Consider the following 115,343-nt stretch of genomic DNA (forward strand, 5'->3'; position numbering starts at 1 on the left):
TTAAATTCTTTGGTATATTTTTTACGTTTTGCCATTTCTGTTCTCCAGTTAAGCTTATTATGTCTTAACTGGGGTAGTCGAATCCATTAAACCACGTCATGTTTTTAAGGTGTTTTTAAGGCTTTTTTAAGGCTTTTTTAAGGTTTTTTTAAGTATCATTAAGTATTTTTTAAGTATTTCTTGAGGTGCTTTTAATGGCGCTTTAAGTTAGCGGTAGACTACTATTCACTGTGAATACAAAGCCGCTGAATTCAGATATATGTTAACTTCTAATTATGGTTAACGCTTTTTATTATATAGGTATACACGCTTTATACGGACGTTTTAAGAGTCGCTATTTTTCTTTTTTAATAACAACATAGTCATTTCAATGAGATTGGTAGTTACTAAATAATTCTTAGTGGAGTATAAAATATGAAATCTTTTAACAAAAACATACTAGCAGTAAGTATTGCTTTAATACTTAGTTCCGCCGCTAACTTAGCATGGGCAGAAGGTGAAGGTGTTGATGCTGATAATTCATCAGCGGCAGCTAGTGAAAGTTCTAGCGCAAATACCAATAACTCAGATAATTCTGATAATAGTAATGATTTAGATGTTGGTATAGCAGATTCGGGTAATAACAGCTCAGATAATACCAATAATTCAGATAACAGCGACAGTTCAAATAATTCTGATAATTCGGATAATAGCAACGATCTAGCCATTTCAGACAATGGTAATGATATGTCTGATAATACCGACAACTCAGATAACAGCGACAGTTCAAATAATTCTGATAATTCGGATAATAGCAACGATCTAGCCATTTCAGACAATGGTAATGATATGTCTGATAATACTGATAACTCGAACAATAGCGACAACTCAGATAACAGCGACAGTTCAAATAATTCTGATAATTCGGATAATAGCAACGATCTAGCCATTTCAGACAATGGTAATGATATGTCTGATAATACTGATAACTCGAACAATAGCGACAACTCGGATAACAGCGATAGTTCAAACAATTCAGATAATTCAGATAATAGTAACGATCTTGCTGTTGCTGATAGTGGTAACGATAATTCGAACAATAGTGATAATTCAGATAATAGCGATAGTTCAAACAATTCAGATAACTCGGATAATAGCAATGATTTAGCTATTTCAGACAATGGTAATGATATGTCTGATAATACTGATAACTCGAACAATAGCGATAACTCAGATAACAGCGATAGTTCAAATAATTCCGATAACTCCGATAGCAGTAACGATCTTGCTATTGCTGATAGCGGTAATGATAACTCTGATAATTCCGATAATTCGAATAATAGCGATAACTCTGATAGCAGTAACGATCTTGCTATTGCTGATAGCGGCAATGATAACTCTGATAATACCGATAATTCGAACAATAGCGATAACTCGGATAATAGCGATAGTTCAAATAACTCAGATAACTCAGATAATAGTAATGCGCTAGCTATTTCAGATAATGGTAATGATATGTCTGATAATACCGATAATTCTGACAATAGTGATAGTTCAAATAATTCTGATAATTCAGATAATAGTATCGATTTAGCTGTTTCAGATAGCGGTAATGATAACTCAAACAACTCTGATAATAGTGATAACTCAAATAACTCTGATAATAGTATGGCTAAGGCAAGTGCCACGGGTTCTGCCGCTGCTAACAATGGAGGAGTAGCGAGCACTGATAACTCAGACAATAGTGATAATAGTAATAATAGTGACAACAGTTATGCCGATGCTAATCACCGCTCAGCTTCAGCTAATAATGGTAGTACCGCTAGTGTTGATAACAGCGATAACAGTGACAATAGCGATAATAGCGACAACAGCGACAACAGCGACAATAGTTCTGCATGGGCTGAAGGTTGGGGAACATCTGCAGCAAATAATGGTGGCACCGCAACTACAACCTATACCTATAGTGTTAACGAATCTGCATTAACGGGTACAGTAACTGATAATAGTGTTGCTTATAACTTTGATAATGCTTCTACAAAAACGTCTAGTAATAATATGACGGATACCTTTAACGGTACTGCAGGTATTAACCAAAATGTACAAAACCTTGGTAATAATGCATTAACGCAGCAACAGGTATCATTTCAAGGGAATGTTAATGTAAATCCATAATAGTAAAACAACATTAAGATTTACCTGAAATGAGGTTAAAAAGTTGCTGGCATTATTGTCAGCAACTTCCTATAAGGATAAAGGCTATGAAAAACCTATATCAGAGTATAAGTTTATTAATCTTGTTTATCTTGTTCATAATGAGTAGCACAACCTTTGCCGAAGATGTTTTTGTAGAAAATTCGATAGTTGGACTTTTACCGGTAGCACTTGGCGATTTAGATGGAGCCAGAGGCCTTGGTGGTGTTGTTGATGTGACTAACAATGCCGATTTAGCAGCCGTGTTAACCAATAATGATGCCAGCAATAGTGTTACGGGTTATAACATCATAGATCAAGGTTCGTTTAATGATGCTAGCGGTGTGTTTTCAATTATTCAAAATACGGGTAATAATGTCATCATTCAAGACTCGACTATCATTACCATTACAATATCGCCAGAGTAAGGTAACTGTTATGAGCAAAGTATTGACAATATTTTTAGCATTAGCACTACTATTAGTTACCCCAGTACATGCTAGTAGAGTCAACTTAGGAGGTGGTTTTAGCGGAGGAAATTTTTCAATAGGTGTTTCAAGTATTAAAGAGCAACGCTTTAAAACTATCTATAAGCAACAATACGACTTTAGCTGCGGTTCTGCTACATTGGCCAGTTTATTATCTTTTCACTATGATGATGTTATAGATGAGTTTAATGTATTTAAAGATATGTTTAGCAATGGTAATCAAGAAAAAATACAAAAGCATGGCTTCTCGTTATTAGATATGAAACATTACTTATCACGTCGAGGTTACCGTTCTAATGGTTTTAAAATCACGCTTAAGCAGTTAGCAAAAGCTGAAATTCCGGCAATAACTATTATTAATAATAAAGGTTATATGCACTTTGTTATTATTAAAGGTAGTGATGAAAAAGAAGTACTGGTTGGTGACCCTGCTATTGGAATTAAAGTTTATAGTAGAGCTGAATTTCAAAAAATGTGGAACAATCAAATTTTGTTTGTTATTCAAGATAAAAAAGATACAGCATCCAATCACTATCAAAGCCAAGAGGAGTGGAAGCTCCGAGTGAAAGCTCATTTAGGTCTCGCTGTAGATCATTCTAGTTTAGCGTTATTCGATATGTTTAAACCATCAGCAATTGATTTTTAATGGCAATTTTTTATGTTAACTAAAATATAGGTATTCACATGAATATAAACCTAACTATATCTTTAAAAAAATTATACATAATTATTTTACGAAGAATAGTAGTAACTTTTATCATAGTTAACTCAACTTTTGCTTCAGCAATTAACAACGATAATATAGCTTTTGAGCAATCATTAGCCATGGAAAAATGGCGAAAAGTACCAGATACTAAATTAGCGGGTTCACGCGGAGGGTTTCTTTTACCTAATGGCGTGATTATTGACATAAGTTTTGAAAAACGTATATTTAGAAATGGTGAAGAGACCTCAAGCGCTTATTTTCAAATACCTAATAACTTGAATTTAATCAAAAATGGACAATTAAATAACACTGAATTAGCGAAGAAATCATCTAATCAAATAGCTGACTCCTTATTTCACTCAATTATTCAAAATGATCTAGACAACCAAACACTACAAACTATCAATAATATCAATATCGATATTAAAAATTTAAATAATATCAATTTAACGCCAAGTAATAATCAGTTTTTCAATTTACACTCATTAAAAATATAAGGTAAGTTATCAATTCATCTTGTCTGACAGCTTACTTGTTTACTCATTAGCGCTATAGCGTATTGATAGCCTAGTAAACTTCTAACATAAAGAGTGCTTCGAACCTTTATTGTCGATGATAAGTAAGCAAAGACTCATCAAAAACCTATCAAATTAACTGTTGGCAAGGTAAACGTGAGTTTACTAGCAACAACCTCTGCACGTATTTTATAGCATTTCGTATAAAGCAGTCACCATTTAGAATAGCATAGGCGACATGTTATTAATAAGCCTCTGCTGAGCCAAACCTAACCTTAACACTTTCTAGCTATTGAGTAGTTTTGTACTCAATTAAAAATATCCTCTAGCTATTTCGCTGAATGAATTAATCAACGAGCTAGGTTTATGAAAATGTTTTCCCATATTTTTGATGTTTGTTGCAATAATAGTCGTGATAAGGCTAAAGTACTGTATTGGTAAAAGTAGTACTTTTGATCTAGTGCAAACCAAGTAGGCAGTTATCGCACAGTGAATTAAATTGAAAATAGTAAGCTAAAACATCATAGGTACCCTAAAGTTTAGCCGCATGTCTGGAGCATCATCAGTGACACCAATATTGAGTGATAAGTTAAAGTTAGTTTGTGCGGAATAATTAAAAGAATAACCAATAATGAATTGACCAATATCGAGTTCACTACCATTAATTTTAACGTTATCAATTTTAGATTTTAATACATGCTTATGTGAATAACTTAAACTGATAGCAGTGCGTTCATTTAACGATAACCCTAAACCAAAACTAAAGCCTAAACTATCACCAGGGTCAACAGTGCCTACTTCTTCATCTGTTTCAAAGTTATTACCATAACTTATGTTTCCAAAAAGTACACCAGGATCGGTTGGATAAATTGCTGTTAAACTTGGTTGAACGCTGTAGTATCCTGAGCCTGTTGGTAATTCAATAGGAAAAACAGTTCCAGGGGCAGATTCTACATACTCAACCTCAAATGGACTTGTACCTGTGGGTATAGTAGCAACAAGATTAAAGACATAGATGGCACCACCGCCCATACCAGAATTAAGTTGATAACGCGTAGAAAACTCAAGATCTCCAATATCACCACCGCTGGCGGTAAAAATTTCATCTTGGCTAGCGCCTATACTAATAGGTCGAGATCGTTGGCTATCATTACGCCCGATATAAGAAACTTTTAAATCGACTTCCCACCTATCAGTTAAACCGTATCGACTACCAATACTGCCTATAATAGTATGACGCTTTATTTCTCTTACATCGATTAAACCAACGACTAGCGCAGGCAGAAATGAATAGGCATCGAGAAATACACGGTTAGAATCGGTATATGAATAACCCAATCTAGGCTCTATTATTAAAGTTCCTGCTTTGGTAAGCACTCCGCTATTATTTGTGCTTAATTTAGGTATGGCAGAGACATCGATATGCGTAGGTTTTTTAGGGGGGGCTTTTCCTACAGGTTTATTAACAAGGTTCGACTTTTTATTTTTTTTAGCAGAGGTGTTTCTATTTTGGGGCGTATTTACTGTTTTGCTGTTTACGTCTTTAATCAAACGTTTTAAATTTTCAATTTCACGACCTTGTTCTGTTAGTATTTTTTTTTGTCGCTCGAGTTCAAGCTGATATTCTTTCTTAGTTGACTCAGATGGGAGAGTTATTTGCTGTGCGTGGCTGTAATGCGATGTCGTTGCCCCTAATGTTGCCATCAGTAAAAAGAGTTTATATTTTTTCACGCTACGGCAAGTTATATGACTATTGATTTTATTCATAAGCATCTCTTTTATGACAATATCTCAAGTATTTAAGGAAGTTATTAAGTATTGGCAGCTACCAACATAACGTGTAATAGAATTGTTGACTGGCAATTATATTGTTTAAGTTAAATATAAGCTTATATGGTAAACGTTGAAATGCAAACTAAAGTGCTAACTAATCATTATAATACCAAGTTGATTAAGTGCTTTTCCACTTAGCGAGCAGCGAGAATTAAATATCTTAAAGACAAGGTATTGGTTGAAATGCTTATTCAGAAAAATAAATACCGACACTCCCCAATATGTCACCTCCGTGTATCAGTCCAGTCAAAATCAGTCCAGTCAAAATAAATAACGGCGCATGTAAATCTTTACTTTATATTAGGTACTCGAACCTTGAGAGCTGGCTCGATGCGCACTAACATCGTTAAATTTATTTGATGTGGCATGAGTAAACCGAAAGAAATTAGTCTTGTTATAACATATCGAGCATCGTTCTGCGCTAGGAAGAAATTCAACTGGAGGAGATAACTAGCTTGAAAAACTCCAGTATAAGTACTAGCTAAAATGGGCACTTTACCTTACCATCTTTAATAAAATTAAAGGCAACATCGGTTGTCTTTTTTATATATTAAAAACGCCTTTGTTATTTAATTTCTCATGATAAGTTATTTTGTGTAAGTTATTTTATAAGGCTGTTTGATTATTATCATTTATAAGGATTTTCATGACCATAATGCAAAAGGTGCTGTGGTTAATTGCCAGTATTGGTAATTTTCTCGCAGGTTACTTCTATATGTATAGCCAAAGTTTCTTTAGCTTTATTTTACTATTCGTGACCTTAACCTATAGCATTATTGGCTTACATGACATTTTTTATAGTCGCCACGCGTTAAATCGTTTATATCCTGTAGTGGCTTATTTGCGTTATTTTTTGGAATCTTATCGCGTTGAAGTGCAACAATATTTTATTGCTAACGACACCGAAGAGTTGCCTTTTAACCGCGAACAACGTTCGTTAGTGTATCAACGTTCTAAAAATGAACGCGATACCATTGCTTTTGGTACCCAGCGTAATTTACTTGAAGAAAATTATTTAAGTCTATGGCATTCAATGGCTCCTACTCATGTAAAAGAGAGTGCTAAGCGAGTGGTTATTGGCAGTGAGCGCTGTCAGCAACCTTACTCGGCGTCTTATTTAAATATATCAGCAATGAGCTTTGGCTCGTTAAGTACTAACGCTATTGAAGCGCTTAATTTAGGCGCTAAAAAAGCCGGTTGTTATCATAATACCGGTGAAGGTGGTGCAAGCCCGTATCATTTAAAACATGGTGGCGATATTGTTTGGCAACTAGGCACGGGGCTTTTTGGTTGTCGTGATGAGCAAGGACGTTTTAATCCGAGTAGCTTCGAAGTAACTGCAAAGCTACCACAAGTAAAAATGATTGAAGTAAAATTAAGTCAAGGCGCTAAACCTGGTCATGGTGGTGTGTTGCCTAAAGAAAAAATTACCGATGAAATTGCTCGCATTAGACATATTCCCAAAGGAAAAGATTGTATTTCACCAGCCATTAACCCTGAGTGTACCTCACCGAAAGCATTATTAGCTTTTATCGAACAATTGAGGGTGTTAAGTGGCTTTAAACCTATTGGTTTTAAATTATGTGTTGGTAATCCTGCGGAGTTTTTAAGTCTGTGTAAAGCCATGCTAGAAACAGGTATTACCCCTGACTTTATTACGATAGATGGCGCTGAAGGAGGTACTGGTGCCGCCCCTATTGAGTTTAGTAATCGCTTAGGGGTAACCTGTTTAGAAGGAATCTATATTGTCAATAATGCGCTCATTGGGGTTGGGCTTAGAGACAAAATAAAGATAATTGCTGCGGGTAAAACAGCCTCAAGCTTTGATTTGTTAGCAAAAATTGCTGCTGGCGCCGATGTGGTCAATGCCGCAAGAACAATGATGATGGCTATTGGCTGTATTCAATCAAGGCATTGTAATACCAATCTTTGCCCAACAGGTATTGCCACGCAAGACCCTATTCGTTCAAAAGCGGTTAACATTGTTAATAAAAGTGAGCGAGTGAAAAACTTTCATCATAATACGTTAGCGAGCTTTTTTGAATTAGTGGGGAGTATGGGCTTAGATGATCCGACTAAACTAGTACCTCAAATGGTAAAGCGCCGTTCACCTTATGGCGTACAAATGTCTATGGGCAGTTTGGTTGCTCCTTTAGCTGCTAATGCGTTAGTTGAACCGTTACTTAATACATTAGATCTTGATGAAACGTGGCGACATTGGTGGGAAAAAAGTAGTGCAGAGCAGTTCTATGTAGATGATTTATTTATACTTAAATCACCAGAATTTCATCGAGCAAAAAAAAATTAATCAGTAAAATGTCGTAAAAGCCCATTAGATCAAATGATTTAATGGGCTTTGTTATTATTACGATGTAAGTCGCTATTACTTACTATTACTCTGCAATTAACTGTTTAACCGTATAGCTTGTGTCATCACTCCCTAGCTTTGTTTTTAGATAAGGCAGTATTTCTTTAAGTTGTGCCGTTAATTGCCAGGGCGGGTTAACAATAAATAGCCCTGTGCCGGTCATGCCATATTCATCGCTATCTTGCTCTAAACACAGTTCTACTTGTAGTAGATTTTTTACTTCGCTATGACTAAAGTCTCGCTCCATTGCCAACACTAATTCGCGTTTTACGACAGGATACCAAAGAATATAGGTACCGGTTGAGAATTTTGTATAGGCTTTGATGATTGTTTTGACCGCTTTTGTATAATCTTCTTTAAGCTCATAAGGTGGGTCAATAAGTACTACACCTCGACGACTTGGCGGTGGTAATAAGCCAAGTACCCCTTGGTAACCATCTGATTGTTTAACAAACACTTTACGCCAGCGCTGACAAAAATCAGTTAAGTGTTGGATATCTGTTGGATGTAATTCAAATAAATGACTACTGTCTTGACGACGAACAAACGCTTTAGCTATGCCTGGAGAGCCCGGATAAACCTCAAGCTCATTAGTTGCGTTATTATTTACGTTATCACTCGCTTCATTTACCTTAATAAGGTTAAGACTGCTAATCAAAGATAAGTAGGGCTCTAGTGATTCAGGCGCCGCAGCATCGTTAATAATTTTGGCGATACCGTTTTTATACTCACCTGTTTTTTGAGCATATTCATCAGCCAGTTGATACATACCAGCGCCAGAGTGACTGTCTATGTAACAAAACCCTTTTTCTTTACGGGTCATATAATCTAAAACCAGTGTTAAAACGCTGTGTTTTAGGACATCGGCAAAATTGCCAGCATGAAAAGCGTGACGATAACTAAGCAAGATAGTTCCTTAGAGGAAAGTAATAATAGAAAGGAATACGGCTATCAAAGTGTATTGATAGCCATTAAGTGATTTACATGTAGGTTACATGAAAACGTAAACGTAAACGTAAACGTAAACGTAAACTCACAGTCAAGTTAAGCTTTGCTAGCTAAGTACTCATCATAAGTACCGGCAAAATCAACATAACCGTCGCTGGTTAATTCAATAACACGTGTGGCAATGGTCGACACAAACTCTCGGTCGTGACTAACAAATAACAAGGTACCTTCGTACTGCTCTAATGCCATGTTTAATGATTCAATAGATTCCATATCCATGTGGTTAGTGGGTTCATCAAGTACTAATATATTTGGTTTTTGCATCATTAACTTACCAAATAACATACGTCCTTTTTCACCACCAGAGAGCACACTGACATTTTTCTTAATATCATCAGCTGAGAAAAGTAAACGTCCTAAGTAGCCACGAACCGCTTGCTCGTCATCAGTAGGTTGACGCCACTGGCTCATCCACTCAAACAAGTTCATATCATTTTCAAATTCATATTCATGATCTTGTGCATAATAACCGATATTAACATTGTCAGACCAAGTATACTCACCAGCGTCTTGTTGATAATTAACATCGCCCACTAACGTGCGTAATAGAGTGGTTTTACCAATACCATTTTCACCAATAATAGCAATGCGTTCACCGACTTCGACTAAGGCCGAAATATCTTTAAGTACTTGAGAGCCGTCAAAGCTTTTGTTAAGGTTTTCTATGACGAGAGCATTACGAAAGAGTTTTTTCTCTTGTTCAAAACGAATAAACGGGTTACTACGGCTAGAGGCTTTTACTTCATCTAACTGAATTTTATCTATACGTTTAGCGCGTGACGTGGCTTGTTTTGCTTTTGACGCATTAGCAGAAAAGCGTGCAACAAAGGCTTGTAGTTCACCTATTTGTGCTTTTTTCTTGGCATTATCAGATAATAAACGAGCTCTGGCTTGCGTTGCCGCTAACATGTATTCATCGTAATTACCGGGATAAACACGTAACTCACCGTAATCTAAATCGGCCATATGGGTGCAAACACTGTTAAGAAAATGTCTATCATGGGAAATGATAATCATGGTTGAGTTGCGTTCATTTAAGGTTTCTTCTAACCATTGAATGGTATGAATATCTAAGTTGTTGGTTGGTTCATCAAGTAATAAAATATCAGGGTCTGAGAACAACGCTTGAGCAAGTAATATACGTAATTTAAAGCCAGGGGCTATTTCACTCATTAAACCGTAATGTTGCTCAACAGCAATACCGACACCAATTAATAATTCGCCAGCACGACTCTCCGCACTGTAACCATCCATTTCGGCATACTGCGACTCTAAGTCACCTACTTTCATACCGTCGGCTTCAGTCATTTCAGGTAAAGCGTAAATACGGTCACGTTCTTCTTTTACCGCCCATAATTCGGTATGTCCCATGATCACGGTATCAATAACACTGTAATGTTCAAAAGCGAATTGGTCCTGGCGTAATTTACCTAAACGCTCACCCGTATCAAGATTAACGTTGCCAGAAGTTTGTTCTAAATCACCGCCTAATATTTTCATAAAGGTAGATTTACCACAACCATTGGCGCCGATTAAGCCGTAGCGGTTACCGCCACCAAACTTTTGTGAGATATTTTCAAACAATGGCTTGGCGCCAAATTGTTGAGTGATATTGTTAGCTGCTAGCATGATGAGTTCCGTCGAATGTTAAAATTTACTAAATTAAATAAGTCAGTACATTGACTGATATAGTTAATTTTTTAGTCTTTGACTAAGTAAGTGATAGAAAGTGATAGTTTAAAAAACAGTGATTTAATTTACTGGCTAAGTACTGACTCATTAATAACTTTAGCCCATTAAAGTGGTGACTGCTGATACAGCCTATATACATGCGCTAAATATAATAAATGCGCGCGATTATACACGAGACAAATACAATAGTTAATAGCGCTGTAAAGGCGCTACTATCTTATTATTAAGCAACAGATAAATGTTCAGTTGCTTATTGAATAAGTAGTAGCGCTTTATTTAGGCTATTTTACTTTTTGCCCGTCACTAAATTGATTATCAGAAAAACGGGTTAAGCCTTTTTTATGCGCAGGGGTATTCTTGGCTTTTCCTTGCCCGAATTTAGGTCTATTTTGACCTGGACTTGTTTTAAAGCCTTGAGCATTGTTTTTACCTTGCCTACCTTTTGTTGTTAATTGTTTTTCAGCGCGGGTTTCTTTAGGGACTAAGCACGTTGGCGCAGAGCCTATAAGTTTAGTTAAGCCCATTTTTGTTAACGCTTGACGAATTTGAGGCCAATTAACGGGGTCATGATAACGTAAAATAGCTTTATGTAAACGTCGTTGTATGGTGCCTTTAGGTACGGTAACTTTGCCAATATCTTTTGCTAAATTCTTACTGGTGATGTTACGCAAGGAATTAAGCTCGGTATGGTATAACGTCGTTGCATTCGCTAATGGTGAAGGATAAAAATTTTGTACCTGATCTAACTTAAAGTTATTGTCCTTTAGCCATAGAGCTAAGTTAACCATGTCTTTATCGGTTGTCCCTGGATGCGCAGAAATAAAGTAAGGGATTAAATACTGTTTTTTACCAGCAAGTATTGAATAATGATCAAACATTTCTTTGAATTTGTCATAACTGCCCATCCCTGGCTTCATCATATTGTCGAGTGGCCCTTGCTCAGTATGCTCAGGGGCAATTTTTAAATAACCACCCACATGATGAGTTGCTAACTCTTGTATATACTCTGGATGTTCAATGGCTAAGTCGTAACGAACGCCAGAGGCAATTAATATTTTTTTAATGCCTTTAACTTTACGTGCTTTACGATACAGTTCTATGGTTGGCGTATGGTCGGTATCTAAGTGACCACAAATCGTTGGCCAAACACAAGAAGGCTTTCTACAGGTTGCTTCAGCTTTTTCACTTTTACAGTTAAGCTGATACATATTAGCAGTAGGACCACCTAAGTCTGATATAACACCTGTAAAACCCGGGACCTTTAATTTTATATCTTCAATTTCATTAATAATTGATTCATGAGATCGCGATTGAATAATACGACCTTCATGTTCAGTAATTGAACAAAAAGTACAGCCACCAAAACAGCCGCGCATAATATTAATTGACGTTTTGATCATATCGTAAGCAGGAATTTTTGCCTTACCGTAGCTAGGGTGGGGCACACGCTGATATTCAAGACCAAATACACCATCCATTTCTTGTGTTGATAATGGTTTAGCCGGTGGGTTTAACCAAATAAGGCGTGTACCGTGGCTTTGTACCAGAGGCTTAGCAGACGTAGGATTAACTTCTTGATGAAAAATACGCGAAGCATGGGCATAAAGCACTTTATTGTCTCGTACTTGCTCAAACGTCGGTAAATTTATATAAGTGGTTTCCCAAGGCTTAGCTTTGTTTTCCCATGATTTATTGCGATAGTCAGCAATCTCAATAGGTTGTGCTGTTTTAGTGATGTCGTTATTTAACGCTGCTTGCTCTGTTTTTGCTTCATTATCACTACAGCTTTCTGGAGTTATCTCTTCATAAGGGCTATAAATAGGATCAATTTTGCCTGGTCGGTCGATATCTCGTGAATCAATGCCTTTCCAACCGGGTAATGCTTGATTCGTTAAGAAAGCACTACCTCTAACGTCAGTAATACTTTTAATGTCATCACCTCGGGCGATGCGATGAGCAATCTCAACTAAAGGACGTTCGGCATTACCAAAAATTAATAAATCGGCTTTTGAGTCAAACAGTACTGAGCGACGTACTTTATCTGACCAATAATCATAATGAGCAATACGGCGTAAACTTGCTTCTATGCCACCAATAATGACAGGCACGCCTTTATAGGCTTCTTTACAACGCTGAGTATAAGCAGTTACCGCGCGATCGGGGCGTTTGCCACCTTCATCATTAGGTGTGTACGCATCGTCATGGCGCATGCGTCGCTCAGCGGTGTAGCGGTTGATCATAGAATCCATGTTACCGGCGGTCACACCAAAAAATAAATTGGGTTTGCCTAATTCCATAAACGCATCTTTTGAGCGCCATTCTGGCTGAGCAATAATACCAACACGAAAGCCTTGCGCTTCTAACATTCGACCGATAATAGCCATACCGAAACTGGGATGATCAATATAGGCATCACCGGTGACAATAATAATGTCGCAACTATCCCAACCAAGGATGTCCATTTCTTTGCGAGACATAGGCAAAAAAGGTGCGGTGCCGTAGCACTCTGCCCAGTATTTTGGATAATCAAATAATCCCGGTTGTTTTTGTGAAATTATTTGTTTTTTTACTGAAGCCATATCACCATTCTCATTGAGAGTTAACTCATATTAAATTACTACGTTGCTAAACACTGATAATTGCAACATGGTTAAACCTCTGCATTATCAAATCGCACTATCAAATTAAAGCACCGTTAAGTAACAGCACTATTAGAAATATTGTACCGCTAATAGCGGGCGCGAAATTATAGCAGAAATATAGTGTTAATCCCAACTGGTTGTGTTTGTTTTTTATACGTCAAGTATTAGATCAAAGCAAAACAAGGGTTGAATCTTAGCTAAAAAAATAGTGATACAAAAAAAACGTAGTGCTGTTAACAATACGGTTTGTAGGAATATATACAGTTTATTATTTATGTAATCTGTTGAACTTAAGTTAGACAAGATAAGCGGGGCGCCGTTTTTTAATGAATGTTTGCATCATTAACAAGTGATTGTTTTTTCATGGTATTTTTAAGTAGCACACAGCGCGTCTCTCCTAAACGTGCGCAGTCATTGAGCGCGATAATTTCATCAGTATCAAAAGAGGCATTTGATAGAATTACGGCGGAACAATTACCGCGGCGTAAAACATTTTTAATATGTTCAATATCTAAATGCGCAGAGTTAATATCTGTTAAGTTATTGGTTTTATTTTTACCTTTAAAGCTCACACAAAGTACTTTTGAAACATCAACGCCATGGCTTTGTGCTAATTGCTCTAATGAAGACTCTTCTGGGTTAATAAATAATAACCATTTTTTATCTTGGTTATATTGCTGGCAGATAGTGACGTAATGTGAAGATAATTCTTGATGGTTTGCAACACTAGTTAATTTTAACCAAACCTGCTCTGTTATTTTGTTGTTAATGGTATTGATTGTGAACATAGTATTGCCCTGTGTTAGGTGGTAATAAAGATACTGTATAAATGAACAGTATCTCTTATTTGGTGGTTATTCAAGCATTATTTATGTTTTTTGGCGATAATCTCTTGTATGTTTACTGCAAAACATACACTGAAGACGTAATTATAATGTCTGTAGTGACAAGCTAAGTAGAGTAGTTGGGGAGCTTAGAGAGTTAGACCTATAGCTAAAAAATAGGCACTAAAAAGTGCAGATCACATGAGTTAGCTAACAGTGGAGAAAAAAGTAGTGAGTTTACAAGAGAATTTAGGGGACTAATAAAATGAGCATGGGGGATACTCACTTTATTTTATTGTATTTTCATATCTTATGGGTTTTATTTAGTTTCTAGCGTTAACAATTGTGCTTCAAATTGTTCCTCGCCATCTTTTATTTGATAGAGTTTAACCAGTAAATAGTTTAATTCAGGCGCAAACCAAGCATAGGTAATACGTTTTTTCTCGATGACTTCTCGTTTTAAACGTATAGTGTTGACCAAGCCAAAGGGTAGTGTAAGTGTCTCGGTATCGTCATATTGATATTGATAATCTTTAATAGAACCGCTAGTACTAATAACGGGGTAAATAAATTGTTTTTGTTCAGGGTTGGTAATTAAATCTAAACGGTTTTGTAAATGGTAACTCAGTTTATCGAATAGACCATCAGTAAAGTCGAGTGTTATTTTTTTATCTTTTTTCAGATCAAGGGCCGTTTTTTCAGTCAAGTTATACTGCCATTGGTAACGCTTATCACGACCTGTTCCCTCACGCTCATAATCATATTGCCATGGTGTAACTTTATTATTGTCTATTGAGACAATAGCGGTTTCACTGCGTTTATCAGAAAAAATGAGCCAACTTATATCTGTTTCATAATGATACTTTACTTTATTATTTTCTAGGTAGGTTAATTCTCTGATGGCAGTGCCAACAGGATCTGATTTATGCAGTAAGGTATAAGTCGCTCGATAAGCCGGTATTAAAGGCGTAGAAGTTATTTTTTCTGGTGGCGTTACTGAGGAGCTTGGTAGCTGTGCTTGGCTAGGAAAAATAAAAAGAGCGGCTGAAAGTGCAGTAACAACACTAAGTAATAAAGAGGTAATTCGCATAATAAATAAAAATCCAAAAGCTAATGAGTAGATTATACTAACAGCTTCTGGATTTTTAACAGTAAAAAAGTGTTTAACGTTCTGCTAATTATTTAGTTATTCGTCGTTTGCGTAACCTGATGCAGGTAATATGTTGTGGTCTAGCACAGCATTGTCACCTTGCATTGTGAGTCTTTTTTGGGCAAACCACTTAACGACTAACGGATAAATTCGATGTTCTTGTTCGTGCACACGAGCAGCTAAATCATCAACATTATCACCCTCAAACACTGGCACCTTGGCTTGTAAAATTACCGGACCGCCATCAAGCTCTTCGGTGACAAAGTGAACACTAACGCCGTGTTCAGTATCGCCTGCATCAATAGCACGTTGATGGGTATTTAAGCCTTGGTATTTAGGTAGTAAAGACGGATGAATATTAAGTAACTTCCCTTGGTAATGTTGCACAAAACCGGGTGTTAAAATACGCATAAAACCAGCTAACACGATAATATCAGCAGTAAAACTATCAATTTTTTGGATCAATGCTTGATCGTAATCTTCACGATTTTCAAAATTTTGATGGGACAGCGCCACGGCTTCAATACCCGCATCTTTAGCGCGGGTTAAGCCATAAGCATCGACTTTATTAGAAATAACTGCAACCACTTCTGCAGGGTAATTTTTGTTAGTACAAGCATCAATAATCGCTTGTAGATTAGTGCCTCCACCAGAGATTAATACTACTATTCGGCTCGACATATGCTGCTAATTTCCTACTATTTTCATTTATTAGTGCTAGCGGTAAGCTAACTAAAAGGGGCTATTGATACCAGTGTTAATAATTAACTGCTATCAATAGCCCCTTTTTAAAATATTTGTGTTATTAAAGTAAACCGTTAACTATTAGGCAAAAACAACCGGCTCTTCGCCGTCGGCTTTATCAGCTATTTCGCCAATATGCCAAGCTTTTTCGCCATGCGCTGTTAATATTTCGATACTTTCTTCAACTTTATCAGCTGGTACAACAATAACCATACCAACACCACAGTTAAAGGTACGGTACATTTCATGTGTGGTAATGTTGCCGTTTTCTTGTAACCAGTTGAAAATACTTGGCCATGCCCAGCTATCACCATTAATGACTGCTTGGGCAGTTTCAGGTAATACACGTGGAATATTTTCCCAGAAACCACCACCAGTGATATGAGAAAGAGCATGAACATCAACGCTTTTAAGCAGTTCAAGTACCGACTTAACGTAGATTTTAGTTGGCTCCATTAAATGGTCAGCAATTTTCTTACCGTCAAGTAATTCATTGGTATCAGTGCTATTCACTTCTAATACTTTACGAATTAATGAGAAACCATTTGAATGAGGACCTGACGCGCCTAGGGCAATAAGTTGATCGCCCGCAGCAACATGAGTACCGTCAATTAAACGAGACTTTTCTGCGACACCAACACAAAAACCAGCAATATCGTAATCGCCTTTATGGTACATACCTGGCATTTCAGCAGTTTCACCACCAACAAGCGCACAACCTGCTTGAATACACCCTTGTGCAATACCTTCAACGACTGATGAAGCAACAGCAACATCAAGTTTGGCGGTTGCGTAGTAATCAAGGAAGAATAAAGGCTCAGCGCCTTGAACGATTAAATCGTTAACACACATAGCAACTAAATCGATACCAACAGTATCGTGTTTAGCTAAATCAATCGCTAAACGTAACTTAGTACCAACACCATCGGTGCCAGCAACTAATACAGGCTCTTTATAGCCGGTAGGTAATTGACAAACCGAACCGAAACCACCTAAACCACCCATAACCTCTGGGCGTGTAGTGCGTTTAACCGCACCTTTAATGTTTTCAACAAGGGCATTACCAGCATCAATATCAACACCAGCATCTTTATAGCTTAACGACTGTTTTTGTTCGCTCACGGGGAAACCTCAGAATTTACCGACAGTATTTTATGGGCATTATTCTAACAGCGCAAAGGTCCATACTCAAGATATGAAACAGTATCTTAGCTTGTTTTATTTTATTACGGTATTTCAACAGGATTTATTGATTTTTTCAGGTGTTACTTGCTGGTGATGTGGTAATATAAAAGATATAAAATCAGAGAGTTTTTGAAAGTTTTAATCGCTATGCTTAGATTTCCCCTTATATATTTTCCACTTGTCTCAATAATACTGTCATTTTCTTTCTTTATTAGTAAGGTAGCGGCACTTGAAGTAGATGGCTTATACCAAGCTAATGTAGTCGTTGACTCACAAGATAAAGAACAGCGTGAACACGCTATAGAAAAAGCACTGGCAGCTGTATTTTTAAAAGTGGGCGGTAAGCACAGTAGCTTAACTCACCAGGTACTACAAACAGCACAAAAAAATGCCAGTCGTTACGTTAGCCAGTATCGTTATCAACGTAATGATGGGCAGCTAAGCTTGATAGTCATGTTTAACGAAGACCAAGTAAATGAGTTGTTTAAAGCAGCTGACCTAGCCTTATGGGGCAGTTTACGCCCGCAGGTTCTTTTATGGTTAATTGATGAGCAAGGTACAACGCGCTCTATAGTATCCGCGGATGCAGACTCAATAATCCCATTAAATATCCATGATTTTTCTGTGCAGCGTGGTTTGCCTATTACCATGCCATTAATGGATTTAATCGATAATGAGCAGGTAGTGCTAACTGATTTTTGGCATTATTCACACGAGCATGTGCAACAAGCCTCATTACGTTACCTTGCCGATATGGTTGTCGTGATGAGAGTGTCAGATTCTAGCTTAGTGCTTGATAAGCACCTATCAGAAAATTTAACTACAGACATAACCACAGGTATAAATACAGAGAACTTAGCCTCACAAGGTTCAATTCCTGATAGCCGAACGGTATCAAACAATAGTTCTTGTGATTTGTTATGCCAACAACAAGCTAATATGCCTAAAGTGCTTGATTGGAGAGTATATATGCAAGGTGCTTTGTACACTCAGCAATATCAGGGGGTTGATAAAATGAGTTTAATCACTCAAGGCTTAGCTGATATTACCGAGCTGATTTACCAATCTTACGCGTTATCAACAGCGGCGGAAAATAATTTTATTATTGAAGTACAAAATATTACCTCATTAAAAAGTGATACTGCGGTTGCTAACTTCCTTATCAATTTATCGGCGGTTAAGACGGTTACGTTAACGCGTGTGCAAGGCGATATTCGTCATTTTAAATTAGAGTTAATTGGTTCAAAGGCTTCACTTATCGCGTCTTTAAAACTTAATAACAAGTTAACGCAAAAAATTGAAACGCCAATTGATAGCCAAAGTACTCAACACAATTACCTTGATAATATGGTTATTAATACCGAAGCGACAGGCGGTTTTAATAACCGCAGTCAAGCAATGAAGGTCATTATTCTTGGTGATGATAATACCGCAGCAAAAAATGCAGCGGCTCCAGTGGCGAATGAGATTATTGATAGTACTGCACAGGAGCAGCAATCATTGACGGAACTTGACGCCGGTTATGATACGTATACTGACGAAGAACAAGAACAAGAACAAGAACAAGAACAAGCACAAGAACAAGAACAAGAACAAGTGATACCACAAACGATTATCCCTAATATTCCTGTTTTTTATTGGGAGCAAGGATGAAGCAAGTCGCTCAACTTACTTTGAAGGTACAATTACCTGATGATGAAACATTCGACAGTTATAAAAGTGAAGCGAACTTAAGTATTGTAAGTCAGCTCAAATTATATATTGAGCAACAACAAGAATCCCCTCACGGGTTTTACTTATTTGGTTTAACTAGCGCTGGTAAATCACACTTATTACATGCAAGCAGCAGTTATGCTGCGCAATTAGGAAAATCTTCTGTGTGCTTATCATGTGCAGAGTTGAAGCAACTTCCAGTAGCCGTTCTCGATGGCTTAGAGAATATCGATTTAATTTGTTTAGATGATATTCATTTAATTGCTGGCGACAATCAATGGGAACAAGCCATCTTTGATTTATATAATCGCGTACTTGAACACAATAAATATTTATTAATTTCAGGTAACGAGAGTGTGCAACAACTTGGTATTAGCTTACCTGATCTTGTTTCAAGGCTTTCATGGGGGTTAACTGAGCAAGTTAAGCCCCTTGATGATGAAGAGAAAATAACGGCATTACAGTATCGTGCAACACAACGTGGTTTGATCTTATCAGATGAAGTGGTTAAATTTTTACTTAACCGCTTAAGTCGTGATATGGGGAGTTTAACTAAATCATTGGATGTCTTAGATAAAGCATCAATTCAAGAACAAAGAAAAATTACTATTCCTTTTATTAAGGAAGTGCTTAGTCTGCAATAGTTAATGCTATCTCAGTTAACTGTATAGCGATAATAATGGATTTTACGGGTGAATATAATAACGCGACTCAACTAAAGTCGCGTTTTTTCTCTCTGTTTCTCACTACTTTATTGATGAAATAGCAATGCGTTATTTTTTTTCTGCCTGGTCTTCTTTCTTTTTTCTAATGCTTAAACCAAGCTCCTGCCCACGAAATTTAGCGTAATAGGTGGCACCAAAAAACATAGTGCTAGCAAAAAACAATTCTAACAACGCCCATAATCTGTCTGCTGGCAATACCCAAAGGGTTGTTAAGCTATGTAAAAAATAAATTAAGACAATAAAGTTAGACCAAGCATAGGTAAAAGGGTTGCCTTGTAGCATTCCCTTTAAAGGGAATAACAAGGGTAAGGTGAACATAATCAATGCCGTAGGAATGCTTAAACTTTCACTTGGACTGAGCACGATTAGCCATAACGGCATGAAGATGAGTAAAGCGAAGTACCCCGTTAAGGCGATTCTTTTGTAGGTACTTGTTGAAAATCTTTGTTTATTCATTGGTCTGCTTAATAGTATTGGAAGGTAAGTGGCGCTTATTCGATTAAAAAAAGCTTAGAACATTTTCAGGAGGCCTACCAATAATGGCTTTGCTGCCATTAGAGACAATAGGACGTTCAATTAATTTTGGTGTATTGGCCATAGCATTAAAAAGCGTATCATCAGTAGCACCTTTTAAATTTTGTTCAGTAAATTCTGCTTCTTTAACGCGCATCATCTTCAATGCAGAGCAGCTAAGTTGTACTGATAACTGTTTTATTTCATCAACAGAGAGTGGCGTTTTTAGGTACTCTACAATGGTAACCTCTTGATTATTTTGTTGTGCTTGCTCTTCAAGTAACGCTAACGTTTGACGACTTTTAGAACATCTTGGATTGTGATAGATAGTGAACATTGTTTTTCCTTGGCTAATTTAATCGAATAGTTATTTTTAGTAGCAATATTAGGCCACTATATTGAGCAATGATACCGTATAGTACTATAACCGCTTTAAACGGTTTTCTTGCTCTTGTAATTGTAAAATACGCGCTTTGACTCTTTTCTGCATTAACGGTTGTTCTTCAAGAAAGTTATAGCTGGTTTGTAACTCATCTATCGCTTTGGGATATGCGCCTAGTAAAGCCAGTGCTTCAGCTTTGGTCATGTGCATTAATCCTATTTTATCCTGAGAGCGATATAGCGTTGTTAATATATCATAAGCAATAAAGTTACTGGGGTTGACTAATAAGAAATCTTGTAATATTTGAACAGCAAGATCATAGTCTTTATTGGCAAGTAATGCATTAGCATAATTTAAACTCACCACTTGATTATTCGGCATAAACAAGTTGAGTTGTTTAAGCATGTTAATTGCTTTGTTGGTTTGGTTATTAGCGATATAGGTATCGGTTAACGCATCAACATAAAATAAATTATTAGCATCACTTTGCGCTAAACTCTCCAGTAGTTTTATTGCTTCATTGACTTGCTTATTTTCAAAGTAAGCCAAGGCTAAACCATATTTTGCAGCAGCTTCAAGCGCATAACTTTTTTGCTTTAATTGCTGAGTAAAAAAGCTAATGTTTGATCTAGCATCGCCTTGATAGCGTGCTTTTAAGCGAGCTTTAGTCAGTTCAAAGCTTAAGCTCGGTGGCAAAGGTCTAACCGGATAGTTTAGTGCACGTTGGCGAGCTTCAGCAATACGCGATTCTGGTAATGGATGGGTAAGCAACATTGCTGGCGGCTTGCTAGCATAACGATATTTTGCAGACATTTTACTAAAAAAACTGGCGGCGCCTTGTGGATTAAAATCACTACTGGCTAGTAAGGCAATACCCACGCTATCGGCTTCTTTTTCATTACCACGCGTATAGTTAATACTTGCTTGTTGTGTCGCGGCCATACTTGCACTAAGCGCGGCCATACCTACTGTAGGATTAACTAAGGTAAGTAATATACTCGAGAGCATTGCCGCCATGGTTAAACTTTGTGTTTGACTTTGCGACTCAAGGCGGCGGGCTAAATGGCGCTGGGTAACGTGTGAAATTTCATGAGCAATAACAGAGGCTAATTCACTTTCTGTGTCAGCGGTGGTGATTAAACCACTGTGGATACCCACATGACCACCAAAAAAGGCAAAGGCGTTTAACTCATTATTATTGATAATAAAAAATTCAAAAGCATAATTAACGCCTTGAGCATTTTTGACTAAGGTATTACCTAAGTGATTGATGTATTCAATCAAAACAGGGTCTTGAATGATGGGTTGTGAGCCACGTAATTGACGCATCATCGCTTGACCAATTTGTAACTCTTTATCGGTTGATAATATGCTGTAACCTGAAATTCCGATGTCTGGTAACTTATTTTTATTGGCAGCGTTATCAAGAGCACCTGCATTAAAACTAGTGATGGTAGCAATACCTAACACTAGTGCTAAGGCAGTGAACATTGGTTTTGGGTTAAACAATATGACATCCTAGGAACAAAGTTGTAGCTAATTTAAGCGTGATAGCAATAAAGATACATGATTGTTAGCTGTCCATGTTAAGAATATCACCGTTTTTTCTCGCAATCTCTTGATAAAATTCAGCAAGGTTATAACCTCTGACCGTTATAATCTCAAAAGATTCGCTTAATATTCCAATTAATTTTTCAACTTTGTAATGGGCATACTTTAACAGCGCTATATCGGCGTCATCACCACTTTGGAAACAGTAAATAGCGAAGGCAATAAAACTATTAATACGAAACAGTATCTGCATTTTTTCAGGTAACCAATTATTAAAAGGACAATTACCTTGGCTAATCATATGTGGCGTTACTGCTTGACCATCAATCGCTGGGTAACAATGTAAAGCGTAACCTATGTCGTTAAACTCGTGGCGCAATATAATTTGTGGTTTTTTATTTACTCTAAGACTACCATCAGTATTTTTATCTGCGCCTAATAACGTTAAGTTCCAAGTGTTTGGGTTTAATATTTGTTTATATGCACTATCAAAACCGTGCGTCAGTATGCCATCTAAATCACCTAGTGAAGAAGATATCATATGATAAATAGCGGAAACATCGCCCCAATTAATTTTCTTTTTATACGCATTAATTTCTTTTAAATTAGCGTTTTGGCTTAATGTCGTCATTTAATTCTCGCTAAGTATTCAATAAATCAGTTCGATTGGTCTAAGTTGGTTTTAGTCATATTTCTATATAACATTTATACGTATAAAAACCGATGTTGCTCAAGTATAGTTCTGTTGTGAAATAGCGGTTCATTACCGCTTAAACCCAATACTTTACATGGTAACGGTTATAGAGGTACGTTATGATAACTCGAATATGCACAATTGATTAATTGTCGCAAATTAGAGAGTCAAACTAAAGAGTTGTTTACGTTTTTTATGATTTATAAATATGATGGTAAAGGACAAAAATGTCCTGTGCCTTTAGTTAATTTACGCTTTTTGCTGAAGAAAATGCATCAAGGTGATCAATGTATTATTTTAATTGATGATATTGGCTCCATAAACGATATTCCCAAATTATTAGATAAATATAATTACTGTTATCAGGCACAAACCATTGATGATGGTGCTGTGGAGATACAGATTGAAGCGCCTTCAGCAAAAACTAATGCAAAAGTTAACGCAAAATTTTAAGAATAGGTAATTATGTTTAAGTTATTTAAAGATTGGTATACGCGTAAGTTTTCTGATCCGCACGCAGTTACTCTCGTTGTTATTTTAACCTGTATAGCGTTGTTTATTGCTTTTTTTAGTAGTTTATTAATGCCAGTCTTTGTCGCCATAGCGCTGGCTTTTTTGTTAGACTTACCTGTTAATAAACTTAGACAACACTCAATATCACGCTTAAGTGCTACAATAGTGGTGGTGGCTACTTTTCTCGGTTTTTCGTTATTAGCGGTGTTAGGGTTAATGCCCATTATTTGGAAACAAAGTAGTAACTTACTACAAGAAGTTCCTCATATGATCAGTCAAGGACAAGACTACTTATTAACGTTGCCAGAAAAGTATCCTGACTTTGTTGATGTTACCCAAATTAAAACCTTTATTGCTATGGTTAATAATAATTTACTTGAGTGGGGACAAGTCGCCTTAAAAGCATCACTCAATTCTATTTCAGATATTGTCGCGCTGATGGTTTATTTAATTCTGGTGCCGTTAATGGTGTTTTTCTTTTTAAAAGACAAAACTGAGCTAATGAACAACATTACGCATTTTTTACCAAAAGAGCGCAGAATGGCCATTAAAGTAAGCCAAGAAATGAACCAACAAATTTTGAATTATATCCGTGGTAAAGTGATTGAAATCATCATTGTTGGTACCTCTACCACCATCGCCTTTATGTTACTTGACTTACAATATTCATTACTACTCGGGGTATTAGTTGGCTTATCAGTACTTGTGCCTTATGTGGGTGCTACTGTGGTGACTATTCCCGTGTTGTTAGTGGCTCTTTTTCAGTTTGGGTTAAGCAGTGAATTTGGCTACGTTATGCTCGCTTATGGCATAATTCAAGCTATTGATGGCAACGTGATTGTGCCATTACTTTTTTCAGAGGCCGTTAATTTACATCCAGTTATCATTATTATCGCGGTAATATTTTTTGGTGGTTTATGGGGTTTTTGGGGGGTATTTTTTGCTATTCCGTTAGCCACATTGGTCAAAGCCGTGATCAATGCTTGGCCTTCAATACCTGAGTTAGATTCAGAAAATAAAAGTGAAGCACAGGTTTAATCATTAAAAAACCTAAGCGATATTATTTCGCTTAGGTTTTTTATTAGTTCAATTATGGGTTAAGTTATATTACTGAAATACTATTGATCCAACTCATTTAATACAGCTAAAACAACCTCGTGATGATTTTTGGTTTTAAACTTATTGAACACATGTTCAATGTTACCCTTTTCATCAATAAGGAAACTTGTGCGAACAACACCCATATTTTCTTTACCCATGAATTTTTTCAATTGCCAAACATGGTACTTTTCACAAACACTGTGATCTTCATCAGCAAGTAGTGTGAAGTTAAGCTCTTGCTTATTAATAAAATTAGTTAACTTTTTGGGGGTGTCAGGGCTTATACCTAATACAACTACATTATGAGCATCTAATTCAGCTTTAGTGTCACGTAGCCCTTGAGCTTGTACTGTACAACCCGGTGTGCTTGCACGAGGGTAAAAATAAAGTAGTGCTTTTTTCCCTTTTAGCTCAGATAAAGTTACAGGGATACTGTCTTGATCTAAGAGGGTAAAGTCAGGAGCTATTTGACCTACTTCGATTGCCATCATGTTATTCCTTTTGATTTATTAGGTGTTTAAATAGGTATTGAAAAATTTATGCTTACTTGTTTCTTTTGTGACGTATGCCGTATAGCTTACCTCTGAACTATTTTGAATGCTCAACAATGTTAATGTTAGAGATGTTAAATCATTCTGTCTAGGGTAAACAATAAAGCAGGAGATAGCATGTTGCCATTATAATAAATTAGTCGTCGCCTTTTTGATACAACCTTGTACGCCAGTTTGCTGACATAATTCCAAGAAATCACGCTCTAGCTGGTCAAAACTAATTTTTTCGGTTAAAGCAAATAATATATTGGCACTCATATGGTTGTTTTTAGGGTCTATGGCTGACTTTAACGAGGAAATGTCTATTTTACGTGTAGCAAAAAAAGCAGTCATTGATTTTAAAATGCCGGGTTGGTCTATACCAGAATACTCTGCTTGATAATGCTTTACTAAGTCAAACGTTCTGTGACCAGAGGTTCGCTTCATCATGGTGATTAAGTCTAAACTATGCGCTAGTTTAGGCAGTCTTGCTTCAATTTTATTTATCGCTCTACTATCACCAGTCAATAACATGATAAAAGAAAATTCAGAGCCAAACAGCGCCATTCTGCTGTCTAATATATTACATTCGCATTCACTTGCTAATTTAGTTAATTCACTAACACAACCTGTTCGGTCTGATCCCATCGCTGTTAGCACTAAATATTGTGGCATGTATTGCGCCTATGTTGTTAAGAAAGCGGCATTGTAACTGATCACAATTAAAGTTGGAATCATCTTACATTTTTGTGGTCATATCACTTGTGTTTGTAAAAACAGCCAAGTACCATGAGCGCAGTATTAGCCCTGTCTTAATGTCACTTTTCTTTTAGTCGTTTTATAGTCGCTTTTAATAGTTTTAGTCTTTTTTTAGTAGGTTAGTTGGGTGGTCAATATTTATAACCCAAGCCACAGGAGTTTTAATGAGTTGTAGAGCATTTTATTTATCACTGTTAGCCTTGTCACTAACCGCCTGTAGTGCTGGTAATAATAAACAAGCGCAAGGCAGTTTTGATTATCAATATAAACCAGAAACTAACGATTTGGTGATCCCCGAAAATTTAAATAAACCCAAACAAGCCAATGATTTTTTTATTACCGATAAGATAAATAATCAAGGACCCGTGGGGGAGGACATGGATATCCGTGCACCGTCATTGGTTATGCCTATTGCTGCTTCTTCGCGTGTTGTTAATGAATCTAATATTGCTATTATTTGGTTTGATAAAGTATTAGAAGATAAAGAGCTATTACCCTTTATTGAAAATGTTGTGAAAGCGCAATTAGTAGAAGATAATGTGTCTTATCACTACATTGAAGAAGATATTGAAACGACTTTAAGTAAAGTCACTGAAGGTACGACTAGTTTAAAAGATACCACTATTAAGCGAGCAGGCATTAAAACGGCCATTATAGAATCAGACTGGTATCATAATGAAGTGGATGCGGGTTGGATTTTTACTGAGATTCAATCGTCTAAAAGTTTACGTTTTCGCTATCAATTATTAGCTAAAGCGCACGGGCGTAGTGTCTCATTACGTGTATCATTAGTTGATTTTTTGCAAACCGATGAAAAAGGTGGCAGTAAAACTATGGATCCTATTGACAAACAGCGTGCTGAAAAAGCCATGCTCAATGAGTTAATAGCCGCCGTTGATTATAATTATCGTGTTCAACAACGCGCTGACCGCTTAAAACGTGCTAATCAACAATTAGTTACCATTGGTAAAAATACGGCAGAAGAAGAAGCCTATATCATTGAGATGGGCTTAGATTCCTTATGGAGTAATATGCCACTGTTCTTTGAAAAGCATGGTTTTACTATTACCGACTTGAACGAAGATAAAAAGATTTACTATGTTGAGTTTGTTAAACCTGAAATTAGTATGTGGGATAGTATTTGGGGTGATAACGTACCCGTTATTGATGTTAGTGACGCACATTACCAGTTTGTTTTAGCGCCAGTTGATGATACAACTACCTCGGTGTCTATTTATAACGCAGACGGTGAACCATTAACTTTTGAAACATTAGAGCGAATATTCCCTGTTGTTGAAAAAGGATTATCGTTTAGAGATATATTCTAAAGAGCTACTTTGCTGTGCAAGCTAGCAGACATAAAAAAACTCCATTTATTGGAGTTTTTTTATGTCTTTTTTTAGGCTTTATTTATAGTTAATCGTTAAAAGTAACTTAGTAAGTATTGATTTAATTCGTTATTTACTTTGATATTTTGTTTTTTCGATAGACTGCATTTTATGAGCACTTCGATTACTTCTTGGAAGTGTTTCTGTGCGGTCGTTTAAACTTTTTTCGCGCATTTTCTGTGTTGAGCTCTTTTTGAGTATGCTCAAGTCGCCTATGACAACAAAGACTATTATTATTACGATAACAATAGCTAACCAATTTTCCATTTAAGTGCCTTATGCTTGATGAGGGAGTTTATTTTGGCAGTATAACATTTGTTGGTGCGACACAAACATTATTAATATAGCGCTTTGCTATGTCCGCTATGTTTTCAATAATCACTTGCTTGCCTAATATGTCACTGTTTTTTAGCGCTTGTGCTAATGAATCAATATCGAAAGCTTGTTGGTACTGTTTTGCAAGCGGTAGGTAAGATAAATGCCAAGGCTCTTTAGCGACTCCCCCTTGAAAAATGGCATAAGGGAAATAAAAGCCAAAATGGTGGGCATGTTGCTTAAGCCAAGTTGACAAAAGCGCTAATGGTCCTTGCTCATGATATTCCCAGGGTTCAAGTTGTAATTGATAGTTTTTGGGTAATATATTTGGCGCATAAACATCAATATCACACCCCCAGTGATGACGGCTGGCGCCTGGTAATGCAGAGTAAAGTAAAATACTGTGCACTAGCTCCAGTGGTGATAAGTGTTTAGGCTCAATGATTTCACCATTACTATTTTTAATCGGAGTCTTACCTGAAAATTTGTTATTCCATAAGAGTAATTGTCGGTCAAATGAACGAAAGCCACTGGCAATGGTGAGCTCAATATTTTCTGTTTTAGCGGCATCTACCATAGCGGTAAAGTCAGCTTTCATATGTTGATGAATGGCAACTCGTTCTGATAAGTAACAAAGGTGTTCTTCGGTTTGTCCTAGCAACTGGCCTGAATTTATTTGAGTGCTATATTGCATTGTAATAAAACCTTTATAGCTAAGGGAGTATTATTAACGACGTAGGGAGATAAGTAGTCATAATCATGATAAAACTGTGCTTTAGGTACCCTCTTTACAGAGCAGTACCTAAAGCAAGCAATTACCCACCCACTTTGTGAGCATAAAGTTTGAAAGGTTCATCTTGCTTTGGCAAAGGTAAATGTTCAACTACCGCACCTTGGCTGCCAAAATCTTGTTTCATGCGAGCATAACCATCTGCTGTTGAATAACCAAAAGGGCCTCCAATTTCATCATCAGCACAAAAAATTACCCGCTCAACCCCTGCATTGACCATAGCCGCCATACACATTGGGCAAGGTTTACCACTGGCGTATATAACACTGCCTGGATGAGAGCCTCGACCTTGCTCACGACTGGCTATGCGCAGTGCTTGTATTTCAGCGTGAGCTGTTGGGTCGTGATCAATATGGGCTTGATTCATAGCCTCGGCAATCACTTTACCATCTAGAACCATAACAGCGCCGAACGGTTCTCCGCCTAGCGTTACACTTTCTTTAGCCAGTTCAAGGGCTCGTTTCATCAAGCTTTCATCGTTCATCGTTTATTCCTTTATAATGCAGGGTATTGCAACTTTCTCGAGGTAGTGTGCAATAACAGTTGTTAAGTTATTCCCCTATTTTTATTTACTTAAGTTGTCGTGTTGACAGTAAAAATAGGGACTAGCTAACGGTGTTTATTATCTTTTGCTGTGACTTTACCAAGCTGCCCTTTTAAATGGCTTGATAGCTTTAAATACATCTTAGCAAATAACACCCTAATAAAACGCTATCTTCAGGTTTTCTCTGGGCACAATACATTTATTAAACAATGATAATAAATATCTACGAGTTGCTCTAAGTCGCGACAAGAAACAGATTCATTAACTTGATGAATAGTGGCGTTACAGGGGCCAAGTTCAATGACTTGGGCGCCTGTTGGTGCAATAAATCGACCATCTGATGTACCACCTGAAGTAGACAGCTGTGTTTCTTTCCCCGTCACAGTTAAAATGGCTTGGCTAACAGCGGTTAAAAAACCGGGCTTTGAATCAACAGGCTCAATTTTAGTGTGCTCAGTAATAAAGGGCTTACCGTTAAATGTCCACTTAATACTGTAATCAAGCTGATGTTTATCAAGAATTGACTCCACTTGCTCAACAATCATCTGATCGGTTAATTCAGTGCTATAACGTAAATTAAATAACGCCTTAATATGACCAGGGACAACATTGGTGGCACCAGTACCCGCATTAAGATTTGATAATTGAAAGGTAGTCGCAGGAAAATAATCATTACCATTATCCCAGGTGACCTGGCTTAATTCTGTTAACGCAGGCATTGCTAAATGAATAGGATTTTTAACATGCTCAGGATAGGCAACATGGCCTTGCTTACCCTTAATATCGACTTCTGCTGAGATAGAGCCGCGTCGACCATTTTTTACTATATCACCAACGGTATGAGTGCTTGAAGGCTCACCTACTATGCAATAAGTTATTTTTTCATTACGCGCTTCTAAGGTATCAATAACTTTAGTCGTACCGTTGATAAATGGGCCTTCTTCATCACTTGTTATTAAATAAGTAATCGCGCCTTGATGGTCAGGGTGATTTTGCACAAAACGCTCTGTCGCCACTATCATTGCAGCCAAGCTCCCTTTCATATCTGCAGCGCCACGGCCATATAACATGCCATCAATAATGGTTGGTTCAAAGGGCGGTGTATGCCATAACTCAAGGTTACCCGCAGGTACTACATCAGTATGACCAGCAAAACAAAAAACAATATCCTCTTGTTTATTGCTTTTACTGCCGTTGCGCCGTGACCACAGGTTAGTGGTGTCAGCAAATATCATACTTTCATTGGTAAACCCGATTTTTGCTAACCGTTGTGCCATGAGCTTTTGACAACCTGCATCTTCGGGCGTAACAGAGGCTCTAGCCATTAATGCTATGGCTAGCTCGATAACTGCGCTTTGACTTTTTTTTTCTGTTTGGCTCACAAGGACTACCTTTGCTTATGTTGTAATATTGCGCTAACACGCTGTTAATATTGTAATGTTATTAATTTTTTGCAGAGAAAATAGCTTGATATTGTTCAGCTTTAAACCCCAAATGTAGTTCTCCATCTAATGGCAGCAATGGTCTTTTAAGTAGGGTAGGTTGCTCAAGTACGGCGGTAAACATCACTTCATCAGTTAAGTTGTTTTTTACTGCTTCAGGTAGGTTTCTAAAGGTTGTACTGCGCTTGTTTAACAATAATGACCAATCACTTTGATTAACAAATTGTGTTAGTAACTCAGCGGTTAACGGCTGTTTTTTAAAGTCGTAAAGTTGATAAGCTATGTTATTTGCTTCAAGCCATTTAGTTGCTTTTCTAACGGTGTCGCAATTTTTTATGCCGTATAAGGTGATCATATTTAAAAGCTCCTGTGTAAATGTTGATTGTTATCTTGGGCGTTAACAGTGATTATTTTTTGAAGTCAAGTTAGTCATCATTGCGCCACTACTTATGACTATATTATCAGATGTTAATTGTGATTATTAGTCAAGAGTGGCTTGCCGTAAGTTAACTTTAACCTTTGCGAGTTTTCTCATTCTAATTGGACATTATTAATCAGAGTTGTTTGAAAATACAGTTAATCAGAGCTAAATCATGTAAAGTCGTTGTTTACAAGTGTTTTATCTACTTTTTAACGTAAATAAGGACTAGTTATCTTTAGTTTTTCTATCCACAAAACCTGTGGATAGAATTGTGGGTAATGCGTAGTTAACTGACTTTGCCTTTGAAATATAAGGGTAATTTTGTTAGTACGTTTTTTGTCTAGCTAGCGTTTAAAGAAGGTGTCGTGGGATAAGTGATTAAAATGCACAGTTGACACGTTTTAGCGAGAAAAATAATCTTAAAGAGCGATAGAACTTGTTAAAAACTTAATTTTATGAGTTTTAACATGTTCTATCGGCTTTTTATTTACATACTTGCCTGTATTGCTGTTAAGGCGATGGTATAAACAATATCATCGACTAAGGCACCACGAGATAAGTCATTTACCGGTTTATTCATCCCTTGCAACATCGGTCCTATGCTAACTAAATCAGCAGAACGCTGTACTGCTTTATACGTGGTGTTACCGGTATTTAAATCAGGAAAAATAAATACCGTTGCTTTACCAGCTACTGGGCTATTAGGTGCTTTTTTCTTTGCGACATTTTCCATAATTGCGGCATCATACTGCAGTGGACCATCAATAATTAGATCAGGTCGTCTTGCTTTGGCAATTTCAGTCGCTTTAACGACTTTTTCAACATCAGCGCCGTGGCCTGAACTCCCCGTGCTGTAGCTGATCATGGCGACGCGTGGTTCAATATCAAATGCGCGAGCTGAGTCTGCTGATTGAATGGCAATATCGGCAAGCTGTTCGGCGTTAGGTTCAGGGTTAATCGCGCAATCACCGTAAACAAGTACTTGATCAGGCAACAACATAAAGAATACTGATGATACTAAAGCGCTATCAGGAGCTGTTTTAATTAACTGCAAAGCAGGTCTAATAGTATTTGCTGTGGTATTTATTGCGCCAGAAACAAGGCCATCGACCTGACCTAGCTGTAACATCATGGTGGCTAGCACTACATTATCTTGTAAACTCTCTAAAGCAATAACATCGGTTAACCCTTTACTTTTACGCAGCTCCACCATAGGCCCCACGTAATTCTCTCTAATGACATCGGGATCTGTTATTAGCAAGTTATCAGGTAATTCAATGCCTTGATTTTCAGCAATTTGTAGTATTTCTTCTTTATTACCTATTAGTTGACACCTAGCTATTTTGCGCTCGCAGCAAATTGCTGCAGCTTTAATAGTACGGATGTCTGTGCCTTCAGGTAAGACTATTAATTTATTAGCTTTACGCGCCAGTTCAGTTAATTTATGTCTAAAAGCGGGCGGTGATAATAGGTTATAGGTATTATTTTTAGAGGTAAGACTTTCAAGCCAATCAGTACTTAAGTTATCAGCAATATATTGTTTTACTTTATCTTGGCGTTGGATGTCGTCTTGAGGTATTTCAGGATTATAGTTCATTATATGGCGCGATGTTTGCCATGTATCAGATTGCACGGATAAAACAGGTAGACCAGCGTCCAGTGCTTGTTTACATAAATCTAAAACTTGCGCTGATGGCTCAAAACCATTAGTTAAAATTAACCCGCCTAATTTTGTCCCGTTTAACGCCGATAAGCAGGTCGCGATAATAATATCAGTGCGATCTCCAGGAGTAACGATAAGACGGCCAGGCACTAAGTAACTCATTAGGTTTGCTACGGTTCTCGCACAAAAGCTGACGCTTCTAAAACGACGATGCGCCATGTCCCCAGCATTAATTATGGTTGCTTCAAGGTAATTGCTAATATCACAAACACGCGGCGCGATAAGATCTATTTCCCACATTACCGTGCCAAGTAGCTCAAAGTGCCTTCCTTTGAAAATGTCTAAATCGACCCAGCTTTTTAAGTTAAAATCGCTGCCTATTTCTTCTTCTTTAGGTAACAACCCATATTCGTCTTGATCAGGACAGTTTAGTTTGTTGATAATACAGCCAATAAGGTGTTTGTTTTTTATGCCACCGTAGGTTTCTGCACTGACTTCAAGGCGATCTTCAAATTCACCTGCACTGTCATTACCTGGGCTCGCTACTAAAACAATATCTGCGCTAAGCGCTTGTGCAACATCGCGGTTAATTCGACCTGCGTAGGGTTGTCTTGGTGTGGGTACTAAACCTTCGATAATGATAACGTCATGATCTGCTTTAAAGGCGTTAAAATTAGCTACAATTTCTTCTAACACAACATTGTGTAGACCATCGCCCATTTTTTCTTCAACATAACTTAGTGATACACTGCTGCTATTTTGAGATAAACGAATGGCATCAATGGTTTTATTTTTCTTGGCTAAACTATTACGTGACGGCTGACTAATGGGTTTGAAGTGACCTACTTTAATGCCCTTTTGCTGACAAGCATGCAATAAGCCTAATGAGACACTGGTTAAGCCGACACCTGAGCCTACAGGGATTAACATAATTCTATGAGGCATAACTTAACTCCTATGTATTTGTCTTAATATGCGCATTACTGTACTACTTTACTGAGTAATTGCGCTGATTGCTCTGCAATGACCCACTCTTCATTAGTGGCTATTACCCAACAAGCTCTTGCATTGTTTTTAGCAATATTACCGGAAACGCCAAAGCGAGTTAGTTGATTTTTTTCTTCATCTAAATAAAAGTTTAATAAACTGAGTTGATTCACTATTTCAGTGCGAACCCAGCTTGAATTTTCACCAATGCCTCCGGTAAATATAAGACCGTCTAATTGCGTTAAGCTAGCACTGTAAGAGGCAATTGTTTTAGCAATTCGGTAGCAAAAAACCGTTAACGCTAAGGTTGCTTGGGCATGATTATCGTTTTGCATGGCATTTTCTAAGGTACGACAGTCGTTACTAAGACCTGATACACCTAACAAGCCACTCTCTTTATTGACTAGCTTATCAACGTCGGCAATAGAATAGCCTAAGTTTTCAACTAGGTGAAAAATAATACCGCTGTCGATATCACCACAACGTGTGCCCATCATAACGCCTTCGCCAGGTGTCATGCCCATACTGGTATCAACACTTTTCCCCGCTTTAATGGCGGTAACACTACAACCATTACCTAAGTGTGCACTAATGAAATTACACTGTTCTAGCGGTTTATTTAACTGTTTAGCAGCTTGGGTCGCCACAAAGTAATGACTCGTCCCATGAAAGCCATAACGTCTAATCGCATGTTTTTTATATAAAGAGTAGGGCAGACCATACATAAATGACTTGTCTGGCATGCTTTGATGAAATGCGGTATCAAACACAACTACTTGAGGCAGGTTTTTAAAGGCAAGTTGACACGCTTTTATACCGATTAAGTTAGCGGGGTTATGCAATGGTGCTAATTTAGCTAATTGTTTAATTGCCTGCTCTACCTCGATAGTAACAAGTGTTGGTTGAGAATACTTTTCACCGCCATGCACAACACGATGGCCGATGGCGCTAATATCATCAACTAAATGATGTTGCTCTAGCTGTTCTACTAGCACAGCAAGCGCTGTTTGATGGTTAAAAGGCGCAGCTAGCTTGTGTTGTTGTTTTGTACCATTATCAATGTTGAGGGTTATGATAGCCTCACTAGAGAGTAAACATTCTGCTAGACCTGATAATAGTGTTTCACCACTTGTGGGTTTTATTAACGAAAATTTAACTGAGGAGCTACCGCAGTTTATCACTAAAATTGCTTGAGTATTAATAGTGCTTCCCCTAAACGAGTGTTGGATGAGTTTTTTGTCTTTAAAAAGAGACCATATTTAAATAAAGGTTAACCATTATTTAAATATTAAAAAATCATAGGCAGAATAATAATTATCTTATTATACTAACGACAGCAGTTAAATATATTGATGCAATGCAATAAAAAATTGTTTACGTGTATTATTAAGTATTGTTTAGATCATAGACTATCGTTATTTTCCACTATAGATAGTGCTAACTTTTACTAATAACGACTAGCTGGTATAATTATATGATGAAACTTTCCGTTGTACAGCTCATTAAATTAGGGCAAAAATACTTATCACTGTGGCCTGAAAAGCCAGAGTTAAGGAATTACTTTGAAGAGTACCAAGGTGTGCAAAGTGCTCGCTTTGTCTGTCGATACTTTCCGGCGTTAGCGTTATTTACGGTTATTATGCAGCTTTATCTGACCTCAGGGTATCATTTAGGTCAAGGCTCTGTCAGTCATGCTATCGATGCACTACCGCAAGCCTTAGTGTATGGTTTGTTTTTATTGAGCTTACCGATTCAAGCACTAGTTTTTTCAGGCGTTAAAGCCGATAAACTGTTATCACCTTCTTTAGCGTCTTGGTATCACAGTCGTTTAGCAAAGATTAAACAGCAGGGTAATCAAAGCGATGCCAAACAAGGTGATTATAGCAGCACTACGGGTGATAATAACAATGCCCTAGCTAATTTAGCCACTTACAAGCCTCGCTATATTGATCTTGCGCAACTGTTACAATTAACTTATCCAAACGCTAAATAAAGACAACAATAACTATTTTTATAGCGGGTTATTATTGTCTTTATTTAGGGGGTATTTAGTTTTTGAAGTTTTGCCACTTACTTTTGATATAAACGCAGCACAAAATCAGCTTGGCAAGTAAAGTGTGTTTGCTGTGTTAATTGGCTAATTAATGTTTCACTTGCTTTAAAGGCAAAAGGTGTCATCGCTAATAAATTGAGCACATCGTCACTGTTAGTAAAGTCCATTGAGTAATTTAAACGTTGCTCTTCAACTAACGTTAATTGCTCAATGACTTGTTTGCTGGTGTCATGCTTATTTGCTTGGCGATATATTAACGACTTAAGCTCAAACAAGTGATTATCGGCCGGTGTTACCGTTAATAAATAAGCATTTTTTTGTAAAATACGGGTAAATTCGTGCTCTAAGATAGGTGCGTATACACTATATAGCCAGCCAAATTGCTCATCTATAAAAGGTAAATCTGACAGCGTAGCGACGCTAAAAAAGCATTCCTGATAGCGCTTTGCCGCTATTTTTATGGTTTCTTTAGCAATATCTACCCCGTAGACGCTGTTGTGTTGTGTTTTATGCTGATGAGTATAAAACCCTTCACCGCAACCAGCATCAAAAACTGCAGCGCTTTTATCGCCATATTGATGATATAACGCCAGCATACTGTCAACTAAAGGTTGGTAATAGCCTTTATCTAAAAATGCACGTCTGGCCTGTACCATCGCTTTGTTATCACCTGGGGCTTTTGAGTGTTTAAACTGCACAGGTAATAAGTTTACATAACCTTGCTTTGCTTGATCAAAACTATGGTTGTTTTTACAACGATAACTTTTCTCATTAAGCAATAAAGCTTGCTGGCAAAGAGGGCAGCGGTATTGTGCTAATTCTGTGATACCCATGAACAATACACCTTATGAAAATGTTGACCAAATAGGGGCATGATCAGAAGGCTTTTCAATACCTCGTAGCTCATAATCAATATCAGCTTCAATACAATGCTTTGCCATATTTGGGGTTGCTAATACCACATCTATACGTAGACCGCGATTGTTATCAAAGCCACGTGAACGATAATCAAACCAAGAATACCGCTCGGTTGTATCAGGGTGTAACTGACGGAAGGTATCAATAAAGCCCCAGTCCATTAGAGTTGTTAACCATTGACGCTCTTCAAGTTGAAAAGAGCACTTGCCGCTTTTTAACCAACGTTTACGGTTTACCTCACCAATACCAATATCTAAGTCAAGTGGTGAAATATTAATATCACCCATCACCACGATATTTTCATCATTTGCGTGGTTCTCATTAAGGTAGGTCATTAAGTCTTGGTAGAATTTTCGTTTGTAAGGGAATTTAGTTTCATGGCTAATGTTCTCTCCTTGTGGGAAATAGCCATTTAACACAGTAACTTTTTCACCGTTATTATTGGTTGTTGTCACCATAATCATCCTACGCTGCGCTTCATCGTCATCGCTAGGAAAACCACGCTGTACTGTATCAGCTGCTTTTTTACATAACATGGCAACACCATAATGTGCTTTTTGGCCATGAAAATACACCTGGTAACCCATGGCTTCAACCGCCTCTAGCGGAAAAGCTTCATCATGCACTTTAATTTCTTGTAAACCAATAATATCAGGTTGATGCTTGTCGATAATAGCTTGTAATTGATGAAGGCGAGCACGAAGGCCGTTAATATTAAAAGAGATGATTTTCATAGAGTTCCTACTGGCTTTTAGTAAAAATTTAGCAAAGCATAACGTTATATGTTGCTTGGCAATACCATGCCTATAAATTAAGGTAATGATCTTGCTTGTTTATCTATAGTCTCGCAAGGTTTATTTTATACTGGCTGTTATAAAATGTAATTTTACCGTAACAACAGGTAGAACCTATTGTTTAAACATAATAACTTGTTTAAGCTAACCTCAAATTAGCACCATAATATAACAAACTGCCAATGCAGTTATTAGTTACCGTTAGTCGTTGCCATTATCAACTGCAGCTATTAATTCAGTGATTAGTCAGGTCATTAGCGATGAAGTTAATACCATTATTTTAGTACCGTTATTGTAGTGCCGTTAATCTCGGTTGCTATTTTATAGCAGGTAATAAACAAGGAAAAGAATATGCCAGATAGCAACGCCAACGTAAAAAAAATATTACTGGTTGAAGATGACCGTCAATTATCCGATTTAGTGACAGACTTTTTAACCAGTGAAGGCTTTCATGTTAAACAAGAGTTTCGTGGTGATACCGTTACTAAGCGAGTAAAACTATTTTCTCCTGATCTTATTATTCTTGATGTAATGTTACCGGGTAAAGACGGTTTTGGTGTGTGTCGCGATTTACGTCCAGACTTTACTGGCCCTGTATTAATGTTAACAGCAAAAAGTACTGACTTTGACCAAGTACTTGGCTTAGAAATAGGCGCAGACGATTATGTTATTAAACCGGTGGAACCTCGCGTATTATTAGCACGAATCAATGCGTTATTACGCCGAGGCGAATTACCTAATCAGAGTGAAGATAAAGGCGAAATCACCTGTGGCAGCTTATATATCAATAAAGCATCGCGTAAAGTAACGCTACAAGATGAAAATATTGATTTAACCAGTCAAGAATTTGATTTGTTATGGTTACTTGCCGGTAAGGCGGGTGAAGTACAAAACCGTGACTATATTTATAAAGCAGTTATAGGTCGTGAATATGATGGTTTAGACCGAAGTGTTGATGTGCGTATTTCTCGTTTACGTAAAAAACTACATGATAGCACCGACACACCTTTTAGAATTAAGACAATTTGGGGGCAAGGTTATTTATTTGTGCCCGACGCTTGGAGCTAGCCTAAAGCAAAGTGTATGTTAGTCACTAAAATAGATAGGCTTTGTTACTTCTGTGTAACAAAGCCTTTTTGTTAAGCGTTTATTGGATCTTTTAAATAGGGTAAGTTAATGAAGTTAGGCCGTTCTTTTTTTAATCTTTATTTCTTTATTATCTCCACGTTCATTATTTTTTCTTGGGCGCTTGATGAAGTGTGGACTTCTTACCTTGAACAAGATATTGAATCGTATACCGGTTATAAAACCATGATGATGGCATTAGGGGATTACACCCAAAAACATCCTCAAGATGAATGGGAAGAAATCATTGCTGGTGCAGGTCAGCGCTGGGGACTACCTTTAAAGTTAAGGTCGTTAGCTGAAGTTGAAGCCATTGATCATACAGACCATAACACCTTAACTTACTCTAATACCCACATATATTACTTCGATGGCAATGTTGTTTTACATTACTTACTCGATGGCTCTGACTCTGTTATTACCTTAGGGCCAGCAAAAATGCCAACTAGACCAAGGGTTAAAGCGACGTATCGAGTATTGATTCTTGCTACCCTAGGCTTCGTTATTTTTATTTGGTTGTGGCCAATGTCCCATGACTTAGAACAACTTAAGAAAGCGACTAAAGCCTTTGGTCAAGGGCAGTTCGACAGTAAAGCCCCTGAAGCTAAATCAACCATGATAGCGCCGATGATGTCCTCTTTTAATATGATGGCGGCGAGGATAAGACGGCTAATTGAGGCGCATAAAGAATTAACTAATGCTGTATCACATGAGCTAAGAACTCCCTTAGCGCGAACAAAGTTTGCTTTGCAAATGCTTGATACTATTAAAGATGATGAGAAAAGAGAAAGGTATCAACAACAAATAAAAAGTGATGTTTGTGAGTTAGAAGGGCTCATTAATGAAATGCTTATTTACGCTGCCTTTGACAATGACAAGCCAGAGCTTAATTTTACCAGCACCAATCTTAACGAATTAGTGACATTACAAATAGCTAACCATGAACAATTTGTTAGTTCAGTAGAGTTTATTAATAAACTACCAGATAATTATGTCTGTTGTGATGGTCACTTTATTGACAGAGCGGTTAATAATTTTATTAACAACGCCATTAAATACGGTAATGATAAAATTAGGATAACGCTGTCATTAGAAAATGAACACTGCAAAATATGTGTTGAAGATAATGGCGATGGCGTTTCTAAAGAATTGAAACAAGTAATTTTTGATGCTTTTTCACGTGGCGATCAATCGAGAAACCGAGAAACTGGTGGCTTTGGTCTTGGTTTAGCTATTGTCGCGCGTATTATGGAGTGGCATCAAGGGTATGCCTCGGTTGGCGATAGTGAACTAGGTGGTGCTTCATTTACCTTATCTTGGCCGATTAAACCTAATAAGCTAACGAGTTAAGCGATAGGTTTTGAGGATAAAGCTGGATAAGCTCATTTATTTTTAAATTTATTACGGTATCGGCTAAATGTTTTTTACTACTAGCCGATAACTTATTTATCAAGGCACCGATAAATAAGAGATAAAGCATTGCCAGCAGGACTTTCACAACCATTTTCAGCAACTAATTTGTCACAACGTATCTCACAAAGTAATAGTGTGGATGCGGCAAATAATAGTGCTGGACAATTGGCTGCTGACTTTTCCTCATCAACAGCATTACTGCATGAGTTACAGCTTGGTGAGCAACTCAATGAAAGTGTCGTTCAGTCACGACGTGCAGATTTTAGCTTAATGCTTGCTATGCTCGCTGAAGATGTGCGTGAACAAAGTCAATTTTTATTACCACAAGCGCAACAAAAATTGCCTGCTGATGTGACGAATCGCTCATTAAGAAAGCAATTTAACCTACCGGAAGAAGCCTCATTAGCGTTATCGACGTTAGATGAGTTAAGTCAATTTAATCAAGTACAAGCTATTGTTGATAACAGTTTAGCTACCTTACAGTTAACAAACGCTATGCAGCCAAGACCACTAGCATTTCGTGATGATAAAAAGCATATTAATAGCAATGTGTTACATAACACCAGCTTATTTACCCAGCTTAAATATAAACAAGCTGCGCTAATCAATCAAGAACTGGATCGTTTGTTACAAGCACGCGAAGAAGCAGAGATGGTCATAAAGAGTGATAAACCGCTGAGTAAGCCATTAACCTTTAATGCCACGGCGTGGTTAGATAATATTCAACAATCTATAATTCAAGCGCCACTAGTTAGTTAAAGGCACGCTAACATAGACGACAAGACTATACTTTAAAATTATAGCTCACTACTATATCTCATCACTGTCTCATTTTATTTAGCGCAGCAATGTTTAAACTTTTTACCTTGCTTAGCAGACCAAGCCGTTGGGTAACGGTTACAAGGGCAAAGCTCACTTCGTTTAACTATGCCAATTTCTTCATTGACGATAATGTCGCCATCAATATAGCGCCATTGACCTTGCTCAAGGTTAAAGTTTGACTTTTCTCGCAGTTCACACAAGATATTATTCATTAAGTAGTAAGCTGAAAAATCGACAGTGTTGGTCGTTGCTTGATGTATTTTTAATGCTAGCCATGAGCACTCATCCGCCCAGGATTGAATATCACTAACCGACTGTTGTAACTGTGCTGCGCCGCCGTATGTCTCAAAAATATAGCGTGCTTGTTTAGTGGCATAAGCGCTAAAGCGTGAGCGCATTAATTGCTCAGGCGTGCCGGGAAGCTGTTGTTTTGTAATATAAGGTTGACAACAACGATTAAATAACTGGGTTGAACCGCAAGGGCAAAGCATAACAATGTGTCCGATAGTGATATTATATGGGCCAATGATAAAACAGATAATTAACGAGGCTATTTTTTTAAAAGGTACTAATCACTATTTTAACGAAATCACTCACTAAACGCACTTAACATAAGCATTTAACATAAGCATTCAACACAAGAGCCTATTTTATGAAAATACCACTTATTGCCGCAGCACTTAGTTTATCACTCGCTGCTTGTAGTACGACTCAATTTACTGAGCAAGCCAACACAATCGTACCTGATAAAGTGCTAGGTGCCGTGGCTAATAATGCGCAATCAACTGACATTATAACGCTAGAGCAAATAATGGCCGATCCCGATTGGTTTGGGCGTTCGCCAGAGTCTTGGTATTGGGGTGCTGATAGTAACACGATTTATTATCAGCAAAAGCAATTGGGTAACCCACTACGTGATTTATATTCTCTGGAGTTATCTAATCACAATAAAGTAGCACCTGTTGCTTTATCCATTAAGCATAAAGTCGCCGATAAAAATGGTCAGTTAAATCAAGCAAAAACCCATAAAGTATATACCTTTAATGGTGATGTGTTTGTCAAAACACTGGTCAGTAATACCGTTAAGCAGCTTACCTTTACCTCACACAATGAAGAGAATGCCATTTTTTTAACTAATGGTGATGTAGCGTATCAGGTCGCTAATGTTTTTTATGCCCACAACCTACAAACAGGTCAAATTAAAGAATTGGCCAGTTTACATATGTCAGCAAAACCTGCTGGCGTTAGCGCACCGACAAGTTACTTAGCCAAAGAGCAACATAAGTTAATTAACTACATTGCGTTACAGCACAAAAATAGTCAATTAAAACAAACTCAGCGTGAACAATTGGCGACAGAAAATCAGGCGATAAACGACAGTAAATTTTATTTTGGTAAAGATAATAAAGTAGCACAGGCGAGCTTATCTCCAGCGGGTGATAAGTTATTAGTCAGCATAGCAAGCGCAGAGTCTAGCCGTGATAAAACTGATATTATGCCTAATTACATCACAAAAGATGGCGTGATTGGCGCTGAAAAAGTACGTGCTCGCGTTGCTAATAACAGACAATATAAAGAGCAGTTATTTATACTTGATTTGGTCAAAGGCACTCAACAAGCGTTAAGCTATAAAAACCTACCAGGCTTTGATGACGATGTCTTAGCGAACGTTAAAGCAGAAAACTTTGCTCGTGAGGGCAAAAAATACACGTCAGTTAAAAAAGCGCGTAATATTCATATCATGCAAATGTATAACCCAATTAAGTGGAGTGATGATGGTAAGCACCTAGCGTTAATGCTAGAAGCGTGGGATAACAAAACGCGCTGGTTAACGACGGTTGATTTTGCCAATAACAAACTACTGACTCAACATAAGTTACATGATGATGCTTGGATAAACTGGCGCTTTAATGAGTTTGGTTGGTTAGCCGCGAACGCTAACACCACCGCTAGCCTTTATTATTTATCGGAAGAGTCCGGTTACTCGCATTTATACTACAAAGCGTTAAACGCCAAAGCGATTAAACTTACCTCGGGTAAATTTGAAGTGAGCAGTGTTACGCCAATGCAAGATAATCAACGTTTTATTTTCAAAGCTAATAAAAAGCATCCTGGTATTTATGAAATATACCAAGTTGATTTAGCAAAAAACATCACGCCATTAACAGATTTAGGCGGGAAAAACGATTATCAACTAAGCCCTGATGAAGCAAAACTATTAATTGAGCATTCTACTGTTACCATGCCGCCAGAGCTTTATGTACAAGACTTACCTTCAGGTGATTTAAAGAATAATATTGATGCAGTAACAAGAATTACTCATACGGTATCAGAGCAGTTTTTAGCGATGCCTTGGACTGCGCCTAATGTGATTGCTATTGCCTCAAGTAAGCAAAAAGATCCTATTTATTCTAAAGTATATTTACCTAAAAACTTTGATAAAACAGCCACTAAAAATCGCGCGGTTATGTTTACTCATGGTGCGGGTTACTTACAAAACGCTCACTTAGGTTGGTCAGGCTATTTTCGTGAATTTATGTTCAACTCACTGTTAGTACAGCAAGGTTATGTGGTCATTGATATGGATTATCGAGCATCGGCAGGTTATGGGCGTGACTGGCGCACTGCTATTTATCGCCACATGGGCAAACCTGAAGTAGAGGATATGCGTGATGGTGTGCAATGGTTGGTTGAAAATGCCAATGTTGATGCTAAGCGTGTTGGTACTTATGGCGGCTCTTACGGTGGTTTTTTAACGTTAATGTCAATGTTTACCGACCCTGATTTATTCGCGGCCGGTTCAGCGATACGTTTGGTGTCTGATTGGGCTTATTATAATCATGGTTATACGTCAAATATCTTAAATACCCCTGCAGATGATGCCATCGCCTATGAGCGTAGCTCTCCTATTTATTTTGCCCAAGGCCTTAATAAGCCGTTATTAATTAATGCGCCTATGGTTGATGATAATGTCTTTTTTGAAGATACTGTCCGCTTAGTACAGCGTTTAATTGAGCTTGAAAAACAAAATTTTGAAACGGCTATTTATCCGGTAGAGCCTCATGGCTTTGTACAGCCTAGCTCTTGGTTAGATGAATATCGCCGTATTTATAAGCTATTTGATAATAACTTATAAAGTTAGCCGGTAGTTATACCAATCTGCATAAGAAAGTGATCTCTTAGCCAGAATTTAAAGGCTTAGAGGCAAGGCATTGATTGTAGGCAAGGGTTGTTCCCTTGTCAAAATCAATAACGATGCATATAAGCCTTTAAAAATGGCCCTTTGGGAATGCATGGACACCATGATAACGTCATAAAATTTACTTGATGTAGGGTAACTATATCGGCATAAATTTTATTTGTTCTACTGTCGTCCATGCCATTCTAAGTGAACACTTCTTTATGCAGAATGGTATTACTCATTTAATTACCTATAAAAAAGCCCTGATGTCACTGTTAATAATGTGCTATCAGGGCTTTTTTAGTGTTTAAAGAAACTTAACGCTTGTTCTCATATAAAACGAATTCAAGTGAAGTTGGTATAAAAGTGAGTTAAGTTAAATAGACCAAGAAACTGTTTTATTAATATGTTGTTGCCATTGAGCTAGCGATTCATTTTTATCGGCAACAACAATAATATTACTGTTAGTAAACTCAATTGAGCTGCCAAAAAGCTGTTGGTCATTAAAAGCAGTAGTAAACGCCAATTGTTCATTTTTAGGTACAACAAAAATAGTTACTGGGCTAGTTTTGCCTTGATAGACCAAATGCAGGCTTTTTAAACCACCAAATCGACAATAATCAGCAAATAAGAGCTTACCTAACGACTCACTAAAATTGCCATCAAAAGCTGTCATTTTTTGATTTAATGACGCCAAGGTTACTGTATTGCTGTCATTGTTAGTAAACTTATCTTGCTCATGATAAACATGGGCTAGGGCATAATCACCTAAATTGTTGTAAGCACTAGAAAACTGCATAAAGTTAACAAGTAACGCAGCGACAATAGCGACAGAAGCTGCTAACGCTAAATACACACGCGTTTTGCGCTTTTGCACTTGGTGGTTTGCTAAAGTTTGGCGTAAAATCAGCTTATCACATAAATGATCAGGTACAGGCACTTGTAAGGCTTGTTTAATTTTTTCATCTAATTGATTCATCTCTTGAGCAAATTGCTTTTTACTTGCATCTTTTTGCTGCGCTAAGGTTACCTCAGCATCTTGATTATTAGGATCGGCATATATAGCGCGTCTAAATTGCAAATCATCCATTGTACATACCTCGTTTTACTGGCTCTGCTTCTAAGGCTTCTTTAAGTTGATTTCTTGCTCTAAATAAGCGCGTCATTACAGTATTCTTATTGAGATCTAATATAGTGGCAATATCTTCACCGCTAAAACCACCTAATACTTGTAAAATCAACGGTTCAGAATATTCAGGGGGAAGCTGTGTTATTTTATTTCTTAACCACTGATTTTCAATTTCTTGCTCTGTGGTTACTGAACTCGTATCGATTATCGTTGCTTCTTCATAGTCACTCATCTCAAAACGTTTACGCTCAAAACGTCGAGCATTCTCTCGCCTTAAAATAGTAATTAACCATGACTTAGCTGCTTTTTCATCTTTTAATGAGTCAAGCGCTCGCCAAGCACGCAAAAAGGTTTCTTGTACTAGGTCTTCAGCCACTTGTTTGTCGTGCGTTAACCAATAGGCATAGCGATATAAATCACCATGTAGTGCCCTGACTAACGCCTCATATCTAACTTGTTTTGTCATCATAGGTTTATAGACCCTAGCATAGGGTAATTAATTTCAACGGAAGAAGAATAATCGCTTAAATAAGCTTATTGCTAAGCAATGCTAGTAGTGTTGAGAGTTCAGCACTACTAGCATTTACGCGTAAGCATTAACCCTATGGGTTCAATGATAACGGTGAAGTACTTACTGGCTTATGTTGTTGCTTATGCACTGTTTGAATTGCATTTAATAAGGTCATTCCTTGCCATGACGAAGCCTTATCAGTGGCGTCTTTTCCATAAAGGTGTTGCTGTAAATCATTAACCGCCTGTTTAAAACTTTGCTCTTGGATAATATCTTGAGCTTGAGCAATCGTAGTTATTTCGACGCCTGGTTGCTCATTCCCTAATAATTGCTTTAACCAAGGTAATAGTAAACTTAATGCTTGCTCGGCATTATTTTTTTTACAAGCGGCTAATAACGTTAAATAATTTTTACCGGTATCACTGACGCTATTCGTATGATTTAACGGCTGTTTATTTTTTTTATCTTGATTGCTTTTCCTATAAAAATATTGGGTAACCCATGCCAAACTCGTTAATAACCATAAACTAAGAAATAACCATTGCAGTCGCTTATCTTCAGGAGCTGCTGCCGGTGTTTTAGTCATTAAGTGTTCAGTATCACTCACCGTTTGTTGAGAGGTATTCGCTTGATAGGTATTAGCAAGGTTACTTGGCGAATCACTAGGTAAATGATTAGGTAAGCCACTCGCCATGGTCGTGGCGGCAGCTTTAACCGTTATCGTTTTTGCTGGCAGGGTCGCTTTTTCTATTTTATTGGTAATAGTATTAAACCAAGTAATGGTCATCGCTGGTAAAACAAACTCGCCAGCACTACTGGGGACTAGGGCAAAGTTTTGTACTTTTTGACTAACTAAACGACCATTACGTAGACTTGCGTGTAGCTCAGCTTGATCAGGGTAAATTTTTAATCCTGGGCTGCTGTGCATATTAAGTGCTGGTAACTGTGATTTTGACAGGCCTGCAGCCGTTAGGGTGATGGTACGAGTAATTGGCTCGCCCACCTTAAATTGCTCATCATCGGCTTGCCATTCTTGATGTAGGGTTAGTATATCGGTAGGTAACCATTGGCTATTATTTGGATAATTTGCTGGTATAGGTAACACCTTGATAGCAAGCTCATCACCAACAATACTTACTGGTTTAGTTTGAGCAAAGCTTAAAAAATTTGCGCGACGTGGAGAGCCTTGTAGTACCTCACCTGAAAATAAGGGGGCTGATAAGGTAAATTCGCCACTTTGCTCTGGTGTTATGGCATAAGTTTGTTCAATAACACGATAGCGCCTACCGTTAATAATATTATCAGACTGTTTATCTTGACCTACCTTTTCAATGGCAGCACCGGTTAAGCTTGGCTCAGTTAAGCTTCCCGCTTTCAGTTCAATAGCAAAGTGTAGCTTGATCGTTAAGGTTAATAATTGTTGTACATAGACTTCATTACTGGAAAGTTCACTGGTGATAAAAATATCTGTTTGGCTGTTATTTTGCTCTTTCGCCGCGACAACCGTTAGCGCTATTGGCGCACTTTGCTGGTTTTCAATGGTCAGTGCGGGGATCATAAGCTCGCCAGTATTACGTGCAATTAATACTATTTTCCATGTGGTTAGTCGACTGGTTTTAAAATTAACCATACTGGTTTGTGAGCTAACAGAGGTTTGACCAACAATAAAGTCACTAAGTAATGGACTGGTATCTAACGCATTGCGATTAACATCATCATCAGCAGTAACGGTTAATAGTATTGACTCATTAATCATCGCAGGGTTTTTATCAATGATGGCGGTCACTTGTGATAAAGCATAGGCATTATTGCTTGAGAACAAAGTAGCGATAATAAGCAGCGTGAGCATGACCATTGGTAGCATCATCGAAACCACGGTTTTTGGCGATTTACTCATTATCGTCATTAAAAATTTTCTTACCACTTTTTGGTTACTCCTTGGGGCGCGCCTTCATGTTGGCGTTTTTGATATTCGAGGCGCATTTTGTTGCGTAATAGTAAATAAGGATCGTCAGTGACTTTATTTAACAGCTGTTGGTGTTTCTGCTCTGTTTCTTGCGCTTTGTTATCAAGGGCTTGTTGCGCTAGCGATTTCTCATCGTTAGGCTGCTGCTCATCATCCGTTGCTTGTGCTTGTTGCTTAGCTTGTTCAGACTGCTCTTCTTGCTGCTTTTCTGTATTATTTTGCTCAGCGTTATCGGTTTTTGATTCTGTTTTGGGGTCGGCTTGAGCAGCGTCTTGCCCTTGTTTATCACTCTCTTGATTTTGTTGTGTTGGTTCTTGATTGTCTTTGGGTGATTGTTGACCGTCTTGTTGCTCTTGCTGACCCTCTTGTGGTTGTTCTTCAGAGTTTTGTTGTTGCTGTGCTTGTTGTTTTTTTAGCGCTTCTAGCTTCTCTAAATTATCTTTAGCATCGGTTAAGTTAGCATCTTTGGCTAAGGCTTTTTTATAAGCATCAATGGCTTCATCAAGTTGTTGCAATTGTGCCAAGGCATTGCCTTGGTTATAAAGCGCTTGTGCACTATCACTTTGCTTAAATGCTTGTAATGCTTGCTGATAATCGCCCGCTTTATAGTGAGCACTGCCTTGCCATTGGCTGTCTTCAAATTGCTGCGCTGCTTGTTGATAGTCTTGTTGTTGAAAATGTTGTTGTGCTTGCTGATCTGAGGTTTGCCATAAATCTTGCCACAATTGACCGGCACTGTTTGTTAAGGGGTCAGTTACCGATTTAGCTAGCGATTCACTAGCTGCTGCCTCGCTGGCATAACTCGTTGGGCTTATGCTGGTTAAGCTTAACAATAAGCTCAGTGGCATCAGCCAAGTGATGGCGAGGATAGCAGAGCCACGACGAAAATAAGTTAATAGCAAAGGCAATATAATAATAAGTAGCCAGGGTCCTTGCTCTTGATATTGATCGCCTTGCATTAGTTGTGGTGCGTTGGGCTGATCTTTTGATGACACATCGATTTTGTCATTAAGGTTGTCGGTTAAGTTAGCAGTTAAGTGGGCGGTTAGTGCCTTAATATCGCTGTCATTATTAGTCATGGTCCGATAAACGCCGCGGCTACGCTGAGCAATCGCCGATAGTCTACTTTCGGGTAATTTAGGGATAACAATAGCACCACTGTTATCTTTTAGTAACTTGCCGCTACTTAGTGTAATCGGTGCACCTGCTTTACTGCCAATACCTAAAATATTGACCTGATGGCGATTAGCATTTGCCCACTGATAAATATCCGACATTTCTTCAGTATCAATATCGTCGGTAAACCAATAAATATCACCGCTGACATGGCCGGCATTTTTTAGCGTTTTATCGGCTAAAGTCAATGCAGCTAAAGCATTAGCGCCATAACTAGGCATAATATCGGGCGACAATGAAGGTAACAGCAATTCAATGTTTTTACTATCTTGCGTTAATGGGCTAATAATAAAAGCATCACCAGCATAAGCGATTAAACCGACATCACCTTCATTAATTTGCTTGAGCAGATCAATAGCTTTATAGCGCGCACGGGTTAATCTATTAGGTTTTACATCGGTAGCAAACATGGAATAAGACATATCCATAATCACCACCGCACCGCGCTCTAGTTGATAAACCGGTTGTGGCAATTTTTGCCAAGCAGGACCTGCGAGCGCTAAAATAGTACAAGTGCCTATAATAAGCGGCTTTAACCCATAACGCTTTTGCGAACTTGGTGAGGATGCGTGCGCGGTTTTATTTTGTGAGTTTTCTACTAGCGCGATAGCTAAATGAGCAGGTAAAAAACGCTGCCAAGGTGATTGGTAATAGCGCATTTTTTTTAATAACAATAGCATTAAGAATAAGCCCAAAAAAGCTAAGAGCCACCAAGGTCGAATAAAGTGGAAATTAGTGCTTATATTACTGCCCAGTTGGTTTAAATCGAACAGTTGGCTTAGCTCGGTTAATAAGCTTGTTGGTTGTGCAGACATGCTATTTACCTCCCATAGCATTGCGCTTACTTTTACTCGTTTTGTTTTTAACGGTATTATTTACAGTCGTTATGGGCTGAGCAGGTAATAAAAAACTAAAATGTAAGCTGAGTAAATAGCCAAAACAAAGCAGTGCGGCAAAACCAAGTGGCCAATAGTATAAAGCACTTAGCGGGCGCATTTGTTGTTGCTCTTGCTCAATAGGTTCAAGTTTATCTAATAAATTGTAAATTTCATTCATACCTTGGCTGTCGCGAGCACGAAAGTATTGGCCACCTGTTTTCTCGGCAATAGCGGTTAAACTTTGCTCGTCTAAGTCACTCGATGGGTTAATACGTTGCGTGCCCCACATTGATTGCTGCAACATAACGTCAGCACCAATACCTACGGTATAAATAGTAATACCTTTAGCAACGGCTAGCTCTACTGCTTGCTCAGGGGTGATTTTACCGGCAGTATTTTGACCGTCAGTTAACAATAACAGTACCTTGTTAGATTCTTTTTTGGCATTAAAACGCTTAACTGCTAGACCAATAGCATCACCAATCGCGGTTTTTCTACCGACAAGGTTTAGCTCACTCTCATCTAACATTTGCTTAACTGTTTTTCTATCAAAGGTCATCGGGGTTTGCATGTAGGCATCATCAGCAAATAAAATTAACCCCAGACGGTCGCTAACACGACGCTCGATAAAGTCACCTAAAACGACTTTGAGCATTTGTAGGCGGTTAACATTACGGCCATTAAGGCTCATGTCTTCTATTTCCATACTGCCCGATAGATCAACAGCAATCATCATTTCACGACCTTCGCTGGGAATATCTATTGCTTCACCAAGCCATTGCGGTCGACTAATCGCTATAATCACTAACAACCAAGAGACAGATAAAATTACTAATGGCGTTTTGCGTTTTTGTTGATCGCTCACCGTATTACTCGCTACCTTAATCAGTACGGGCATGATCAGTGCACTTTGCTCAGTAGCGTTTTTTTTAACGGGTAAAAAATAGATAATAAGTGGAACAGGTAATAAGACAAATAACCATGGCCAAGCAAAACTTATCATGCGCTTAGCTCCTTTTCTTTTTCAAAGGTGATAGATTGTTCAACAGGGATAGTGTGATTACTGCCTCGCGATTTTTTAATCGGTAACGCATGGTTTAGCCAAAGCTTAGTGGCTTGATAACAATCACTATCCATTGTTGTTAAAACGAAACTTGCAGCTGCTTCTTCTACTGTAGCGTCTGCCAATAAGCCATGCCCTGCTTGATATTGTTGTTCAAATGCTTGGGTAATTAACCGGGTAAAATTTTCTTGATATTGTTCGGGTAATTTTTTCACTAAAAAATCTTGAAAATGCACACCATATAACTTGGCTAATTGTTGGCGATTACCATACTGCATAGCGGCCCATTTTAGTAAACTAATACATTGTGTAGCGCTTAAAGCAGGGTTATTTTTTAATAGGGTTAAGGCTTTTTTCTTGCTGCTATTTAGACGTTTGTTTTTCTTAAACCACCGATAAAAACACACAGCGCTGATAATAATAACGGTTAATAATAACCACCAACCAGGCGCGACAGGGTAATGACTTATTGGCTCGGGTAGGTGAATATCGTGTAACGATAGTGCTTCTGCTTGGCTAGCGACATTTTGCGCTGATAGCGTTTGGCTCGGTATGTTTTGTATAGCTGTTATTGGCGGATTTGCTATAGCCATTACAAAGAAACTCCATTGTATTTTAACTGTTGCTCTAGGCTTTCCCCAGCGCTAAAGTGAATCACTCGGGCACCGGTTGATTGTAGCAATAATTGCATTTGCTCAGCTTGTGCAGATGCTTGCTGTTGATATTGCTTTGCCGTGCGTTTATCACCTAGGGTTAGTTGCTGCCTGTTGCGACCGTCGGTAATAGTGACGGCTAATTTTAGTGGGCTGTCAGGGAGTTTTTGCTCGAGAGGATCATTAATTAAACACACCACTAATTCACAATGCTGACTAATTTGGCTTAGGTGCTTTAGCGTGAGTGTATTAGTGTTGTTATCGCGCAGCGCATAGCCATCGGTGATCAAGTAAACTAATGAACCTGGTTTAGCAAGGTGTCGTAAGCGGGCGCAGTGTTGTTCAAAGTGTTGAACCGTTAACTTGTGTTGAGCGATGTTTTGCGAAGCTAAGCCGTCTTCAGTTAACTCTTCAGTTAACTCTTCAGTTAACTCTTCAGTTATGGCTTGTTCTTTTAAAGACGCTGATTGTTGTTGATTACTTAAGGTGGTTAACGCGTGTAAATAATGCAGCACTCCGGCTTTGCGGCTGCGCGGCTTTACTTCAATATGTTGCTTATCACAAAACACCAAACCGCCAATACGATCACCACGACTTTTGCCATGCCAAGCGACAAGCGCAGCTAAATGGGCGGCTTGTACTGATTTAAAAAGTAGTGTTGTACCAAAACGCATATTTTCACTTAAATCGGTAGCAACCAGTACCGGTCTTTCTATTTCTTCACGAAAAAGCTTGGTGTGAGTAGTTCCAGTGCGCGCAGTAACACGCCAGTCAATAGCGCGTACGTCGTCACCACTTTGGTAATGACGTACTTCATCAAACTCCATACCACGACCTTTACTGCGCGATAAGTAGTTACCAGATTGCTTACCTCGAATATTTTTTTTAGCCGCTAAATCGATTAAGCGACTTTTACTCTGATACTGCAATAGCTCTGGCATAGATACATCAATACCATTGCTATGTAAGCTTGCTAGTAAGGAGGGAATAACCTCTTTATTAACGTTATTCGTAGAGGACTTTTTAAGACGATTAAACCACATAATTAATAGCTACCAACTAAGCAACAGCCACCAGGCTTAAAATATGATCAAGCACTTGATTAGCGCTAATACCTTCAGCTTCTGCTTGGTAACTGAGTAAAATCCGGTGTCTAAGCACATTATGTAAAACCGCTTGAATATCTTCAGGACTAACAAAGTCGCGGTTATGTAACCAAGCCCGGGCTCGTGAACATCGGTCTAACGCAATAGTGGCACGCGGACTTGCACCATAGGCAAGCCAAGTCGCTAGCTTAGCATCATATTTTTCAGGTTGGCGAGTAGCCATAATCAAGTCAACAATATAGTTTTCCAATGATGGTGCCATATGAATGTTAAGGACTTGTTCACGAGCAGAAAAAATTTCACTTTGCCTTAACGTACGTAAGGTATTATTTTTTGTTGCCGCTTTATCTTCAGCAGCTTTGTTGTCAGTAGCGTCACTTTCTTTGAGCTCGTTTACACCTTCAGTCGTATTTTTAGCGTTTGAACTTAAGGCTTCTCCACGGTTTAGCTTTAATATTGCTAACTCATTTTCTGCATCTGGGTAGCCAATTTCAATGTGCATTAAGAAGCGGTCTAATTGTGCTTCAGGTAGCGGGTAAGTACCTTCTTGTTCAATAGGGTTTTGTGTTGCCATTACTAAGAATAACTTAGGTAAGTCATAGGTTTTACGACCTACCGTTATTTGTCCCTCGGCCATGGCTTCTAATAACGCTGACTGCACTTTAGCGGGTGCACGGTTAATTTCATCAGCCAGCACTAAGTTTTGAAAAAGCGGCCCTGGTTGAAAGACAAAACTGCCATCTTCTGGTCGATAAATATCGGTGCCGGTTAAGTCGGCAGGTAATAAATCAGGGGTAAATTGTATACGATGAAAGTCAGCTTCTAAGCCTTGCGCTAAAGCATTGACGGCACGGGTTTTTGCTAAGCCTGGTGGCCCTTCAACAATGAGGTGGCCATTAGCGAGTAGGGCAATAAGCAAATTTTCAACTAACGCTTCTTGACCGATAATTTGTGAAGATAAGTGTTGTTTTAACGTAGAAAAGTGTTCAATAGCCATAGTATCAATTCTTTTTATATTGCGGTTGTTAGATGAAATTTCAAGTAAACGCCTTGCACTGCGAATTTGTCACTATCAATATAGATTAAATGCCGTATATTGGCAGTACATTGATAATCGTTAAGTCCGTGTTAACAGCGTTAACTTTATATAAGGCTTACCTAAAAGAAAACAAGTCAATAGTAACAAAGTTTTAATCGATATTTGTAGTGATAAAATGTAACGACGTTTTTATCTCAGGTAATGATTGAATTTTTTCAAAAGTAAGTTAGAATCGAGATAACCTCAAGAGGTCTGACCTCTTAATTTTGTATCATAATATCGGATCATTAGCTGTTTTTTAGTAAGTGATATCGTTATGAACCTAGCGTGTGGGAGTAATAAATGACAATGAAAAGACTAACAACATCAACCGGTGAGCGAATAGCAATTGTTGCTGGCTTGCGAACTCCGTTTGCAAAACAAGCCACTGCTTTTCATGGTGTCCCAGCGGTTGACTTGGGTAAAATCGTTGTAAATGAATTATTACAAAAACACGATATTGATCCAGCGATAATTGATCAACTGGTTTTTGGTCAAGTAGTACAAATGCCAGAAGCGCCAAACATTGCCCGTGAAATCGTTTTAGGCACAGGCATGAAAACAAGTACTGACGCTTATAGTGTGTCACGCGCTTGTGCAACGAGTTTTCAATCAACGGTCAATGTTGCTGAGTCTATTATGGCGGGTCATGTTGATGTAGGTATTGCTGGTGGTGCAGACTCTTCGTCTGTAGCGCCTATTGGGGTGTCTAAAAAGCTAGCACGCACCTTAGTTGATTTAACCAAAGCAAGAAGTTTTGGTCAAAAATTGTCATTACTTAGTCGTCTTGGTTTAAAAGATTTATTACCCGTTTCTCCTGCCGTTGCTGAATACTCTACCGGTATTTCGATGGGACAAACGGCAGAACAAATGGCGAAAACTTATCATATATCACGTCAAGATCAAGATGCGTTAGCCCATAGATCACACACCTTAGCGACTAAAAGTTGGCAAGAAGGTAAATTAGCCGGTGAAGTGATGAGCGTTCATGCCGAACCTTATAAAAGCTTTATTGATAAAGATAATTGTATTCGAGAAAACTCAGTATTAGACAGTTACGGTAAATTAAAACCGGTATTTGATCGCAAACACGGCACAGTGACCGCCGCGACAAGTACGCCATTAACCGATGGTGGCGCTGCTATTTTATTAATGCGTGAAGGCCGAGCTAAAGAGTTAGGCTACAAACCGTTAGGCTATATTCGCAGTTTTGGTTTTGCTGCCATTGATGTATGGCAAGATATGTTAATGGGTCCCAGTTATGCAACGCCAATTGCTTTGCAACGTGCTGGTATGAACTTAGCAGATTTAGACTTAATTGAAATGCATGAAGCCTTTGCCGCGCAAGCGCTAGCGAATATGAAAATGTTTGCAAGTCGAAAGTTTGCCCAAGAGCACCTAGGTCGTGATCAAGCCATTGGTGATATTGATATGGATAAATTTAATGTCATGGGTGGCTCGCTAGCTTATGGTCATCCTTTTGCAGCAACCGGCGCTAGACTTATTACTCAAACCCTTAATGAATTAAATCGCCGTGGCGGTGGTATTGGTTTAACAACCGCTTGTGCTGCTGGTGGCTTAGGCGCAGCAATGATTGTGGAGACAGATTAATGACTGACAAAATAAATGTAAATACTACTCATGATGAGACGCTTAACGCTAATCCCGATGTTGATGTTAAAGAAAGTACAGTCGAAAAAAGCACAACAGAGCAAGTAACGAGTGAAGCTAAAGACATGAGTAATGTTGAAGTTAATGAGGCTATTGAAACTGATAAAGCAGCTACAGTAGCACCAACAGACAGTGCTTTTACCTTAGTTCGTCATGATAACGGCATCGCGCATTTAGTCATCGATGTCATTGGCGAAAGTGTTAACACCTTAAAAACTGAATTTGCTGAGCAGATAAATGTGGTGTTGGCTGATATTAAAGCCGATAAAAGCATTACTGGTATTGTGCTTTGTAGTGGTAAGCAAGATTCTTTTGTTGCTGGTGCTGACATCAATATGCTTGATGCCTGTCAAAGTCGTGAAGAAGTTATTGCCTTATCTCGACAAGGACAACGTATATTTTCTTTACTAGAGCGACTACCTATCCCTATTGTTGCCGCTATCGACGGTACTTGTTTAGGTGGTGGTTTAGAGCTTGCTATGGCTTGTCATGCACGGGTTTGTACTGACAATGAAAAAACAGCACTAGGCTTGCCTGAAGTTCAATTGGGCTTACTGCCTGGCAGTGGTGGTACGCAACGTTTACCTAAGTTAGTTGGCTTGCAAAAAGCGTTAGATATGATGCTAACCGGTAAACAGTTACGCGCTAAACAAGCATTAAAAGCAGGCTTAGTTGATGATGTCGTCCCTAGTAGTATTTTACTCGATGTGGCAGAAAAATTAGCAATATCGCTAAGTCAACGAGGCAAGCGTGTTGTTAAACGTAAGCAAAGCGCTATGGATAAGCTGTTAGAAAATAACAGTGTTGGTCGTAATATTGTTTATCAACAAGCGCAAAAGTCGGTTTTTGCTAAAACCCAAGGCAATTACCCAGCGCCTGGTAAAATTATTGACTGTATTCGAACCGGTATCGAGTTTTCACCAGAAAATGGCTACAAATTAGAAGCAGAGCATTTTGCTGATTTAGTCATGAGTGATGAGTCAGCGCAAATTCGTCAGTTGTTTTTTGCCACAACGGCCATGAAAAAAGAGCAGGGCGTTGCCGGTGTTATGCCAGAAAAAATCATTAAAGCCGGCGTATTAGGTGGTGGTTTAATGGGCGGTGGAATTGCTTTTGTCACGGCGACGAAAGCCAATATTCCAGTGCGCGTTAAAGATATTAGTCACCAAGGTATTAGCCAAGCGTTAAAATATAGTTATCAAATACTCAATAAAAAAGTTAAGCGTCGTTTTATACTTAATAGTGAAATGCAAAAACAATTAGCAATGATCACGGGCAGTGTTGAATATACTGGTTTTAAAGCCCTTGATATTGTTGTAGAAGCTGTTTTTGAAGACTTGAGTTTGAAACAAAAAATGGTTGCAGAAGTAGAGGCGCATGGTCACGAGAACACTATTTTTGCCAGTAATACCTCAAGCTTACCTATTGGGAAAATTGCCGCTAACGCCAAGCGTCCTGAAAATGTTATTGGGCTACATTATTTTTCACCGGTTGATAAAATGCCGTTAGTAGAAATAATCCCTCATGAAAAAACCTCTGATCAAACCATCTCTAATACCGTTGCGTTTGCTAAAAAACAGGGTAAAACACCTATTGTTGTTAAAGATAAAGCCGGCTTTTATGTTAACCGTATTTTAGCGCCTTACATGAATGAAGCAGCTATATTACTACTTGATGGCGAGCCTATTGATAAAATAGATAAAGCGTTAGTCAAATTTGGCTTTCCGGTAGGCCCAATGCAACTGCTTGATGAGGTTGGTATTGATGTTGGTGCTAAAATAAGCCCTATTTTACAAGCAGAGCTAGGTGAGCGTTTTGCTGCTCCTCCTGCGTTTGATAAGTTACTTGCTGATGGCCGTTTAGGTAAAAAAGCCAACAAAGGTTTTTATCAATACCAGAAAAATAGTCTGACTCAAACGTTTAAAAATGGTTTAAAGGGCATTAAGCCGGGACAGAAACAAGTAGATGATACTGTCTATAGCTTGTTAAATGTTAAACCAATGGCAAGTTTATCAGCCAATGAAATTAGCAAGCGTTGTATTTATATGATGCTAAATGAAGCCGCGCGCTGTGTTGATGAAGGCATTGTCAGAAGTGCAAGGGATGGTGATGTTGGTGCAATCTTTGGTATTGGCTTTCCGCCGTTTTTAGGTGGACCGTTGCGTTATATTGATAAAATTGGTGCTAAGTCAGTGGTTGCACAATTAAGTCAGTGGGCTGAGCAACACGGTGAACGTTATACTCCATGTGCAGCCTTAGTGACTATGGCTGAGAATGATGAAATGTATTATCCAAAGTAATAGTCAAAGTCATAGCCAAAGCTAACGGCTTAAAGTAATAGCAAAACTATTAGCCAAACAAAGAGTAAATGTTTTATTAGGCTTAGGTTGTTGAAATAAAGGCTGTTGAGAATTTTTGAACCTCGGTTCATTTAGGCTCAACGGCCTTTTTATTGCCTACATATTACTATTTAAGCGCACTTGCTTTAATAAAAGCGTCAATATCAGTGATCATCTCGCCGCTCGGTTGTTGTGAGCGATTTAGCGTATTATTTTCAGCATACAAAATAAATCGATCTGGCTGACTCGCGCTAACTAACTGAGTAGTGATAAAGGTTTTAACTTGCGTTAGGGTCAAACGTAGGAGTGCAGCCAGTAAACGCTCTTTTTGATTAAAACGCTCATCTTTATTACAAATAGCGGCCCAAAAACGTTGGTTTTTAATACGCAAGTTGTGATCTTTTTCTTGTAATTGGTTGGCCAAACCGTGCAATAAATGTTGCCACTGCTCAGGAGACATATTATCAAGGACGGCAGGGCTATCGCTGATAAAGTCGTCCATTGCTTGTGCTAAGGTAAAGGCATCACTGCTAGGTGATTGTATATAAAAAGCGATGCCGGGGTAGCTATTAATAGGTACATAACCGACACCAACTAAGTATCCATATTGTCTTTCTGTGCGCATTTGCTGAAAAAATAGCGGCGATAATAGTTGGCTAGTGATCATCGCTAGGGCGACGCAATGAGCATCTTTGTGCTCAAAAGCCCGGTAAATAACACAGGTATGATCCTGCTCGCCTAAGTTTACTGGTAATAAGCAGGTAGCTTTACCTACTATATTGGTTACTGGACATTGAATGCTGTGTTTACTATCAAGGTTACTTAGAAAAGCTTGTTCGATAATCGCTGACAATTGTTGAGCATGTTCCAATAACCAATTACCATGAATCAACACAGTTAGTGTTACTTGTTGAAAAAGTTGTTTAGTAAAGTGCTGGTACTGGCTAAAGCTTATTTGATTCAACGCTTGCGCTAATGCTTTGCTCGTTGGGTTATTAGGCTGCATAACCGTGCTTAAGGTGGCAAATAATTGTGAAATAGGCTTGTTTTTATCGCTATTTTGCCAATGCTTAAGCAACTGCTGTTTGAAGACGGTAAAATGAGCTTGAGTGACTTGAATGTTTTTTAACCGCGTTAATAACTTAGCTAATAATAAATGTTGCTTTTCACTATAACCTGACAGTTGCAAGGTTATGCCGCCTTGGTGCGCATATAAATGATAATGAATGCCCGCTAATTCTGCTTGGTAATTTTCTTCAATGACAGTATCGGTATATAAATTCACAAATAAACGCGTCATGGCGATGTTAGCGACACTACTAACAATAAAAGGTGAGTCAATACCTATAGATAAATGACCTTTAGGTACATTAAAAGTACGATCTTTTTTATACCAAACGACGAAACCATTTTTATTGATAATTTTTTGAGGTGTCGCGGTATCGCTTGTTGTTAACTCAAGTGACGGTTCATGTTTATAAACCTTTGGTGAAGTAACGATATAAGGGTTTGGCTCAGGTAGAGACAAGCCACGGGTATGTGTCTTATCGTTCAGCGCAGTTTTATCATGTAGTGCAATGCTTCGCCACTTAAGCAGTTGTTGCTTTGACATAGCGGTTACTTGATAAGGCACTTGATACCAGGGACTCTTTTTAGAAAAATGATTATTTTGGCTAATATGAATGAGACGCATATTATCGACCTGTAAGTAGTCGAGCAAGGTGTTGATATTATCTGTCGACATGCCTGACATACTATAATCGCCATAAATATAATCTTCTTGAGGGTAATGCTGCATATTGATCACTAATTGGCTAACATTCTCTAATGGCTGCATTTTTTCGTGATAATGAAAGGCGAGTTGACTAAGGCTTTTCTTTTCTTGGTAATAATAATCGGCAAGCTTATTATGTTTTAGCAGGGCAATATAGGCTAAAACAATGTCGATTATACTATTGATATGCTGTTCACCTAACTGAGTTAAAGTAATACAGACATTAAAATCTTTATAATTTGAGCCATTAATACCTGAACCAGCGGTGAGGGCAAAAGCCCATTGATGCTTTTTCAGTAGCGATAAAATACTGCCTTTGCCTTCATGACCTAATAAATAGGCCAAGATAGACTCTGGTTTATCTTGATAATATTTATCGATACCAGGCATAGCAAAACTGATAATCAGTTGATGATCATTTTTAATAGGAAAAACATCGATTTTTATTTGTTGATGACGAGGTAAATATAAAGCTTGCTCAATTTTAGCTAGTGGCTTAGTCGCCGGTTTTATTGTAGTAAAAAAGTGTGTTGCTATATGGTGCAGTTCATCTAATGATTGCGGCCCCTCAAGCACTAAGGTCATGTAGTTGGCGCGATAGTACTGTTGAAAAAAAGCTTGTATTTCTAGGTTTATATTTTTTCCATCACGATCGGCTAAGGTAGTGATATTACCGACTGAAAATTGCGCAAAAGGGTGCTTAGGGTTAACGGTACTCTTGTGAACATCATATAAACGTCTACTATCATCTTTTAACGTTAATATAAATTCCGCATCGATATTTTCACGCTCTTTAATAGCAGACTCATTAGTGAGTAACGGAGTCATAAAAAACTCACTAAAGCGCTCTAACGCAGACGAAAAGTGTGTCGCGGCAATATCAAAGAAAAAGCAACTATGTTCAGTACCAGTCCACGCATTGTGGTGACCGCCATGTTGGCTAATAAATTGTTGATATTCACTACTTCCGGGAAATTTTTCTGTCCCCAAAAATAACATGTGCTCTACAAAGTGCGCTAAACCTTGTCTGTCTTTAGGATCGTTAAAGTGCCCTGCATTAACGGCTAAAGCAGCGGCAGACTTTGTGCTTTCATTATTGTGAATGAGTAATACCCGCAAGCCATTTTTTAGCGTAGTTGCTTGATACTGTTTTAAATCATTAGGACTTTGTTTCAACATTAAGGCTCCTTGACGTACATCACAATAGTATAGGTAGTTGCAGAAGTTAACCGAGAAATAACCCGTATTATCAATAAGCGTTCATTGCGACTACTCTTGGTATTACTATAGCTGCAAAAATAACGTAGACTCAACACTTTAGCTAAAGTGTTGTAAAAAGCTAAAAATAAGAGACAAAAGTAATTAATAAATCGTCGATGAGAGAATTAATGCAAGTTTATATAATGCGACATGGTGAAGCTGAAAGCTTTTTTGGCCAAGGTCATTTTGATGACAGCCAACGAGCCTTAACCGCACAAGGTAACATTGAAGTTAACATGATGGCAAAGTGGCTGGAAAAAATGCAGATAAAACCGACGCAGGTTTTTGTTAGCCCTTATATTAGAGCGCAACAAACCTGTGCCTTAGTCACGACTATGATGCAGACAACCATTACGACGCTAGATTTTATTACGCCGGCAGGTGATGTAAAACAGGTGCATGATTTTATTGATGGTTGGTGTAGTGAACAGTGCAGTAAGCAGAACACTAAGCAAGCCCAGCAAAGTATATATCAAGCAGTAAATATAGAGGATGTAGAACAAAGTTTACTGATAATCTCTCATATGCCGCTAGTGAGTTACTTAGTAGCACAATTAACGCAATCAGCTAATGCTCCTATTTTTGCGACGGCGGCTATTGCACACATTGACTATGATATCGATAAAATGCATGGCACGTTACAGCGTCTTATGTCACCAATAGCGTTATGTTAATAGCTATTATATTTATCTTTTAATTCGATTAATGCCAAGATGGCACCATTGCCACCCCATTCTAAGGGAGCTTGGTGAAAGGCCATCACATCGGGATGTTGTACCAACCAATGCGGTACCTTGTTTTTTAAAATATGTGAGCCTATGCCATGAACCACACAGATACATTGTGCGTGTTCTTTTTGGCAAGCAAACAGTAAAGCAGCAAGCTCTTTCTTAGCTTGGTGTTGATCTAAACCATGTAAATCAAGAATGAGATCTGGTCGATAATGGCCGCGGCGGAGGTTTTTCACTTCAAAACTGTCAACCCCCGCTCTAATATACTTCATTGGGCCCTGTGTACTTAAATGCGGCTCAAATTCATCAGAAAAATGAAATTGCGCGACCGCTTTATTTGCCTTGTTATACGCTTGGTCATTTTTTAAGGAAGTGTTAGACTTATCGCCATTTTTAATTAAGCGAACTGTGTCGACAATCATGGGCTTAACGTGACTAACAGCCTCGGCAAAAAGTTGCTTTTCATCAGGTTTTACTTGATCAACTAATGTCGCGTTAACTTGCTTGGCAAGGCTTTGTTGCTGTTTAATTTTAGCGTTTGTTGCAATATTGGCGCGCACTTGCGCTTTTATTGCAGAAAGTTCGGACTTTAAGGATTTATTGCTCATTAGCTTAAGACATTATTTAGCGACATAGTTTTATCAAGGCAGTGTAAAACATTTTTAGTACCAACACATAATTATTAATGTTGTTAAATCATCTAGTGCCAAGCAATAGTGAACAGTACACAAGCGCTTTTGACTATGCTAACCAAACGCAGGTCTTAAAAAAGCACAGTAAAATAGAAAACGGTATAATAATCATAATGTCAGTAGCGAAACATATAGCGCACCACATTAAATCGTACAACATAAAATTCAGATAACAATAAATACTATCTATCAAGAGTAAATTAGGGAAATTAAGTGAGCAATACCAATTTTAACGAAATTACCGCGCAGTTACACACCATCGCTGATTATTGTCGCTATGGTGCCAGTTTATTTAATCAAGCTGAACTCTTTTATGGTCATGGCACTGATAATGCGTTAAATGAAGCGCTTACGCTGGTCATGTTTGCACTCTCTTTACCCGAAGGCATGAGTGAAGATGTCATGACTTGTCGTTTAGTTGAGCACGAAAAGCAAACTATTTTAGCGATGTTTGAGCAACGCATTGAAACGCAACAACCAGTAGCTTATATTACTAATCTTGCTTATTTCGCTCAATTGCCTTTTTACGTTGATGAGCGTGTCTTAGTGCCTCGCTCACCGATTGGTGAATTGATTGAAAAACATTTCTCACCGTACTTTAGTGAACAGCAACCACCACAACGTATTTTAGATTTGTGCACCGGCAGTGGTTGTATTGCTATTGCTTGTGCAAGTTATTTTCCTAATGCTGAAGTTGACGCGGTTGACTTATCTGACGACGCCTTAGATGTTGCGGTAATAAATATTGAAAATCATGGATTAAGTGAACAAGTTATTCCAATTAAATCTGATGTTTTTTCTGGGGTTGTCGCGCAAAAGTATGATTTAATTGTTACGAATCCACCCTATGTTGATCAAGAAGATATTAACAGCTTGCCGATGGAGTTTACTCATGAACCTGAAATGGGCTTAGGCTGCGGTGAAGACGGTTTAGATATTGTTCGCGTCATTTTGGCTCAGAGCGCTCAGCACCTTAATGATAATGGCATACTCATTTGTGAAGTGGGTAACTCTCAGTATCACGTTGAAGCACTTTACCCGAACGTTGACTTTACTTGGTTAAGCTTTGAACGTGGTGGTCATGGCGTATTTATGTTAAATAAAGCACAATTAGAACACCATAAAACAACATTTTTAGCGGCAGTTAAACCGCTGTAATCTAAATACAATATCAATAAAACATTAAAATTAGCAGCTATCTATATCAACAGTTTTACCATAACAGTGAAAAGTTGGCACAAAAAAGCTAGTACACATAACCAGTAACAACAGTTATTAAAAATAAATTAATAGGCGGTAATATTCAATGTCAGGTAACACCTTCGGAAAATTATTTACAGTCACCTCATTTGGTGAAAGTCATGGGTTAGGTTTAGGCGCCATTATTGATGGCTGTCCACCAGGGCTTGAATTATCTGAAGCAGACTTACAAATTGACTTAGACCGACGTCGCCCAGGCACTTCTCGATATACCACAGCACGCAGAGAGCCTGATGCGGTTAAAATTTTATCAGGTGTATTTGAAGGTAAAACTACTGGCACGCCGATTGGTTTAATGATTGAAAATACCGATCAACGCTCAAAAGATTACGGTAATATTGCCGATAGCTTCCGCCCAGGTCATGCTGATTATACTTACTGGCAAAAGTACGGCTTACGAGATTACCGAGGTGGTGGACGCTCTTCTGCGCGTGAAACCGCTATGCGTGTTGCTGCAGGCGCGGTTGCAAAAAAATACTTGGCTGAAAAGTTTGGTATGACTATTAAAGCCTGTGTTACGCAAATTGGAGATATTGTTGCCAGTGGTCCAAATGGTACGCCGTTTGATGTAAATACGGTTGACTGGGCGAGCGTAGAAGACAATCCATTTTTCTTCCCTGATAACACTAAACTTGAGCAACTTGGCGAATACCTGCGTGGCATCATTAAAGAAAAAGATTCTATTGGCGCTAAAGTGACAGTCGTTGCCACTAATGTACCTGTTGGCTTAGGCGAGCCTATATTCGATCGTTTAGATGCTGATATTGCCCATGGCTTAATGAGTATTAATGCAGTAAAAGGTGTTGAAGTCGGTGATGGCTTTGCGGTAGTAAATCAAAAAGGTTCACAACACAGAGATGAGCTTACGCCAGACGGTTTTTCATCGAACCATGCCGGTGGTGTCTTAGGCGGAATTTCATCTGGCCAGCAAATTATCGCTCATTTAGCACTAAAACCAACGTCAAGTATTGGCGTTAGTGGTAAAACGGTTGATTTAACGGGCGAAGCCACTGACATTATTACTAAAGGTCGTCATGACCCTTGTGTCGGCATTCGCGCAGTGCCTATTGCAGAAGCTATGTTAGCGTTAACATTAATGGATCATTTTTTACGGCATCGTGGCCAAAATGCTGACGTTCATTGTAATACACCCAATATTGAAGCATAAATATTTGCCATAAATATTTATTTAGTTGACTAGGCGTACTCTTCTTGAAAATATTTTAATAAGAGTACGTTCACACTAAGCTATTTGTTTCTAGCCTTCACATTCATCTTTCTTTTTACCTCTTCATTATAAGGTTAATCGCTTGGTATTTTTTAACCGAATGTTTATGCGATTATCGTCGAATTACTTTTTTTACTTTGCCTTACTGGGTTTAATCTCACCTTATTTATCAGTTTTTCTTGATGGTCAAGGTTTTAGCTCACGTCAAGTTGGGGAAATTCTTGCCTTTATCACCGCGACAAAAATTGTTGCTCCCAGTTTATGGGCAACGCTTGCTGATAAAACCGCTAAACCTTTGCTCATTATTCGATGTGGTGCTTTATTAGCACTGCTGAGTTTTTGCTTATTGTATTGGTTTAGTTTACCAGAGGTTAATGCCTACTGGTTTGCTCAGTATTCGACTAGCTTGTACTGGCCAATTACCTTGTGTTTAGCATGTTTTATGTTGTTTTGGACGGCAATTTTACCGCAACTAGAGGTGCACACGTTAAATTCGCTTAAGCAAAGCAGTAAAATTTATGCCCGTGTACGTTTGTGGGGGAGTTTAGGTTTTATCGTTTTAGCGGTTATCGCAGGTGAGGTTACTACGGTTGTCGGGTCTCAAGCATTCCCAGGTTTAGGGGTTATTACACTGGCTTTACTCTTTAGTTGCACCTTGTTACTCTCAGCAAAAAAAACGATAAGGCTAACAAAGACTAAAGCAACTATTGCTATTATCGATAAACTGACAGAATGGCGTTTTATTCGTTTTTTTATTGCCGGTTTATTGTTGCAAGTTAGCTTTGCTCCTTATTATGGTTTTTTTGCCTTATTCTTACGCGACCTTAATTATTCTGGCTTAGCCATTGGTTTAGTTATTTCTTTAGGGGTTGTCGCAGAGGTTATCGCCTTTATATTTATGGGCGTTTTGTTTAAACGCTTTTCTTTAACCACATTATTAGTGTTCAGCTTAGCTATTACAGCACTACGTTGGTTTTTAATGCCTGTTGTTGCTGATTCGCTCTTAGGGTTGGCGATTATTCAATTAGCGCATGCAGCGAGTTTTGCTATTTATCATAGTGCGAGTATGAGGTTTATTTCATCGCATTTTACAGTCATGCAGCAAAGTAGAGGACAAGCGATTTATTTAGGTGGTGTCTATGGTATAGGTGGTGCTATTGGTGCTTATATTACCGGCTTACTTTGGTTAGAGGGACAAGGCGCTGACAATGCTTTTATTATCGCTGGTATTAGCGCTTTACTGGCTACGTTTATTATGGCCTTTAATAAGCGGCAGTGGCGTTAAGCCGATAATAAAATACTTTATTAATATACTTCGTATCATATTTTATATTAAGTTATACTAATATAAGCTACCTATCATATTTACCTGTGAAGCCTAACTCAGAGAAAATTCACTGATAAGCTAAGTTCAGCTAAGTTCAGCTAAGTCATTATAAAATAAAGCCACAAAAAATTAAGGTTGTGAGATGAAAATTATAGTTGTTAAAAAAATAGCTACTACCATGATACTGGCGTTGGCATTAGCTAGTACGTGGCAAGTGACTGCGAAAGAGATTAGTCAGGGGCAATTACAAAAAATCATCGACAATGATAAACAGGTGATATTACTTGATGTGAGAACAGCAGAAGAGTTTGCAGAGGGTCATATACCTAATGCGATAAATATTCCGCATACAGAGCTTAACGCGAGATTAGCCGAATTATCAGCTGCTAAAAATAGCCAAGTCATTCTTTATTGTCGTTCAGGTAAAAGAGCGGCTATTGCTAAGCAGGTTTTAGAAAGTAATGGTTTTACTGAGCTAGACCATTTAACCGGTGACTTTAGAGGCTGGCGTAATAGTAACCTACCAGTAAATAAGGGCCAATAGCTGTTACACCGATAATAATAGCTTAAGCCTTAAGTGCGGCAAGGTGTGCCTTAAGAGGTGACCAAACCGCTAATTCGTTACCGCTGGGCTCAATAAAGTGAAAACGTCGTCCGCCAGGAAAAGAAAAGATAGCTTGGCTGATGTGACCTCCGGCATTTTTAACACGCCGTTCACTGGCTTCTAAATCATCACTGAGTAGCACCAATAAGCAGGCACCATTGGCAGAATGTGAAACAAGCTCTGAGAGAAAGAAACCACCTTCAATACCTGCATTGCTAAAAGCGGTATACTCTTCACCATAATCAATAAATGACCAAGCAAAAGCACGGGTAAAAAATGCCTTAGTGGCAGGGATATCTTTTGCGGGTAGCTCTACATAGTTAATCATTTCGCGCGGCGTCATAACTTCTCCTATAGAGTGATTTTGCTATAAATTATAGTACTTATATGCCCAGCAAGTTTATAAGTAACAAAGCTGGTTTCTACCTCTTTCTTTGGCTTGATATAGTTTATCATCAGCTTGTTCAATGAACGCTTCTATAGAATGTACTTCAGATAAGTTTAAGGTACATATTCCAGCGCTGAGTGTAATGACATTATAGCTACTATTAGCATGCTTAATCTCAATGTTTTCTATTTTCTTTAGGATCCGTTGAGACGTACTGATAGCTAGCTCAGCGTTACAGTTTGAAAAGAGTATGACAAATTCTTCTCCACCATAGCGATATATTTTATCTTCACGTCTGATATTGCTTTTTATAACCTCAGCAACTTTAGTCAGGGCTTTATCACCAGCGACATGACCATAAGCGTCATTATAGGCTTTAAAATAATCAATGTCAGCGATAAGCATATGGCATAGGTTATTTGAGCTCTCTTTGTTATTCCACAAGGATTGTATATCTTCATCGAAACACCGACGGTTATTGACCTTGGTTAATCCATCGATATAGGATATCGCTAATAATTTTTTATTGGCTTTTTTCAACTCAGACGTTTGGATGTTAATCTGCTGTTCTAAAAAAACTTTTACCTGTTTGTCTTTTATTTTTCTATGCAGTAAAAAAGCAATGATTATTGTGCATAGCATTAAGGTGAAAAGTGTGTTTTTAAATTGCCTATCATTTTCTCGGGCTAAGGCGTTGAGTTGTTTTTGATCTTTAAGGTTAAGTAATTCTTGCTTTAGTTTATTGGCTTCAAATTTAGATAGTTGACTATTAAAGTTTTCATTATTATATTTTTTGGTATCGACAATAAATTGCTGATAAAGCGCGATTGCTTTTAACGGCTCACCTTGCGCCATTAATAACAACGATTCTATACCATCGTTTACCGTTAACAGGTTTTCATTTTTTAGTGTTTTAAGATGTTCATCGCTGGTTCTTATGGTCGCAAGCGCTAAGTCTAGTTCTCCAAGTGCTAATTGCGCTTTTGATAAGGTATGTAAGCTGCCAATATAGGTATCATTATGGTTAACTTGCTTTGCTAATGTCATGGCTTCTAATGCATATGCTTTAGTTTTTATCGGTTGTAGTGTTTTCATATAAAGATCAGAAGCGTTATGTAAAGCAGAGCTTAAATTATAATTATCTTTTTTTGCTCTATAGTGAGTAATGACTTTTTCTGAAAGGCTCATCGCTTGAGCATATTGTTCATTTATTTTCAGTGCCACAACTAAGTCAGCATAAGCCATAAATAGACCACTTTCGTCATTAATTAGTTGCCTTTCCTTAATCACCTCATTGAGTATATCAATGGCATTACTTGCTAGGCCTAAATTAATATACAAACCTGCCATATTATATTTAACATCTATTTTATCCATGGTTGAGCCATGTTCTTGATAGATAGCATCAGCCATTTTGAAATGCTCAAGTGCGGCAACCCAGTCATTTTTCTTTGAATAGGCAAGCGCAATATTATTTAAGAGATTAGCGCTAAGAATGGGGTTTGCAGTAGTATTGTAATAACTGAGTGCTTCTTGGTAAGTGTCGATAGCGATATCAATATCTGCTTTGAGGTAATGCATAATCCCGACACTCTTTAAGGCATTCGCTGCTGCCAAGGGAAGATAGTTGTCTTGCGCTAGTGTTACCGCTTGTTGAGCAAATAATAGCGCATCATTGAAGTTACTTTGTAAATAATAGTGAGTCGTGATGGAGTCTAATAACAGTAAACGTTGTTTAACGTTCACTGTTTGCTTATTAAGTAATGTTAGTAATTGCGCTTTTTTTTGTGTGGCATTAGTTAACAGTAATGCGCTTGCAATGTTTTTTTCAATACTGTGATCAACAGTACTGTCTTCGACAATCAGAGCATAAGAATGCCAGCTGATAAAAAATAACAATAAAAAAACAAGGTAAGTTTTCAAGAATATCCATATACAAGTCAACTAGGGGTGCTTCATAATAGGTTAACGGTTAACGACTTGTCTAGTGAAAATCATCATAAAAACCATTAACTTTGTAGGGATAATCGGATATTTTGTAGTAATAATAGCAAATACTATGGTGTTAACTCACTGAGTACTCAAGTAGATACTCGTTATGATGAGGTAGGCAGAGGCAAGGCATTAATTAAAGGGACTGGTTGTTTAGGAGAATGCGCTCCTGCATTTTATAACAAGCTACTTCCGTGTAGCCCAGATGTAGGTGACAAGCGTAATATCATTGATATGATAAAGCCTATAGTTCTTGATAACCCAGTAAAGGTAGGGTATCAAAAAAACGTAATCGGTAATGAGCGTGTTGATTATTAGCTTTTGCCTTAACGGATAAAGCTATTCGATGTTCTTGTTTTTCATCAATATTGGCCGTTGGGTAGATTAACCAACTACGCCAAACTTCACAATTGTCGACTCTATGCTCGGCAAAACTAAGCGTGATATCGCCTTTGATAGTAAATAAGTCGTTATAATTTGTTGTTGCGCTATTAATGTTAAAGCTAAAATCAGCTAACGGTATGGCTAAGCCTAATCCCCAAGCTTTAATATACGACTCTTTTAAGGTCCAGTAATCAAAAAAACGATTACGTTGTTGTGCCTCTGGCAGTGAAAAAAGCTCTTGGGTTTCTGTAGCAGAAAAATAACGCTCAGCAATAGCGGATACGTTATTGCTGCGACCGATATTTTCAACATCACAACCAATATCATCATCAAGAGTTACCGCGCAAATAATAAGGTTTTTTGTATGGCTAATATTGAAACGCAGTGGTAGCGGGCAATTAACAACTTCGGGCTTATCTTTGTTGCCTTTTTCAAACTGCCAATTTTGCGGCGCTATGTCAGCATAATAGCTCAGTAAATCACGTATAAAAGCACGGGTGATCAACGCATCGTGCCTATCTTTAGCAAACTTATAGCGTTGCTGCTTAGCTAATTCAGTGTTGGTAAGTAACCTTGAATAGATTGCTAGTAGCTCATCTTGGCCAATTAACTCCTCCGGTTTGGTTATCCAAAGGTGAATTTCATTATGGGTCAGAGACAGTTTCTTTTTCGAGCGCGTTGAGTGTTCAGATTTAGTAAAATAAGTCATATTAATCTTGATAGCTTGTGTCGTTATGCGTGTGTCATTAGTTAGGGTATATATTTTTAGTATATATTCTAGGTAAGTACTTTCAGTACATATTCTTTGATGGCTTTTATCATGAAGCTATAACCGTGCTAGCCTATCACTTTATCATACATTATGGCGGATAATTTTTTATATGCTTTTACCTTAGCTTAAGTACAAGTTTTATAAATAAAGTACAGCAGCGACCGATGAGCGTTGTGTTAAATAATCGATGCTTGTCTCGGGAGATTGTACTGGGTTTGAAACCTGTGTATATTAGCCGCGGTAATTAATTTATCTAGTCATTTTTGCTCAGTAAATAGATAAAAATAATGGAATCAAATGAACAAAGCTAAACATCAGACTAAACCGCTAAATGACTAAGCAACATGCTAATGCTACTACCACGCCTGAGATGCGCGAATTTATTCATGCGTCCGACTTACCTACGGCGGTGCTAGCGCGTTTATTAAAAATATCAGAAGCTACCGTACGTAAATGGCGTAAACGAGCTTCACTTGCCGATGGCTCTCACGTACCCAAACAACTTAACACTACGCTAAGCATCGCACAAGAATATGTGGTGGTTGAACTTAGAACGCGTTTATTATTATCTTTGGATGAATTACTGACGGTTTGTAAGCAATTTATTAATGCCAATGTTTCAAGGGCCGGCTTACAGCGTTGTCTAAAACGTCATGGTGTTTCTCGCCTTGTTGATATACAGGCACAACTGCGCAATGTCGAATTACATAATGCTGAACTTAAAAATGTCGCACCTAAGCAGGCAGAGTTAAAAAATAATAGTGATAGCACCCGTGTTAGTTTTTTATCACATTCATCAGCGGTAACCGTACAAGTACTCTTAGAAGATACCCAAGCACAACGTCAACTTACGTCAGAGCTTTCTCCGCAAGCAATGCGCGCCGTGCTAAATCAAGCTAATGAGTTCACAGAGGATGAAGTCGTGCAAGTTAACGTGACCCAATTACCTCACTTTGCACAAAGCCTTCATGAAAAATCGAATAAATACCGTTTATTAATTGCTCATGATCCAATGTCGCGGTGGGTCTATGTCGATATTTATGATAGCAATGAAAGTGAAGCGGCTAGTCGTTACATGAGTTACGTTCTCACTCAAGCGCCTTTTCATATCCGCCGAATATTAGCGAGTAATTACCATGAGTTTTTAAGTCGTTTTCGTTTATTAAATGAAAGTCCTGAACAAGCGACTACTGCTTTTTCTTTAGATAATATTGACGATTTTGGTCGGTGAAAATAATGATAACGAAAGCAGTATTAAAATAAAGTTAGCAAAAGTTAGCAAAAAGAAGCGCAATATAGCTACGCAACCCAATAAGTAAGCAAATAATAACCCAGAGTGATCACTATGACTAAACAGCAACAACCGACGTCTAATAACTCAGTAACTAACGAAGTAGATGAACAACAGTTTACCTCTCGTTTACAAGAGTGTCCCATTGCAATTATTGGCATGGCGTCTATTTTTGCCGATGCGAAAAACCTAGAGAATTATTGGGATAACATTTTTGACTCAGTTAATTCGATTAAAGATGTGCCTAAAAGTCAGTGGAATGTCGATGATTATTACGATAGTGACCCGACAGTTAAAGATAAAACTTACTGTAAACGTGGTGGCTTCTTACCTGAAATAGATTTCGATCCCATGGAATTTGGTTTGCCACCCAATATTTTAGAGTTAACTGATATTGCGCAGTTGTTATCATTAGTGGTAGCACGTGAAGTACTTAACGATGCTGGCATTGGTGATGGCTCTGGCTACGATCGTGATAAAGTGGGTATTACGCTAGGTATTGGCGGTGGACAAAAACAAATTGGCCCATTAACCTCTCGCTTACAAGGTCCTGTGCTTGAAAAAGTCTTAAAAGCTTCAGGTGTCGATAGTGAAGATCGCGCCATGATCATCGAAAAATTCAAAAAAGCTTACATAGATTGGGAAGAAAACTCTTTCCCAGGTATGTTAGGTAACGTTATTGCGGGGCGTATTGCTAACCGTTTTGATTTTGGTGGTACTAACTGCGTTGTTGATGCCGCTTGTGCCAGTTCATTATCAGCCATTAAGCTTGCGGTGTCTGATTTATTAGAGTACCGCTCAGAGGTGATGATTTCAGGTGGTGTTTGTTGTGACAACTCCCCCTTTATGTATATGTCGTTTGCCAAAACACCGGCATTTACTACTAATGATGATATTCGTCCGTTTGATGTTGACTCAAAGGGTATGATGATTGGTGAAGGTATAGGCATGATGGCCTTTAAACGTTTAGAAGATGCTGAGCGTGACGGCGACAAAATTTATGCGGTACTTAAGGGTATTGGTACCTCTAGCGATGGTCGTTTTAAATCTATTTATGCGCCACGCCCAGACGGACAAGCCAAAGCGTTAAAACGTGCTTATGATGATGCCGGTTTTGAGCCTAAAAGCTGCTGCTTAATTGAAGCACATGGTACGGGTACTAAAGCGGGTGATGCTGCAGAATTTAGTGGTTTATTAAAGCATTTCTCTCATAACAATGAGGCTACGCAACATATTGCACTGGGGTCAGTGAAATCTCAAATTGGTCATACTAAAGCCGCTGCTGGCGCTGCCGGTATGATGAAAGCAGTACTGGCCTTACATCATAAAGTGTTACCGGCCACCATTAATATTAATACGCCAAACCCCGCGCTTGATATTGAAAATAGCCCACTGTATTTGAACAGTGAAACCCGACCATGGATGCCAAGAGCCGATGGTTCACCGCGCAGAGCAGGCATTAGCTCGTTTGGTTTTGGTGGCACAAATTTCCATATGGTGTTGGAAGAATATAACAGTAAAGCGCTAGGTAAATATCGATTAAATACCGTGCCACAAACATTATTATTTGCCGCGAAAGATGAATCAGCTTTAGTGACCCTATTAACTAATTGGCAAAATAAGCTGAAGGTAAATACGGAAGAACAAGTTTTTGTATTTAATGCCTTAGTGACAGAACATCAATTAAAAACCCCTGCAGCGAATCAAGCCCGTTGTGGCTTTGTTGCTAAAAATGCCGATGAAGCCTTAGCGCTAATTAACGTGGCGTTAAAGCAGTTTGCCAGCAATAGCACTAAAGATAACGCAAACAGTGAAGCCTGGTCTGTGCCAGCAGGACTTTATTATCGACAATCTGCCTTAGCGACTAAAGGAAAAGTAGTGGCGTTGTTCTCAGGACAAGGCTCTCAATATGTCAATATGGGTCGAGAGTTAGCTTGTAACTTTCCAACGGTTATGCAAGCTGCCAGCGATATGGATACGCAGTTTTCTCAAGCGGGTTTAGCACAACTATCAAGTACTAGTTACCCCATTCCAGTTTTTAACGCGGATGCGAGAAAAGTACAAGATGACGCCTTACGCTTAACACAGCATGCTCAACCTGCTATTGGTGCGTTAAGTGTTGGCTTGTATAAAACCTTTATTGACGCTGGTTTTAAAGCTGACTTTACCGCAGGGCATAGTTTTGGTGAATTAACGGCATTATGGGCTGCTGGTGTTTTATCAGAACAAGATTATATGATGCTAGCACGTAGCCGGGGTCAAGCGATGGCAGCCCCTAATACAGATGGTAACGGCGATGAAAGTAATGACTTTGATGCTGGTACTATGGTCGCCGTGGTTGGCGATCCTGAAAAAGTTGCCGCGGTTATTAAAGACATTAGCGATATCTCTATTGCCAACTATAACTCGAACAACCAAGTGGTGGTCGCTGGTGTTACTGGTCAAATTGCTATTGCCACTGAAGCACTCAAAGCACAAGGTTATAACGTTGTACCATTACCGGTTTCAGCGGCATTTCATACGCCACTGGTTGCGCATGCACAAAAACCTTTTGCTCAAGCGATTGACTGCGCTAAGTTTACAGCGCCATCAATACCGGTTTTTGCTAATGGCACGGGTAAAGTCTATTCAAATAAAGCCGCGGATATTAAAAAAGCACTGAAAAATCACATGTTAGAATCAGTCCATTTTAATAAAGAAATCGACAATATTTACGCTGACGGTGGTCGCATTTTTGTCGAGTTCGGTCCTAAAAATGTGTTAACTAAATTGGTTGATAATATTTTACAAGATAAAGACGATGTCGTAACTATTGCTGTTAATGCTAACGCTAAGCAATCATCAGATAAGCAGCTTAGACAAGCCGCACTGCAACTTGCGGTATTAGGTGTTAGCTTAGAAGATATTGATCCATACAACGGCGTTAAACGTCCATTAACGGCAGTTAAAATGTCGCCATTAGCGATGAAATTAACCGGTAAGTCGTATGTTAGTGCGAAAACTGAAAAAGCTTTTGCTGATGCGTTGACTGATGGCAGAGTGATAAAACAAGCGAAAGCCACGTCAAGTGCAGGCACTGCAGCTGAACACACGGTAGAAAAAATTGTAGAAAAGGTGGTTGAAAAAATCGTTGAAGTAGAGCGAATTGTCGAAGTTGAAAAAATTGTTTACTTGAACGCTGACGGTACTATTGCCGATGCAAGCACTGTACAACCGACAAATGTTTTATCGGCTAGTCAGCAACCTTCAAATAATATAGGCGATATAGGTAACGTAAATAATAGCGTAGCGGCAGATATCGAACGTAGTGTCAGCCAATTTGTTGAACATCAGCAACAGCTGCTTAATGTGCATGAACAGTATATGCAAGGACCAAAAGCCTATGCGGCAACCGTTGCTAAGGTATTAGACACGGTTGCTAATAAGCACGTAGATGGTGCATTACCTGAAAGTGTCGAGCGTACTTTGAATATGTATCACGACTTTCAAACTCAAACATTACGTGTACACGAGCAATATTTGCATAATCAAAGCGATAACATGTCGACTATGTTGTCAGGTAAAGCACAACCTGAGACTTCAACGCCAGTTGTTCAACAAAAAGCGGCACCGGTAACGCCCCCTCTAGTTGAGCAGATAACTGAACAGGCAGCTGAGTCGGTAACACTATCTAAACCTGCGGCAGTTGCAACCGTTACAGCAACAGTAGTACCAGCGCCAACTGTCGATTTAGCGCACATCCAAACGGTCATGATGGACGTGGTTGCTGATAAAACCGGTTACCCCACCCAAATGCTAGAGCTTGGCATGGATATGGAAGCCGATCTGGGTATTGATTCAATTAAGCGTGTGGAAATATTAGGCGCAGTGCAAGAAATTATTACCGACTTACCTGAGCTAAACCCAGAAGATTTAGCAGAGCTGCGCACCTTAGGTGAGATTGTTACTTACCTTCAGAGTAGCATGCAAGGGAAAGTGCAAAGTGAAGTAACAGCCGTTCCTTTAACACAAGCATCAACTACAGCTGAAGTGTTAGTCGCACCAGTTGCTATTGACCACATTCAAAACGTAATGATGGAAGTGGTTGCTGATAAAACCGGTTACCCACCCGAAATGCTAGAGCTTGGCATGGATATGGAAGCCGATTTAGGGATTGATTCAATTAAGCGTGTGGAAATATTAGGTGCAGTGCAAGAAATCATTACCGACTTACCTGAGCTAAACCCAGAAGATTTAGCAGAGCTGCGCACCTTGGGTGAGATTGTTACTTACCTTCACAGTCATATGCAAAGTAAAGTGACTGCAACTCCTTCAACACACGTGGTAGTAAAAACTGAAGCACCAGTACCCCCTGTTGCTATCGATGTAGATCGCATTCAAAACGTAATGATGGACGTAGTTGCTGATAAAACCGGTTACCCACCCGAAATGCTAGAGCTTGGCATGGATATGGAAGCCGATTTAGGGATTGATTCAATTAAGCGTGTGGAAATATTAGGTGCAGTGCAAGAAATCATTACCGACTTACCTGAGCTAAACCCAGAAGATTTAGCAGAGCTGCGCACCTTGGGTGAGATTGTCAGTCATATGCAAAGTAAAGTGCAGAGTCAAGTGACTGTCGCTCCTACCACACCCGCAGTGGTGGCTTCTGCAGTAGTCACTGAAACGCCAGTACCATCTGTTGCTATCGATTTAGCACATATCCAAACGGTCATGATGGACGTGGTTGCTGATAAAACCGGTTACCCCACCCAAATGCTAGAGCTTGGCATGGATATGGAAGCCGATTTAGGGATTGATTCAATTAAGCGTGTGGAAATATTAGGCGCAGTGCAAGAAATCATTACCGACTTACCTGAGCTAAACCCAGAAGATTTAGCAGAGCTGCGCACCTTAGGTGAGATTGTCAGCCATATGCAAGACAAAGTGCAAAGTCAAGTTGCCCCCGTACCGCCAACACCGACATCTCCTCCTGCAAAAGATACCACTTCAAAAGAAATATCGGCAGCAGAGATGTCATCAACTAGCACAGCTATCGAAAACCCAGCACCGAGTGCAACGGTTGCCTTACAAGCCTTGTCGTCGGTTACTAAAATAATTCAAGATTTTAGTGCGTTAGGTAAAGACCAAGCGAAACCCAATGCGCTGATCGTTGATGACGGTAGTGGCGTTGCAGTCGCGGTAAGTTCAACGTTAGTTAAAACAGGCTGGCAAGTGACGGTGCTAAAACCTAACTGGCTGGACGAAAATTCAAAAAAAGCATTTGGCAAAACAATAAACCTGATTGATATTGGTAGTAAAGATCACACGGTAGATGAAGAGCAAGTAAAACAACTACTTGAAAAGCACGCACAGCTTGATGCGGTCATTTACTTACAAGCAAAAAATCATGCATCGGCACATAACCGTAGCATTGACAAAATTGATAGTATTGAGTATTCGCAAGCAGCGAAGCAAGGACTAATGTTGGCGTTTGTTTTAGCAAAATATTGTCAGGTTAAATCGGCTAATGTGGCGCGTGCTTCTTTTGTCGTTGTGACCAGACAAGGCGGGACGCTCGGTTATAGTAATAGTGTTAACAGCGATAACGCACAAGAGGTTAACGCTGATTTACAGGCGGATTTAGTGCAAGGTGGTTTAGGCGGCTTAGTTAAAACACTTTCCCATGAGTGGAATGGCGTTTGTGCTAATGACGGTGGCGTATTTTGTCGTGTTATCGATTTATCAGTAAAATTAGCAGCCGATAAAGCAGCTACGCTTATTGTTGATGAGTTGCATGATGTTAATACGTCATTGATTGAAGTAGCACATGATACGGATAACCTGAGTAATAACCTTGGCACACGTTTAACACTTGTTGGCGTAAAAACAGACAGTTACGCCCTTGAGCAAAGCACTTCTTTAGACGGCGCCAATACTATTGATAGTCAGGCTGTTTTCTTAGTTAGTGGTGGCGCTAAAGGGGTAACGGCACATTGTGTTATTGAAATAGCCAAGCAACATCAAGCAAAATTCATTCTACTTGGTCGCTCTCCACTGTTAGCAGGCGAAGATAAAGGTGGAGATCAGAGCGAAGAAAGCCCTACTGAGCCAAGTTGGGCGAATGGTCATCACGATGAAGCGGCACTGAAAAAAGCGGCTATGCAGGTATTAATTGCTTCAGGTGAAAAACCAACACCCGTTAAGGTAACGCAATTTGTTCGTCCTATATTAGCTAATCGTGAAATTGTGCAAACGCTCAATGCTATTAAAGCTGCCGGTGGACAGGCACAGTACGTTGCTGCAGATGTTACCAATAGTCAAAGTGTTCGTGATGCGGTTGCGCCTGCCTTGGTTGCTCTTGCTGGAACATCAGCAGAGCCTTTAACCATAACCGGTATTATTCATGGTGCAGGTGTATTGGCGGATCAGTTTATCGAGCAAAAAACATTGGCCGAATTTGAGGCGGTTTACCGCACTAAAATTGATGGTTTATTGTCATTATTATCCGTATGTCAGCCAGAAAATATTAAGCATTTAGTGTTGTTTTCATCAGCGGCAGGTTTTTATGGCAACCCAGGTCAGTCGGATTATTCAATGGCTAACGATATTTTAAATAAAACAGCCTACCGTTTTAAAGCCAAGCACCCTAACGCGCAAGTGTTAAGTTTTAACTGGGGTCCTTGGGATGGCGGTATGGTTACCCCCGAATTAAAACGTATGTTCAATGCCCGTGGTGTTTATATTATTCCTCTTGATGCTGGCGCTAGCTTATTAGTGAGAGAATTAAGTGCTAATACTAACCGCTGTGCACAGATTCTAGTTGGTAACGACTTATCTAGTTCATCAGCATCACAAAGCAAAGCAGCACAAGCTGAACCTGAGTCTTCACTAAAAAAGTCACCCGTTAGTTGCTTGTCGATAAACTCAAGTAAAGTAGCGCGTGTTATTAAAACACTGCAAGCAACTAACAATATCTTTTTAGCAGATCATGTTATCGGTAACGATCATGTATTGCCAACGGTTTGTGCCATCGCTTGGATGAGTGAGGCAGCGCTTAGCGTTTATCCTGATTATGTTTATCAAGGTATAAATAATTACAAACTACTTAAAGGCGTAACCTTTGATGAAACCACGCTAGCTAAGCAAGAGAGCAAGGATTTCTTCATTGATATGACCGTTGATATGAGTGTAGATTTGCATACTCAAGTACTCGATGGTGGCGATACCTTATTGATTGATAGCAAAATATCATCAATCAATGAGGCAGGAAAAATCGTTTTTCATTACAGCGGACAAGTTGTGTTAGCGTCTCAAATGACTGCCCCTATTGAAGACGACAATTTAGTAGGGAAAGACTTAGCCGCTAAGTTAACGGCTACAACCGCTAGCGAAGCGAAAGCGTTATACCAAAATGGTACCTTATTTCACGGTGAAAGTTTGCAAGGTATTACTCACCTTATTGAATGTGATGAGCAGGGCTTACTGCTGGCATGTAAAGTACCCGAAGTAGCTCAACAAAAGCAGGGTGATTTCGCTATTCCTGGCGTTTCATCAGGGACCTTATCAGCTGAAAAACACAACATTTTCGCCAACGACCTAGCGTATCAAGCCATGTTAGTTTGGGTAAAAAGAGAATTGGGTTTAGGTAGTTTACCGTCAAGTACGCAGGCGTGGCATGTTTATGGTCAAGTTGCTCTAGGTCAACCCTTTTACTTACAGTTGACGGTGGTACAAAGTAGTGGCAAGGGCGGTAAACGTGGCAAGCTAGTCGCTGATATCAATTTTATCAGTGAAGAGGGACTATTATTAGCTGAAATGAAAACAGCTAAAGTCACCGCTAGCGACAGTTTAAATGATATGTTTTTACCTACTCGCGCTGCAACGAGTAAAGCATCAAATAATGCAGTAGCGCGTGATGTAAAAGTAGTGAAAGAAAAAACAGCAGGAACAGTTAATTAAATGCTAACTAATGACATAGCCATTGTTGGTATTGATAGTCAATTGGGTGAGTTTGCTAATATTGACCGTGTTGCCCGTGCACTTTACTTAGGTAAAAATATAGCGAAGCAGGTTGATAAAGATATTGCGAGTACTAACTCGTTAATCTGCTCAACAGTTATTGCTTCAACAGCGCGTATGGTTGAGGTATTGCCTGGTAATGCAACCGTGGCGCTGGGAAGTAACCCTTTATCTACACAGCTCGATGTCATCATTATTGATGAAGCAAGCGAAAAAAGTGATGAGCAAGTATCTGTTTTAACGGCTAACTTATCAGCACAGAGTCACATCAATAATGCTATTGTCATGAGTCAGCTAAGCGAAGCATTAACGCTTGCTATCTCGTTAACCGATAAAGGTCGGCTGGTAGCGTTAGTGGGGTTAAGTTTTACGTCGACTAAGTCAATAACTGAGCAGAGTAATGCTAAGAGCAATAATACTATTAGCTTTGACCGTAACTTTGCTGGCTATCAATCGACTTCAGGCGTTGCTAGCCTATTGCTTGCATCACAAGTAATAGCGCAACGTGCACAGCTTCCTATTTATGCCCAACTTAACAGCTTGTCGGTTGCACCTGCCAATGCCAGTGCAATGAAAGCAGCAGTACTCGAATCACTACACAATACCAAAGCACGTCCAGTCACAGACTACGCAAATAAAGCTCAATCGACTATTTCGCTACTCGAAGTATCAGCCCTTGAGGGGGATTTTCATAGTGTGTTAGAGTCGTCGGTATTACTGGAGGCGTATCGTGAAGCTTATGCTGTTGAGCCGCTAACCTGCGCCATTAGTTGTGCACGTAGCATCACAGGTGAAGGCGCTGGCTTTTCGCAAGTTTTAGGATTACTGCGCACGGTTATTGCTTTGCAGCAACGTTATATTCCGGGTATCAATCATTGGCAAGCACCAAAAATAGAGCAACTTTCCTGCGATATTAATAGCTGGCACTCATCAAATTTTTACTTCCCGACAGAATCAAGAACGCGTTACCCTAATGCAGAGGGTAGTAAACACTGTGCTGCTTATAGCTGCTTAACTCAAGACAGTTACTGTCATCTGGTGTTAACGGAGCATACTTTGGACAACACCGAAGATATTCGTTTGAACGGTTTTCTTGCCAGTAGTGATCTGCACCTAATCCTGGTTAATGGTGAAAATCAAGCACAGCTACAACAACAGCTTTTACAATTGGCGTTGTTATGCCAGTCAACTTTCATTGAAAGCCAAAGCCAAAGCCAAGCTCAAAAGCATGATGCTTTAAATAAAATGGCCGATCAGCAATATCAACAGTACTTAAGAGATTCGACTAAAAAATATACTGTGGCACTATTGGCTGAATCGCTTGAGGAGTTAACAAAAGAGATTCAATTGGCACAGTCAGGCGTCAGTAATGTATTCGTTAACTTATCTCAGGGGGAGCTTAAAACCACAGCTAGTTCCCTCACACAATGGAAAACCCCTAAAGGGAGTTACTTCAGTGCAACACCCGCTTGTTATACAGAGGGGGATGTAGCAGAAAAAAGTAATAATGTGTGTTTTATGTACCCAGGTATTGGCGCAACCTATGTTGGCTTAGGCCGCGATTTGTTTCAGCTATTTCCACAAATTTATACCGAGGTTGCCAGCTTAGCCGGTGATATTGGTAGTAGTTTAAAAGATACCTTACTGAACCCGCGCAGTATTAGCCGCCTTGACTTTAAAGCACTGAAACAACGTGACTTAGCTTTACGTGGCAGCCTAGCTGATATTGCCGAGGCGGGGGTGGGTTTCGCCTGTGTTTTTAGTAAAATATTTACTAAGGTATTTAAGCTTAATGCCGACTTTGCCACAGGCTATTCTATGGGGGAGGTCAGTATGTATGCGGCATTAGGTTGTTGGCAACAGCCGGGTTTAATGAGCGCACGTTTGGCTAACTCTGCTACGTTCAATGAACGACTTTGTGGTGATTTATTAACACTACGCGAGCATTGGGATCTGCCCCTAGCAAATAGCCCAACTCAAGCGAGCGCAGTGCCCATATGGGAAACCTATACCATTAAAGCGACTTTAGCTCAGGTAGAAGCCGCTTGTCTTGGTGAACCACGGGTGTATTGCACCATTATTAATACCCCTGATAGTGTTTTACTGGCAGGTTATCCCGCCGATTGTTTACGTGTTATTGCATCACTAGGTGTTCGTGCTATGCCGCTAAACATGGCTAATGCCATTCATAGTGCGCCAGCAAAAGCGGAATACGATAACATGGTAGCGTTATACACCATGGCGGTAAATACTCGTATTAATACCAAGTTGTATTCAAGCTCTTGTTATTTACCAGTACCGCAATTAAGTAAGGCGATAGCGAATTCTATTGCTAAGTGTTTATGTGACCGCGTTGATTTTCCGCGCTTGGTCAATACCCTTTATGACAACGGTGCTCGAGTTTTTATTGAAATGGGCCCTGGTCGCTCCCTGTGTAGTTGGGTGGATAAAATACTTGAGCATGAACATAAGCAGCATAAACATCAAAAAGACTTACCAATAAAAGAGGTTTGCAATAAAAACAGTGTGTCCGTACCGGTAAATGCTAAAGGCGTTAGTGACGAATTAACCTATTTTCGTGCTATTGCAAAATTAGTCAGTCACGGGGTAACACTTGATCTGAGTAGTTTGTTTTATGGTTCGATTATCATGAATAAAAAAACAACAACAAACCATAATAAAATGACAGCACAGCATAGCTAATAGAATAAGCCTGCAAGTTAGTGAACGATAACAATAAGAGAAATACATGGAAAACATCGCCGTAGTAGGTATCGCAAATTTATTTCCCGGTTCAAGTGCGCCAGAAGAATTTTGGCAACAGTTGCTAACGAAGCAAGATTGTCGCAGTAAAGCGACTGATGAACAGATGGGCGCAGATGTTGAAAAATACACCGGTAAAAAAGGCGACACAGATAAGTTCTATTGTGTCCATGGTGGTTATATTCGAGGTTTTAATTTTGATGCCCAACCTTTTTGTTACCGTGATAAGGTTACTAGCAACAACGACTTAAATAACACTGGCTCAAACAGTAATGACTTAACCACTGAATATTTAACGCAACTTGATGACGTAAACCAATGGTCTTTGTATGTAGCGCATCAAGCACTACTTGATGCGGGCTACTGGCGTAGTGACAAGTTAACTAACTGTGGTGTTATTTTAGGTAATTTATCTTTTCCGACCAAGTCGTCAAATCACTTATTTATGCCGTTATACCATCAAGTCGTTGATGACACGTTAAAGCAAGTGATTGATAACGAATTTGAATTAACGTCATTTGCAAAAAATAAAGCGGCTTACCTTAACGGTATTGTCCATGAAGATAATGCCTTAGTAGCTGGTTATCCTGCGGCATTATTAGCCAAAGCGGCAGGCTTAGGTGGCGCACACTTTTCGCTTGATGCGGCGTGTGCTTCAAGCTGTTATTCAGTTAAACTGGCCTGTGATTATTTACATACCGGCAAAGCCGATATGATGTTAGCTGGCGCGGTATCAGGCGCTGATCCTATGTTTGTTAATATGGGTTTTTCTATTTTCCAAGCTTACCCAGAAAATAATATTCACGCGCCGTTTGATAAAAAATCGCAAGGCCTTTTTGCCGGCGAAGGTGCTGGTATGATGGTGCTTAAACGTCATAGCGATGCGGTGCGCGATGGCGATAAAATTCACGCTATTATCAAAGGCGGCGCACTATCTAACGATGGTAAAGGCGAATTTGTCTTAAGCCCGAACACCAAAGGCCAAGTACTCGTTTATGAGCGCGCTTATGAAAATGCCGACGTCAATCCAGCAGAGGTAGATTACATTGAATGTCACGCTACAGGTACGCCCAAAGGCGATAATGTTGAGCTAGGCTCAATGGAAACTTTCTTCTCGCGTTATGGTCTTGCTGGTGAAAGTAGTGAAAGTCATAAACCGTTGCTCGGCTCAGTTAAATCAAATTTAGGTCACTTACTTACCGCAGCAGGTATGCCTGGCATGACTAAAGCTATTTGGGCGCTTAATGAGGGAAAAATTCCGGGCACTATTAACCTTGATGAGCCGTTAAACTCTAAAAAAGGTTACTTTGGCGCGGCTCAAATGCCAACACAAACTATCGATTGGCCAAGTAAAAACGGTGCAATGGCTAATTCGCAAAAGCCACGCACGGCAGGCGTCAGTGTTTTTGGTTTTGGTGGCGCTAATGCCCATTTAGTTTTACAACAACCCACGCAGACTATTTCAACAAGTAATCGTATGGCTAAACCAGCACAGCCGTTAGCGATTGTCGGTATGGATGCACATTTTGGCTCAGCAGATAACTTATCAACGTTTAAAACATTACTCGATAATAATGCGACCACCTTTAGAGAGTTACCGCCAAAACGTTGGCGAGGTATTAATAACAATAGCGCGGTAATGAAGGCATTAGCGTTAAATAAAGCGCCGATGGGCGGTTATGTTGAGGATTTTGACATTGATTTTTTGCGTTTTAAAGTGCCACCAAACGAGCAAGACCGTTTGATCCCTCAACAATTGATGATGATGAAAGTTGCTGATAATGCCGCTAAAGACGCTAATCTAAAGCCCGGTAGCAATGTTGCGGTGTTAGTTGCCATGGGCATGGAGTTAGAGTTGCACCAATACCGTGGCCGCGTTAATTTAACCAGTCAAATTGAAGAGAGTTTGCTGCAACAAGGCGTAAGCCTGAGCGACGAGCAACGTCAAACGCTAACAAATATTGCTAAAGATGGCGTGGCTTTTGCCGCGCAACTTAACCAATACACCAGTTTTATTGGTAATATTATGGCTTCTCGTATTTCAGCCTTATGGGATTTTTCAGGGCCAGCTATTACCGTGTCGGCGGAAGAAAACTCTGTTTATCGCTGTGTTGAATTAGCACAGAATTTATTTCAAACCAGTGATGTTGAAGCAGTAATCATTGCCGGTGTTGACTTAGCAGGCTCAGTAGAAAACATAACGCTACGTCAGCACTTTGGCGAACTCGATAAAGGCGCTCTTACCCAGCAGGCATCGGATGATAATCCATTTAACCATGAGCAATGGCAAGTGGGTGAGGGCGCTGCCGCTTTTGTTCTTAAACCGATTAGCGAACTTAAACGAGTGAGTGATCAGTACGCCTATGCGACTATTAATAGTATTGCTTTTGTTAATGATATCAGCGCACAGGCTATTGAAAAAGCGGCGAGTACTGCGCTTGCGCAAGCCGGTATTAATGCTAGTGATATTAGCCAAGTAGAAGCCAACGCTAGTGGTTTTATTGGTGAGAATGAAGCCGAGAAAGCAAGTTTACCAACCTTGTATCCAGGTAAAAAAATCAGCTCAGTGAAAAGCCAAATAGGTCATACCTTTAATGCCTCAGGTGCCGCTAGTATCATTAAAGTTGCGTTGGGTCTATCGAGTAAGGCTCAAGGTAGCACTCAATATAATGCTCAGTATAGTAATAAAGCACAATACACGGCGATTAATGGTTTAGCAAAAGACGGCAGTTGTGCGCATCTTGTTTTATCATCGAGTGTTCATGGTTGTGCTAAATCAGTTAACCAACCAGAGAATACTGATAATCAAAACGGCGTTAAAAAAAGACCACAGTTAATAAAAACTATCACCTTAGGTGGTAACAGTATTGAAGAGACTATTATAAAAGCAAGCGAAAAACCAAGTGTGAGCTCGCACTTTTTTGCGATAAAACAGGCTTTCAAGAATCGACAATTAATGGCGGTAGCCAAGCCCAATACCATTAACCTTGCACAGATTAAGCCTAGATTTAGTCAAGGTTCAAATACAGTTCAAGTACCTCAATTGTCACAAGCGACACCAAGTAATGGCACTCAATTGACAGGTGCAAGCGGAGCAGCAGTGAATAAATCAACTAATGTAATTACCCCGACTTTAAGCCAAGCAACAAGTCTAAGTATTAACCAGCATATCGCTCAAGAGACAGCAACACATAAGGCTTTCTTGACTAACCGTCAACTTGCTCAAGAGCAAATCGCTAATATGATAGCGCTGCAAGTTGCAGCAACTCAAGAGACGACGCTCGAATCGACAGTCGATTCAAGCAGTGACCATAGGGCTAATACCGATACTCTTGCGATGACTAGTTCATCACAAACAAAACTGACACCAAATTCTACGCCATTACCAGAGCAAGCTACAACAGGTTATAACTACGCACCGTTACAACTTGAAGAACGCTTTAGTAAACCAAGCGACATTATTTGGGATACCGATGATTTAGTTGAGTTTGCTGAAGGTGATATCGCTAATGTGTTTGGCGAAGACTACCGTATTATTGATAGCTACTCACGGCGTGTACGCTTGCCAACGACCGATTACCTATTAGTGTCACGTGTTACTGCCCTTGAAGCGACGGTAAACGAGTATAAAAAATCGTACATGTGCACCGAGTACGATATTCCGGTTGATGCCCCGTTTTTAATTGATGGTCAAATACCTTGGTCAGTATCGGTAGAGTCGGGTCAATGTGATTTATTACTCATCGCCTATATCGGTATTGATTTTCAAGCCAAAGGTGAGCGAGTTTATCGTTTATTAGATTGCGAATTAACTTTTCTTGAAGAAATGGCGTTTGGCGGTGAAACACTGCGTTATGAAATTCATATTGATTCTTATGCTAAAAATGGCGAGCAATTGTTATTTTTCTTCCACTATGATTGTTATGTCGGCGATAAAAAAGTATTAATTATGCGTAACGGTTGCGCAGGTTTTTTCACCGATGAAGAGCTCAAAGACGGTAAAGGTGTTATTCATAATGATAACGATAAAGCGCAATTAGCAGCAGCTAAAAAATCAGTGTTTACGCCATTAATGCAGCGTAATCGTGATATTTACAACTATAGCGACATGATGAAGCTAGTTAATGGTGATGTCGCTGGCTGTTTTGGTCGTAGCTATGATCAACAAGGTCGTAACCCCTCGTTAAAATTCTCCTCTAAAAAATTCTTAATGATAGAGCGTATTACCAAAATCGATTCCGCTGGCGGACATTGGGGCTTAGGCTTACTTGAGGGACAAAAAGATTTAGATCCACAGCACTGGTACTTTCCGTGTCACTTTAAAGATGATCAAGTCATGGCGGGCTCATTAATGAGTGAAGGTTGTGGTCAAATGGCGATGTTCTACATGTTGTCATTAGGCATGCACAACGATGTTAATAATGCACGTTTTCAACCTATGCCAGGTGAATCACAAACGGTTCGATGTCGTGGACAAGTATTGCCGCAGCACAATACGTTAACTTACCGTATGGAAGTGACCGAAATGGGCATGCAGCCATTCCCTTTTTTAAAAGCCAACATCGATATTATGCTTGATGGTAAAGTGGTGGTTGATTTTAAAAACTTATCGGTGATGATCTCCGAGCAAGATGATAATTCACCTTATCCGGTAACCTTGCCCGATAACGTCAAACTTGTACAAGGTATCAGCAAACCAACGAGTGAAAAGCCGTTAAGTGATAGCATCAATAACGAGCTTGATGAGCGAGGCATTGCACCATTTAAACACCCGCATCGTCCCTTAATGAAAGTGATATCTGACGTCAATGCGCCAAAAGAGAAAGGGGTAACACCTATTCAACATTTTGCAGCGCCCATGGTTGCAGGACAAAATCGTGTACCTAACCAAGCACCATTTACCCCATGGCACTTATTTGAATTTGCTACCGGTAATATCTCGAACTGTTTTGGTGCTGATTTTGATATTTACTCAAATAAAGCAGGTAAAAATAGAGTTCCACCTCGTACGCCTTGTGGTGACTTGCAAGTAGTGACACAAATCGTTGAAGTACAAGGTGAACGCTTAGATCTGAAGAAACAATCAAGTTGTATCGCCGAATATTATGTGCCCAGTGATGCTTGGTATTTTACTAAGAATAGCCATGAAGCTTGGATGCCTTATTCATTGATTATGGAAATAGCGCTACAACCGAACGGCTTTATTTCTGGCTATATGGGGACCACGTTAAAGTACCCAGATAAAGATTTGTTTTTCCGCAATCTTGATGGCACTGGTGACCTAATAAAGCAGGTCGATTTACGCGGTAAAACTGTCGTTAATAAATCGGTATTGTTAAGTACTACCATGGCTGGCGGCATGATAGTGCAAAGCTTCACTTTCGAGTTATACGTTAAAGGCGCTCGCGTTAAAGATAAAAGCGTAGCAGCCCAATCACTAGAAAGTCATGAGCTTTTCTACAGAGGAACCGCAGTATTTGGTTACTTTGGCGCGGATGCATTGACCAATCAACTCGGTATTGATAATGGCAAAGTTACCCAGCCATGGTTTGTTGATCACTGTGTAGAGGGTAAAACAACAACAGAGCAGGTTGAAGTGATTAATTTAACCGATCAGCACTTAGCGTATTACCAAGCACCAGCGAACAAACCGCATTATAAATTAGCGGGCGGACAAATGAATTTTATCGATACCGTTTCAATTGTTGAAGGTGGCGGTAGTGGCGGTGTTGCCTATATTTATGGCGAAAGAACGATTGATGCGAGCGATTGGTTTTTCCGTTATCACTTTCATCAAGACCCGGTAATGCCTGGCTCGTTAGGCGTAGAAGCGATAATCGAGTTAATGCAAACCTATGCCCTTAAAAATGATTTAGGTAAAGCGTTCGCTAACCCACGTTTTAGTACACCAACTAGTGTGGTTAAATGGAAATATCGCGGTCAAATAACGCCGTTAAACAAGCAAATGTCACTCGATGTACATATTACTAATATTGTTAAAGAAGCTGGCGAAGTACGTTTGATTGGTGATGCTAATTTATCTAAAGATGGTCTGCGAATATACCAAGTTAAAGATATTGTGTTATCAATCGTAGAAGCTAATTAACGGTATTAATACTTGTTAAAATAAATAAAAATTCACGAAATTAAAAATTACTGACAAAAATAAGAATAAGTCAGTATAAACAGGAAACAAGATGCCAAATATTGATTTTAATAATGCCAGAGCCATTGATTGGGCATGGAAAGCTAACGCCAGTGACGTTAACAGTAGTGATGTGCAAATAAAGTCAGCATTAATGGATTTAACCAAGCCAGTGTATGTTGCCAAATCATCGAATGGCTTAGGCGTGGTCAACACTACCGCCGTTACTGGTGACACAAGTGTGTTAGCATTTGCGCAAAAGCTTATGCCGCAAGATTTAGGTGATGAGGCATTTAAAAAGCAACATGGTGTTAAATACGCTTATCATGGCGGCGCAATGGCTAATGGCATTGCTTCAGTTGAGTTAGTCGTTGCTTTAGGTAAAGCAGGGTTCTTATGTTCATTTGGCGCGGCAGGTTTAATCCCAGATGCAGTCGAAGAGGCGATAAAACGTATTCAAGTAGCCTTACCTAATGGACCTTACGCGGTGAATTTAATTCATGCTCCCGCAGAAGAAGCTCTAGAGCGTGGCGCGGTTGAACGATTTTTAAAACTTGGCGTTAACACCGTTGAAGCCTCAGCGTACTTAGGCTTAACCGAGCACATTGTCTGGTATCGCTTAGCAGGTTTAACTGAAAACAGTGATGGTAGTGTCAATATTGGTAATAAGGTTATTGCCAAAGTATCTCGCACCGAAGTGGCGCGTCGCTTTATGGAGCCAGCACCGCAAAAATTAATTGATAAACTGCTCAGTCAAGGCAAGATAACCCAAGCTCAAGCTGAGCTGTCAAAACGTGTACCTATGGCCGATGATATTACCGCTGAAGCTGATTCGGGTGGTCATACCGATAATCGACCATTCTTAACTTTATTGCCGACTATCATTGCACTTCGTGATGAAATTCAAGCGCAATATAATTTCTCGCCAGCATTACGTGTGGGCGCTGGTGGTGGTATTGGTACGCCAGAATCGGCCTTAGCGGCTTTTACTATGGGCGCAGCTTACATTGTGCTGGGCTCAGTAAACCAAGCCTGTGTGGAAGCGGGCGCTTCTGAGCACACCCGTAAGTTACTGGCGAATGTTGAAATGGCTGATGTCACCATGGCGCCGGCTGCTGATATGTTTGAAATGGGCGTTAAATTACAAGTCGTTAAACGTGGTTCAATGTTTGCCATGCGCGCCAATAAACTTTACCAGTTATACAGTAGTTATGATTCTATTGAAGCGATCCCTACCGATGAACGTCTTAAAATTGAGCAGCAAATATTTCGTGCTAACCTTGATGACGTTTGGGCAGGTACGGAAGCTTTCTTTAGTGAACGCGACCCTGAGATGTTAGCGCGCGCGCAATCGAGTCCTAAACGTAAAATGGCGTTAATTTTTCGTTGGTATTTAGGGCTAAGCTCTCGCTGGTCAAATAGTGGTGAAAAAGGTCGAGAAATGGATTATCAAATTTGGGCTGGTCCAAGTCTAGGTGCCTTTAATAGCTGGGTAAAAGGCACTTATTTAGCAGATTACACCCGTCGCTACGCTGTGGATGTTGCGCTACATATGTTAAAGGGGGCAGCCTACTTACAACGCGTTAATCAGTTAACATTACAAGGGGTTAGTTTAACGACTGAGCTGGCGAGTTATCGTAGCGAAGATTGATTGTTAACTCTTGACTTTCAAGTAAGGTAAAATATTTGCGAGTAATCATTATCAAGGAAACCAGATGTCAACCTGTACCGAATTTGCCGTATTTGAGGTTAAAAAAGCTAACGTAGTGCGTGTACTCGCGGTAAGTGAACGTTTATTTTCTGAAATAAATGCAGAGCAAGAAAGTATTATTGCGCATGAAATCTTAGTAAAAACAGCTAACTCAGATAAGCATGTCAATCAGCATTTTACTGATGCTGACAGTGAGGATGTGCAGGAAATATGTTGGCATCTTACTTGGGCTAATGTTGCAGCGGTAGAAGCAAGCTCAAGTAAATGGTCAAGCTATCCAAGCGCAGCAGCAATAGAAGCTTTAGTAGGGAAAAAACTCTATTATGGCCACTTTGTTGCAATTGTCGGAGCAGCTGCGGTTGGAGATGCAGGCTTAGTATCAGAGTAAACAGAGTATCTTGTATGATCATACAAGGTCGATGGGTAATAAATAGAGTTCAGGTTCAATCTATAATTTGCTGTATTGCTTGAACTAGGTATTTTTCTTGATGTTACCACTGAAAAGTCGCCAGTCGATCATCACGTTATTCATAGTGAAGGCTGAGCTGAACTGAGCATTGTCCATTATGTTTTCATTGCACTGACAAATTTATTCAGGTCGATTAAGCGCTATATAATTGGACGTAAAGCTATAACCATCAGCACCCATTTTACCCACCGAGTCAATTAACGCTTGGTTAATACCCTCATCACTGTAAAGCTCATCTCTTACATACACTGACTTCACATCTAAAAGTACCAAAGTACCTCCAGTGGGTAAATCACTAACAGAAATAATTTCTCGTAAGGTACATTCATAACGTATAGGTGAGTCAGTAACCGAAAAAGGGTGTACGGTACAGCTATTGCCATGCTCAACCTCTGCGATGTCAAATTCACTTTCATCCATGGCTATACTGGCACTGGTGGCGTTCATTTTTTCTAGTAAATGACTGTTAACTATATTAACCACACATTCACCCGTTTCTTTTATATTTTGCAAGGTATCTTTATCAATACCACTACGTTGTGTTACTTGTGTATAAAGCAGTACCGGAGGGTTACAGCTTGCAACAGTAAAAAAAGAGTAGGGCGCGAGGTTATCAATCCCTTTTTTTGAACGGGTACTGATCCAAGCAATGGGTCTTGGGGTGACACCACCATTTAGCAGACGATATTTCTCTTGTGCATTTAATTGTGTCATATCAAAGTTCATTGATTATCCAGATAAAAATTAATATAAAGTTATATGGGTGTTAGCGCAGTAGTAAATAAGCACCTAAGCCTAAGCCGAGATACATCATTATAGCGAAAGTACAGCCAATAATAGTTAACGTCGTTGAAATGCCTAAAAACTTGAAGCCTAATGCCGCTGATAATGCTTTAGGGCGTGATTGAAATGAATGGAAAAATTTAAATTCGGTTAACTTTTCAGCTAATGCTTGATCGCTTTTAATCTGGCTATCAATGGTTTTATCATACATAAAAGCCACGACATAAAAGGCGATTAAAAAAGCTAAAATAGGTTCCATAATTATTATCCGGATGTGGTTAAGTAGAGGGAGATAGGCTTAATGCCACTTTAAAGTAGTAAAAACCGACTAAGCTATAAAGTAGTCTTCCATTATCGTTAATAGTTGGTTAATACTAACCGTTGTTACCATATGCTCGGTAGAAGCGTAAATGACCCCGGCTTTGTCACCTAGGGCAATGTCGACCAAGTCAGGTTTACTATCATGTAGCACCAGTACTATTTTCTTATCGATAGTAATACAGTCGATGGTGATTGCATCGGCGTTTATACCTTGTTTGCGTAAGGTTTTATCCATAATCCCCATGAGAGTGTCTATGTTTTTATGACGTTGATAAAATATATCATTGGCTTGGGCGACTACTTCAGAAAGTTCTTTTAAGTTTTTTGTCATTTTCTACTTACGCTTTATGGTTTTTTATTAATAAGGGATGTGATTGAGGGCATTTGCAAATGATGCGGCTACTGTAAACTAGCAAGCCTTTAAAAGCTATCTACACCTTCATTGATTATTTTACTCTGCTGGCAACTGACCATGACAGTTAGCTTATATTGGCTTTTTGTGATTTATACCTAGGTACTAGTTAGTTGTTTTGAGAACATTTATACTTTGCCCATCTTTTTACACAAGCTTTATAAACAGGTAAGTATAATAATTATGATGAAAAAAATTGGATTGTCACTTCTTTCTGCCGCAGTATTAGTAGGTTGTACTAAAACCACGCCTGAGCAATCAACGCTTGCCAATAGTGCTGAAGATATTAACGCAAGCTATAACAGTATTAATACCACGCAATTAATTGACCATGTAAAAGTACTCTCATCTGACAAATTTGGTGGTCGTGCACCATCAAGCGAAGGTGAAAAACTTACCCTTGATTACTTAACAGAGCAGTTTACTGCTATTGGTTTTAAACCAGGTAATGGTGACAGCTTTTTACAAGAAGTGCCGTTAGTGTCAATTGAAGCATCAACTGATATGACATTAACCATTGGTGGTAAAAATTACCAACATGGTACTGACATGGTGATGGGCAGCGCCCGAATTAGCGAATTAGAGCAGCTTAAAAATTCAGATCTAGTTTTTGTTGGCTACGGTATTAATGCGCCAGAATATCATTGGAATGATTATAAAGACCTTGATGTTAAAGGAAAAACTGTTGTTATTTTAGTGAATGATCCTGGTTTTGCTACCCAAGATCCAGAGCTATTTACCGGTAATGCCATGACCTATTATGGTCGCTGGACATACAAATATGAAGAGGCTAGCCGTCAAGGCGCTGAAGGCGCCATTATTATTCATGAAACAGCGCCGGCTTCTTACGGTTGGTCTGTTGTGAAAAACTCTTGGACTGGGCCTCAGTTTAGTTTTCAGCGTGACGATTTAAATAAAGACCGCGTTGCCGTAGAAGGCTGGGTTAATAGTGCTGTTGCTGCTGAGTTGTTTAGTAAAGCGGGCTTAGATTTTGAAAAAATGAAGGCACGTGCAGCGCAAGGCAGTTTTAATATTGATATGGGTAACTTAGATGCTTCTGTTACCGTTAAAAATACTATAAAAAAATCTACCTCGTATAACTTTATTGCTACGTTACCTGGTAGTAAAAAAGCGGATGAACATATTTTATACTCAGCGCATTGGGACCACCTTGGTACAGACTTAACCAAAGAAGGTGATCAAATTTATAATGGCGCACGTGATAATGCTACCGGTACTGCTGCTTTAATTGAAGTCGCTGAAGCTTTTGCAAAATTACCTAATACGCCAGAGCGTTCAATGACCTTTTTAGCTGTCACGGCAGAAGAGCAGGGCTTACTTGGTTCTAAGTTTTATGCGGCTAATCCTGTTATTCCTGCCGCTAAAACAGTTGCCAATATTAATATGGATGCGTTAAATGTAAACGGTAGGAGTAAAGATGTTGCCGTATATGGGTTAGGACAGTCAGAACTTGATAACTTTTTAACGACAGCGGCCTTAAAACAAAACCGTGATATTTCAGGTGATCCAAGACCGGCGGCAGGTATTTATTACCGCTCTGATCATTTTGCTTTTGCTAATGTAGGTATTCCAGCGCTATATGCCAAAGGTGGCGCGATACCTGCTGATCAAGCTACGGCTAATTTACGTGCTAGGTTAGACCCAATTCTTGGTAAGTGTTATCACGGTCTTTGTGATGAATACAGTGATGAGTGGGATTTAACGGGGGCAGTTGAAGATATGCAATTGTTCTTTGAAATTGGTGTTGAGTTATCTGAAGCTGATGTTTGGCCGCAGTGGAGCAAAACGTCTGAATTCAAAAGATAAAACGTAGCGTTAAAAATATCATTAAATCTATGTTTTAATTAGTTCAGTGAGTGTTTTAATAATATAAGCGGTAGCGGCTAAATGTCACTACCGCTTTTTTATCGCTGCTTTAACAGAAAATAAGTTATAACTAATTGATTAATTAGGAGTTCTTTTTTAGGCGAAGAACTATAGTTACTGAGTTAACTCAGCGAGAGTCGCTTGACTGAGCTTTTGTAAATCTTGAGGAGCTAATTCTATCTCTAAACCTCTTTTACCCGCACTCACAAATACCGTCGTAAATTGCTTTGCTGAGGAGTCAATAAAGGTGCTGAGGCGCTTTTTCTGTCCGAGCGGACTAACACCACCGAGTACATAACCGGTAGAGCGCTCAACATCACTTCTTAATGCCATAGCCGCTTTTTTACCGCCACTCGCTTTAGCAATTAATTTCATACTTAACATCGCCGAGACAGGTATTATCGCTACTACCAGTTTTTTAGCATCAATATTGACCACTAAGGTTTTAAACACTCTTTCGCTTGAAATACCCAGCTTTTGTGCAGCTTCGTCACCATAAGATTCAGCGGTTGCATCGTGAGTATACTCATGGACGTGATAATTAACTTTGCTCTTTTTAGCGGTATTAATTGCGGGAGTCATGTAAATCTCTTTTTATTGAACATTTTTGTAGCGTTAGTAACTTAAACGTATTGTTTGACGTTAAAAATTGCCAATGTTTTATGTTAATACGCCATTATCATACCACCGAGCCATCATCATGCTCAAAGAGTAACTAAGAGTAGGTTTATATTTAACAGCTAATCACTCGAATTAGCGTCAAGGGTTGTATTGCTTTAGCATATAAATCGACAGGTGTGCTATGATGTTAATCACTATAATGGTAATACCAATGAACTACTCGTGTGCTTAACATGTATTGTCAAAGCTACCTGTGACTACCTATTCATAATGCTTTTATAAAAAGAGAGAATCAACTTATGCTCGTAACTTTTTCCAGTAAATCTTATGCCAATATAACAATGTTTGGTGATGTTGCAGTACAATTGTTAAAACTCATGGGCCGTAAAGCCACCATACCCAGTGCGATGCTTACCGAAGATATTCCGGCAGCGCTAGCGCTTTTGCAAGCGGCTATCGATAAGGAAAAGCAGTTAGCGCAGCAGGAGGAGCTGGACGAAGATAATGACGAGCCGTTGCCAGTTAGTCTCCCTCAACGTGCTTTGCCGTTAATTGATATGCTTAAAGCAGCGGTTGAAGATAAGTCTGATATAATGTGGACCGACAAAAGTTAACGACATGAGAATTGGTGACTAATAAAATGAATGGTAATGAAATAAATTACAATGGCATAAAAAGTATTCTTTTTGTCTGCATGGGCAATATTTGTCGCTCCCCCAGTGCAGAAGCTGTTTTTAGGCATAAAATGCAAGTAAAAGGCTTGGCATTAAAAGTTGATTCAGCCGGTACTTTAGGTGCTCATGTTAAAGAAAAACCCGACCACCGAGCTCAAAAAGCGGGTCTCGCCCGTGGCTATTCTTTTAAGGGTATTAAAGCGCGTAAAGTTACCGTAGAAGATTTCAGTGACTTTGACCTTATTCTTGCTATGGATAATGACAATGTTACTGAGCTAAAAAAAATAGCGCCCGTGGCTATGCAAGGTAAAATAAAGTTGATGCTAGATTTTGCTACTGAACGTGAAGAAAAGCAGATCCCCGATCCTTATTACGGCGGCGCTAAAGGGTTTGATTACGTACTTGATTTAGTGGAAGCAGCGAGTGACGGCTTGTTAGCACAACTATAAAGTTCAACAGCTTTGTAACTTTCAATTATTACAAAATATCTCCCCAGAGTAGCAATAAATAACAGTAAAAACCTTAGCTTTTGGCTAAGGTTTTACATGGCTTATATCGTCTTTTTAAAGGCAATATGTAAAGAAAGCCTTTACAGGTAACGTGTTTTTACTGCCTCAGCCAGTAAGGCTAAAATCTCTGCACTGACCGTTAAATCAATACAAGCATCGGTAATACTTTGACCATAAATTAAGTTTTTTTCGGCTTTTACTGCTTGATTACCTTCCTTGATAAAACTTTCAATCATCACGCCAAACAAACTGTTTTCGCCTTGACTAATTTGTGCAGCTAAAGAGCGAGCAACATCAATTTGTTTGTTGTGATCTTTATAGCTATTGCCATGGCTACAATCAACCATGATACTTTGTGGTAATGATGCTTTTTCAAGTGCTGAACGAGTCGTTTTAATATCATCAGCATGGTAATTAGGAACTTTACCGCCGCGTAAAATCACGTGTGCAAAGGGGTTACCATGTGTTTGATAAATACACATTTGACCACTTTTATCAGGGGAATATAAAACATGAGGTACGCTCGAGGCTTGAATGGCATCAAGGGCAATTTTTACATTACCATCGGTACCATTTTTAAAACCAACAGGGCAAGAGAGCGCTGAGGCTAACTCACGGTGAACTTGACTTTCAGTGGTACGTGCGCCAATAGCGCCCCAGCTAATTAAATCAGAAATATATTGACCAGTAACCATATCTAAAAATTCAGTCCCTGCTGGCAATCCTAAATCATTAATATCAACAAGCAAGTTACGGGCAAGTCGCAAGCCTTTGGCAACGTTAAATGATTTGTCTAAATCAGGGTCGCTGATTAAGCCTTTCCAGCCAACAGTAGTACGTGGTTTTTCAAAATAAACACGCATTACAATGAGTAATTCATTTTTATACTTGTCACGTAACACGGTCAGTTTTTTTGCGTAATCAATAGCCGCTTCAGTGTCGTGAATTGAGCAAGGGCCAATAATAACTAATAAGCGTTTGTCTTCGCCACTGATTATCGCTTCAATGTCTTTACGGCTTTGTATAATAAAATCGGCAGTGGCAGCACTTAACGGGATTTCTTCGGCAAGTTGTGCTGGTGTGGCTAAGTTTTCAATCAGCGTGGTACGTAATTCATCGGTTTTAGTTGTCATGGTATTCTACTATTATGAGTTGGTGCTAAGGTTAGTTGGCGCTTATTTTAGGCTAGTGTAACTTTTTATCTTAGTGCGAACGTGTTTATCTTACTTATCTTTTATGTTTTTTAGCGCTATTACGTTAATACTTGTAACGCTGTAAGCCTGTTTCAGCCAGTATTTTAGCGGTAATTTCTTCAACTGAAAGCTTAGTGGTATTGATAAAAGGTATTTTTTCATTTTTATAAAGCTTTTCTACCTCTCTTACTTCCATTCGGCATTGTCTTGCTGAGGAGTATTTACTGTTCGCCATGCGTCCATCTCTAATATCGATTAAACGTTGAGCATCTATCGTTAGCCCGAACAATTTCTTATGAAAAGGTTTTAAGAAATTAGGTATCGTAAGCTCTTCCATATCATCGTCAGTAAACGGATAATTCGCTGCTTTTATACCATATTGTAGTGCTAAATAGAGTGCGCTAGGGGTTTTCCCCGAGCGTGATACTCCCACGAGTATTACGTCTGCTTCTTCATAATTGGTCACGTTTGAACCATCATCATTGGTTAATGCATAGTTCACTGCATCAATACGATAGTCATAACTTTTCTCATGCATGCTATGAGTTCTGTGCGTTTTAGGTTTGGCTTTTATAGAGAGTTCTTTTTCAAGTGGCGCTACAAAGGGTTCTAAAAAGTTATAAAGAATAGCATCGCAGCTCTCAATAATTTCACGCACTTCGTTATTAACAAAGGTGTGAAAAACTAATGCAGGCTTACCACCGCGACTACTTGCTTTATTAATGCGTGCTTTGGTCAGTAGGGCTTTTTCGGTTGTTTCAATAAAAGAAATGGTGTGGTGTTCAAATTTAGTTGGAAAAAGAGACAGTAGTGCATTACCAAAAACTTCTGAGGTGATGGCAGTACCATCTGAAATATAAAAAGCTGATCGCATAGTTAATTCTTCTTATTCAATAGTTGTTTACTGATGATTTTGTTTGATAAAAAGCAACCGTTCATCAAAAAATCCTGCTCTTTATTCTACGCTATATGTTACGTTAAATTTTATTTTGTCTTTTCGTTTATACGAATGGCAGTGTAGAATGTATTTAGCGACAAATAAATAAGCAAATTTATTTTTAATTGGAGAAGTAACGTGCAAGAAAATGTTCTTTGGTATCAAAACTTAGGTATGAATGATGTAGACCGCGTTGGCGGTAAAAATGCATCCCTTGGTGAAATGATTTCTAACTTAGCGAATGTTGGCGTGCAAGTTCCTACGGGGTTTGCTACTACGTCGTTCGCATTTAATGAATTTTTAGAGCAAAGTGGTATTAATGAAAAAATTTACCAACTCCTTGATGGTTTAGATGTTGATGATGTTAATGCGCTGGCTAAATGCGGTGCAGTTATTCGTCAATGGATTATTGATACGCCATTTCTTCCACAAATGCAGGCTGATATTGAAGCCGCCTATGCAAAGCTTGCCGGTGATTTCTCTGACGATGCTTCTTTTGCTGTTCGCTCTTCTGCTACCGCAGAAGATATGCCAGATGCTTCTTTTGCTGGCCAACAAGAAACCTTTTTAAACGTCCGTGGTTTTGACTCAGTGATGGTTGCTATTAAGCATGTTTTTGCCTCACTTTTTAATGACAGAGCGATTTCATACCGCGTGCATCAAGGCTACGACCATCGTGGCGTTGCCCTATCGGCTGGTATTCAGCAAATGGTACGTAGTGATATTTCTGCTTCAGGCGTTATGTTTTCTATTGATACTGAATCTGGTTTTGACCAGGTTGTCTTTATCACTTCAAGCTTTGGCTTAGGTGAAATGGTGGTACAGGGCGCGGTAAACCCAGATGAATTTTATGTTCATAAACCAACATTGGCGAAAGGAAAACCTGCGGTAGTTCGCCGTAATATTGGTAGCAAAGCTATTAAAATGGTGTACTCAGATAGCCAAGAACATTCTAAGCAAGTTGAAATTGTCGATATTGATGAAGCGGACTCTAACCGTTTCTCATTAACCGATAGTGAAGTTGAAGAGCTGGCTAAACAAGCCGTCATTATTGAAAAACATTACGGTCATCCAATGGATATCGAATGGGCTAAAGACGGCTTAGATGGCAAACTATATATTGTGCAAGCTCGTCCTGAAACGGTTAAGAGTCGTGAAAATACCAATGTGATGGAACAGTTCCAACTACAAAGCAACGATGATGTTAGTGTGGTTTGTGAAGGACGCTCAATTGGTCATAAAATTGGTAGTGGTGAAGCGAAGGTTTTATCATCATTAGCTGAAATGGATAAAATATTACCAGGTGATGTATTAGTTACCGATATGACAGACCCTGATTGGGAACCTATCATGAAACGTGCTTCAGCGATTGTTACTAATCGCGGTGGAAGAACGTGTCATGCCGCTATTATTGCCCGCGAAATGGGCATTCCTGCGGTGGTTGGTTGTGGTAATGCGACAGAGCTGATTAACACTGGCGATAAAATTACTGTGTCGTGCGCTGAAGGTGATACTGGTTTTATTTACCGTGGTAAATTAGATTTTGATGTGAAAACGTCTGAAATTGACGATATGCCTGAATTACCACTTAAAATTATGATGAACGTTGGTAACCCAGACAGAGCGTTTGCGTTTGCCCGTTTACCTAATGCTGGTATTGGTTTAGCGCGCTTAGAGTTTATCATCAATAAAATGATTGGTATTCACCCTAAAGCATTGCTTAATTTTGATAGCCAATCGGCTGAATTAAAAGAAGAAATTAACGATATTATTGTTGGTTACGACAGCCCCGTTGAGTTTTATATCGCTAAGCTAACCGAAGGCATTTCAACATTAGCGGCAGCTTACTCACCGAAGAAAGTGATTGTGCGCATGTCTGATTTTAAATCAAACGAGTACGCTAACCTTGTTGGTGGTGAAGCGTATGAGCCTCATGAAGAAAACCCTATGATTGGCTATCGTGGCGCAGCGCGCTATATCTCTAAAGATTTCAGAGATTGTTTCGCGCTTGAATGTGAAGCGATTAAACGTGTACGCAACGAGATGGATTTGACTAACGTTGAAGTGATGATCCCGTTTGTACGTACGTTAGGTGAAGCAGCCGCTGTTATTGATATTTTAGCTGAGCATGGTTTAAAACGTGGCGAAAATGGTTTACGCGTTATTATGATGTGTGAATTACCATCGAACGCGTTATTAGCGGATCAATTCCTTGATTACTTTGATGGTTTCTCTATTGGCTCAAACGACTTAACTCAGTTAACACTTGGTTTAGATAGAGACTCAGGCTTAATCGCGCACTTATTTGATGAGCGTGACCCAGCAATAAAAGTCTTATTAGCCATGGCGATAAAAGCGTGTAAAGCACGTGGTAAATACGTTGGTATTTGTGGCCAAGGCCCTTCAGACCATGAAGACTTTGCCGCTTGGTTAGTAGAGCAGGGCATTGACAGTGTTTCGTTAAATCCTGACACCGTATTACCAACCTGGTTATATCTTGCTGAACAACTAGCGAAGAAATAACACGAGTGACGATAAAATCGAAATAGAAAGTAATCTTACAGATTGCTGATTATCGATAATAAATATAAAAAGGGGCGAATTATTTCGCCCCTTTTTTGTGAACATTTATAAAAACTTACTTTTTCTATTTAACAAGGATCTACCATGAGTTTAACCGTTTATGGCGTACCACTTTCACCTTTTGTTCGCAAAGTACGTCTTTGCTTAGCTGAAAAAGCACTGGCTTATCAATTGGAAGTTATTTCACCGTTTGACCAACCTGATTGGTTTTTTGCGCTTAACCCACTAGGTCGTATTCCAGCACTTAAAGATGATGAATTAACCTTGGCTGACTCGAGTGTTATTTGTCAATATATTGAAGAAAAGTACAGTGGTTTAACACCGCTACTGGGGAAAAATGCTGAGCAGCGCGCTAAAGTACGTTGGTTTGAAAAATATGCAGATTATGAATTGGCCCCATTAACTACCTTTACTGTCTTTCAACAACGGGTTATTCACCCAAGTATGAACCAGCCAACCGATGAAAGTGTGGTTACGTTAGCATTAACAAAAAGCTTACCAGTACATTTTGACTACCTTGAACAAAGTTTAGGTAATGCTGAGTATTTTGTTGGTGATACCTTAACGCTTGCGGATATAGCTTTTGCTTGTCAGATGGTTAATATGGAACATGGTGGTGAGGTGTTAGATAACAACCGTTGGCCCAATCTTGCAGGCCTTTATACTCGCATCAAAGCCAGTGCTACCATGCAAGCTTTGTTACCAGGAGAGCAAAAAATACTCTCTTCAATATTGCCTCAGCAAAGCTAAATAGAATTTACTAACGTGCACTAAAATATATTCATCTTATCTCATTTCACATATTTTTTTATTCATTTAACAACCATGTTATTAATTAACATGGTTGTATTGAGTGATAAGGTATGTGAGGAAGGTTAACCGTAGTTATTAATTCAATAAATCAGTATAGTTATCCTGTTGTGAGTTTTTATTATGGCTTGTTAACGTATCAATAGATAAAAATAAATTTTGAGTAAACATTCAATTTTCTCATGATATACTCGGTTTAATGTCCCGTAATTTATGTTTATTTATGTTACCTAAAATCACTCATCAAGCACACTTACCCGCTCTTTATCTCGATTTTGTTAATACATTAACAAAAGGCCAAGGCTTTACTGGTGATATTGATACGAGTTATGGCGGCCGACTTAGTGTTGCCACCGATAATAGTATTTATCAGCAATTACCCCAGTTAGTGATCCAACCGCGTACAAAATACGATGTTGTTTTAGTCGCTAAAATAGCCAATGATGCTAAATATTGTAAGATTAAATTTAGTGCTCGTGGTGGTGGTACAGGAACTAATGGACAAAGCTTAACCCCAGGGGTAGTGGTCGATTTATCTAAATACATGAATAATGTGTTAGAGATAAATATTGAAGAGAAATGGGTGCGTGTTGAAGCGGGTGTTGTTAAAGATCAGCTTAATGATTATTTACGCCCTCATGGCTTTTTCTTTGCACCTGATTTATCAACCTCAAACCGAGCAACTATTGGCGGTATGATTAATACCGACGCCTCTGGACAAGGCTCATTAGTGTACGGAAAAACCTCAAATCATGTGTTAGCACTTGAATCGGTTCTTGCTAATGGTGATGTTATTTATACTGAACCAATGACGTTAGCCCAAGCACAGCATTTAGCACAGCAAAGTACGATGAATAGCCATGACGATGCTCAAGTCTATTCACCCTCTCATGCAGCTATTATGGCGCAAGTACTCACTAGTTGTATTGATAATAGAGCGTTGGTGTTAAAAACGTTTCCTCGCTTAAATCGCTTTTTAACGGGGTATGATTTAGAAAATGCATTAACAGCTAACGAGTCAGGAGAAATAACAGGCGTTGATTTATCACGTTTGATCACCGGCTCTGAAGGCTCGCTAGCCTTTGTTTGTGAGGCAAAACTCAATATCAACCCTATTCGTGTTGCTAAAACACTGATTAATATTAAATACGATAGTTTTGATTCAGCACTTCGTCATTCTCCAGCTTTGGTTGCCGCTAAAGCAACCTCGGTAGAAACCATCGATTCACGGGTGTTAAATCTCGCCAAGCAAGATATTGTTTGGCATAGCGTCAGTGATTTAATTACCGATGTCCCTGGTAAAGTGATGGACGGTATCAATATTGTTGAATATAACGGTGATAGCATTGCCGATTTAGCAATACAGGTAAGCGAACTAACGGCAAAACTTGATGACTTAATTGGTAGTAATGATGGAGAAAAACTCACTAATAGTTGCGGCGTTATTGGTTATCAAGTCACGTCAGATCTTGCCAGCATTAACAAAATTTATGCCATGCGTAAAAAAGCTGTTGGCTTACTTGGTAAAACCGAAGGTAGTCAAAAACCGTTAGCTTTTGCTGAAGATACTGCCGTGCCGCCTGAGAATTTAGCTGATTTTATTGGTGAGTTTCGTGCGCTACTCGATAGTCATCAATTAAATTACGGCATGTTTGGTCACGTTGATGCAGGCGTATTACATGTTCGTCCAGCACTTGATATGTGTGACCCCGAGCAAGAAAAACTATTACGAACAATCTCTGATGAGGTGGTTAAATTAACCGCCAAATATGGCGGTTTAATGTGGGGCGAACACGGTAAAGGTTACCGCTCTGAATATAGCCCAGCCTTTTTTGGTGAGCAATTATTTACTGAGCTGAGAAAAATAAAAACGGTATTTGATCCGCTCAATAAGATGAACCCAGGTAAAATTTGTACACCAATTGATTCAAATGAGCAATTGGTGAGCGTTGACGATGCCAAACGTGGTAGCTTTGATAGACAAATACCTATTACGGTTAAAGAGTCATTTACTGCAGTAATGGAGTGTAATGGTAATGGCTTATGCTTTAATTACGATGCTGATAGTCCAATGTGCCCGTCGAGTAAAGTAACTAGAGACAGGCGTCACTCTCCTAAAGGACGTGCCGGTTTAATGCGTGAATGGCTGCGTTTATTAGAAAAACAGGGGGTTGATATCCTCCAGTTAGAGCAGAGCATTAATAAATCAAAAAATATTTGGTCGGTAAAAGAAATTTTAAGTAATACTGCGGCAAAATTTCGCATTAATTTCATTGAAAAATCACGGAAAAACAGCCCTAACGATGACTTTTCACATGAAGTAATGGACGCAATGCAAGGCTGCTTAGCCTGTAAAGCTTGTGCTAGTCAATGTCCGGTGAAAGTTGATGTACCAGACTTTAGAGCCCGTTTTCTTAATATTTATTACTCGCGCTACACTCGACCATTAAAAGATCATTTAGTGGCTAATGTTGAAATATTAGCGCCTTTAATGGCGAAAGTACCTAGAGTTGTTAATGCGTTACTAAAAACCTCGCGCTATGAACGCTTTTCGGCTAAAACCATTGGTTATGTTAATACGCCTTTACTGTCAGTGCCTACCTTGCAAAAACAAGTCAAAGAATCAGGTTTCTCAGGTTTTGATTTAACTAAACTACAAAGCTTAACCGCAGCACAACGCAAAGACTACGTTCTTATAGTACAAGATCCGTTCACCTCATTTTACGATGCTAGTACGGTAGAAAGTATGATGCATTTAATTAAAAAACTGGGCTTAGAACCCATTTTGTTACCTTTTAAACCCAATGGTAAAGCACAGCATGTTAAAGGTTTTTTAGCGCGCTTTGCTAAAACAGCACAGTCAAGCAGTGACTTTTTAAATCAGTTGGCTGCGCTTGATATTCCTATGCTAGGCATGGATGCGTCAATGGTGCTTTGTTATCGCGATGAATACGCGAAAACATTACAACAAAAGCGCGGCGACTTTAGCGTATTACTTGCCCATGAATGGTTGTTGAATTTTATTAACGATAATGACACTAACAAGACGAATACTGTTAAGGCATCATTAACGCCAACGGAACCAGAGCATGAACAAACTACAGCTCCTTTAAAAAATACTATTTTTAAATTGTTCTCACATTGCACCGAAAAAACGGCGTTAGTTAACAGCGAAAACGAATGGCAAACCATTTTTGAACACTTTGGCTTAACACTAGAAAAAGTCAGTGTAGGTTGTTGTGGTATGGCAGGGACTTATGGTCATGAAAAAGCTAATATAGATAATTCTAAAGAACTATTTGAATTAAGTTGGCAACCCAAAGTAACCGCTTTAGCAAGTGAGCAAATACTCGTTACGGGTTTTTCTTGTCGCTCACAAGTAAAACGCTTCAGTGATTTAAAAGCTAGGCATCCAGTAGCCGCAATACTTGATTCTTTATCTTAACGATAAGCGAGTTAATGAGAAGCGAAAAGTGATGTTAAATAGAAAGTAAAATTAAGGACTTATTGAGTAGGTCATGATCCCGCTCAATAAGTCCCTAGCTATAACCTTGCTATATTGAGCTATATTATAGTAACGGTATTACTTTTCAGGTATTACTTTTTAAGGTGTTGCAAAGTAACTTATGACAGAAGAGCGCTTAATATTCTTATTGAAAACATCTATCTGTATCGGTATTTTTTTGATATTGCTAGGTATTTATTTTCATTTATACAGTGATTATATGGAAACACTTGGCGTTACCGGTATTATCATTAGTGCGGTGTGTATTGCTATTGGCATGGTATTTTCTTTACCAACAAAAATGTATTTAACACTTGTGTTAATGAGACGAGAAGCACACTTAAAGGCTAATGATAAAGCGCAAAAACGTAAAAATAACCTTAACAATATTGATTAAGCGTTAATTCACTCTGCTTTAGCTTAGCGTTTATGGCCCTTATGGTTACTATCCCCCCCTTAAAAGTGACTTAGTGTGATTAATTCATTAAAAAGCCACTATTACTGCTACATAAAAGCAAGTTTTCGTGTAAAATCAACCGCATTTTTATTATTTGAATTAGTCTATTGGTAAATGGCTTATCGAGCTGGCCTTTTTTCATAAGCAAAGCTAATTAACGTCGTTTATTTACCCCGTTTTAGAGGAAATCATGAGCTTAGACACCACCACTATAGATAGCATTGTAGCGCAGGCTGAAACTGCCATTGCACAAGCATCAGACCCAACGGCACTTGATCAAGTGCGTGTTAACTTTTTAGGGAAAAAAGGTTTATTTACTGAGCAAATGAAAGGCTTGGGGAAATTATCAAAAGAAGAAAAACCTAAAATGGGGCAAGTAATTAATATTGCTAAACAAGCAGTACAAAAATTACTTAACGAACGTGGTGAATTATTACGCGCTCAAGAGATTAAAGAAAAGCTAGCCGCGGAATCGATTGATGTAACCTTGTCTGGTCGTGGTACAAAAATTGGTGGCTTACACCCAGTAACGCGCACCATTGCTCGTATTGAAAGCTTTTTTGGCGACTTAGGTTTTGAAGTAAAAGATGGCCCTGAAGTTGAAGATGACTATCATAACTTTGATGCGTTAAATATTCCTGAGCATCATCCTGCACGTCAAGACCATGATACTTTCTATTTTAATCCTAAATTAGTATTACGTACGCAAACCTCTGGCGTGCAAATCCGTACCATGGAAGTTGAAAAACCGCCATTACGTATTATCTCTCCAGGTAAAGTATACCGTAACGATTACGACCAAACGCATACACCAATGTTTCATCAGGTTGAAGGTTTGATGGTAGATAAAGACGTAAGCTTTACTCATCTTAAAGGTATTTTGCATGACTTCTTGCATCATTTCTTTGAAGAAGAAGTCGAAATCCGTTTCCGTCCTTCTTATTTTCCCTTTACCGAACCTTCTGCAGAAGTAGATATTATGGGTAAAAATGGTAAGTGGTTAGAAGTACTAGGCTGTGGCATGGTTCATCCAAATGTTTTACGTAGTGTTGGTATTGATCCAGAAGTTTATACTGGCTTTGCTTTTGGCATGGGCGTAGAACGCTTAACTATGCTGCGTTATGGCGTAAATGATTTACGTGCATTCTTTGAAAATGATCTTCGCTTCTTAAAACAGTTCAAGTAGGAAAACTCATAATGAAATTTAGTGAATCTTGGTTACGTGAGTGGGTTAATCCTGCACTTTCATCAAACGAATTAGCGCATCAAATAACAATGGCTGGCTTAGAGGTTGACGGTGTTGACCCAGTAGCAGGCGAGTTTACTGGCGTTGTTATTGGCGAAGTGGTTGAATGTGGTCCACACCCTGATGCAGATAAGCTGCAAGTAACTAAAATCAGTTTAGGTGATTATAGCTCTGCTACCGTAGAAAAAGGTGAGTTAGTAGAGATCGTTTGTGGCGCTAAAAACTGCCGTTTAGGTTTAAAAGTTGCCGTAGCAACCGTTGGCGCAGTATTACCAGGCGATTTTAAAATTAAGAAAGCCAAACTACGTGGTGTACCTTCTTTTGGTATGTTGTGTAGTAAGTCTGAAATTGGTTTGACGAGCGATTCTGACGGTCCATCTACTGGAATTATGGAATTGGCAGCTGATGCACCATTAGGCCAATGTGTACGTGAATATTTAGATTTAAACGACGTCACTATTGACGTTGATTTAACCGCCAACCGTGGTGATTGTTTAGGCCTTAAAGGTTTAGCGCGCGAAGTAGGCGTATTAAATGCTTTAGCCGTTACCGAGCCAACCATTACTAGCGTAGTGCCAACCATTGATGATGTAGTCGCTATTACTATTGATAGCCCTGAAGCGTGTCCACGTTACTTAGGTCGTGTTATCAAAGGTATTAACCCTAAAGCGACCACACCACTGTGGATGGTAGAAAAACTACGTCGCTGTGGTACGCGCTCAATAGACCCCGTTGTTGATGTCACTAACTATGTTTTATTAGAGCTTGGTCATCCAATGCACGCCTTTGATTTAGCAAAAATTGATGGCGGTATTAATGTTCGTTTAGCTAATAAAGATGAAAAATTAACCTTATTAGATGAAAACGAAGTCACGCTAAAAGAAGGTACGTTAGTTATTGCTGATACTGGTGTTGAAGGTGCAGGTAAAGCCTTAGCAATGGCGGGTATTTTTGGTGGCCTTGAATCAGGTGTTACTAATGCTACTACCGATATCTTTTTAGAAAGTGCCTTTTTTGCGCCGTTAGCTATTTTAGGTAAAGCGCGTCAATACGGTTTACATACCGATGCTTCACATCGTTATGAACGTGGTATCGATCCAACATTACAACATGATGCAATAGAGCGCGCTACTGAACTTTTATTGTCTATTGTTGGTGGTGAGGCCGGCCCTGTAGTTGAAGCTAAATCTGATTCAACTATCCCACAAACTAAAGACGTTACTTTGCGTCGTACCATGTTAGATAGCCGCATTGGTCATCACATTGACGACACTAAAGTCAACGAAATACTAACTCGACTTGGTTTTACTGTTAACGCCACAGGTGAAGGCGTAGCAAAAGTATGGCAAGTTATTGTCCCTGCTTACCGTTTTGATATTAAAATAGAAGTTGATTTAATTGAAGAAGTTGCGCGTATTTTTGGTTACAACAACATTCCTAATGTTGCGCCTAAAGCAACCTTAAAAATGCGTGAACAAAAAGAAGCACAACTTTGTGTGTCAAGCTTAAAACAAGCCTTAGTTAATCGTGATTATCAAGAAGCCATTACCTACAGCTTTGTTGACCCTAAAATACAAGCGTTATTACATCCACAACAAGCAGTGATGACATTACCACACCCTATTTCTTCTGAAATGTCGGTGATGCGTTTAAGTTTATGGACCGGTTTATTACAATCAATGGTGTATAACCAAAACCGTCAACAAAACCGAATTCGTTTATTTGAAACCGGCTTACGTTTTGTACCTGATGAAAATAGCGAAAACGGTGTACGCCAACAAAATATGTTAGCGGGTGTGATTAGTGGTCAACGTGTTGACGAGCATTGGAGCATGGAAAAAGCAGCAACAGACTTTTATGATATTAAAGGTGATGTTGAAGCCTTATTAGCTTTAACATGTGATGCGCAAGCTTATGAATTTTCAGCCGCTGAAATTGCCGCCTTACACCCAGGACAAACAGCACAAATTACTAAAAATGGTGTTTATGTTGGTTGCGTTGGTACCTTACACCCTGAATTAGAAAGAAAATTAGGTTTAAACGGTCGAACATTAATTTTTGAACTATTATTGTCTGAAGTGTTAGGTCAAAAAATACCCGAAGCCAGTGATATATCTCGCTTCCCAGCCAACCGCCGTGATTTAGCTATCGTTGTTAAAGAACAGGTTAGTGCAAAAGAAGTATTACAACTTATTGAAAAGGTTGGCGGAAATTATTTAATTGATCTAAACTTATTTGATGTATACCAAGGTCAAGGTATTGAGGACGGTTTTAAAAGTCTGGCTATTGCCCTAGTATTACAAGATTCAAGTAAAACTCTTGAAGAGAAAGACATCACGGATGTTATTGATAGAGTGGTTGGAACCTTAAAAACAGAATTTAATGCATCACTGAGGGACTAAGCAATGGCGCTTACCAAAGCAGAAGTAGCAGAACATTTAGTTGAAAAAGTTGGGCTGAGCAAACGTGACGCAAAAGATATGGTTGAAATATTTTTTGAAGAAATTCGCGAAACATTAGAAAGTGGTGATCAAGTCAAGCTTTCAGGTTTTGGTAATTTCGACTTGCGTCATAAAAGCCAGCGTCCTGGACGTAACCCTAAAACAGGTGAAGATATTCCTATCTCTGCTCGTAAAGTTGTTACCTTTAGACCAGGACAAAAGCTTAAAAGTCGTGTTGAAGAAGGTAATAGCGACTAACTATATACTATTTAATTCGCTAGGTTGAACTTAATAAGTGAGTGTTAATTATTAAGTTCACTATGTCTATTGTGTGATATCGGGCATTATATTGCTCGGTAGGTTCTCAGTAGGGTAGCCCAATAAATAGTTAACAGTAGCTTTAATCAAAACATCAAAACTCGTATTAGCTAAAACTAATACGAGTTTTTTTATAAGCTTTTCATTAACTATCATTGTTAATGTTAATTAGTAGGCTAAATGTGTTTTGTCATTTATTATAAATTTCACAGCTGTATTTACCATTTAGCTTATCTTCCAATTCATTTTTTTAATTAACCTTTTAACTTACCTTTAAGAAGTATTATGCGCCGATCTAGTTACCCCGAACAAGAGGTCAGTACCATCAACTGGCAAGCATTCAAACTGATTTTACCTTATTTATTTGAATATAAAAAACGTATCGCTTTGGCGATGTTTTGTTTAGTACTCACTAAAATTGCCAGTGTTTATTTACCTTTTATTCTCAAAGATATCGTCGATACGCTAGATGCTAACAGCGATGATAAAGTAAATTCGGCACTGGTTATTGTGCCTTTTGCGTTAGTGGCTGCATATGGTTTGGTGAGATTATCAATAGTCGTTTTAGCCGAAATTAGAGATACGTTATTTGGTCGAGTCACTGAGCGCGCCATTAGGCGTATTGGCTTAAAAGTTTTCCGTCATTTACATTCACTTGATTTAGATTTTCACCTCTCTAGGCAAACTGGGGGATTATCGCGTGATATTGACCGAGGTACGTCAGGTATTAACTTTTTAATGCGCTTTATGGTGTTTAATATTGTGCCGACCTTACTTGAAATTGTTATGGTGATAACTATTTTATTTGTTAAATATGGCATATGGTTTGCGGTAATAACACTGTGCTCCATTATTACTTATATAGCTTATTCCATTTTTGCTACCGAGCTGCGTACACGTTATGTACGTGCAGCTAACATAGCAGACTCATCAAGTAATACTCGCGCCATTGATAGTTTACTCAATTATGAAACGGTTAAATATTTCACCAATGAAGAGTTTGAAGCACAAGCCTATGATCAACAGCTCTGTACGTGGGAAGAAGCAAAAATTAAAAACCGTTTATCGTTATTTGCCCTCAACGGTGGTCAAGCCCTTATTATTGCCATAGCCATGACGAGTATGTTGGCACTTGCCGCTAACGAAGTCGCTAAAGGCGTTATGACGCTCGGTGATTTTGTGCTGATAAATGCGTTTATGATGCAGTTATTTATGCCACTTAATTTTTTAGGGTTCGTTTACCGAGAAATAAAAGGCTCGCTCGCCAATATTGAAAATTTATTTGGTTTATTAGCTCAATCACCTAAGGTAGAAGATGCAACCGATGCGTTAGCGTTAAACCTAGTAGAGCATAGTGAAGATAGCGCTTTGGCAGCAACGAGTCAGGCGAGTATTGTTTTTGATAATATTACCTTTGCTTATAATGCTAAACGACCGATTATTAAAGGGATTTCTTTTCGCGTTAATGCCGGTGAAAAAGTGGCTGTCGTTGGGCAAAGTGGCTCGGGTAAATCAACCTTAGTGAAGTTATTGTTTCGCTTTTATGATGTTGACTCAGGCTCAATTAGCATTAACCAGCAAGATATTAGCAAAGTTAGCCAACAATCACTTCGCAGCCACATAGGTATTGTGCCGCAAGATACTGTGTTATTTAACGACTCGTTATTTAATAATGTGCAATATGGTTGTCCAACCGCTAGTAAGGAAGAAGTATTAAAAGCCATTGACTTAGCCCACCTTGCTGATTTTATCGCCAGTTTACCTGAAGGATTAGACACCGTGGTAGGAGAGCGAGGTTTAAAGCTTTCCGGTGGTGAAAAACAGCGCGTTGCTATTGCCAGAACCATTTTAAAAAATCCACAAATACTGGTGTTTGATGAAGCAACATCATCCTTAGATAGTCAATCAGAGCAAGCGATTTTAACGGCAATCAATGAAGTGACTAAAAGTAGAACCAGTCTTGTTATTGCCCATAGGCTCTCTACCATTATAGATAGTGATAATATTATAGTGATGAGTCATGGTGAGATCGTTGAACAAGGAAATCATCAGCAATTACTGGCGCTGCAAGGGCAGTACAGTAAAATGTGGCAATTACAGCAGTCTTAATATCCTAGAGTAATATGATATGAATAAAGATAATCAGCAAAGTGACAACTCAGTGATATCCGCTGAGGTTGAAGCTACCAAGCAGTGGCTAGATGAAATTATTATAGGCTTAAATTTTTGCCCTTTTGCTAAAAAAGAGTTTGTTAATAATACCATTTGCTATTACCCGTCTAAGACCCAACAGCTTAAAACGGCTTTGAACGTTTTGCTGGAGCAATGTCATTATTTACAACAGCATGATGACGTTGAAACAACGCTAATTATTTTTACAGAAGGTTTTAGATCTTTTGAGCGTTATCTCGATTTGGTTGACTATGCTAACGATTTATTGGTTGAGTCAGGCTTTGAAGGTATATTTCAATTAGCGACTATGCATCCTGAATATTGTTTTGCTGATGATGATTTTGATGATGCTAGTAATTTTACTAATCGCTCTCCTTATCCGATGCTGCATATTATTCGAGAAGCAAGTATGGCAAGAGTGCTATCGGTATACAAAAACCCAGAGGATATACCCACACAAAATATAGTATTAGCCGAGCAAAAAGGCAGTGACTACTTTAAGGAAGTTTTAACGCGTATTCACCAAATCCACCCGCAAAAATAGTTGGTGTTGAGTATATAAAACATAAACGGCTAAAGCCTGAAGCGTGAGCTTATTGTTTTAGCGCTTAAATTCGCATCTTTAAGTGGTTTTGGTATAATAGCCAACAATATAATCTTACTATAAAAAAGGCTTAACTTTGCCAGAAAAAAAAATAATCATCTCCGTTGGTGGTAGTGTTGAACGTGCGGTAAAAGGTGACTATGACATTAATGTCAAAGCTGTTTTAACTGAAGCATGGCAATACACACTACAATCACGAGTATCAATTAATCTTTCACTCTTTTTAGTGCTGTTTTTTGGTATGGTCGTCTCGTTTATCGCCAGTAGTTTTTTTGGTGGTATAGAAGTTGTTATCGAAGATCCACAGTTATTACAGATCATTAATATTATTGTCACGATTGCGGTATGGCCTTTTATGGCTGGGATTGAAATGATGGGGGTTTATCATGCGATTAATAAGCCCACACAAACTAAAATGATATTGTCATTTTTACATCGCGGTAGCTGGGTTGCGCTGTGTGCGTTATTAACGTCGTTACTTATTAGTATCGGTTTCCAGTTGTTAATTATTCCAGGGGTGTTATTAGCGGTATTGTTATCGTTGACAGTGCCTTTAGTGGTAGAAAAAAAATTAACACCTATGCAAGCTATTATATTATCAATCAAAGCATTACGCTTTAAAGTAATGCCTTTGTTAAGTATTTATACTGTGCTGTTTATGGCGTTATTTTCGTTGGTATTACCGGTCGCTTTATTAGTAGAATCTACCTTCGCGCCCATTGCTATTGTTGTCTTTTTGTTTGGTTTCTCTTACTTAGCGCCTTGGTATTACAATGTCAAAGGCATATTATACCGCGATATTTTCGGCGTGTTTGTCGATGAAAGCACTACCTATAGCGACTTAACCAATACAATTGAAACAAAGCCAGCGACAAAAAGCACTGATCATAATGACTCAGATGATACTTTTTCGGCTTAACTACTCATAAATACGGAGCTTTTATGAACATAATATTACTAATACGTTTAGTCTTATCTACTGCACTGATACTTGCTGTTGCAGCCCCATTTACTTTTTTAGTGCCTAAGCCTTTTATAGCAAAAGACGCTGTTGTTGAAGCGAATACAGCTCAAGTCAAAAAGGTTAAGAAGGCTAAAAAAGTAAAGATATCAGAAAAACCCCTACATCAGGTTAACTTACCAGACTTTGCCGCTATTAATGATATACCGACTAAAAAGCGTCAATTTTTTGCTTTTATTCGCCCAGCGATTGAAAATAAAAATAATCAGTTAGCTAAAGACAGAACGAAACTTGAACAGTGGCACGAACAGCTATCGTTAGGATTAGGCTTAACAACCCAAGAAGAAGCCTCACTACAAAAATTGGTAGCCAATTACCGTATCAATGAAGAAGCATCAAGATTACAACAAATTGATGAATTATTAGTACGCGTTGACATTATCCCTACGGCATTGGTATTAGTTCAAGCCGCTAATGAGTCAGCTTGGGGAAGCTCTCGCTTTGCTCGTGTGGGCTTAAATTTCTTCGGTATTTGGTGTTACAACCGAGGATGTGGCATGGTACCTGGCGGTCGTGATACTGGCGCTAAACATGAAGTAGCCGCTTTTGATAGTGTTGATGCTGCGGTTTCAGGCTATTTTAATAATATCAATAAACATAATGCTTATCATGTGTTTAGAACTATTCGCTCTGAGTTAAGAGCACAAGACAAACCACTTGATGCCAAAGTATTAGCCGCAGGCTTATTACCTTATTCAGAGCGTGGTGAAGAGTATATATCGGATATTACTGATATGTTACGCCACAATAAACACTACTTAACTGAAACAAGTATTTAATAGGCACCTTAAAGTTAAAAAACGGCTAATGTTGATAACATTAGCCGTTTTTTTATTAACATTGAATAATGACACCGGCTCTCGTTCCCACGATCTACCGAGTATACCTAGCTATATGTTGGTAACATCTATATATAATGACTCATCAATATTTGAAGAGGAGACCTGCTCTTTTTCAAATTCATAAGCTTGTTTTTCACTTGAACGGTCAATCGTTAAGTTTTGAAAATCAAACAAATTAGTATCCGCTAATTGGCTAACACTCACATTGGTTAGTGATTTGAAAATAGCTTCTACTCTACCTGGTGTTTGTTTATCCCAGTCGGTCAACATCGCCTTTACATTTTGTCTTTGTAAATTTTCTTGTGAGCCACATAAGTTACACGGAATAATGGGGAAGTGTTTATAGTTAGCGTATTCCATAATGTCTTTTTCTCGACAATAGGCTAACGGTCTTATGACAATATTGCGTTTATCATCAGCAAGTAATTTAGGTGGCATACTTTTGAGTTTTGAACCAAAAAACATATTTAAAAATAGCGTTTCTACCATGTCATCCATATGATGTCCAAGGGCTATTTTTGTTGCACCAATAGACTCAGCAAATGAATATAACGTGCCCCTGCGTAACCTTGAGCAAAGGCCACAGGTTGTTTTACCTTCATCAATTTTAGCTTTAACGACAGAGTAGGTATCCTTATCAACAATATAGTAGGGGATAGCTAACGATTCAAAATAAGCAGGGAGAATATGCTCAGGAAAACCAGGTTGCTTTTGATCTAAATTTACCGCAATAATCTTAAAGTTAATCGGGGCAGACTTTTGTAATTTAAGCAAAATATCAAGCATGGCAAAAGAGTCTTTGCCTCCACTAATGGCGACCATAATGACATCAGATTCTTCAATCATATTATAATCAAATATTGCTTTACCAACATTTCTTCTAAGCTTCTTTTCAATTTTTATACATTGTGATTTTTCAAGCGATGTTAACTCGCTCGTTGGTAACGTTAGTTGCTCTACAGTCATGTGGTTTACTTTATTGATTAAAATTAACGGCGGCGATTATAGCAGTTTGATAAGGAATACCAAATCGATTTTTAGACACAAAAAAGCCACGTTTAAAAACAACTTTTATTTTTATGGTATCACTTCGATACTCACCTTTAGTGAGATTTATGTAGATGTGTCATTCGCACTGTAATGTTAGCAACTTCTACAATATAAACAAAATTACTCATATCTTCCCATTTCATGATTGTTACTTATATGTAAAAATGATTTACCTAGGAGCTATATTGTCATTGCTTTAGAAGTAGTTATAATTTAGACCTAAAGAACAGACTTTATAACTTATCAAGTGTCGGTAAAATCGGTGGATGTTATGACTGCCTTAAATGTCTATTTTACTTCACCTTATCAATTTTCAGGAATATATTATGAGTAATTTATTTACCCCCCTAAAACTGGGTAAGCTAGCCTTAAAAAATCGCGTTATTATTGCGCCCATGTGCCAGTATTCTGCAGAAGATGGCGCAGCAACCGATTGGCATACTATTCACTTGGGAAGATTGGCTTTGTCTGGAGCGGGTATGCTCATTTTGGAAGCTACTGCGGTTAATCCACGCGGCCGTATTAGTTATGCTGATCTCGGTTTATGGGATGATAGAACAGAACAAGCCTTAGCTAGATCGTTAACAGCGATACGCAAGTATTCAGCTATGCCTATAGGTATTCAACTGGCTCATGCCGGACGTAAAGCCTCTACTGAAAAGCCATGGGATGGAGGTCAAGTTATTGCACCTGACCAAACGAATGGCTGGTTAACTATTGCTCCTTCAGCGTTACCGTATGATAACGATGATCCTACTCCACAGGCCGCAACACTTGATGATATAAATGATATTATTAACGATTTTATTGGCGCTGCCAAACGGGCTGAACGCATCGGTATTGACGTTATTGAGCTGCACGCGGCTCATGGGTATTTATTACATCAGTTTTTATCGCCAATAGCTAACCAGCGAAATGATCAATATGGAGG

Annotated in this window: 87 protein-coding genes (1 of these 87 running past the window's edge); 43 read left to right on the top strand and 44 right to left on the bottom strand. The window is 38.9% G+C overall.

Annotated elements, in window-relative coordinates:
* Positions 1–414 precede the first annotated feature (414 nt).
* The 4 genes from FCS21_RS10810 (at position 415) to FCS21_RS10825 (ending at position 3,863) form a co-directional block, all read left to right on the top strand.
* Positions 415–2,154 (top strand): dentin sialophosphoprotein, encoded by a 1,740-nt coding sequence (locus tag FCS21_RS10810; RefSeq protein ID WP_138623260.1) that lies wholly within the window; start codon positions 415–417, stop codon positions 2,152–2,154.
* A 140-nt stretch (positions 2,155–2,294) separates the two neighbouring features.
* Complete coding sequence (locus tag FCS21_RS10815; protein ID WP_246047177.1) at positions 2,295–2,600, top strand: hypothetical protein; 306 nt, start codon at positions 2,295–2,297, stop codon at positions 2,598–2,600.
* Between the two features lie 10 nt (positions 2,601–2,610).
* Positions 2,611–3,306 carry a C39 family peptidase gene (locus tag FCS21_RS10820; RefSeq protein WP_138623263.1) on the top strand — a complete coding sequence of 232 codons (696 nt, stop codon included), beginning with the start codon at positions 2,611–2,613 and terminating at the stop codon, positions 3,304–3,306.
* 38 nt (positions 3,307–3,344) lie between these two features.
* Positions 3,345–3,863, top strand: coding sequence for a hypothetical protein (locus tag FCS21_RS10825; protein WP_138623265.1), 519 nt, complete (start codon positions 3,345–3,347; stop codon positions 3,861–3,863).
* Between the two features lie 531 nt (positions 3,864–4,394).
* Here FCS21_RS10825 and FCS21_RS10830 read toward each other — a convergent pair.
* Complete coding sequence (locus tag FCS21_RS10830; RefSeq protein ID WP_138623267.1) at positions 4,395–5,648, bottom strand: transporter; 1,254 nt, start codon at positions 5,646–5,648, stop codon at positions 4,395–4,397.
* A 712-nt stretch (positions 5,649–6,360) separates the two neighbouring features.
* Here FCS21_RS10830 and FCS21_RS10835 point away from each other — a divergent pair.
* Positions 6,361–8,022, top strand: a complete 1,662-nt coding sequence (locus tag FCS21_RS10835; protein ID WP_138623269.1) for an FMN-binding glutamate synthase family protein — start codon at positions 6,361–6,363, stop codon at positions 8,020–8,022.
* 85 nt (positions 8,023–8,107) lie between these two features.
* On the opposite strand, the gene FCS21_RS10840 is transcribed toward FCS21_RS10835, so the two are convergent.
* The 7 genes from FCS21_RS10840 to purM form a co-directional block, all read right to left on the bottom strand.
* Positions 8,108–8,989 (bottom strand): 23S rRNA (adenine(2030)-N(6))-methyltransferase RlmJ, encoded by an 882-nt coding sequence (locus FCS21_RS10840; RefSeq protein ID WP_138623271.1) that lies wholly within the window; start codon positions 8,987–8,989, stop codon positions 8,108–8,110.
* A gap of 137 nt (positions 8,990–9,126) precedes the next feature.
* On the bottom strand, positions 9,127–10,719 hold the full coding sequence (locus FCS21_RS10845; RefSeq protein ID WP_138623273.1) for an ABC-F family ATPase: 1,593 nt from the start codon (positions 10,717–10,719) through the stop codon (positions 9,127–9,129).
* Between the two features lie 344 nt (positions 10,720–11,063).
* Positions 11,064–13,361, bottom strand: coding sequence for a YgiQ family radical SAM protein (locus FCS21_RS10850; protein ID WP_138623275.1), 2,298 nt, complete (start codon positions 13,359–13,361; stop codon positions 11,064–11,066).
* 386 nt (positions 13,362–13,747) lie between these two features.
* A complete protein-coding gene (locus FCS21_RS10855; protein ID WP_138623277.1) occupies positions 13,748–14,212 on the bottom strand; it encodes a hypothetical protein in 465 nt (154 codons plus the stop codon).
* Positions 14,213–14,567: 355 nt separating this feature from the next.
* Positions 14,568–15,338 (bottom strand): DUF3108 domain-containing protein, encoded by a 771-nt coding sequence (locus FCS21_RS10860; protein ID WP_138623279.1) that lies wholly within the window; start codon positions 15,336–15,338, stop codon positions 14,568–14,570.
* Positions 15,339–15,434: 96 nt separating this feature from the next.
* On the bottom strand, positions 15,435–16,079 hold the full coding sequence (gene purN / locus FCS21_RS10865; protein ID WP_138623281.1) for a phosphoribosylglycinamide formyltransferase: 645 nt from the start codon (positions 16,077–16,079) through the stop codon (positions 15,435–15,437).
* Between the two features lie 144 nt (positions 16,080–16,223).
* Entirely contained in the window at positions 16,224–17,264 is a 1,041-nt protein-coding gene (purM, locus tag FCS21_RS10870; protein ID WP_138623283.1) for a phosphoribosylformylglycinamidine cyclo-ligase, read from the bottom strand.
* Positions 17,265–17,456: 192 nt separating this feature from the next.
* Between purM and FCS21_RS10875 the strand changes: the two genes are divergently transcribed.
* Complete coding sequence (locus FCS21_RS10875) at positions 17,457–18,980, top strand: DUF2066 domain-containing protein (protein ID WP_246047179.1); 1,524 nt, start codon at positions 17,457–17,459, stop codon at positions 18,978–18,980.
* Complete coding sequence (gene hda, locus FCS21_RS10880) at positions 18,977–19,684, top strand: DnaA regulatory inactivator Hda (protein ID WP_138623285.1); 708 nt, start codon at positions 18,977–18,979, stop codon at positions 19,682–19,684. The genes FCS21_RS10875 and hda overlap by 4 nt, the downstream gene beginning before the upstream one ends.
* A gap of 129 nt (positions 19,685–19,813) precedes the next feature.
* Here the strand turns inward: hda and FCS21_RS10885 are convergent, their stop codons facing one another.
* From FCS21_RS10885 to FCS21_RS10900, 4 genes are all read right to left on the bottom strand, one after another.
* Positions 19,814–20,221: a DUF2069 domain-containing protein gene (locus FCS21_RS10885; RefSeq protein WP_138623287.1), complete on the bottom strand. Its 408-nt coding sequence runs from the start codon at positions 20,219–20,221 to the stop codon at positions 19,814–19,816.
* A gap of 43 nt (positions 20,222–20,264) precedes the next feature.
* Positions 20,265–20,615: an arsenate reductase (glutaredoxin) gene (gene arsC / locus FCS21_RS10890; protein WP_138623289.1), complete on the bottom strand. Its 351-nt coding sequence runs from the start codon at positions 20,613–20,615 to the stop codon at positions 20,265–20,267.
* A gap of 84 nt (positions 20,616–20,699) precedes the next feature.
* Complete coding sequence (gene bepA / locus FCS21_RS10895; protein ID WP_246047181.1) at positions 20,700–22,169, bottom strand: beta-barrel assembly-enhancing protease; 1,470 nt, start codon at positions 22,167–22,169, stop codon at positions 20,700–20,702.
* 64 nt (positions 22,170–22,233) lie between these two features.
* Complete coding sequence (locus tag FCS21_RS10900; RefSeq protein WP_138623291.1) at positions 22,234–22,842, bottom strand: hypothetical protein; 609 nt, start codon at positions 22,840–22,842, stop codon at positions 22,234–22,236.
* Between the two features lie 258 nt (positions 22,843–23,100).
* Between FCS21_RS10900 and FCS21_RS10905 the strand changes: the two genes are divergently transcribed.
* Both FCS21_RS10905 and FCS21_RS10910 read left to right on the top strand, forming a co-directional pair.
* A complete protein-coding gene (locus tag FCS21_RS10905; protein ID WP_138623293.1) occupies positions 23,101–23,358 on the top strand; it encodes a sulfurtransferase TusA family protein in 258 nt (85 codons plus the stop codon).
* A gap of 12 nt (positions 23,359–23,370) precedes the next feature.
* The gene (locus FCS21_RS10910) at positions 23,371–24,456 is read left to right on the top strand and encodes an AI-2E family transporter (RefSeq protein ID WP_138623295.1); all 1,086 of its coding nucleotides are present in this window, start codon (positions 23,371–23,373) and stop codon (positions 24,454–24,456) included.
* A gap of 80 nt (positions 24,457–24,536) precedes the next feature.
* Here FCS21_RS10910 and bcp read toward each other — a convergent pair whose 3' ends face one another.
* Together bcp and FCS21_RS10920 are read right to left on the bottom strand one after the other, a co-directional pair.
* Positions 24,537–25,010: a thioredoxin-dependent thiol peroxidase gene (gene bcp / locus FCS21_RS10915; RefSeq protein ID WP_222927967.1), complete on the bottom strand. Its 474-nt coding sequence runs from the start codon at positions 25,008–25,010 to the stop codon at positions 24,537–24,539.
* A 186-nt stretch (positions 25,011–25,196) separates the two neighbouring features.
* The gene (locus FCS21_RS10920) at positions 25,197–25,724 is read right to left on the bottom strand and encodes a glycine cleavage system transcriptional repressor (RefSeq protein ID WP_138623297.1); all 528 of its coding nucleotides are present in this window, start codon (positions 25,722–25,724) and stop codon (positions 25,197–25,199) included.
* A 248-nt stretch (positions 25,725–25,972) separates the two neighbouring features.
* On the opposite strand from FCS21_RS10920, the gene bamC reads away from it, so the two are divergent.
* A complete protein-coding gene (gene bamC / locus FCS21_RS10925; protein WP_138623299.1) occupies positions 25,973–27,136 on the top strand; it encodes an NlpB/DapX family lipoprotein in 1,164 nt (387 codons plus the stop codon).
* Between the two features lie 129 nt (positions 27,137–27,265).
* Here the strand turns inward: bamC and FCS21_RS10930 are convergent, their stop codons facing one another.
* The 7 genes from FCS21_RS10930 to FCS21_RS10960 form a co-directional block, all read right to left on the bottom strand.
* Positions 27,266–27,463, bottom strand: a complete 198-nt coding sequence (locus tag FCS21_RS10930) for a hypothetical protein (protein ID WP_138623301.1) — start codon at positions 27,461–27,463, stop codon at positions 27,266–27,268.
* Between the two features lie 28 nt (positions 27,464–27,491).
* On the bottom strand, positions 27,492–28,205 hold the full coding sequence (locus FCS21_RS10935) for a M15 family metallopeptidase (protein WP_138623303.1): 714 nt from the start codon (positions 28,203–28,205) through the stop codon (positions 27,492–27,494).
* Between the two features lie 121 nt (positions 28,206–28,326).
* Positions 28,327–28,785: a nucleoside deaminase gene (locus FCS21_RS10940; protein WP_138623305.1), complete on the bottom strand. Its 459-nt coding sequence runs from the start codon at positions 28,783–28,785 to the stop codon at positions 28,327–28,329.
* Between the two features lie 233 nt (positions 28,786–29,018).
* Entirely contained in the window at positions 29,019–30,227 is a 1,209-nt protein-coding gene (gene dapE, locus FCS21_RS10945) for a succinyl-diaminopimelate desuccinylase (RefSeq protein WP_138623307.1), read from the bottom strand.
* A 61-nt stretch (positions 30,228–30,288) separates the two neighbouring features.
* On the bottom strand, positions 30,289–30,642 hold the full coding sequence (locus tag FCS21_RS10950) for an arsenate reductase (RefSeq protein ID WP_138623309.1): 354 nt from the start codon (positions 30,640–30,642) through the stop codon (positions 30,289–30,291).
* A 553-nt stretch (positions 30,643–31,195) separates the two neighbouring features.
* The gene (gene pta, locus FCS21_RS10955; protein ID WP_138623311.1) at positions 31,196–33,316 is read right to left on the bottom strand and encodes a phosphate acetyltransferase; all 2,121 of its coding nucleotides are present in this window, start codon (positions 33,314–33,316) and stop codon (positions 31,196–31,198) included.
* A gap of 35 nt (positions 33,317–33,351) precedes the next feature.
* Entirely contained in the window at positions 33,352–34,560 is a 1,209-nt protein-coding gene (locus tag FCS21_RS10960) for an acetate/propionate family kinase (protein ID WP_138623313.1), read from the bottom strand.
* A gap of 272 nt (positions 34,561–34,832) precedes the next feature.
* On the opposite strand from FCS21_RS10960, the gene FCS21_RS10965 reads away from it, so the two are divergent.
* A complete protein-coding gene (locus FCS21_RS10965) occupies positions 34,833–35,351 on the top strand; it encodes a DUF412 family protein (RefSeq protein WP_246047183.1) in 519 nt (172 codons plus the stop codon).
* Positions 35,352–35,428: 77 nt separating this feature from the next.
* Here FCS21_RS10965 and rlmA read toward each other — a convergent pair whose 3' ends face one another.
* A complete protein-coding gene (gene rlmA, locus FCS21_RS10970; RefSeq protein ID WP_246047185.1) occupies positions 35,429–36,244 on the bottom strand; it encodes a 23S rRNA (guanine(745)-N(1))-methyltransferase in 816 nt (271 codons plus the stop codon).
* A gap of 12 nt (positions 36,245–36,256) precedes the next feature.
* A complete protein-coding gene (gene xthA / locus FCS21_RS10975) occupies positions 36,257–37,063 on the bottom strand; it encodes an exodeoxyribonuclease III (RefSeq protein ID WP_138623317.1) in 807 nt (268 codons plus the stop codon).
* Positions 37,064–37,474: 411 nt separating this feature from the next.
* On the opposite strand from xthA, the gene FCS21_RS10980 reads away from it, so the two are divergent.
* The 3 genes from FCS21_RS10980 to FCS21_RS10990 all read left to right on the top strand — a co-directional run bounded on the left by FCS21_RS10980 (position 37,475) and on the right by FCS21_RS10990 (position 40,420).
* Positions 37,475–38,191 (top strand): winged helix-turn-helix domain-containing protein, encoded by a 717-nt coding sequence (locus tag FCS21_RS10980; RefSeq protein ID WP_138623319.1) that lies wholly within the window; start codon positions 37,475–37,477, stop codon positions 38,189–38,191.
* Positions 38,192–38,299: 108 nt separating this feature from the next.
* Positions 38,300–39,598: an ATP-binding protein gene (locus tag FCS21_RS10985; RefSeq protein WP_138623321.1), complete on the top strand. Its 1,299-nt coding sequence runs from the start codon at positions 38,300–38,302 to the stop codon at positions 39,596–39,598.
* A gap of 129 nt (positions 39,599–39,727) precedes the next feature.
* On the top strand, positions 39,728–40,420 hold the full coding sequence (locus FCS21_RS10990) for a VC2046/SO_2500 family protein (RefSeq protein WP_246047187.1): 693 nt from the start codon (positions 39,728–39,730) through the stop codon (positions 40,418–40,420).
* 74 nt (positions 40,421–40,494) lie between these two features.
* Here the strand turns inward: FCS21_RS10990 and FCS21_RS10995 are convergent, their stop codons facing one another.
* Positions 40,495–40,974, bottom strand: coding sequence for a YchJ family protein (locus FCS21_RS10995; RefSeq protein ID WP_138623323.1), 480 nt, complete (start codon positions 40,972–40,974; stop codon positions 40,495–40,497).
* A 161-nt stretch (positions 40,975–41,135) separates the two neighbouring features.
* On the opposite strand from FCS21_RS10995, the gene FCS21_RS11000 reads away from it, so the two are divergent.
* Positions 41,136–43,619, top strand: coding sequence for a S9 family peptidase (locus FCS21_RS11000; RefSeq protein WP_138623325.1), 2,484 nt, complete (start codon positions 41,136–41,138; stop codon positions 43,617–43,619).
* A 421-nt stretch (positions 43,620–44,040) separates the two neighbouring features.
* Here FCS21_RS11000 and FCS21_RS11005 read toward each other — a convergent pair whose 3' ends face one another.
* The 8 genes from FCS21_RS11005 to FCS21_RS11040 all read right to left on the bottom strand — a co-directional run bounded on the left by FCS21_RS11005 (position 44,041) and on the right by FCS21_RS11040 (position 53,143).
* Positions 44,041–44,754: a DUF3379 family protein gene (locus FCS21_RS11005; RefSeq protein WP_138623327.1), complete on the bottom strand. Its 714-nt coding sequence runs from the start codon at positions 44,752–44,754 to the stop codon at positions 44,041–44,043.
* On the bottom strand, positions 44,747–45,262 hold the full coding sequence (locus tag FCS21_RS11010; protein ID WP_138623329.1) for a sigma-70 family RNA polymerase sigma factor: 516 nt from the start codon (positions 45,260–45,262) through the stop codon (positions 44,747–44,749). The genes FCS21_RS11005 and FCS21_RS11010 overlap by 8 nt, the downstream gene beginning before the upstream one ends.
* A 133-nt stretch (positions 45,263–45,395) precedes the next feature.
* Complete coding sequence (locus FCS21_RS11015) at positions 45,396–47,210, bottom strand: BatD family protein (protein ID WP_246047188.1); 1,815 nt, start codon at positions 47,208–47,210, stop codon at positions 45,396–45,398.
* Between the two features lie 11 nt (positions 47,211–47,221).
* Positions 47,222–49,261, bottom strand: coding sequence for a vWA domain-containing protein (locus FCS21_RS11020; RefSeq protein ID WP_138623331.1), 2,040 nt, complete (start codon positions 49,259–49,261; stop codon positions 47,222–47,224).
* A gap of 1 nt (position 49,262) precedes the next feature.
* Positions 49,263–50,327, bottom strand: a complete 1,065-nt coding sequence (locus tag FCS21_RS11025; protein WP_138623333.1) for a vWA domain-containing protein — start codon at positions 50,325–50,327, stop codon at positions 49,263–49,265.
* Entirely contained in the window at positions 50,324–50,980 is a 657-nt protein-coding gene (locus FCS21_RS11030; RefSeq protein WP_138623335.1) for a DUF4381 domain-containing protein, read from the bottom strand. The genes FCS21_RS11025 and FCS21_RS11030 overlap by 4 nt, the downstream gene beginning before the upstream one ends.
* The gene (locus FCS21_RS11035) at positions 50,980–52,083 is read right to left on the bottom strand and encodes a DUF58 domain-containing protein (protein ID WP_138623337.1); all 1,104 of its coding nucleotides are present in this window, start codon (positions 52,081–52,083) and stop codon (positions 50,980–50,982) included. The genes FCS21_RS11030 and FCS21_RS11035 overlap by 1 nt, the downstream gene beginning before the upstream one ends.
* A gap of 16 nt (positions 52,084–52,099) precedes the next feature.
* On the bottom strand, positions 52,100–53,143 hold the full coding sequence (locus FCS21_RS11040; protein ID WP_138623339.1) for an AAA family ATPase: 1,044 nt from the start codon (positions 53,141–53,143) through the stop codon (positions 52,100–52,102).
* A gap of 384 nt (positions 53,144–53,527) precedes the next feature.
* On the opposite strand from FCS21_RS11040, the gene fadI reads away from it, so the two are divergent.
* Positions 53,528–54,835 (top strand): acetyl-CoA C-acyltransferase FadI, encoded by a 1,308-nt coding sequence (gene fadI / locus FCS21_RS11045; protein WP_138623340.1) that lies wholly within the window; start codon positions 53,528–53,530, stop codon positions 54,833–54,835.
* Between the two features lie 125 nt (positions 54,836–54,960).
* On the top strand, positions 54,961–57,195 hold the full coding sequence (gene fadJ, locus FCS21_RS11050) for a fatty acid oxidation complex subunit alpha FadJ (RefSeq protein ID WP_138623428.1): 2,235 nt from the start codon (positions 54,961–54,963) through the stop codon (positions 57,193–57,195).
* 166 nt (positions 57,196–57,361) lie between these two features.
* Here fadJ and FCS21_RS11055 read toward each other — a convergent pair whose 3' ends face one another.
* Positions 57,362–60,187, bottom strand: coding sequence for an insulinase family protein (locus tag FCS21_RS11055; RefSeq protein ID WP_138623342.1), 2,826 nt, complete (start codon positions 60,185–60,187; stop codon positions 57,362–57,364).
* A gap of 209 nt (positions 60,188–60,396) precedes the next feature.
* Here FCS21_RS11055 and sixA point away from each other — a divergent pair, with 209 nt between their 5' ends.
* Positions 60,397–60,942, top strand: coding sequence for a phosphohistidine phosphatase SixA (gene sixA, locus FCS21_RS11060; protein ID WP_138623344.1), 546 nt, complete (start codon positions 60,397–60,399; stop codon positions 60,940–60,942).
* Here sixA and smrB read toward each other — a convergent pair.
* Positions 60,939–61,607 carry an endonuclease SmrB gene (gene smrB / locus FCS21_RS11065; RefSeq protein WP_138623346.1) on the bottom strand — a complete coding sequence of 223 codons (669 nt, stop codon included), beginning with the start codon at positions 61,605–61,607 and terminating at the stop codon, positions 60,939–60,941. The genes sixA and smrB overlap by 4 nt on opposite strands.
* A 297-nt stretch (positions 61,608–61,904) precedes the next feature.
* Between smrB and prmB the strand changes: the two genes are divergently transcribed.
* The 4 genes from prmB (at position 61,905) to FCS21_RS11085 (ending at position 66,050) form a co-directional block, all read left to right on the top strand.
* Entirely contained in the window at positions 61,905–62,849 is a 945-nt protein-coding gene (gene prmB, locus FCS21_RS11070; protein WP_138623348.1) for a 50S ribosomal protein L3 N(5)-glutamine methyltransferase, read from the top strand.
* A gap of 148 nt (positions 62,850–62,997) precedes the next feature.
* On the top strand, positions 62,998–64,119 hold the full coding sequence (gene aroC / locus FCS21_RS11075) for a chorismate synthase (protein ID WP_138623350.1): 1,122 nt from the start codon (positions 62,998–63,000) through the stop codon (positions 64,117–64,119).
* 166 nt (positions 64,120–64,285) lie between these two features.
* Positions 64,286–65,464: an MFS transporter gene (locus tag FCS21_RS11080; RefSeq protein WP_246047189.1), complete on the top strand. Its 1,179-nt coding sequence runs from the start codon at positions 64,286–64,288 to the stop codon at positions 65,462–65,464.
* A 184-nt stretch (positions 65,465–65,648) separates the two neighbouring features.
* Positions 65,649–66,050 (top strand): rhodanese-like domain-containing protein, encoded by a 402-nt coding sequence (locus FCS21_RS11085; RefSeq protein ID WP_138623353.1) that lies wholly within the window; start codon positions 65,649–65,651, stop codon positions 66,048–66,050.
* A 22-nt stretch (positions 66,051–66,072) separates the two neighbouring features.
* Here FCS21_RS11085 and FCS21_RS11090 read toward each other — a convergent pair whose 3' ends face one another.
* From FCS21_RS11090 to FCS21_RS11100, 3 genes are all read right to left on the bottom strand, one after another.
* Positions 66,073–66,453, bottom strand: coding sequence for a VOC family protein (locus FCS21_RS11090; protein WP_138623355.1), 381 nt, complete (start codon positions 66,451–66,453; stop codon positions 66,073–66,075).
* A gap of 57 nt (positions 66,454–66,510) precedes the next feature.
* Entirely contained in the window at positions 66,511–68,421 is a 1,911-nt protein-coding gene (locus tag FCS21_RS11095; RefSeq protein WP_171035687.1) for a GGDEF domain-containing protein, read from the bottom strand.
* Positions 68,422–68,734: 313 nt separating this feature from the next.
* Positions 68,735–69,583 (bottom strand): 4'-phosphopantetheinyl transferase family protein, encoded by an 849-nt coding sequence (locus FCS21_RS11100; protein ID WP_138623359.1) that lies wholly within the window; start codon positions 69,581–69,583, stop codon positions 68,735–68,737.
* Positions 69,584–69,977: 394 nt separating this feature from the next.
* Between FCS21_RS11100 and FCS21_RS11105 the strand changes: the two genes are divergently transcribed.
* The 6 genes from FCS21_RS11105 to FCS21_RS11130 all read left to right on the top strand — a co-directional run bounded on the left by FCS21_RS11105 (position 69,978) and on the right by FCS21_RS11130 (position 89,945).
* Entirely contained in the window at positions 69,978–70,877 is a 900-nt protein-coding gene (locus tag FCS21_RS11105; protein ID WP_138623361.1) for a helix-turn-helix domain-containing protein, read from the top strand.
* A gap of 114 nt (positions 70,878–70,991) precedes the next feature.
* On the top strand, positions 70,992–78,878 hold the full coding sequence (locus FCS21_RS17575) for a type I polyketide synthase (protein ID WP_138623363.1): 7,887 nt from the start codon (positions 70,992–70,994) through the stop codon (positions 78,876–78,878).
* Positions 78,879–81,641 carry a PfaB family protein gene (locus FCS21_RS11115; protein ID WP_138623365.1) on the top strand — a complete coding sequence of 921 codons (2,763 nt, stop codon included), beginning with the start codon at positions 78,879–78,881 and terminating at the stop codon, positions 81,639–81,641.
* Positions 81,642–81,687: 46 nt separating this feature from the next.
* A complete protein-coding gene (locus tag FCS21_RS11120; RefSeq protein WP_138623367.1) occupies positions 81,688–87,807 on the top strand; it encodes a beta-ketoacyl synthase N-terminal-like domain-containing protein in 6,120 nt (2,039 codons plus the stop codon).
* 91 nt (positions 87,808–87,898) lie between these two features.
* A complete protein-coding gene (locus FCS21_RS11125; RefSeq protein WP_138623369.1) occupies positions 87,899–89,497 on the top strand; it encodes a PfaD family polyunsaturated fatty acid/polyketide biosynthesis protein in 1,599 nt (532 codons plus the stop codon).
* A 64-nt stretch (positions 89,498–89,561) separates the two neighbouring features.
* Positions 89,562–89,945, top strand: a complete 384-nt coding sequence (locus tag FCS21_RS11130; RefSeq protein WP_118056167.1) for a hypothetical protein — start codon at positions 89,562–89,564, stop codon at positions 89,943–89,945.
* 201 nt (positions 89,946–90,146) lie between these two features.
* Here FCS21_RS11130 and FCS21_RS11135 read toward each other — a convergent pair whose 3' ends face one another.
* The 3 genes from FCS21_RS11135 to FCS21_RS11145 all read right to left on the bottom strand — a co-directional run bounded on the left by FCS21_RS11135 (position 90,147) and on the right by FCS21_RS11145 (position 91,461).
* Positions 90,147–90,740, bottom strand: coding sequence for a flavin reductase family protein (locus FCS21_RS11135; RefSeq protein WP_246047190.1), 594 nt, complete (start codon positions 90,738–90,740; stop codon positions 90,147–90,149).
* A 52-nt stretch (positions 90,741–90,792) separates the two neighbouring features.
* Complete coding sequence (locus tag FCS21_RS11140) at positions 90,793–91,068, bottom strand: hypothetical protein (protein WP_138623373.1); 276 nt, start codon at positions 91,066–91,068, stop codon at positions 90,793–90,795.
* 69 nt (positions 91,069–91,137) lie between these two features.
* Entirely contained in the window at positions 91,138–91,461 is a 324-nt protein-coding gene (locus FCS21_RS11145) for a hypothetical protein (protein WP_138623375.1), read from the bottom strand.
* 264 nt (positions 91,462–91,725) lie between these two features.
* Here FCS21_RS11145 and FCS21_RS11150 point away from each other — a divergent pair, with 264 nt between their 5' ends.
* Positions 91,726–93,369, top strand: a complete 1,644-nt coding sequence (locus FCS21_RS11150) for a M28 family metallopeptidase (RefSeq protein WP_138623377.1) — start codon at positions 91,726–91,728, stop codon at positions 93,367–93,369.
* Between the two features lie 174 nt (positions 93,370–93,543).
* Here the strand turns inward: FCS21_RS11150 and ybaK are convergent, their stop codons facing one another.
* Positions 93,544–94,011, bottom strand: coding sequence for a Cys-tRNA(Pro) deacylase (gene ybaK, locus FCS21_RS11155; protein WP_138623380.1), 468 nt, complete (start codon positions 94,009–94,011; stop codon positions 93,544–93,546).
* 338 nt (positions 94,012–94,349) lie between these two features.
* Between ybaK and FCS21_RS11160 the strand changes: the two genes are divergently transcribed.
* Positions 94,350–94,664 (top strand): DUF1840 domain-containing protein, encoded by a 315-nt coding sequence (locus FCS21_RS11160; RefSeq protein ID WP_138623382.1) that lies wholly within the window; start codon positions 94,350–94,352, stop codon positions 94,662–94,664.
* Positions 94,665–94,690: 26 nt separating this feature from the next.
* Positions 94,691–95,173: a low molecular weight protein-tyrosine-phosphatase gene (locus tag FCS21_RS11165; RefSeq protein WP_138623384.1), complete on the top strand. Its 483-nt coding sequence runs from the start codon at positions 94,691–94,693 to the stop codon at positions 95,171–95,173.
* Positions 95,174–95,313: 140 nt separating this feature from the next.
* Here the strand turns inward: FCS21_RS11165 and FCS21_RS11170 are convergent, their stop codons facing one another.
* Positions 95,314–96,366, bottom strand: coding sequence for a 3-deoxy-7-phosphoheptulonate synthase (locus FCS21_RS11170; RefSeq protein ID WP_138623386.1), 1,053 nt, complete (start codon positions 96,364–96,366; stop codon positions 95,314–95,316).
* A 124-nt stretch (positions 96,367–96,490) separates the two neighbouring features.
* On the bottom strand, positions 96,491–97,300 hold the full coding sequence (ppsR, locus tag FCS21_RS11175) for a posphoenolpyruvate synthetase regulatory kinase/phosphorylase PpsR (protein WP_138623388.1): 810 nt from the start codon (positions 97,298–97,300) through the stop codon (positions 96,491–96,493).
* Between the two features lie 201 nt (positions 97,301–97,501).
* Here ppsR and ppsA point away from each other — a divergent pair, with 201 nt between their 5' ends.
* The 11 genes from ppsA to FCS21_RS11230 all read left to right on the top strand — a co-directional run bounded on the left by ppsA (position 97,502) and on the right by FCS21_RS11230 (position 113,299).
* Positions 97,502–99,886: a phosphoenolpyruvate synthase gene (gene ppsA / locus FCS21_RS11180; protein WP_138623390.1), complete on the top strand. Its 2,385-nt coding sequence runs from the start codon at positions 97,502–97,504 to the stop codon at positions 99,884–99,886.
* Positions 99,887–100,030: 144 nt separating this feature from the next.
* The gene (locus FCS21_RS11185; RefSeq protein WP_138623392.1) at positions 100,031–100,696 is read left to right on the top strand and encodes a glutathione S-transferase family protein; all 666 of its coding nucleotides are present in this window, start codon (positions 100,031–100,033) and stop codon (positions 100,694–100,696) included.
* Positions 100,697–100,979: 283 nt separating this feature from the next.
* The gene (gene ydiJ / locus FCS21_RS11190) at positions 100,980–104,201 is read left to right on the top strand and encodes a D-2-hydroxyglutarate dehydrogenase YdiJ (RefSeq protein ID WP_138623394.1); all 3,222 of its coding nucleotides are present in this window, start codon (positions 100,980–100,982) and stop codon (positions 104,199–104,201) included.
* A gap of 181 nt (positions 104,202–104,382) precedes the next feature.
* Positions 104,383–104,658 carry a hypothetical protein gene (locus tag FCS21_RS11195; protein ID WP_138623396.1) on the top strand — a complete coding sequence of 92 codons (276 nt, stop codon included), beginning with the start codon at positions 104,383–104,385 and terminating at the stop codon, positions 104,656–104,658.
* Positions 104,659–104,908: 250 nt separating this feature from the next.
* Positions 104,909–105,904: a phenylalanine--tRNA ligase subunit alpha gene (gene pheS, locus FCS21_RS11200; protein ID WP_138623398.1), complete on the top strand. Its 996-nt coding sequence runs from the start codon at positions 104,909–104,911 to the stop codon at positions 105,902–105,904.
* A gap of 11 nt (positions 105,905–105,915) precedes the next feature.
* Entirely contained in the window at positions 105,916–108,366 is a 2,451-nt protein-coding gene (gene pheT, locus FCS21_RS11205) for a phenylalanine--tRNA ligase subunit beta (protein WP_138623400.1), read from the top strand.
* A 3-nt stretch (positions 108,367–108,369) separates the two neighbouring features.
* Positions 108,370–108,663 carry an integration host factor subunit alpha gene (locus FCS21_RS11210; protein ID WP_138623402.1) on the top strand — a complete coding sequence of 98 codons (294 nt, stop codon included), beginning with the start codon at positions 108,370–108,372 and terminating at the stop codon, positions 108,661–108,663.
* A gap of 345 nt (positions 108,664–109,008) precedes the next feature.
* Positions 109,009–110,832 carry an ABCB family ABC transporter ATP-binding protein/permease gene (locus tag FCS21_RS11215; RefSeq protein ID WP_138623404.1) on the top strand — a complete coding sequence of 608 codons (1,824 nt, stop codon included), beginning with the start codon at positions 109,009–109,011 and terminating at the stop codon, positions 110,830–110,832.
* Positions 110,833–110,851: 19 nt separating this feature from the next.
* Complete coding sequence (locus tag FCS21_RS11220) at positions 110,852–111,439, top strand: DUF1415 domain-containing protein (RefSeq protein WP_138623405.1); 588 nt, start codon at positions 110,852–110,854, stop codon at positions 111,437–111,439.
* 136 nt (positions 111,440–111,575) lie between these two features.
* The gene (locus FCS21_RS11225) at positions 111,576–112,418 is read left to right on the top strand and encodes a hypothetical protein (protein WP_138623407.1); all 843 of its coding nucleotides are present in this window, start codon (positions 111,576–111,578) and stop codon (positions 112,416–112,418) included.
* 23 nt (positions 112,419–112,441) lie between these two features.
* Complete coding sequence (locus tag FCS21_RS11230; protein WP_138623409.1) at positions 112,442–113,299, top strand: glucosaminidase domain-containing protein; 858 nt, start codon at positions 112,442–112,444, stop codon at positions 113,297–113,299.
* 111 nt (positions 113,300–113,410) lie between these two features.
* On the opposite strand, the gene ttcA is transcribed toward FCS21_RS11230, so the two are convergent.
* A complete protein-coding gene (gene ttcA, locus FCS21_RS11235) occupies positions 113,411–114,328 on the bottom strand; it encodes a tRNA 2-thiocytidine(32) synthetase TtcA (protein ID WP_138623411.1) in 918 nt (305 codons plus the stop codon).
* A 410-nt stretch (positions 114,329–114,738) separates the two neighbouring features.
* On the opposite strand from ttcA, the gene FCS21_RS11240 reads away from it, so the two are divergent.
* Positions 114,739–115,343, top strand: partial view of an NADH:flavin oxidoreductase/NADH oxidase gene (locus FCS21_RS11240; protein ID WP_138623413.1) — the 5' portion only. Its footprint extends 490 nt past the window's final position; 605 of the gene's 1,095 nt are visible here — the first part of the coding sequence; the start codon lies at positions 114,739–114,741; its stop codon lies off the right edge, out of view.

Source organism: Colwellia ponticola, assembly GCF_005885605.1.
Lineage (GTDB): Bacteria > Pseudomonadota > Gammaproteobacteria > Enterobacterales > Alteromonadaceae > Colwellia > Colwellia ponticola.

Coding starts and splice junctions, on each gene's coding strand:
- FCS21_RS10810 (WP_138623260.1), top strand. CDS start 415: ATGAAATCTTTTAACAAAAACATACTAGCAGTAAGTATTGCTTTAATA.
- FCS21_RS10815 (WP_246047177.1), top strand. CDS start 2,295: ATGAGTAGCACAACCTTTGCCGAAGATGTTTTTGTAGAAAATTCGATA.
- FCS21_RS10820 (WP_138623263.1), top strand. CDS start 2,611: ATGAGCAAAGTATTGACAATATTTTTAGCATTAGCACTACTATTAGTT.
- FCS21_RS10825 (WP_138623265.1), top strand. CDS start 3,345: ATGAATATAAACCTAACTATATCTTTAAAAAAATTATACATAATTATT.
- FCS21_RS10830 (WP_138623267.1), bottom strand. CDS start 5,648: ATGAATAAAATCAATAGTCATATAACTTGCCGTAGCGTGAAAAAATAT.
- FCS21_RS10835 (WP_138623269.1), top strand. CDS start 6,361: ATGACCATAATGCAAAAGGTGCTGTGGTTAATTGCCAGTATTGGTAAT.
- FCS21_RS10845 (WP_138623273.1), bottom strand. CDS start 10,719: ATGCTAGCAGCTAACAATATCACTCAACAATTTGGCGCCAAGCCATTG.
- FCS21_RS10850 (WP_138623275.1), bottom strand. CDS start 13,361: ATGGCTTCAGTAAAAAAACAAATAATTTCACAAAAACAACCGGGATTA.
- FCS21_RS10855 (WP_138623277.1), bottom strand. CDS start 14,212: ATGTTCACAATCAATACCATTAACAACAAAATAACAGAGCAGGTTTGG.
- FCS21_RS10860 (WP_138623279.1), bottom strand. CDS start 15,338: ATGCGAATTACCTCTTTATTACTTAGTGTTGTTACTGCACTTTCAGCC.
- purN (WP_138623281.1), bottom strand. CDS start 16,079: ATGTCGAGCCGAATAGTAGTATTAATCTCTGGTGGAGGCACTAATCTA.
- hda (WP_138623285.1), top strand. CDS start 18,977: ATGAAGCAAGTCGCTCAACTTACTTTGAAGGTACAATTACCTGATGAT.
- FCS21_RS10885 (WP_138623287.1), bottom strand. CDS start 20,221: ATGAATAAACAAAGATTTTCAACAAGTACCTACAAAAGAATCGCCTTA.
- arsC (WP_138623289.1), bottom strand. CDS start 20,615: ATGTTCACTATCTATCACAATCCAAGATGTTCTAAAAGTCGTCAAACG.
- FCS21_RS10900 (WP_138623291.1), bottom strand. CDS start 22,842: ATGACGACATTAAGCCAAAACGCTAATTTAAAAGAAATTAATGCGTAT.
- FCS21_RS10905 (WP_138623293.1), top strand. CDS start 23,101: ATGATTTATAAATATGATGGTAAAGGACAAAAATGTCCTGTGCCTTTA.
- FCS21_RS10910 (WP_138623295.1), top strand. CDS start 23,371: ATGTTTAAGTTATTTAAAGATTGGTATACGCGTAAGTTTTCTGATCCG.
- bcp (WP_222927967.1), bottom strand. CDS start 25,010: ATGATGGCAATCGAAGTAGGTCAAATAGCTCCTGACTTTACCCTCTTA.
- FCS21_RS10920 (WP_138623297.1), bottom strand. CDS start 25,724: ATGCCACAATATTTAGTGCTAACAGCGATGGGATCAGACCGAACAGGT.
- bamC (WP_138623299.1), top strand. CDS start 25,973: ATGAGTTGTAGAGCATTTTATTTATCACTGTTAGCCTTGTCACTAACC.
- FCS21_RS10930 (WP_138623301.1), bottom strand. CDS start 27,463: ATGGAAAATTGGTTAGCTATTGTTATCGTAATAATAATAGTCTTTGTT.
- FCS21_RS10935 (WP_138623303.1), bottom strand. CDS start 28,205: ATGCAATATAGCACTCAAATAAATTCAGGCCAGTTGCTAGGACAAACC.
- FCS21_RS10940 (WP_138623305.1), bottom strand. CDS start 28,785: ATGAACGATGAAAGCTTGATGAAACGAGCCCTTGAACTGGCTAAAGAA.
- FCS21_RS10950 (WP_138623309.1), bottom strand. CDS start 30,642: ATGATCACCTTATACGGCATAAAAAATTGCGACACCGTTAGAAAAGCA.
- pta (WP_138623311.1), bottom strand. CDS start 33,316: ATGCCTCATAGAATTATGTTAATCCCTGTAGGCTCAGGTGTCGGCTTA.
- FCS21_RS10965 (WP_246047183.1), top strand. CDS start 34,833: ATGATGAAACTTTCCGTTGTACAGCTCATTAAATTAGGGCAAAAATAC.
- rlmA (WP_246047185.1), bottom strand. CDS start 36,244: ATGGGTATCACAGAATTAGCACAATACCGCTGCCCTCTTTGCCAGCAA.
- xthA (WP_138623317.1), bottom strand. CDS start 37,063: ATGAAAATCATCTCTTTTAATATTAACGGCCTTCGTGCTCGCCTTCAT.
- FCS21_RS10980 (WP_138623319.1), top strand. CDS start 37,475: ATGCCAGATAGCAACGCCAACGTAAAAAAAATATTACTGGTTGAAGAT.
- FCS21_RS10985 (WP_138623321.1), top strand. CDS start 38,300: ATGAAGTTAGGCCGTTCTTTTTTTAATCTTTATTTCTTTATTATCTCC.
- FCS21_RS10995 (WP_138623323.1), bottom strand. CDS start 40,974: ATGCTTTGCCCTTGCGGTTCAACCCAGTTATTTAATCGTTGTTGTCAA.
- FCS21_RS11000 (WP_138623325.1), top strand. CDS start 41,136: ATGAAAATACCACTTATTGCCGCAGCACTTAGTTTATCACTCGCTGCT.
- FCS21_RS11005 (WP_138623327.1), bottom strand. CDS start 44,754: ATGGATGATTTGCAATTTAGACGCGCTATATATGCCGATCCTAATAAT.
- FCS21_RS11010 (WP_138623329.1), bottom strand. CDS start 45,262: ATGATGACAAAACAAGTTAGATATGAGGCGTTAGTCAGGGCACTACAT.
- FCS21_RS11015 (WP_246047188.1), bottom strand. CDS start 47,210: ATGACGATAATGAGTAAATCGCCAAAAACCGTGGTTTCGATGATGCTA.
- FCS21_RS11020 (WP_138623331.1), bottom strand. CDS start 49,261: ATGTCTGCACAACCAACAAGCTTATTAACCGAGCTAAGCCAACTGTTC.
- FCS21_RS11025 (WP_138623333.1), bottom strand. CDS start 50,327: ATGATAAGTTTTGCTTGGCCATGGTTATTTGTCTTATTACCTGTTCCA.
- FCS21_RS11030 (WP_138623335.1), bottom strand. CDS start 50,980: ATGGCTATAGCAAATCCGCCAATAACAGCTATACAAAACATACCGAGC.
- FCS21_RS11035 (WP_138623337.1), bottom strand. CDS start 52,083: ATGTGGTTTAATCGTCTTAAAAAGTCCTCTACGAATAACGTTAATAAA.
- FCS21_RS11040 (WP_138623339.1), bottom strand. CDS start 53,143: ATGGCTATTGAACACTTTTCTACGTTAAAACAACACTTATCTTCACAA.
- fadI (WP_138623340.1), top strand. CDS start 53,528: ATGACAATGAAAAGACTAACAACATCAACCGGTGAGCGAATAGCAATT.
- fadJ (WP_138623428.1), top strand. CDS start 54,961: ATGAGTAATGTTGAAGTTAATGAGGCTATTGAAACTGATAAAGCAGCT.
- FCS21_RS11055 (WP_138623342.1), bottom strand. CDS start 60,187: ATGTTGAAACAAAGTCCTAATGATTTAAAACAGTATCAAGCAACTACG.
- sixA (WP_138623344.1), top strand. CDS start 60,397: ATGCAAGTTTATATAATGCGACATGGTGAAGCTGAAAGCTTTTTTGGC.
- smrB (WP_138623346.1), bottom strand. CDS start 61,607: ATGAGCAATAAATCCTTAAAGTCCGAACTTTCTGCAATAAAAGCGCAA.
- aroC (WP_138623350.1), top strand. CDS start 62,998: ATGTCAGGTAACACCTTCGGAAAATTATTTACAGTCACCTCATTTGGT.
- FCS21_RS11080 (WP_246047189.1), top strand. CDS start 64,286: ATGCGATTATCGTCGAATTACTTTTTTTACTTTGCCTTACTGGGTTTA.
- FCS21_RS11085 (WP_138623353.1), top strand. CDS start 65,649: ATGAAAATTATAGTTGTTAAAAAAATAGCTACTACCATGATACTGGCG.
- FCS21_RS11090 (WP_138623355.1), bottom strand. CDS start 66,453: ATGACGCCGCGCGAAATGATTAACTATGTAGAGCTACCCGCAAAAGAT.
- FCS21_RS11100 (WP_138623359.1), bottom strand. CDS start 69,583: ATGACTTATTTTACTAAATCTGAACACTCAACGCGCTCGAAAAAGAAA.
- FCS21_RS11105 (WP_138623361.1), top strand. CDS start 69,978: ATGACTAAGCAACATGCTAATGCTACTACCACGCCTGAGATGCGCGAA.
- FCS21_RS17575 (WP_138623363.1), top strand. CDS start 70,992: ATGACTAAACAGCAACAACCGACGTCTAATAACTCAGTAACTAACGAA.
- FCS21_RS11115 (WP_138623365.1), top strand. CDS start 78,879: ATGCTAACTAATGACATAGCCATTGTTGGTATTGATAGTCAATTGGGT.
- FCS21_RS11120 (WP_138623367.1), top strand. CDS start 81,688: ATGGAAAACATCGCCGTAGTAGGTATCGCAAATTTATTTCCCGGTTCA.
- FCS21_RS11125 (WP_138623369.1), top strand. CDS start 87,899: ATGCCAAATATTGATTTTAATAATGCCAGAGCCATTGATTGGGCATGG.
- FCS21_RS11130 (WP_118056167.1), top strand. CDS start 89,562: ATGTCAACCTGTACCGAATTTGCCGTATTTGAGGTTAAAAAAGCTAAC.
- FCS21_RS11135 (WP_246047190.1), bottom strand. CDS start 90,740: ATGACACAATTAAATGCACAAGAGAAATATCGTCTGCTAAATGGTGGT.
- FCS21_RS11140 (WP_138623373.1), bottom strand. CDS start 91,068: ATGGAACCTATTTTAGCTTTTTTAATCGCCTTTTATGTCGTGGCTTTT.
- FCS21_RS11145 (WP_138623375.1), bottom strand. CDS start 91,461: ATGACAAAAAACTTAAAAGAACTTTCTGAAGTAGTCGCCCAAGCCAAT.
- FCS21_RS11150 (WP_138623377.1), top strand. CDS start 91,726: ATGATGAAAAAAATTGGATTGTCACTTCTTTCTGCCGCAGTATTAGTA.
- ybaK (WP_138623380.1), bottom strand. CDS start 94,011: ATGACTCCCGCAATTAATACCGCTAAAAAGAGCAAAGTTAATTATCAC.
- FCS21_RS11160 (WP_138623382.1), top strand. CDS start 94,350: ATGCTCGTAACTTTTTCCAGTAAATCTTATGCCAATATAACAATGTTT.
- FCS21_RS11165 (WP_138623384.1), top strand. CDS start 94,691: ATGAATGGTAATGAAATAAATTACAATGGCATAAAAAGTATTCTTTTT.
- FCS21_RS11170 (WP_138623386.1), bottom strand. CDS start 96,366: ATGACAACTAAAACCGATGAATTACGTACCACGCTGATTGAAAACTTA.
- ppsR (WP_138623388.1), bottom strand. CDS start 97,300: ATGCGATCAGCTTTTTATATTTCAGATGGTACTGCCATCACCTCAGAA.
- FCS21_RS11185 (WP_138623392.1), top strand. CDS start 100,031: ATGAGTTTAACCGTTTATGGCGTACCACTTTCACCTTTTGTTCGCAAA.
- ydiJ (WP_138623394.1), top strand. CDS start 100,980: ATGTTACCTAAAATCACTCATCAAGCACACTTACCCGCTCTTTATCTC.
- FCS21_RS11195 (WP_138623396.1), top strand. CDS start 104,383: ATGACAGAAGAGCGCTTAATATTCTTATTGAAAACATCTATCTGTATC.
- pheS (WP_138623398.1), top strand. CDS start 104,909: ATGAGCTTAGACACCACCACTATAGATAGCATTGTAGCGCAGGCTGAA.
- pheT (WP_138623400.1), top strand. CDS start 105,916: ATGAAATTTAGTGAATCTTGGTTACGTGAGTGGGTTAATCCTGCACTT.
- FCS21_RS11210 (WP_138623402.1), top strand. CDS start 108,370: ATGGCGCTTACCAAAGCAGAAGTAGCAGAACATTTAGTTGAAAAAGTT.
- FCS21_RS11215 (WP_138623404.1), top strand. CDS start 109,009: ATGCGCCGATCTAGTTACCCCGAACAAGAGGTCAGTACCATCAACTGG.
- FCS21_RS11220 (WP_138623405.1), top strand. CDS start 110,852: ATGAATAAAGATAATCAGCAAAGTGACAACTCAGTGATATCCGCTGAG.
- FCS21_RS11230 (WP_138623409.1), top strand. CDS start 112,442: ATGAACATAATATTACTAATACGTTTAGTCTTATCTACTGCACTGATA.
- ttcA (WP_138623411.1), bottom strand. CDS start 114,328: ATGACTGTAGAGCAACTAACGTTACCAACGAGCGAGTTAACATCGCTT.